Source organism: Pseudomonas sp. D1-1 (genome assembly GCF_051132225.1).
Taxonomy (GTDB): domain Bacteria; phylum Pseudomonadota; class Gammaproteobacteria; order Pseudomonadales; family Pseudomonadaceae; genus Aquipseudomonas.
The window spans coordinates 1,983,159-2,097,446 of the sequence record NZ_CP071676.1 but is presented as its reverse complement, the minus strand read 5'-3'; the positions used below and the strand labels follow the sequence as shown (position 1 = coordinate 2,097,446).

The following is a 114,288-nucleotide window of genomic DNA, read 5'->3' as shown; positions in this document are numbered from 1 at the left end:
TGCACGAGGGATGTCGGCTACATGAAACTGCGGCGCTGGCTGCGCAACCCGGTCACGCTGTTCATCCTGCGCCACCTGCCCTTGGGCAGCCGCCAGAAACTGGCGCGCAAGCTGCGCAGTGAAAGCCGCACGCAGGTGAGGATGAAAGCCAACGACATCGTTGACGTCACGCCAGAAGAGGTCCCACGCGTCATGCAGCACTATGGCGTGAAAACCTTGGTCCACGGCCACACCCACCGCCCCGCCATCCACAAGCTGCAACTGGGCGAACACGCCGCCCGGCGCATCGTGCTGGGAGATTGGGACAAGCAGGGCTGGGCGTTGCAGGTGGATGAGCAGGGCTTTTCGCTGGCGCCGTTCGAGTTGGCCCCGCCGCCACAACTGCCGGCACCCGACACAATCCCCGACTACATATAGATCCCTTGTGGGAGCGAGCCTGCTCGCGAAAGCGCTGTGTCAGTCAAACATCACTGACTGATAATCCGCATTCGCGAGCAGGCTCGCTCCCACAGGGGTTGTGTTTGGTTTAATGACCGCTGGCGGCAGGCCCGGCCTTCGCCGCAAACGGCGGTTTCGCCAGCCACACCAGCAGGATCAACCCCATGAACGCCCAGCCCAGCAGCGTGAAGTAATCCACGGTGGAGAGCATGTACGCCTGGCTGGTGAGGATCTGGTCGAGCTGGGCGTACACCGGCGTGCTCGCCCCGCCGAGCTGGTTGATCGTCTCGCGCGTGGCCGGTTCGAAAGTGCTGATGCTTTCGCTCAGGTAGGCATGGTGCTGGTCGGCGCGGCGGATCCAGATCCAAGTGGTCAGCGACGCGGCAAAACTGCCGCCCAGGGTCCGCAGGAACGTCGCCAGCCCCGCGCCGTCGGCGATCTGCTGGGGCGGCAGGTCCGACATCAGGATGCTCAGGGTCGGCATGAAGAACAGCGCCACGCCGATGCCCATGAACAGCTGCACCAGGGCGATGTGCTGGAAATCCACCTCGTTGGTAAACCCGGCGCGCATGAAGCAACTCAAACCGATCGCCAGGAACGCCAGCCCGGCCAGCAGGCGCAGGTCGAACTTGTGGGCGTATTTGCCAACGAAAGGTGACATCAGCACCGGCAGGATCCCGATGGGCGCAACCGCCAGGCCGGCCCAGGTGGCGGTATAACCCATCTGGGTCTGCAACCACTGCGGCAGGATCAGGTTGATGCCGAAGAATCCGGCATAACCGCCTACCAGCACAATCGTCCCGATGCGAAAGTTGCGATAGGCAAACAGCCGCAGGTTGACCACCGGATGGCGATCGGTCATTTCCCAGATCACGAACACCGCCAGCGCAACGGCCGAAATCAGCGCGCCGACGATGATGAAGTTCGACTCGAACCAATCCAGGTCGTTGCCCTTGTCGAGGATCACCTGCAACGCCCCGACACCGATGATCAGGGTGATCAACCCGACGTAATCCATCGGCTGGCGACTGGTGACCACCGGCCGCGCCTTGAGCTGCTGACGCACCACCAGCACCGCGAAAATCCCGATCGGCACGTTGATGAAGAAAATCCACGGCCAACTGTAGCTGTCGGTGATCCAGCCGCCCAGGATCGGCCCGGCGATCGGCGCCACCACGGTGACCATCGCCAGCAAGGCCAAGGCCATCCCGCGCCTCGCCGGCGGGTACACGGCAATCAGCAAGGTCTGGGTCATCGGATACAGAGGCCCGGCCACCAGGCCCTGAACCACACGAAAACCGATCAGCTCGGGCATCGACGTGGAAATCCCGCAGAGGAACGAGGCCAGGACGAACAGCATCGTTGCCCACAAAAACAGTTTCACCTCGCCAAACCGGCGGCTCAGCCAACCGGTCAGCGGCAGCGCGATCGCATTGCTCACCGCAAACGAGGTAATGACCCAGGTGCCCTGCTCGGAACTGACGCCCAGGTTGCCGGAAATGGTCGGCAAGGCGACGTTGGCGATGGTCGTATCGAGCACCTGCATGAACGTCGCCAGCGACAACCCGATGGTGCTGAGCAACAGGCTGGGCGGCGTGAAGGACGCGTTATTGCTCATTGCGAGAATCCTATGAAGCGGAGGTGGTGAATTACTGGCGCCCCGGTGAAATGGAATTACGCCCTGTGGCGAGGGGATTTATCCCCGCTGGGCTGCGTAGCAGCCCCTGTTTGATTAGATGAGTTAGTCCCTGATACACCGGGTCGCAGTTTTAGGGCCGCTGCGCAGCCCAGCGGGGATAAATCCCCTCGCCACAGAGGCCTCAACGCTGCGCGGTCTTGCTCGCCGCCGCGCTGTTCTCATGAATCAGCCGAGTGATCATCGCGTCGGCATCGGCCAGCTGGCGGGCGTAGACCTGAGTGCTGAACGAGGCTTTTTGCGGTGGCTGCTGGGCCAGTACCGGGCCGCTCTGGTCGTGGAGATTGACGTTGACCTGGGTCGACAGGCCGACCCGTAGTGGATGCCTGGCCAGCTCCTCGGCATTGATATGAATGCGCACCGGCACCCGCTGGACGATCTTGATCCAGTTACCGGTGGCGTTCTGCGCTGGCAGCAAGGCAAACGCACTGCCGGTACCGGCGCCCAGGCTGTCCACCGTGCCGCTGTACTTCACGTCGCTGCCATAAAGGTCGGTCTCGATGTCCACCGGCTGGCCGATGCGCATGTCACGTAGCTGGGTTTCCTTGAAGTTGGCGTCGATCCACAACTGGTCCAGCGGGATCACCGCCATCAGCGCCGTGCCCGGCTGCACGCGCTGCCCGAGCTGAACGGTGCGCTTGGCGACGTAACCGGTCACCGGCGCAATCAAGGTGCTGCGAGCATTGCTCAGGTAAGCCTGGCGCAATTGCGCGGCCGCCGCCTGTACGTCGGGATGGTTCGACACCACGGTGTCATCCACCAGCGCGCTGGTCGTCATGAGTTGTTGCCGGGCGTTAGCCAGGGCGTTCTGCGCCGAGGTCAGATCGTCCCGGGCGTGGGACAGTTCTTCCTGGGAAATCGCCCCGCCGGCCGCCAGGTTCTTGCGTCGGTTGTAGTTTTCCCGAGCCTTCTGCACTTCCGCTTCCTGCGCATGCACCTGCGCTTTCATGCCGTCGACATTGCTGTACAAACCACGCACCTGGCGCACGGTATGGGCCAGGTTGGCCTGGGCACTTTGCAAGGCAACTTCGGCGTCGTTCGGGTCGAACTGCACCAGCACCTGGCCTTCGCGCACCAGGTCACCGTCATCGGCACCAATGCTCACCACGGTGCCGCTGACTTGCGGGGTGATTTCCACCACGTTGCCGTTCACGTAGGCATCGTCGGTGCTTTCGCTCCAGCGTCCATAAAGTTCATGCCAGGCCCAGACACCGACGCCGGCGAGAATGACGATCAGGGCCAGGGCCAGCAGCAACACCTTGCGCTTGCGCGGGTTGCCGCTGTCCTGTTGGGTTTCCTGGGTAGTTTCGGCAGTTGCCATGACAAGTACCTCGAATCAGTGAGTCGGCGCGGTGGCGGCCGGAGTGGCCGAAGCGATGGTTTGGGTATCGAAACCACCGCCCAGGGCCTGCATCAGTTGGATCGACAGATCGATCTGCTCGGCATTGAGGGTCGCCAGTTGGCGCTGGGCCTGGAGCAGTTGCTGCTCGATGCTCAACACGTCCAGGTAATTGCCGATGCCGGAACCGTAGCGCTGGACCACGGTGTCGTAGGAGTTCCGGGCGATATCCACCGCGTGTTGCTGGGCGCCCAGCTGCCGACCGATGTCGCGCAGCTGGTTGATGGTGTCGCTGACATCGCCAAGGGCCGCGACCAGGCTCTTGTTGTATTGCGCCACCGCCAGGTCGTAATCGGCGTCCCGGGCGTCCAGGTCCGCCCGCAGGCGGCCGCCATCGAAGATCGGCAACGACACGGTCGGCGCCACGTTGAAGAAACGACTGGGCGCGCCGAACATCGCGTCACCCAGCAGCGATTGCACCCCCGCCGCCGCGCTCAGGTTGAGGTTGGGGTAGAAGTTGGTCTTGCCGGCCTCGATGTTCTTGCTCGCGGCCTCGACCCGCCACCGCGCCGCGACCAGGTCGGGACGGCGACCGAGCAACTCGGCCGGCAGATTCGACGGCAGCGCAACCGCGCTGGCCTGCAGCACGTTGGGCCGGGCGATGTCGTTGCCCCGGTCGGGACCTTTGCCCAGCAGCACCGCCAAGGCGATCTTTGCACTTTGCAGGCGTTTTTCCGCGTCGATCAGCGTCGCATCGGCGCTGGCTTCGAGGCTTTCGGTCTGCTGGAACTGATATTCGCTGTCGATCCCGGCACCGAGACGGCGTTTGCCCAGGTCGAGCATCTGCCGCGTGCGCTTGAGGTCTTCATTGGCCAGGTCATAAATGATGTGGGCCTGGCCCAGGTCGCTGTAGGCCCGGGCCACGTCGGCGGCGAGGGTCAGTTGCGCGGCCTGGCGATCGATCTCGGCGGAGCGGGCCTGGCCCAGGGCCGCTTCCCAGGCGGCACGTTGGCCGCCCCAGAGGTCGAAGTTGTAATTGAAATCGACGCTCAGCGAACGCAGGGTGCTATAGGCGCCGCCCTGCCCTTGCGGGTCCTGGTCACGGGCCAGGCGCGAACGGCTGACACTGCCGCTGGCGTCGAGGGTCGGCAGGCGCGCGGCATTCGCGGCATAGGCAGCGGCGCTGGCCTGGTGCACCCGGGCGCTGGCGATCTGCATGTCCGGGCTGTCGCGCAGCGCTTCACGGATCAGGCCGTCGAGTTGCGGGTCGCCAAGGCTTTTCCACCAGTCGCTTTTCGGCCACGCGGCGGGCGACAGTTTGACCCCGGTCAGCGATTGCCCAGCCTGCAGGCTCTTGGCCTCCAGGCTGACGCCCTCGGTCTTCAGGCCGCTGTAGCTGGCACAACCGGCGAGGCTCATGGCCAACAGCACAAGGCTCAGGCGGGTACGCAAGGTTTGATGTTTCATTTGGCCCCCAATCGCAGGACGGTGATGGGGTCACCGGCGGCGAGCAGTATTTTCTTGAGGATGTCTTCGAGGGTTTGCAGCTCCTCGCGGCTGATGGCGCCGGCCAGTTGATTCATGGCGTCGGCACCGATGAATGGCAGGCGATCGGCGAGGGCCTGGCCGGCGTCGGTCAGCACCAGACGAACCTGGCGCCGATCCTGTGCCGAGCGCTGGCGAACCAGAAAGCCCTTCTGCTCCAGGCGGTCGAGCATGCGGGTCATCGAGCCGCTGTCCAGCGACAGGTACCGGCACAGCTCGACCGGCGTATCGATGCCGTGCTGGGCCATGATGATCAACACCTTGAACTGCGCGGCGGTGATGCCGACAGGCTCCATGTGGGTGTCGATGATCCGGTCCTTGAGCGCCGCGGCGCGGCCAAGGAGCATGCCGAGATGGCAATTGTGGAATTCGTCCGGGGTGAAATGCTTCATCTGGATACCGTTAGCTGCCTAGGCAGTGAATGTATGTCCAGATGTTACTGCTTAGGCAGCAAATGTCAAACAAATAGTTAGTTAGCTATGCATAAACAACAGAAATGAGAAACCATGTGGGAGCGAGCTTGCTCGCGATAGCGGTCTGTCAGCCTGCGAACAGGTTGAATGTGATACCGCTATGGCGAGCAAGCTCGCTCCCACAAGGGATTTGGGGGAAAGGTCAGAAATCGCGCTTGTAGAAGATATCCAGCGAGCTGGCGACGCCGCTGGCGGCTTCGAGGTAGACCTTCTTGCTCAGCTTGTAGCGCAGGGCAATGGTATTGGCCGGTTCGAACACTCCGACGCCGTAGCGCAGGCTGAGTTTTTCCGACAGGTTGCCGCTGGCGACCACGCTGGTTTCGTTGCCGCTGCCCTGGGTGTCGAGTTGGAAATCCTCGATTCCCAGATTGTTGGCCAGGCTGGTGGTCACGCCGGAACTGCCCATCAAGCCCAGGCCCAGTGCAGCCTGGGCGAGCATGTTGTTGTCTTCGCCGGTGGTACTCAGCGGCCGGCCCAGCACCAGGTAGGACAATGCCTGCTCCTGGCTCATGGCCGGCTCCGAGAAGATTTGCGTGGTGGGTTGCTCGGCGCTGCCGCTCAAGCGGATGCCGGCAATCACATCGTCGGTCTGGCGGATCGCTTCGATGTCCAGGTACGGCTGATCGATAGGCCCGGCGAACAACAAGCGCGCCCGGCGCACCGTCAACCGCTGCCCATAGGCCCGATAGCGGCCGTCGTTGAGCCAGAGTTCGCCGCGAGTGTCCATGTTATCGCCAATGTGCACCTGCCCCTGGACGTTGGCGGTGAGCCCGAATCCCGAAAAGGCAAGCTTCTCCTGGCCGACGAGCACGTCGATGTCCATTGCCATGGCCATCGGTGCCTTGCCCTCTTCGGTCTGGTGGCCGACGATCACCGTGTCGTCCGAAACCTTGACGGTTGACGGCGGCAATTCGCGAATGGTGATCTCGCCCTTCGGCACCAGGACCTTGCCGGCAATCGCCAGCCGCTCGCCCTGCAGCGTGATTTTCAAGTCCGGCGCCACGTCCAGCACCGCGTAGGGCTCGACGGTCACCGGCAGTTGCGAGCCCTTGAGTGCCAGGTCCATGGTCAGCGCCTCGCCCCAGCCGATGTTCCCGGTCAGGCGGCCCTGCCCGCTCTTGCCACTCTTCCAATCGCCATCCAGACGCACCGTTTCACCGGCGATCATCGCCCGCAGTTGGAAGGCTTCGAGGCTGACCGGCAGTTCCGGGCCGGACACTTCGCCATCGCTGAGCACCAGGTTGCCGTTGACCTGGGGCGCGAGCAGCCCGCCGGACAGCGTGCCACTGCCGTTCAAGTGACCCGTGAGGGTTTCCACCATCGGCACGAACGGACGGGCGACGGACAGGTCCAGGCCGTTCAGGCGGAACGAACCGCTCAGCGGCTTGCTCGCTGGCAACGGATTGATCCGCGCCTGGACCCTCAGTTCGCCGAGCCTGGCGCCGACGAAATTCAGATCGGTATCGATGCGCGTGGGTGTCAGGCGGCTGTCGAGCGTCAGGGTCTGGTAGGGGAAGTCCAGCCACTGTTCTTTATCCCGAATCCGCAACGTGCCGCCGCTGGCATCCACCAGCACCCGGCCATTCGGGCCGCTGGCCGGCAGGTCCAGTTGCAGGTCGGCGTTGAGCCGGCCTTGCCAGGCAAAATCCCTGGGCATCCACTGGGCCAGGCTTTCGATGGGGAATTGCTTGAGGTGATAGCGCAGCTTCGGCTCCGGCATCAGCCGTTGGTCTTCGCCGCACAGGCTGGCCTGGCCGGAGCGCCAGCAGTGGGCACCGAAGTTCAGCGTACCGTTGGCCAGCCGTTCCAGCTTCGCCGGCGCTTGCAGGCGCCAGTCCTGACCGCCGACCCGCAGGTCGCCACTGGCCAGGCGTCCACGCCAGCTGCCCTGATCCAGCGTGCCATCAAGGGCCAGGCTGGTTTTCAACTGGGGCCCTTGCAGGTCGACCTTCAGTTGCTGTTGCTTGATATCGCCCTGCCCGCTCAACGTCAGGACGCCAAGGGAAGTTTCGCCGCTGCGGATACCGCTGGCCTTGAGATCGACTTTGCCCCGTTGCGCGCCGTCGAGCGTCGCGTCCAGGTTCAGGCTTTGCAGATGATTGTCCTGAAACGCCAGTTGCGTCCCTTGCAAGTCGAGCTTGCCCTGGGGGGCCTTGAGCGTGCCGGCCACGTCGACACGCCCGCTGACCTGACCACGCAACTGCGGCCAGAGCTGGGCCAGGCGCGCGAGCTTGATGTCGATCTGGCCGGTCAGCTGCTGTTGCAGGCTGCCCGTACCGTTGATGCGATTATCGCCGAGGCGGATATCCAGAGCGCCGAGGTTCCATTGTTCGCCAGCGCCGCTAGCCTTGGCCTGGAACAGTGCCGGCTGGCCGCGCAGCTTGCCCTTGAGGTCCACGTCCGCGTCGAGTTCCATGCGCTGGTTTTTCATCGAGCCTTTACTGCGCAACGGCCCGGCCAGCGTGCCGGGCAGTTCGGCGAGCCAGTACGCCGGATTGACCGACGACAGTTGCAGCGCGGTGTCCCAGGCGATGCCGTCGGCAAATTGCAGGTCCAGGTGCCCTTCGGCCTTGCCCTGTCCGGCGGCAAGCTTGAGTTCCGGCAAGTGGATTTGCGTCAGGTTGCCGCTGAACGGACTGCCCAGGCTGAACGCCCCGGCGGGACCGTCCAGCGCCGCCTGGAAATTGCCCAGGTACTGGCCGTCGGTGTACGAGACTTCGCCATTAAAACTGCGCAGCGTGACTTGCGGCTCGTCGATCAGCGGATAAAGGCGATGCCAGGGGAAATCCAGCCAGGCGACTTTTGCTTCGGCGTTCAGCCCTTCGCGCCAATCCAACTGCCCGGTGAGCTTGAGGGTCTGCTGGTTGCCGGCGTCGAGATCCAGCCCGGCGACTTGCGCGCCATTGGCGTCCACATGGCCTTGCAGCAGCAACGCCACCGGCCCCTTTTCGGCGGGCAGTGTCGCCTTGCCGAGCAGTTGATAACCGTTCTTCAGGTCGCCTTCGCCGGTCAGCTCCAGTTGGTTGAGCAGCAGCGTGTCCGGCAGATCGGCGCTGGCCTTGAAACCGTCGGCGGTGATGCGCACCTTGGCCGGCAGGTTATCCACCAGCGGTTGCAGTTCGCCCGTCAGGCGGCCTTGCAGATAACCACTGCTGTCGGCCGTGAGGTTGAGGGTCTTGAGCAGGTCGCCAGCGACTTTCAGCTCCAGTGCCCAAGGCGTCGCGCCCGGCGCTGGGAGGGTCAACTGGCCCGTCGCGTCCAGCGGCCAGTCGCCGTGCGGTTGCAGCAGGCCGGATAACTTCAGGCTCAGTTCGTCGCGTTGCAACTGCACCGAGTCGATCTGCAAACCCTCGGCGGTCCAGTGCGCCACCAGTTGCAGCCCCTTGAGCTGCTCACTGCCGTTGAACAACAGGCTGCCCACCTGGACATCGCCCAGTTCGATCGCCAACGGCAAGTCCAGGTCCGGCAGGCTGATCGGGCCGCTGCTCGGTTCATCGGCGGTGGCTGGCAACTGCACGGCGATGGCGTCGGCCTTGAGCTGTTCGATGCACAGGGTCATGCGCAGCAGGCACGACGGCGACCAGGCGAAGTTCGGCCGCTCCAGCGCCACCCGGCGGGTATCTTGCTGCCACAGCACCCGATCGGCGCTCCACCGCCCGCCCAGCCGCCCCTGGAAATTCTCCACGCTCAGGCCCGGTACCAGGCCGAGAGCCCAACGGCTGCCAAAGGCGGTGCCCAACACAATGCTCAAGGCCAGGACGACCGTCAGCAGTAACCCGGCGAGCGCCAGGAGCACTAATTTCAAACCGCGATTCACAACTCGGGCCCCATGGAAAAGTGCAGTCGAATGCCGCCGTCATCGTCCATCGCATGAGCCAGGTCGAGACGGATCGGGCCGACCGGCGAGACCCAGCGCACGCCGACGCCGACCCCGGTCTTGAGGCTTGGCAGTTCAAGGCTGTTGAAGGAGTTGCCCTGGTCGACGAAGGTCGCCACGCGCCATTTCTCCGCGACCGAATATTGATACTCGACGCTGGCGGCCACCATGTAGCGGCCGCCGATGCGATCGCCCTCGGAGTTCTCCGGCGACAGGCTCTGGTAGTCGTAGCCACGCACGCTCTGGTCGCCACCGGCGAAAAAGCGCAGGGACGGCGGAATCGACTTGTAGCCGTTGGTGGCGCTGCCGCCCACCTGGGCCCGGGCCAACAGGCGATGCTTGTCGAATACCGTGGTCAGGCCCTTGACCATGGCCGTGCCATACAAGAGGTTGTTGTCCGAGCCGAGTCCTTCCTTGGCGACCTTGGTGTCGAATTGCAGGCGATAGCCGTTGTGCGGGTCGATGCGGTTGTCGCTGCGCAGGTACGAATAGCTGACGCCGGGCATCAGCAAGGTGCTCAGGCCCGAATCGTCGCCGAGGCGGTATTCTTCGCGCTGCCATTTGAGCGACACCACCCGCTGCCAGCCGCTGGGCAGCTTGCTGTGCCACTCGGGGCCCACGGTCAGCAGTTTGCTGAGGGTGTCGGTGCCGGACAGTTCTTCATATTGATAGCCGCCGGCGTAGCGCAGCTTGTCGGTCAGCGGGGGGTCGAGCGGCACGTCGTACCAGAGGCCGACGTTTTGCCGGGGCGCCGATATTTCCGCTTCCCAGCCATAGCTGTGGCCTTGGGGATTGACCCAGTGACGCGTCCAGTTGGCCTTGGCGCGCGGGCCGACGTCAGTGGAAAACCCCAGGCCCAGGCCCATGGTGCGCGGCTTGCGGGTGTCGAGCTTGACCGCCACCGGGATCACATTCTCGGTGGCCGCGGTGGGCGCCGCATCAACGCGCACGCCTTCGAAATAACCGCTCGACTGCAAGGCCTGGTTGAGTTCGGCAATCAATTCGGAATCGTAGGGCGCGCCCGCCTTGAACGGCACCATGCGCTGCAGCAGGTCCTCGTCGAACGGCGTATCGCCCTCGAAACTGACCGGGCCCAGGGCGTAACGCGGGCCGCTGTCGTAGATCAGCTCGACATCGGCAACGCCAGCCTTGGGATCAACGCGCAACGTCTGGCTGAGAAACTTTCCGCTGAAAAAACCATAACGCGAGGCCTGGTTCTGGATCGTCCGCTTGGCATCTTCATAGCGTCCGTGATTGAGCACCGCACCCGGTTTGAGACCGGCGTTGTCCGGCACCCGGAAACTCTTCAGCGAGGCCGCCGGGCCGTCGATGCGGATCGTGACATTGCGCAGGTGCACCGGCTCGCCGGGGTCGATGGTCAGGGTCAGGCGCGGGTCCTTGCCAGCCTTGACCTCGCTGTCGATCTGCGGCTGGTAATAGCCGAGCGCCTGGGCCGCCTTGCGCGCCTGCTCCTCGGCGCCGCGACTGAAACGCAGCAGTGCCTCTTCGTCACGCTCACCGAGGCCACCGATATAGCCCTCTACATTGGCCTTGAGCTCGTCATTGGACGGTTTGACCCGTACATCCAATACACTTTGTGCCAGCGCGGCGCAGCTGAGGGACAGCAAGAGCGCGCCACTGGTCATTCGTCCTGGGAAATTCATGGCGCGGATGCTATCACGAGCTTGGGAGCCTGATAGAGCCGGACGCTTCGCAAAAGTTCGTCCGATTATGCCGTCGCGCTGTGTAAAACCTGCGGGTTGGCGTGAAAGAACACATGCTCGCGGACCGGTCCTACCGCGATTTCGCCGATTTCCTCATAGCCCTGGCGTTTATAAAATTCCAGGTAGCGCGGGTTGCCGGTATCGAGCACGACGCCTTGGGAATGCTCGTCCACCGCACACCAGTTATGGACTGCCTCAAGCAACTGCTCGCCGTAATGCTGGCCCTGGAACTGCGGATGAACCCCCAGCAGTGGCAGCACATGGACCGCGTCCGATGGCAGGCAGGCCAGCACCGCGGCGTGATATTCCAGATAACGCCGGGTGCAGCGAAACCCCGTGCTCAAGACCATGCGCAGGCGCCAGGCCCAGCTTTCGGTAATGCCCAGGCGCCGCTGCGGCGGGGCAATCAGGGCGATGCCGATCAGGCGGTCGTTGACCAACAGGCCGATCGCTGGCAGGTCCTGGAAGAAATGCTGCTTGACCAGTTCACGCACCGTCGCCCGCACCCGCTGTTCGTAACCGGGACGCTCGGATTCGAACAGGTAGCTGAAGGTCGGCTCATGGCGGTAGGCCTGGTACAGCAATGAACGCGCTTCGCGGGAATAGCCGCTGTCGAGCATGTGGATATCAGCGGTAATGGCGTCAGGCATGGTGGTGGATCTCCTGGGCGAGGCTCGGTGAGGCCCTGCTCTTATTGACTACGAACCCGTAAGGGCTGCGATCGTTCCTACATGCCAGAGGACATTAGCAGTGCATTTGTCCTACCGCCACGCTGGCTCCCTTCCGACATGTCAGCTAGCATCGCAGTTTTGCCAGGACAGCCGACCATGAAGATCGTCTCCTTCAACATCAACGGGCTGCGCGCCCGTCCCCATCAGTTGGCGGCACTGATCGACAAGCACCAGCCTGACGTCATCGGGTTGCAGGAAACCAAGGTTCACGACGAACAATTTCCCCTGGCCGAGGTGCAAGCCTTGGGTTATCACGTGCATTACCACGGGCAGAAAGGCCATTACGGCGTCGCCCTGCTCTCGCGCCAGGCGCCGCTGACCCTGCACAAAGGTTTCGAGACTGACGACGAAGACGCCCAGCGGCGTTTCATCTGGGGCACCTTCGCCGATGCCAATGGCGTGCCGGTGACCATCATGAACGGTTATTTCCCCCAAGGTGAAAGTCGCGACCATCCGACCAAGTTCCCGGCCAAGCAGCGCTTCTACAGCGATTTGCAGCAACTGCTGGAAACCCGCTTCAGCAACGACCAGCCGGTGGTGGTGATGGGCGATGTGAACATTTCCCCGGAAGACTGCGACATCGGTATCGGCCCGGACAACATGAAGCGCTGGCTGAAGACCGGCAAATGCAGCTTCCTGCCGGAAGAACGCGAATGGATGGCGCGCCTGAAGAATTGGGGTCTGGTGGACAGCTTCCGTCACCTGAACCCGGACGTCAGTGACCGCTTCAGCTGGTTCGACTACCGCAGCCGCGGTTTCGAGGACGAGCCCAAGCGCGGCCTGCGCATCGATTTGATCCTCGCGTCCCAAGGCCTGCTGCCACGGGTCAAGGACGCCGGCGTGGATTATGAATTGCGCGGCATGGAAAAACCCTCGGACCACGCGCCGATCTGGCTGGAACTGAGCTGATCCAAAGCTGCATCCATTCCTGTGGGAGCGAGCCTGCTCGCTCCCACATTCGACCGGGTCGGTCATACGCTCCGCGTCGCAACCCTGTCATCTTTCAGCAACCTGACTGACTTAATCTTCCGGCACCTCCCTGGTTCAAAAAGGTGCCGGCATGCGGCTGTGCGTTGTGTTTTTCATGAGCTTCTGGCTGCCGCTCATGGCATGGGCCGGCGCCTTGCCCGTTCCCGAACACGGCCCGGCCCTGCGCATCCAGGGCTCCAACACCATCGGCGCGGCACTGGGGCCGGCCCTGGTCAAGGGCCTGATGCAAGGCCAGGGGCTGCTCAGGGTCAGCAGCGAAATAACCGGCCGGGACAATGAGCAACGGATCGTTGGCTGGACCGCCGAAGGCAAGCGCGTCCAGATCGACATCGCGGCCCACGGTTCCAGCACCGGATTCGCCGCTCTCAAGCAAGCCAGCGCTGACCTGGCAGCCTCGTCCCGTCCGATCAAGGACGGTGAACTGAAGGACCTGTCGGCCCTCGGCGACTTGAAAAGCCCGATGGCCGAGCAGGTCATCGCCATCGACGGCCTGGCGATTATTCTGCATCCGCAAAACCCGTTGCGTCAGCTCGACACCTCGCAACTGGCGCGCATTTTCAGCGGTGAGGCAAAGACCTGGGAAGCGGTGGGCAGCGTCGGCGGGGCCATCCATTTATACGCGCGGGACGAACAGTCCGGCACCTACGATACCTTCAAGGAACTGGTACTCAACCGACAAGGAAAAAAGCTCGATCCTGCGGCCCAGCGCTTCGAATCCAGTGAGCAATTGTCCGATGCGGTCAGCCAGGATCCGCAAGGCATCGGCTTCATCGGCTTGCCCTACGTACGTCAGGCCAAACCCCTGGCGATCGTCGACGGCGCCTCGCAGCCCATGTTGCCGCTGAACAACCTGATCGCCACCGAGGATTATCCCCTGTCCCGACGCTTGTTCTTCTACTTGCCGCCAGCGCAAACCAACCCGTGGGCCGAAGCCCTGGTCGACTTCAGCCAAAGTGAACAAGGCCAGGCCATCGTCGCGGCCAACGGATTCATCGCCCAGACCATCCAGGCCATGTCCGTCACCCCCAACGCGCTGATGCCGGAGGGTTACCAGGCCTTGAGCCGCCATGCCCAGCGCCTGACCGTGAATTTCCGCTTCGAGGAAGGCAGCGCCAGCCTGGACAACAAGGCCCACCAAGACCTCGGCCGGGTACTCGACTATATAAGGCAACACGGAAAACTCGACCGGCGCGTGACCCTGGTGGGTTTTGGCGACCTCAAGGACGACCCGGCGCGAGCCGACCTGCTGTCCAAACTGCGCGCCATGGCGGTGCGGCGGGAATTGGTCAAATACGGCGTGACGTTGCGCGAGGTCCGCGGGTTCGGCGCGCTGATGCCGGTGGCGGCCAACAATGAAGACGAAGGCCGGGTGCGCAATCGGCGGGTGGAGGTTTGGGTTTACTGAACCCCTTGTGGCGAGGGAGCCTGCTCCCGCTGGACTGCGCAGCAGGCCCAGGTTTTTTGTTTCAACACAAAATCCTTGGGGCCGCTGCGCGGCCCTGCGGGAGCAAGCTCCCTCGCCACAAGAAGCCCGGGGGTTTATTGGGTTGGCCTGCGTGTAGGACCGAACTCCCGCGTCTTGCGCCTTTGCCTACAACTACGCCAGAATCCGCCGGCTTGTGCGCCTTGGGGTTGGGCTTTACTGTGGCCCGGTCGTTGAAAGATCAGCGATCGGGTTTAGCGATCCGGCTCCAGACTCAGAAGCTACAAGCCCAGTCTCGATTGCAGTTTTTTTAAGTCTGCAATTTGCGTCATGGTGGCTGTGCGCGGGAGACCTTCTGGTCTACCCGGGGTTTCTGTGACCCGGATCGCTAACCTGCGTACAGCCGCCACCTTACTTGTTTAGCGATAGGTCGTGGCGGCTCAACCCGTTCACGGAGATTCACCATGTTCAAACCAACACCCAACCCACCGGACACCGATCCAGCCACCGCCGCTCCAAGAGAAACCGATCCCGGCCAACTCTTCACCGTCATCAACGGCATCGACACCGAATCCCTGCTCGCCAACCTCAGCGAAACCCTCGCCTCGGCCAACGCCATGGTCGGTTACCTGGCCTTCGACCTGGAAGACTCACGACGCCATATTGCCTTGGGCATCCAGCAACTGATCGAACTGGGCGCACTCCTGGCAAACCGCGCGCTGGACAACGTCGACCCGCGTTAGCCAAGCACAACCCTGTTGTGGCGAGGGAGCTTGCTCCCGCTGGACTGCGCAGCAGGCCCAGGTTTTTTGTTTCAACACAAAATCCTTGGGGCCGCTGCGCGGCCCAGCGGGAGCAAGCTCCCTCGCCACGAAAAGCCCGGGGGTTTATTGGGTTGGCCTGCGTGTAGGACCGAACTCCAGCGTCTTGCGCCTTTGCCTACAACTACGCCAGAATCCGCCGGCTTGTGCGCCTTGGGGTTGGGCTTTACTGTGGCCCGGTCGTTGAAAAATCAGCGATCGGGTTTGGTAGCCCGGGCTTTCGGTGCATAGCGTCACCTATTGTGAGTGCAATCATGCGCTTCGCTTTATGGTGGCCCTGCGCAGGGTCTCTCCGGAGACGCCGGCTTCCGATGCCCGGTCTACCAACCTTCGTATGGCCACCACCCTTCGTTTGGTAGCGAGAGGGTTACGGCTCCTTCTGACGCATCGGAGATTCACCATGTTCAAACCAACACCCAACCCACCGGACACCGATCCAGCCACCGCCGCTCCAAGAGAAACCGATCCCGGCCAACTCTTCACCGTCATCAACGGCATCGACACCGAATCCCTGCTCGCCAACCTCAGCGAAACCCTCGCCTCGGCCAACGCCATGGTCGGTTACCTGGCCTTCGACCTGGAAGACTCACGACGCCATATTGCCTTGGGCATCCAGCAACTGATCGAACTGGGCGCACTCCTGGCAAACCGCGCGCTGGACAACGTCGACCCGCGTTAGCCGCTTCAACACATCCCCCTGGGGGAGCGAGCTTGCTCGCGATGGCGGTAGGTCAGTCAACATCTGCTGGACAGACAGATCGCTATCGCGAGCAAGCTCGCTCCCACAGGGTTTCAAGGGGTTGATCCCCCTTTGTGTCAAAACAAAAGACCAGGCCTGCTGCGCAGTCCAGCGGGAGCAAGCTCCCTCGCCACGAAAAGCCTTTCTCCCGCGGGCTGCTACCGTGCCGCCAACTCCATGATCATTCGCGTCAGCAGATAAATCCTCGGCACCACGCTTTCGACCTCGGCATATTCCTCGGGCGTATGGATATTGCCGCCGACGATGCCGAAGCCGTCCAGCGTCGGTGTACCAACGCCGGCGGACAGGCTCGCGTCCGCCGCCCCGCCGCTGCCTTCCTCGGTCAGTTTGCGGCCCAGCTCGCCATAGATACCCTGGGCCATGGCCATCAGCCGGTCCGACTCGGCGGTCTGTGGCATGGGCGGCAAGCCGCGCTGCAGGCTGGTGGTGACTTCGGTGTCGGCGATCAGCTTGTCTTTCGAGACCCGGGCCAGGTCTTTTTCGATGCGGTCGAATTCTTCCGGCACCGCTGCGCGCACGTCGGCCTTGGCCGTGGCCTGGTCGGGGATCACGTTGGTCCGGTCACCGGCCTTGAGCACGGTGAAGTTGATGGTGGTCTTCTTTTCCGCGTCGCCCAGCTTGCCCAGTTGCAGTATCTGATGCGCCGCTTCCATTGCCGCGTTACGCCCCAGTTCCGGTGCGACGCCGGCGTGGGCCGCCTTGCCCCTGACCTCCACCAGCGCGGTTGCGCTGCCCTTGCGCCACACCACCAGGCCGTCGGCCGGGCGCCCCGGTTCAAGGTTGAGGGTCACGTCATGGGCCTTGGCGGTTTTCTTGATCAGGTCGGTGGCGACGTCCGAACCAGTCTCTTCGCTGGCATCGAGCAGGAACGTGATCTGCGCGTAATTCTTGAAATCCAGGTTCTTCAGCACCTTCAGCGCATAGATGCCCGCGACGATGCCGCCCTTGTCATCCATCACCCCCGGCCCGTAGGCGCGGCCATCCTTGATACGGAAGGGACGTTCGGCCGCCGAGCCTTCCTTGAACACCGTGTCCATATGGGCCATCAGCAGGATTTTCGCCTTGCCGGTGCCCTTGAACGTCGCCAGGACATGGTGGGTGCCGTCCGAATTGGGCACTTTTTCAATGCTGGCGCCGAGCTTCTGCAACTCGTCGATCGCGATATCGCCGACCTGGGTCAGCCCCGGCACATAGCCGGAACCGGAGTCGATGTTCACCAGGCGTTCAAGCAATTTCAGCGCCTCGCCCTTGTACTGCTCGGCATCGGCCAGCACCTGTTGATGAGGTTGCGCCAGAGCGGCAGGGGCAAAGGCGCCGAGGGCCAGGCTCAGGCCGAGGCTGACGGCGAGACGGGAGCGACGAACGATAACGGTCATGAGTTCATCCTTGTTTCATCTGGAAAGCATTATCGGGAAGGTCAGCCAGCACCCTACCCGACAATGCGCCAAGGCTCTAGACCGCAGACGCCTCCAGCACCGGCCGGTGTCGCTGACAGACAACCCGGTTGCGTCCGCTGGTCTTGGCTTCATAGAGCACCTGGTCGGCGTCGTCGAGCCAGGCGGTCGCATCGGCATAATCCGACGTGAAGGCCGCCAGGCCGATGCTCAGGCTCACTTTCAGCGCCGGGTCACGTTCATAGTCCTGCGCGGTGAAGCGTTCGCGTAGCCCCTCCATCGCCTGCACCGCGCTGAGCAGCGTCAGGTCCGGCAGGATCACCCCGAACTCGTCGCCGCCATAGCGCCCGACGATGTCCGTGGCCCGCAGGTTCTGCCCCAGCAGCTTGCCGAGCTGACGCAGCACGACATCACCGGCGCCATGGCCGTAGGTGTCATTGATGGCTTTGAAGTGGTCGATATCGATCAGCGCGATCACGCCATGCCCTGCCCCGTCCGGTGACTGCCGTCGGCAGTGCTGGAATGCCTCGTTGAGCCGGTCCTTCCAGGCGCCATGGTTGAGCAGGCCGGTCAGGCTGTCGGTACGGCTCAGGGCCAGCAATTCGCGTTTCTGTCGGCCCAGGGTGTGCGCCTGGCGAAAGCAGATCCAGCCCAGCGCCAGCGGGTACAGGCACAGCAACGGCAAGCAGGCGTATAGCTGCGCCGGGCTGGTCATGGGCACGCTGGCAAAGGGGAACATGAATATCCCGACGGTGATACCGGCAACCTGGGCCACAGCCCCGACCAACAGGAAACGCAGGCCGCCGATGGCCACGTTGTTCATTGCCATCATCGCCAGCGTCACGGCGGTGGGCAGCGGGTTGAATTGCATCGCGGCGACCCAGAAGCCACCGAGGAAGGCGTCGATCACCAGGTTGCGGTGCTCGGCATGGTACGGCACCGTCGAACGACGGGCCCATTGGTAGGACACGTGCGGCCAGAGCAACCCGTTGAACAGCATGAAGCCCCAGACCCAGGGCGCCGGATCGAGGGGATAGAGCGCGGCGCTCACCACCAGCAACCCCAGCGCAAGGCCGAGGATTCGGGATGTGTAGAGCCTCCTGGCCAGCGACAATCCCTTTTTTCCCGTTTTATGCATAGAGGCCTCTGCATCACCGGTCTCCCGGGGCCGGGATAGGTTTTGGGCAGTCTATCAGGGCGAGGTCAAATAGCCACTATCGATGCAGGGGTATTTATTCCGACCGATCAGCGTGGTTCCCCGCGGATTTTGGCTATACATGAAAAAGGGAAATTCGTTGGTACAGGGTCTCGATCGCCTTGTCCTGGTACGGAGGCAACGACATGCTGGTGTTGTGGGTGGTCCTTGCGGTGTTCATCGCCTGGAGCTGGTTGACGTATCCGGGCATCGGCCATGTGCTGTATGACCTGGGCATGGCGCTGGAGGCGCGTCTCTACCGGCTGCACAAAATTACCGTGCCGATCAGCGAAATGACGGTGTCGACCTGGCAGGGCGGGCCCTATGAAGCGTCCGGCAGCGTGCTGATGCTGCATGGCTACAGCGCCGACAAGAACCTCTGGTTGCGCTTCGCCCGGTATTTCGTCGGCGATTACCGGGTGGTGATTCCCGACCTGGCCGGCCATGGCGAAACCGGCTTCAAGGCCGGCGGCGGTTATGACATCCCGACCCAGGCGCGGCGAGTGATCGAATTGCTCGATGCCTGTGGCCTGGACAAGGTCCATGTGATCGGCAACTCCATGGGTGGTTACCTCGCAGCCTGGCTGGCGGCGACGTCGCCTGAGCGGGTGTTGACCCTGGCGCTGATCGATCCGGCCGGTGTCACCGCCCCCGAACCCAGCGACATGGAACGCCACTTGGCCGCCGGTCACAACCCGTTCCTGGTTGATTCTCGAGACGATTTCGCGCCGTTCTACGCCATGACCATGGCCTCGCCGCCCTGGCTGCCCAGTGTAGTGCTGGCGGCGCTGGCCGAGCGTTATGAACAGCGCCGGGAGGAATTGGCGGAGATCTTCGTCGATTTACGCGCCAGCCCACCAATGGAACCGCGCCTGGCCGACATCCGCGCGCCTTCGTTGCTACTCTGGGGGCGCAAGGACCGGTTGATCGACGTCAGCAGCGTACCGGTATGGAGCAAGGGCATCACCGACCTCAGGGTGGAAATCTGGGACGGGGTCGGGCATATGCCGATGGTTGAAAAACCGGGCAAGACTGCGGCGTTGTACCGGGATTTTCTGAAGGGGTTGGGGCAGTGAAAACAATAACAAGTACTCAAGTGAATCTACTCTGTGGGAGCGAGCTTGCTCGCGATAGCGCAGGCACATCCAGCATTGATGCAAGCTGACCCGCCGCCATCGCGAGCAAGCTCGCTCCCACAGGGGGTCCGCGCCGACTCAGAGGTATCTGACTGCCATGAACATCCTCTACGACGAGCAGCTCGACGGCCCGCTGCCGAAAGTGCACAAGCAGGCCCTGCTCGACGCCATGCAGGCACGTATTCCGGACTTGGATATCCTGCACCGCGACGAAGACCTCAGGCCCTACGAATGCGATGGGCTGTCTGCCTACCGGACCACGCCCCTGCTGGTCGTGCTGCCGCGGCGGGTCGAGCAGGTGCAGGCCTTGCTCAAGCTGTGCCATGAACAGAATGTGCCGGTGGTGGCCAGGGGCGCCGGGACCGGCCTGTCCGGTGGCGCCCTGCCCCTGCAAAGCGGCGTGTTGCTGGTCATGGCGCGCTTCAACCAGATCCTGCACATCGACCCCGACGCCCGCACCGCGCGCCTGCAGCCAGGGGTGCGCAACCTGGCGATTTCCCAGGCGGCGGCGCCGTTCGGGTTGTACTACGCGCCGGACCCTTCCTCGCAGATCGCCTGCTCCATCGGCGGCAACGTCGCAGAGAACGCCGGCGGCGTGCATTGCCTGAAATACGGCCTGACGGTGCACAACCTGCTGAAGCTGGAAATCCTCACCATCGAAGGCGAACGCCTGGTGCTGGGCAGCGAGGCCCTGGACTCGCCAGGCCTGGACCTGCTGGCGTTGTTCACCGGCTCCGAAGGCCTGCTGGGGATCATCACCGAAGTCACCGTCAAGCTGTTGCCTCGCCCCCAGGTCGCCAAGGTCTTGCTGGCCAGCTTTGACTCGGTGGACAAGGCCGGACGGGCGGTGGCCGAGATCATCGCAGCCGGGATCATCCCCGGCGGCCTGGAAATGATGGACAATCTGGCGATCCGCGCCGCCGAGGATTTCATCCACGCCGGCTACCCGGTCGACGCCGAAGCGATCCTGCTGTGCGAGCTCGATGGCGTCGAGGCCGATGTCCACGATGACTGCGAACGGGTCCGCCAGGTGCTGCAACGGGCCGGCGCCACCGAGGTGCGCCTGGCCCGGGACGAGGCCGAACGCCTGCGGTTCTGGGCCGGACGCAAGAATGCGTTTCCGGCGGTAGGCCGCCTGGCGCCGGACTATTACTGCATGGACGGGACCATCCCCCGGCGGGCATTGCCCGAGGTCTTGCAGCGCATCGCCAGCCTGGGCAGCGAACACGGCCTGCGGGTCGCCAACGTGTTCCATGCCGGCGACGGCAACATGCACCCGCTGATCCTGTTCGACGCCAACCAGCCGGGCGAGCTGGAGCGCGCCGAAACCCTGGGTGGGAAGATCCTCGAACTGTGCGTCCAGGTGGGCGGCAGCATCACCGGTGAACACGGCGTCGGCCGGGAGAAAATCAACCAGATGTGCACGCAGTTCAACAGCGACGAGCTGTTGCTGTTCCACGCGGTGAAAGCCGCGTTCGATCCGCTTGGCCTGCTCAACCCCGGCAAGAACATACCGACCCTGAACCGCTGCGCTGAATTCGGCGCGATGCATATCCATGGCGGGCAATTGCCGTTTCCTGAACTGGAGCGATTCTGATGACCGCGCAAGTCGACCGCGACGCCAGCGAGCTGCTGCTGGAGCAGGTCAACCGCGCTCGCGCGAGCGATACGCCGCTGCGCATCCAGGGCTCCAACAGCAAGGCTTTCCTGGGACGCCAGGTGGCCGGCGAGGTGCTGGACACCCGTGCGCATCGCGGGATCGTTGACTACGACCCCACGGAGCTGGTCATCACCGCCCGCGCCGGCACCCCGCTGCGGGAACTGTTGGCCGCGCTGGACGCCGCCGGGCAGCGGCTGCCCTGCGAGCCGCCGGCGTTCGGCGCGGACGCCACGGTGGGCGGCATGGTCGCCGCCGGATTGTCGGGGCCGCGCCGTCCGTGGGCCGGCTCGGTGCGCGACTATGTGCTCGGCACGCGGATGATCAGCGGCCACGGCCACCTGTTGCGCTTTGGCGGCGAGGTGATGAAAAACGTCGCCGGCTACGACCTGTCGCGCCTGCTGGCCGGTAGTTTCGGTTGCCTGGGGGTGATCACCGAAGTGTCCTTGAAAGTGCTGCCCAAGCCCCGCCACGGCTTGAGCATCCGCCTGGAAATAGACAGCCGCGAAGCCCTGGAAAAACTCGCCGAATGGGGCCGACAACCCTTGCCCATCAGCGCCGCCAGCCACGACGGCGATTGTCTGCGCCTGCGCCTGGAAGGCGGCGAGGGTTCGGTCAGCGCGGCCCATCAGCGCCTGGGCGGCGAAGCCATCGACGATCAATACTGGACCGAGCTGAATGAACATCGCCTGCCATTCTTCGCTGAAGACCTGCCCCTGTGGCGCCTGTCGCTGCCCAACGCTACCGGCCCGCTCGACTTGCCCGGTGCGCAACTGATCGATTGGGCGGGCGCGCAGCGCTGGCTGAAAACCGACGCCGATACGGTCCAGGCACTGGCCCGGGAATGGGGCGGCCATGCCGTCTGCTATCGTCCTGGCGCAACCGCAACGCCGTTCCAACCGTTGGAACCGGCGCTGCTGCGCTACCACCGTCAACTCAAGGCGAAGCTTGATCCCCAGGGCCTGTTCAATCCTGGCCGAATGTACGCGGAGTTCTAGATGCAGACCCGGTTCAGTGAAAAAAGCCAACGCCTGCCTCGCGCCGAAGAGGCCGAACGGATCCTGCGCAGTTGCGTGCATTGCGGCTTCTGCAACGCCACCTGCCCCACTTACCAGTTGCTCGGCGATGAACTGGACGGCCCGCGCGGACGCATCTACCTGATCAAGCAGGTGCTCGAAGGCCAGCCGCCAACCGCCAGCACCCAACTGCACCTGGATCGTTGCCTGTCGTGCCGCAACTGCGAAACCACTTGCCCGTCCGGCGTCGATTATCACAACCTGCTGGACATCGGCCGGGCCGTGGTCGACGCGGCCGTACCCCGCCCCGCCAGCCAACGGGCCCTGCGTCTCGGCTTGCGCGGCCTGGCCACGAGTCCCGAACGATTCAAGAGTCTGCTGCGCCTGGGAGCAGTGTTCCGCCCGCTGCTGCCGGCGAACCTGGAGGCCAAGTTGCCACGGTCGGCGGCGTCCGCCGGCACGCGCCCGGCCGTGCGGCACTCGCGCCGCGTGCTGATGCTCGAAGGCTGCGTGCAGCCGGGCCTGTCGCCGAACACCAACGCGGCCGCCGCCCGGGTGCTGGACCGGCTCGGCATCAGCGTCGTTGCCAGCCCTGAAGCCCGCTGTTGCGGCGCGCTGGATTATCATCTCGACGCTCAACCCACCGGGCTGGACCACGCCCGGCGCAACATCGATGCCTGGTGGCCGCACTTGCAGGACGGCGCCGAGGCGATCGTCCAGACCGCCAGCGGCTGCGGCGCGTTTATCAAGGACTACGGGCATCTGTTGGAACACGATCCCGCCTATGCCGCCAAGGCGAAACACGTCAGCGAACGCGCGCTGGACCTGGTGCAGGTACTCGGCAACGAACCGCTGGAAGCAATCTGCGCTGCCAGGGATCAACGCATCGCCGTCCATTGCCCCTGCACCTTGCAGCACGCGCAGAAACTCGGTGGCGCCGTCGAAGCCCTGCTCACAAGGCTGGGCTTCAACCTCACCGAGGTGCCCGACGGCCACCTGTGCTGCGGCTCGGCAGGGACCTATTCGCTGACCCAGCCGGCGCTGGCGCGACAATTGCGGGACAACCGTCTCAACGCGCTAGAAAGCGGCCGGCCGGAGCTGATCGTCACCGCCAATGTCGGCTGCCAGAGCCACCTCGACGGTGCTGGTCGCACGCCCGTGCGGCACTGGATCGAGCTGGTGGATCAGTCCCTGGCAGAATGAAGTCGTGAAGATTCTTCGTTTGCCGGCACTGGCGAAGGCTGCGATCTTTTGTCCATCTTTCCCACAGCCCTCGCCAGGAATTCCCACGATGAGCTTCGTCAGCCCCGACCTGATCCGCCAACGCTTCTCCAGGGCGATGTCCGACATGTACCGCGACGAAGTACCGCTGTACGGCGCATTGATGAACCTGGTGGAGCAAACCAACGCCCGGGTGTTGGGCAACGATCCGCAACTGGCCGAACACCTGCGCAACACCGGCGAACTGCAGCGCCTGGACCTGGAACGGCATGGCGCGATCCGCGTCGGCACCGCCGCCGAGCTGGCGATGCTGGGTCGGCTGTTCGCGGTCATGGGCATGCAGCCGGTGGGCTATTACGATCTGACGCCGGCCGGGGTGCCGGTGCATTCCACGGCCTTCCGCGCCGTGCATGAAACCGCACTGCAAGTCAGCCCCTTTCGCGTGTTCACTTCGCTGTTGCGCCTGGAGCTGATTGAAAACGCCGAGCTTCGGGCCTTTGCCGAATCGGTGCTGGGCAAACGGCAGATCTTCACTTCCGGCGCCCTTGAACTCATCGAGTTGGCCGAACGTCAGGGCGGCCTGACCGAGCCCCAGGCCGAGGAATTTGTGCTGCAAGCGCTGGAAACCTTTCGCTGGCACCACAGCGCCACCGTCACCGCCGAACAATACCGTCAACTGAGCGCCCAGCATCGGCTGATCGCCGACGTGGTGGCGTTCAAGGGCCCGCATATCAATCACCTGACGCCGCGCACCCTGGACATCGACATTGTCCAGACCCAGATGCCGGTGCATGGCATCACGCCCAAGGCCGTGATCGAAGGCCCGCCCCGTCGCCAGTGCCCCATCCTGCTGCGCCAGACCAGTTTCAAGGCGCTCGATGAACCCGTCGCGTTCACCGACCAACCAGAATCCCAAGGCAGCCACAGCGCCCGGTTTGGTGAAATCGAGCAACGCGGCGCGGCCCTCACGCCCAAGGGCCGGGCGCTCTACGATCAACTGCTGAACGCGGCGCGGGACGCCCTGGGCGCGTTTCCCAACGAAGCCAATGCCGAACGCTACAACGCGCTGATGGCTGAACACTTCGCCGACTTCCCTGACACCCTCGACGAACTGCGCCGACAAGCACTCGCGTACTTTCGCTATTTCGTGACGCCAGCGGGGCTGGCCGCCAAGGGCGCGATTGAACGGTCGAGCTCGCTGGAGCACTTGCTCGAACAGCAATACCTGCGCGCCGAACCCTTGGTGTACGAAGATTTCCTTCCGGTCAGCGCCGCCGGCATCTTCCAGTCGAACCTGGGCGATGCCGCGCAGAATCACTACGCCGGACAGTCCAATCGGCACGCCTTCGAAACGGCGCTGGGGCGGCCGACCATCGATGAACTGGGGCTGTATGCCGAGACGCAGCAGCGCTCCGTCGATGAATGTCTGCATACGCTGGGGCTCTGAAAACCAGCGCAGGAAGGAGGAGCAGCAAGTTGCGCAAGTCCGACAGCAGCATCCGCTCGACTTACGCGCCTTGCTCCCGGCAACACGGTGCCTCGTGCTTGGGCAGATCAATGCGAGGCAGCGTGCAGCCGTTTGCGTGATTTGCCGGGCGCGCGACCCGAGGCTCGCCCAGAAAACAAGCTAATACCTTGATCCAGCAGTATTTTCTTGCCGATGGCACGGCTCTTGATAACGCTCAGACCGCCTTCGGACGATTCGCGTCCCGGGGCTTCTCAGTTTATCCAGGAAGGAGAGCATCCATTGGCTACCCCCGCTTACATGTCCATCGAAGGCGCCAGACAAGGCCTGATCACCGCCGGCGCGTTCACCGCCGACTCGGTAGGCAACATCTATCAGGAAGGTCATGAAGACCAGGTCATGGTGCAGGGCTTCGAGCATCAGGTGAACATCCCCCGCGACCCTCAATCGGGCCAGCCAACCGGCCAGCGCGTGCACAAGCCCCTGGTCATCACCAAAGTCTTCGACAAGGCTTCGCCCCTGTTGCTGGCAGCCCTGACCAGCGGCGAGCGCCTGACGAAGGTGGAGATCCAGTGGTACCGCACATCGGCCGCAGGCACCCAGGAGCACTACTACACCACCACCTTGGAGGAGGCGATCATCGTCGACATGAAAGACTACATGCTCAACTGCCAGGACCCGGGCAACAGCCACTTCACCCATCTGGAGGACGTTCATTTCAGCTACCGCAAGATCACTTGGACTCACGTGGCCTGTGGCACCTCGGGCTCGGATGACTGGCGCAACCCGGTAATCATCTGAGTCATACAGGTGTTCGCCCAGTGTGACGGCCTCGGCATTCCATGCACTGGTAAAGAGCCTGGCACTGGGCGAACGAAAACAATGATAGTGGAGCTTGCCAGGTCTGTCCGTGAGGCCCGCTTAAATAATTATTCACGTAGCGTGGCGAGGGAGTTTGTTTCTCGCCAGGATTCAATCGCCCCGTGCGGTTTTTTGCGCATCGGTTTCCTGCGCCTCGGCATTGCCTTGCTGCTCTCGCTTGGCCGGGTCGTTCGGTCGTAGCGCGTCGTTGTCTCGCTCCACTTCGCCGGGCAACGCCGGCTCGTCGGGGTTGTGTTGGGTCTGATCGGGACCGGGCTTCATGGTGGACTCCTTGGATGGTGGTGCCAGTGGCTGGCGTTTGGTTGGATGGATGGCGGCAAGGGCTGTCATCAGGACCGGGTTGTCTTCTTCGCGAGCAGGCTCGCTCCACATTGGGATGCACTCTCTGTGGCAGAGCCCGCTCACGCTTCTGTGGGAGCGAGCCTGCTCGCGAAGGCGGCCCACGAAGAATCAGGCATCAGGATCGGCCACTTCCTCCGCCACATTCGCATCCGGCGAGCGCTGGTGCAGTTCCTCCGCTTTGGTCTTCAGCTCCTGCCAGCGGTCCAGGTCAATGGCTCCCTGGCCGAACAGGTCGTCCGCCAGCCGCGTCAGCTCGGTGAAATGAACGTCGGGCGACTGCTGGAAGTAGGCCTTGTCGTCGAACAGCCGCTGCCAGTCGGCCAGCGACGGAGGTTTGAGGTCATCGCTCATGAGGGGCTCCCGCGAGGCATTCATAAAGTATGAGAGGCGACGCTTGTCGGGAGTTCCGGTGATTGTCAGTAGCCGGTCATTTCCAGGTAACCGATGCCGCCACGATTGCCGCTCAGTTGCACCGGCCCTTCCCAATAAGGAATACGCAGGTTCATCCAGGCATCGGGATTCAGCGCCTGAGTGATGATTTCTAGCTGCCTGGCGGGAATCCTGATCGACCAGCGCACCGGCATCGAGCGTCCCGCGACCTCGGCGGTGTCCAGCGGTTCGAGGCTGATTTCGCTGGCGCTCAGAGTCGTTGCCTGGCCCTGGGCGTCGATCCAGGTGCCGGTGAGGTAAGGCGCGCCTTTCTTGTGCCGCATGCGGTAGAGCATGACGTGTTCGCCATTATCCAGATGCAGGGAAAACCAGTCCCATCCGGTCTGGTTTTCGGTCAGGGGCTGGCTGCTCCATTCACGGTCGAGCCAGGCCGGACCGCTGACCTGATAGCGCTGGCCATCGATTTCCAGCTGACCGTTGGCCTGGAAGAAGGGTTGGCTGTAGTAATACGACGCCTGGCCCTGCGCGGATTTCTGGCTGAAGCCCTGGTCGCCTTGCAGGACCAAGGGGCGTGTCGAGGTGAGCTGCAGCTCATAGCTGAAACGCGCATCCCGCGCCTTGAGCTGCATCGCCGCCAGGGGGTCGGCGCCCGCGGCTCGGGTGGTCAATTGCCAATCGTCGATCCAGGCGTCGAACGGACTGGTGCGCACTCCCGCCTGCCCCACACCGCCACGGGCGTAACGTTCGGCGGCGTGATGGACAGTCGCGGAAGTGACCGCGGCGTGACCGAGCCAGATGGACTGGTTACGCCAGCCACTGGCCTGGGGAGCGGCATCCTGGCTGCTGCGGAACAACGTCCACTGCACGCCGAAATCCCGCCCCTCGGCATCCTTGAGATTGGCGGTGACGTACCACCACTCGATCCGAAACCCGTCATGGGCACCATGATCGGCCGGAAAACTGAACACGCGCCCCGGCACCACAGGCGTAAATGCAACGGCCTGGTTGCCGAGGCCGGCGAAACCCTTTTCCGGCGCCGACGAGTCGTCGCAGCCGCCGAGCAAGGCCAGCAGCATCAGGCCGATTCTAATTTTCATGGGCGAAGGTCCTGAGCAGATCCGCCGGTTGCGTGCGGTACAGCGCGTACAGCGGCCACGCCGACGCCAGCAGCGTGGCGAACATTGCCAAGCCCAGCAGCTGCGCCAATTGCAGCGGGAACACCCGCAACGGCAAGCGCCAGCCAAAGGCCTGGACGTTGATCACGGCATCCAGGCACCAGGCCAGGGCGATGCCCAGCGGCACGGCCAGCAGTAAGGTCAGCAGCGCCAGCAACCAGGTCTGGCCGAGGTTGAGCAGCATCAGTTGCCGACGCGTTACCCCCACGGCCCACAACGGCGCCAACTGACCGAGACGGCTCTGGCTCTGGGTCAACAGGCTGATGAACAACGCCACTCCGGCGACCGCCAGGGTCAGGCTGTTCAGCGCCGCGGTGGCGGCAAAGGTGCGCTCGAATACCTGGGTCGACCAGCCCTTGAGGCGAGCCTGGTCGACGATGTGACTGTCGTCCAGGCTGAACCGGCCTTGCAACGCCGCCAGCAATGGCCCGATGGCGGACGGCCCGATGCGCAGGTTGAAGCGATTTGGCGTCAATTGCGGCCAGTGCGCCAGCAGGTGATCGGCGTTTATCAGCACATGCCCCTTGGGATTACCGTAATCGGCATAAATCCCGACAACCCGCGGCGTCCACGGCCCTTGTGGGGTCGGCAGGGTCAACCGGTCGCCGACCTCCACTTTCAGGCGCCGGGCCAGTTGTTCGCTGAGCATCAGCGTGTCGGCGCCGGCCAGTTGGTCCCAGGCCTGGTCACCGGCCGACTCCAGCAAGGGCCAGTGCAGGCGATAGGAAGGGTGATCGACGATGCCGTAGATATCCGACGGCCAGCCTTGCAGAGGGACCGATACCTGCCAGTTCGGGAGCACGGCGCTGATACTCGGTTGTTGCTTGAGCCATTCGTACAACTTACCTGCCTGGGCCGGGGTCTGTGGGTTGATGTACAGCTCGGCGGTGAGCCGCTGTTCGAGCCAGTCGCTGAAGGTCTGGCGGAAACCGGCGGTCATGCTGCCGGCGCCGATATTCGCCGCCAGCGCCAGCAACAACGCCATCAGCGCCAGGCTCAACGTCGGCAACTGCTGGCGGCAATCGGCGAGGAACCATTGGCCGAGCACGGAACGGTTGCCGCGCAACAACCGGTTCAACACAGCGTTGAGCAGCACCGGTAGCGCCAGCGCCGCGCCCAGCAACAACGCAGTCATCAGGACAAAACCGCTCGCCAGGCTGTCGCCCCAGACCAGCGCCGCCACCGCGATCAGCGCGGCCATCAGTGCCACCCCGCCCTGGCGCCGCAACCACCGCGCGTGGGCCTGGTGCCAGGCCTGGGGATTGGCCAGCGCCAGCAAGGGCAGGCGCGCCGCCCGCAACAGGCTTTGGCCCCCGGCCAGCAACGCACCGAGCAGGCCCAGGCCCACGCCGCCGAGCCACCACCAAAGGCTGAGGTGCAATTGCCCCGGCACTTCGGCGCCGTACAGACCGCGCAGGCTCGCCGCGACATCAGGCAATAGCAGGCTCGCCAGCCAGTAACCGCTGAGCACCCCGGCCACCCCGCCGAGCAAGGCCAACGCGCCCAACTCCAGCGCCAGGCTGGCGACCAGTACCCGCGCACTGACGCCACAGGCGCGCAAGGTTCGCAGCAGGCTGCGCCGTTGTTCCAGGGCCAGGCCGATGGCGGCATGGACGATAAACAGTCCCACCACGAATGACAGGAACCCGAGTGCGTCGAGGTTCAAATGAAAGCTCTCGGTCAGGCGCGTCAAGTTGTTCTCCTCGTCCGCGCGCTTGAATTGCAACAGGCCGTTGAATGCCTCGGGCAAGGGCGCGGTGAACGTGGCCGGCAACAACATTCGCGAGACCTGCTCCGGCAATCCAAGGAGCTGCTGGGCGAAACCGATGTCCATCAACAGCATGCCTGGCGCCATGTCCGGCTGTACGTGCAGCGGCGGCAAGGCCTGGCCGTCGGCGCTGCGGGGCCGGTCGCCCACTTTCAGCCCGAGGGCCTGCAACGTCTGCGGGGCGATCCAGGTACGACCGGGGCCGGTGAAGAAGTCCACCACCTCGGCGATCTCCCGCGCTTGCCCCGCGACGGCCGAACCCGGCGGCAGCGACACCGGGTCGATGCCCATCAATTGCAGGCGCTGGTCTTCATGCCCCGCAAGCGTCAGCCGACCCTGCAACACCGGCGATACGGGCCAACCCTGACGCCGCAGGTCGACAAACCATTGCTGTGGGAACGAGCCCCCGCCGGGAGCACTGAGGCTGGCCTGGGGTTCGCCGCCGATCAGCTGGCTGGCCCGGGCGTAGCTGTCCCGGGCCTGGCTGTTCAAGGCCTGCACGCCAGTGAGCAGGCTGGTGGCCAGCCAAAGCCCGGTCAACACACTGAAAAATTGCACTGGGTGTCGACGCCAGTGACTGAGCAGGGCCTTGAGGGTCTGGCGAAAGATCATCACGCCGGGCCCGCTTGCGCCAGGCGCCCGCCTTGCAATACCACGCGATGTGCCAGGCGCGCCGCCACCCGCTGGCTGTGGGTAACCATCAACAGACTGGTGGGGCTGCCATCGAGCAACTCCAGCAGCAGTTGCAGCACCTCGTCGCTGGTGGCTTCGTCGAGGCTGCCGGTGGGTTCATCGGCCAGCAACAACGGCGGCCGTGAAGCCAGCGCCCTGCCGAGGGCTACCCGTTGTTGCTGACCACCGGAAAGCTGCTCGGGATAACGCCGCAACAGCTCCGACAACCCGAGCCGCTGCACCAGATGCGCTTGCCACGTAGCGTCGAACCGACCGCACAGGCGCGCCTGGAATGCGAGATTGTCTTCCACCGCAAGGCTGCTGATGAGGTTGAACTGCTGGAACACCAGGCCGATCTCGGTGCGCCGCCAGTTCGCCAACTGGCTTTCGCTCATGTCTTCGAGCCGGTGCCCCGCGCTGTGGATGCTGCCCCGATCGACCTTGTCGAGGCCAGCGACCAGATGCAGCAAGGTGCTCTTGCCGCTGCCGGATTCCCCCATCAGCGCCAGGCTGCTGCCGGGAGGCAGCGTCAGGTCGATACCTTGCAGCACCGCCAGGGGGCCTTGGGGCGTGGTGTAGCTTTTGAAGACGTTTCGGACCTCAAGCATGGGCAACTCGGCTGATCGACAAGGGCATCAGGATAGCGGAGGTTGCGCTGTGCGCAGAGTTCCAAAAACATGTGATGCGGGTTTGTTTGTAATAGCGGCAAGCCAAGGGGAATTGCAAGCTGACCGGACGCCATCGCGAGCAAGCTCACTCCCACAGGGTTAGTCCAGTGAATCCAGAATCTGACCTCAACACAAATCAAATGTGGGAGCGAGCTTGCTCGCGATAGCGATGCACCAGTCGCCACCAAAGCCACTGATGCAGCGCCCCCGAGGATTCAGGTTTCCCACCCGCCAGTTCAATGCCCCACCGCCATCTCACCCTGAACCGGTTTCGGCGTAACGATGTTGTCCAGGTCAATGTGCTTCCACGCCGGCTTGGCCCCCAGCCGCGCATTAAAACGGTAGTTGAAGGTGAAGTCGTCTTCGGTCGGCTGGTCGAGGGATTTTCCATACAGCGCCGTGACGCCGGCCGACTCGTAGCCCATCAACCGCAGCAGCGTCGGGAAGATGTTGTAGTGGCTGGAGCGGTCCTTGTTCTGCGCCCAGGCGCTGCGCCAATCGAGGGTTTGCAACCGGCTTCCCTGGATCACCAGCAACGGTACCAGCCCTTCTTCTTCCACCGGATCTCCGCCGCAATGGGTGTTGAGGCCGGGGTTGCCGCGCTCGTGCAGATCCTGGCCATGATCGGAGGTATAGATCAACACCGCATTGTCGAGATTGCCCTGTCGGAATAGGCGTTGGAAAAATTCGCCGACGTTCCACAGCAAGGTGTTCTGGTAAGCATTGCGATACAGCACCCAATCATTCGCTTCGCCACTGAAGCCGTCGCGCCGGCCGGTGTCGGCCACCTCCTCGAACTGCCCTCGCGGTAAGGCCGGACGGTAGGTCATGAAAACATCGGGGTATTTGTCGTGGACCGGGAAATGCGCGCCGACTTTATTGACCACCACGAGTTCGGCCCGGTCGTTGTCCATCAGCTCGATCAGTTTCGCCACAGCCGCCATGTCACGGTCGCGCACACGGACCTGGTCGAACTGTACAAATTCGTCGATGTCCTGTTGTTCCAGCTCGGTCATCAGGTTCTGCCGCTTGCCGCCGGTGTTCTGGCCATCGATATAGACGGTGCGCAACCCGGCGTTGCGGGCGTACTGCCAGATCGACGGCTGGGTGCTGTTGATGCGCATGTAGTCGCCACGGGTGCCGCCATAGCGCAAGGTAACGTTGGTATCCGCGCTGCAATTGGCGATCGAGGCGGCGTAGCCGTAATTGAGGATTTCCACGCCGGGAGGGGGCGTCTTGAGGCCGGTAGCGACGCCGGACGGCGTGTTGATATCAAGATAGTTCCCGCCAATGCTTTCGTCGATGATCAGCACGATATCGTGCCCGATTGCCGCTGTTTGCCGCACGAGGCTGACTGGCGCCCGTGGGCCCACGGTGTTGTGCACGGCTTCATAGATGAACAGGTTCAGATAGGCCAGCGGCGTGTACATGATCGGCAAACCGCGCGCGCCCTCGCCTGCCCGTACGAACAGTACGCCACTGAGCAGCAGCACGCCGAGCAATGGCGCAGTGATCGCGACGTAACCGGGCAACGGCAGACGCCGCCGGGGCTTCAGGCCGATCCCCAGCAGCAGCAACAAGCCCCCCGCAACCGCACTGATGATCACCTCGCGGTACTGATAAGCCGCCTCCTGGATGAACCCGCCGGAATAGACCATCGACACGAACTGGCTGTAGGTCAGGTAGCTGTCGGTTACGCGCGTGTAGACCTCGAAGAACACCGCCGAGGCAAACATCGCCAGGGCAAACAGATGCCGCACCAATGCCTGGCGAATGTACGCGGTCATCCACAGAGCCAGCACCAGCGCAACGAACATCGCGCCGAACAGCAGCGTTGCAAAGCCAAAACCCAGCGCCGCAAGACGGTCGAGGTAATAGTCATGTGCCCTGAGCAGGTATAGAAGCAGTAGCAGTTCCTTGAGGTATCGCGCCATGTTTTTCCCAGCGTTACGAGGAGGTTGAAAACGGCTTGGTTTCTGCACACTAGCAGCGGGTTTGCAAAGCGCAAGAAAGCCGATCAACGGCTAGAGCGTCAAAAAAAAGTTAGCTCAAAAATGACACCTGAAGCCAACAAAAAACATAAAAATCTATGGATGGATACCGTTCATCGGCTACTCAAAACCCTTTAAAGCCCTTTAAAAACGGCACTTTTCCAATTCCGTCAAGGACTTGATATCAAAAAGCCCTACTCTTTCGAGTTTGCCAACTCTGACAACTGTCATTTTGCTGACACGCTTTTCTGAGGCTGCGCTATACCCCTCTAAACAGTTTCATCCGAGTTACATCAACGGGTCTGCGAGGCGCGCCAAGAATGGACGTGAGCGTATTTGGAACGGGGTACGTTGGGCTGATTCAAGCGGCGGCGCTGGCAGACGTCGGACATCGCGTCCTGTGTGTCGATATCGATCCGAACAAGATCCGGCAACTGCAACAGGCGGTGCCGCCCATCAGCGAGCCGGGACTGTCCGGGTTGCTCGAAGACAACATCAAGGCCGGGCGCCTGTCGTTCAGTTGCCAGGCCAGTGATGCGGTCAACCATGGCGAGCTGATCTTCATCGCCGTGGGCACGCCCGCCGATGAAGATGGCTCGGCGGACCTCAGCCATGTCCTGGCCGTGACCCGGCAGATCGCCGACTTCATGGACAGCGACCGCACCCTGATCATCAAGTCGACCGTGCCGGTCGGCACGGCTGACAAGGTCGCCGAATGCGCCCGCCAGGCGTTGGCCCGTCGCGGCCTGCAACAACTGAATGTGCGCGTGGTGTCCAACCCGGAGTTCCTCAAGGAAGGCAGCGCACTGGCCGATTGCATGCGCCCGGACCGGATCATCGTCGGCACCGTCGACGCCCTGGCCCGCGACCAGATGAGCGAGCTCTACGCGCCCTTCTGCCGTAACCACGAAAAGCTGATGTTCATGGACAACCGCAGCGCGGAACTGACCAAGTACGCCGCCAACGCCATGCTCGCCACGCGCATCAGTTTCATGAACGAACTGGCCAACCTCACCGAACACCTGGGTGCCGACATCGAGGCCGTGCGCAAGGGCATCGGCTCGGACCCGCGCATCGGCTACCACTTCATCTATCCCGGCTGCGGCTTTGGCGGCTCGTGCTTTCCCAAGGACCTGCGCGCCCTGCTGCACACCGCCGAACAAAGCGGCATGCCACTGCGCCTGCTGCGCAGCGTCACCGATGTGAACGACAGCCAGCGGCACATCCTTTTCGAAAAACTCACGCTGCAATTCCCCGACGGCCTGGCCGGCAAGTCGATTGCCATCTGGGGCCTGGCATTCAAACCGAACACCGACGACATGCGCGAAGCGCCCAGCCGCTACCTGATGGAGGCACTCTGGCGCGAAGGCGCCCGCGTTCAGGCCTACGACCCGGAAGCCATGTCCGAATGCCGGCGCCTCTATGGCTATCGCAAGGACCTGAACCTTTGCGCTACCCGCGACGACACGCTGGAAGATGCCGACGCCCTGGTGATCTGCACCGAGTGGAAGAATTTTCGCGTGGTCGATTTCGACCTGCTTGCCAGCAAGCTGCGCGCGCGGGTCATCATCGATGGTCGCAACCTGTACAACCCGGAACACCTGGCCGCCGCCGGGCTGCTGTATCGCGGCATCGGGCTGCGCCACACCGTGCCCGTTCAGGGGCCACAAGCATGAACATCCTGGTGACCGGCGCGGCCGGTTTCATCGGCGCCCATTGCGTGCTGCGGCTGCTGCGCGACGGCCATGACGTGTGCGGACTGGACAACTTCAACGACTACTACGACCCGCAACTCAAGCACGACCGCGTGGCGTGGGTCAAAGGCCAGGCCGGCGACTTCCACCTGGCGCGAATCGACCTGACCGACGCACCGGCCCTCGACCAACTGTTCCAGTCCCATCGCCCCGACGTGGTGATCCATCTGGCAGCCCAGGCCGGCGTGCGTTATTCGCTGGAAAATCCGCGGGCTTATGTCGACAGTAATCTCAGCGGGTTCCTGAACATTCTGGAGAGCTGCCGCCGCCATCCGGTCAGGCACCTGATCTACGCCTCTTCCAGTTCGGTGTACGGCGCCAACCAGCGCACGCCGTATTCGGTACAGGACGGCGTCGACCATCCGTTGTCGTTGTACGCGGCCACCAAAAAGGCCAATGAACTGATGGCCCACAGCTACAGCCATCTGTTCGGCATCCCCTGCACCGGCCTGCGTTTCTTTACCGTCTATGGCCCCTGGGGCCGGCCAGACATGTCGCCGATCCAGTTCGCCCGGGCCATTACCGAAGGCCAGGTGCTGAAGCTGTTCAACCATGGCGAGCACGAGCGCGACTTCACCTGCATCGACGACATCATCGAGAGCATCGCCCGGCTGATCGAGCGCCCACCTCATGCAAACCCGGACTGGAATCGCCACCAGCCGGACCCGGCCACCAGCCTGGCACCGTGGCGCGTCTTCAACATTGGCGGACAGCATCCGGTGACGCTGCGGGCCTACGTGGCGCTGGTGGAAAAACACCTGGGCCGGAGCGCGCGAGTCGAGCTGCTGCCCCTGCAACCGGGCGATGTGCTGAACACCTGCGCCGATGCCAGCGACCTGGCCCGGGCCACCGGTTTCCAGCCTTGTATCGAACTGGATGAAGGCCTCGGCCGTTTCATCGACTGGTTCCTCGATTACTACGCACCGCCCATCGCCCACGCACCGCTTGCGACAGAACGCTTGCGGCCCAACCTCAACGGAGGAGTCTATGACCCGACATGAGCAAGACATCCCGACCCGGACCCTCGGCCGTGACAAACGAGTCGACCCCGAGCACCGCAGGCGCCTGGACGCGGCTATTCACCGCCAGGGTCGTGGCTGGATGACCGGCCGCGACGGCGGCCGGCCCTGGACCGTCTCGCGCACCAACCGGGTGGTGGCCTGCCTCGGCGCATTGGCCCTGTTGCTGATGCTCAGTCCGCTGCTGCTGGGCCTGGCACTGCTGGTGAGGTTCTCCAGCCCTGGCCCGGTGCTGTTCGTGCAGAAACGCACCGGCTATCGCGGCCGCGTTTTCGGCATGTACAAGTTCCGCACCATGGTCGCCGACGCCGAGGCCTTGAAAGAATCGCTGCGCCACCTCAACAAGCACGGCGCCGACGCCATTGACTTCAAGATCGACAACGATCCGCGCATCACCCCCATCGGCCGGTTCCTGCGCCGCAGCAGCCTCGATGAACTGCCGAACCTGATCAACGTCGTGACCGGCGACATGCGCCTGGTGGGCCCGCGGCCGACCTCGTTCAACGCCTACCGCTACAAGGACAACCATTTGGTGCGCCTGAGCATCTACCCCGGCCTCACCGGCCTCTGGCAGATCTCCGGACGCAGCAATATCGACTTCGACCAGCGCGTGGAACTGGACCTCAGCTATATCGCCGAGCAGAGCCTTTTGCTGGATTTGAAGATCCTGATCATCACCCCCTTCAAAGTCTTCAGCGGCCACGGAGCGAGTTAAATGGACGGTTCAACGAATATCCTGACCATAGCAAGCCCGAGCGAGACCAACCTGACCTCGACCGTGCTCGACCCTTCCTTGCGGATCCTGCTCCTGACGGCAGCGAATATCGGCACTGGCACGAGCACCAGCGCCATGGCGCTGGCCGCCCAGTTGGCGCAGATGAGCAGCGGCCGTGTGCTGCTGGTGGACGCCAGCCGGTCGCCGCGCAACCTCAGCCAGCAGCTGTCGCTGCAAAAAGAGCGCGGCTTCAGCGACCTGCTGTTCAACAGCCTTTCTCCGCCGCTGTTGCAGGACTGCGTGGTGCAGGTTTCCAGCCTGCCCTTCGACGTGCTGCCCAACGGTCGCCTGGGCCATAACGCCGAGCGCCTGAGCCCCGAGCGACTGCGCCCGCTGTTCAGGCAACTGGCCGCGCAGTACCGCTTCGTGGTGATCGACGCCGACGCGGTGTATTCGGCCACCGACACCCTGGTCATGGGCACTCAGGTGGACGGCGTGGTGCTGGTGGTGCGCGGCGAGGACACCCGCTGGGAAGTCGCCCAGGCCGCCCGACAACGCTTGGCCCAGGCCGGCGCGAAGGTGGTCGGCAGCGTGTTCAATCGCCGCAAGTACTACATGCCCAAGTGGCTCTACAACAACCTGTAAGCCTGCAAAAGGATGACGAGATGAACGCCAGAATGCTTGTCCTGCTGTTGCTGCCGCTTGCCGGTTGCTCCAGCACCACCGATACCCGCTCGATGCCGGTGCAGATCCTCACGGCCGCGCCGGCCAACGCCCAGGCCACCGACATGCCCAAGGTCGAACAGACCCTGCGGCCCCAGGACGTGCTGGATGTGATTTTTCATATCAGCACCACCGCTTCCCAGGCTTATCGTGTACAGCCGGGCGACCAGGTAGCGCTGAACTTTACCGCCGCCAGCCAGCTCAACGGCACGCAACAGGTGATGCCCGACGGCAGCATCGAACTGCCGGGCGCCAACACCTCGGTGAAACTCGCCGGCCTGACCACCGACGAGGCCCGCCTGGCGGTACAGCGAGCCTATGACCAGAAGATGCTGTTCCAGCCCAATCGCAACCAGTTGACGGTGCTGGTGACCAGTCCGCTGGCCGGCGAGACGACCCTGCGCAATACCCTGACCCACCCTGGCACCGGCATGAGCCGGGAAATCACCGTGGGCCGGGACGGTTACGCCAGCTTTCCGGAAATCGGCGCCGTACCGCTGCAGGGCATGACCGTCACCCAGCTGGAAACCTTCCTCAACGAGCGTTACGCCAATCTGCCCGGACGCATGACCGTCGATGTGCTGCTCAAGTCCACCGCCGGCAATGAAATCTATGTCCTCGGTGAAGTGGCCCAGCCCGGTTCCTATCCGATCCGCCGGCCCATCTCGGTACTGGAAGCCCTGACCCTGGCCCGTGGCGCAAACGTCAAGGCCCGGCTCGACTCGGTGGTGATCATGCGCCGCAACGGCAATCAGGTCGAAGCCCGCCACTACGACGTCGAAAAAGCCTTGAGCGGCGACGCCTCGCAAATCGCCTACCTGCAGCCCGAAGACATGCTCTTCGTGCCCAAGACCGGGCTGGCCAAAGCCGGCGAAACGGCCCGCCAATTGGCCGACGTGGTGCTGTTCCAGGGCGTGGGGTTCGGCTTCGGCTACCGCGTCGACAACAAAGGCAGCGACAACTGAGATTCAGGTGACCGATCATGAACCCCAAGGAAAATTATCTGCACGAGTTTTTCAGGATCTTCTTTGCCAACAAGCAGTGGGTGAAGCGCATCTTCCTGATTTTCGCCGTGATCGCCCTGGTGCTGCCATTGATGCTCAAGCAGAGCTTCGATATCACCGCCCAGGTGATCGTCCAGTCGAAAAAACTCTCCCAGGGCGACGCCACCACGTCGCTGAACCAGGAAAACGCCACGTTCATCCCGCCGTCCCTGGCGGACATGGAAACCGAGAGCAATATCCTCCGCTCGCCGGCGTTGATTCGCCAGACCATCCAGACCCTGCGCGACCAGGGCGAGTACACGCCAAGCCCGGGCATCCTCAACAAATGGGTCAGCGAGCCGCTCAAGCGCTACATCACCCAGCCGCTGCGTGAGTATGTGGTCAACCCGTTGCGCGACGGCCTGGGGCTTGAGGTCGATCCGGTGCGCGACACAATGCTCGATACGCTGACCGATCAGGCCATCGAAAACCTGAAGATCGAAACCCTCCCCGGCTCCAATGTCATTTCCATCGTCTACAGCTTCGGTGACCCGGCCCAGGGCACGCGGTTCGTCGCGCAACTGCTGAAGAACTACCTCACCGGCCGCCAGGAACTGCAATCGATCGAACTGCCGCAGACCTTCTACGAGCAGAAAAAAGCCCAATACCAGACGCGTCTCGACGGCCTCGAAGACAAACGACTCGGGCTGCTCGAGGGCATCGGTTCGTCCGATCCGAAGGAAGAAGTCACTTTCCGCCTGAACGCCATCAATACCGAAGAGCAGGCGCTGAACCTCTATCAGGATCGCCTGCTGCAAAGCCAACGCTGGCTCGACTACCTCAAGAGCAGCCTGGCGGCGACGACCAGCTCGCGGTTCAACGACTACACCTTCCCGTTCACCTTCACCACCACGGTGGACAACATCGCCTTCGAAGACCGGGAAATCCGCCAGTTGGGTGAGCAATTGACCGGCCAGGTCAGCCGCTACATGAATGACCTGGCGATTTTCCAGCCCGGCAGCGAACCGATGCTGCTGGCCCGGGAGCAGATCGTGCGGACCCGCCAGCAGTTTCTAAAAGTGGTGAACAACCGCATCCAGGAACGCACCACCGATCTTGCGGTGGTCAGCTCGGTGATCGAGCAGAAAAAAGCGCGCATCGGGGCGTTCAAGGAGCGCATCCACCAGTTGCAGGAAACCCAGAGCAAGCTGCGGCAGATGGACACCGAGATCAACGCTCTGCACGCGGCGTTCTCCACCTACGCCCAGCGATTCGCCGAAGCCAGCACCGCCCGCTCGCTGGACAACGACCTGTCCAACGCCCGGGTCCTGAGCCCGCCTTTCGAACCGACCGCCGCGGCATTTCCCAAGCCGATGCTGATCATTGTGTTCGGCCTGTTCAGCGGCCTGCTGCTGGCCATCGCCCTGGTCTATGTGCGTGAGTTCTTCGACCATCGCTTCAAGCATCCGGCGCAGATCACCCAGCAACTGGATCTGCCGGTGTTGCTGGTGATCAACGAGCAGTCACCCGAGCAGGTCAATCCGCATCGCAACTGGAGCTTGCCCAGCCTTGTCCATTGGGTGAGAAATTGAACGCGCCGTTCGGCCCGTCCCACCGCAGCAGCCCCCTGTCGATCATTCATCTGCTCGACAGCGGCGGCTTCTACGGGGCCGAGCGGATGCTGCTCGATCATTGCCTGGCCACGCCCGGCCAGCACCAGGTGGTGTTTTTGGCGGCGCCGCCGACCTTGATCACGCGCTTTCGCCAGGCCGGGGTCGATTGCCGTCACTGCGCCAACTGGGCCGAGCTGCTGCAGCATTTGCGGCAACGGCGCGCCGAACGACCGCTGATCAACACGCACAACTTCAAAGGCCTGTTGTTCGGCTGGGCCGCGGCCACGCTGCTGCGCCTGCCCCTGGTGATTACCCAGCACGGCTTTACGCCGCGCAGCACCAAGCAGCGTTTTTATACCTGGCTGAGCCTGCAACTGTGCCGCACCGCCTCGGTCAAGCGAGTGGTATGCGTGGCCGAAAGCATCGCGGCGTTGCACCGCCAGGCCAGCGTGCAGGCGGACAAACTCGACGTGATTCCCAACGGTCTGCCGGCGGTCGCCACACCCCTGCCGCATCGCGATGACCGGCAGCGCTGGCGGGTCGGCTACGTCGGCCGCTTGAGCAGCGAAAAAGGCCCGGACCTGTTTCTCGACGCCATGATCCCGCTGTGCCAGCGCCATGCTTCGCTGCACGCGGTGATGCTCGGCGACGGCCCGGAACGCCAGCTCCTGCTCAAGCGCATCACCGATGCCGGGCTGCCCACGCGCATCGAATTGCCTGGCTACCAGACCGACATGAATGCCTGGTGGAGCCGCCTCGATGTACTGGTGATCAGCTCACGCACCGAGGGCACGCCGATGATTCTGCTCGAAGCCATGCAAGCCGGAGTGCCGGTGGTGGCGTTCGGCGTCGGCGGCATTCCCGACGTCGTGCAGGACCGCCATAACGGCCTGCTCGCCACGCCCGCCGACAGCGACGAGTTGGCCCGGCAGATCGAGACACTGTTCAGCGAACCACCGCTGGCGCAGATCCTCGCCGACAACGCACGGCGCACCCAACGCGACCGCTACGACCTGCGCACGCTGGCCGAACGCTGGTCGCAACTGTATATCCGCACCGCACGGGAGGCCCGGCCATGATTGTCCCGCTCTCGATCGTCAGCCTCCTGGGCCTGGTTTGCCTGATGTTGCTGGCCAGCCCTTATCCGTACCTGGCTCCCGGCGCGGTGCTCGGCCTGGTCGGTGTCGCCGTGCTCTATCGCAAGCCCGGCTGGGGCTTGCTGGGGATTGCCGCGCTGGTGCCGTTCGAAGGCCTGTTCAAGGAAAACGCCTTTTCCGGCAGCAAGTTTCTCGGGCTGGCGCTGATCCTGATCCTGGCGTTGCAACTGGCCCTGCATCAGATTCCCGCCACTCGCCTGCGCAGCAACATCTGGAAGCCGCTGATCGGCTTCATGCTGTTCTATGGCCTGAGCTTGCTGCTATCGGAAAACCCGGGCCTCTCCACCACCCACTTCCGGGAACTGGCGGTGGGCCTGGTGCTGTTCGCGATCACCCTGCTGATCGGCCGCGAGCTGAACCTGGACCTGTTCTGCCGGTTGGTCACCCTGAGCGTCACGACGACCTGCGTGCTGGCGATGTTCTCCGCCCGGTACCAGGATCAGGGCCGCGCTTCCGGCCTGTTGGAAGATCCGAACACCTTCGCCCTGCTGATCGCCTTCACCGTGCCGCTGGCGTTGTTGCTGGTGGTGCGCAGTCCGAACCTGCTGCACCGGTTGTTCTGGGGTGGCTGCTTCATCCTGCTGCTGGGCGGCATGACCAAGACCGAATCGCGTTCGGGACTGGTGGTGCTGCTGCTCAGCCTGATGATCGGCTTGTATCACTACCGCGCGCAGCTGCCGCGCATCCGCCCACGGCACCTGGGCTTCGCGATGCTCGGGCTGGCGCTGCTGATTCCCCTGGCAATCGCGGTGATGCCGGCCGGCTACGTGGCGCGCATCCAGTCACTGAGCATCCTCAGCGCTGGCGCCAGCGCGCACAAGGACGAATCCCTGGGCCGCCGCGCCTCGTACATCGTCGTCGGCAGCCAGATGCTTCGCGAAAATCCGCTGCTCGGCTCAGGTCCCGGAACGTTTCCCCTGCACTACGCCCCCACCGGTTACGCCAAGGCTTTCTCGGCCAACCGCAAGCTGGGGGACCTGTATCGCCGGGCGCATAACACCTACCTGGAAATCTTCAGCGAGATCGGCATTCCCGGCGGGTTGATGTTCGTCGGCATGATCGGCCTGGGTCTCTACAACCTGTTGCGCGCACGCCAGCTCTGGCTCCAGCGGCGGGACTGGGCGCAGGCGGACCTGCTGACGCACCTGGGCATGAGTTTCCTGTCGCTGGCGTTGTTCCTGATGTTCCTCAGTGCACCGAACCACAAGTTGCTGTGGATCATGCTGGGCTTGACCAGCGTATTGCGCTACGACGCCGAACGGTCCGCGCCGCAGGAGACCCGTTGATGAAACGCGTGAGCATTGTGATCCCGATGTACAACGAGGCCCGGCACATCGGCCGCACGTTGCTGGCGGCGCAGGAAGCTGCGCGCCAGGCGCAGCTGGAGTGCGAGCTGATCGTGGTCGACAACGGCTCGGACGACCATGGCCCGCGCATCGCCAACGAATTGGGCGCCCGGGTGCTGATCGTGCCCGGCGTGCACATCGGCGCCCTGCGCAATCGTGGCGCGGCGGCCGCCAGCGGCGACTGGCTGGCATTCATCGATGCCGACATCGAAATGCCCGCCGACTGGCTCAGGTTGTTGATCGAAATCGAAGGTCGCCAGGGCGATGTGCTCGGTCTCGACCTGGATACTCCCGAGCAGGCGCCGTGGTTCGCCCGGGCCTGGCAACGGCGCGGCCAACGCCCGGGGTCGCGTCCGCTGCACCGGGTGCAGTGGCTGCCCAGTGCCAACCTGCTGATGCGCCGCGCCTGGTTCGATCGCGTCGGTGGCTTCGATGAAACCCTGCGCACCGGTGAGGACAAGGATTTTTCCCTGCGCCTGCGCCAGGCCGGAGCGCAGTTGTTGCTGGTGAGCGAAAGCCTTGCCCTGCACTGGGGTTACGAAGGCAGCTGGCGCGAGTGGATGAGCAAGGAACTGTGGCGTCAGGGCAGTCACTGGCAGCTGCTGCGCAGCCACGGGCCGAGCCTGCGGCTGTTGCGCTTCCCCGCCTTGTCCATCGGTGCCTGGGGCCTGGATTTCGTGGCGCTGGTCACGCTGTTCCAGGGCCAGGCGCGCCTGGGGCTGATGCTGCTGTTGATCAGCACATTGCCGGCCCTGGCTCTGAGCCTGCGCCAGAGCCAGCGCGACCCGCGCCTGACCTTGCAACTGTGGGCCCTGCATGGGGTGCGCCTGCACCTGACCGGCGCGGCGCTGCTGCTCAATCTTTTTCAATGGAACGTCAGGAGACCTGCCCGTGGCTGAGTTTTTCTATTGGTCTTGCCTGTTGCTGCCGGTGTACGCGTACCTCGGCTACCCGCTGTTGCTGACCTTGCTGGCGCCGCTGTTTCCGCTACGGCGCTACACCATTGCAGTGCCGATGGACGTGAGCATTGTGATTGCCGCCCACAACGAGGCGCGGCACATCGAAGAAAAATTGCGCACGCTGCTGGCTCAGGATTATCGCGCGCGCTCGCTGCAAATCATCCTCGCCAGCGACGGTTCCACCGATGACACGGTGGCCTGCGCACGCAAGGTCAGCGATCCGCGGATCAGCGTGCTCGACCTGCCGCGCCAAGGCAAGGCTGCCGCCCTCAACACGGGCGTGGCCCATAGCAGCGGCGAAATCCTGGTGTTCACCGACGCCGACAATCAATGGGCCCACGATACCCTCGGCCACCTGTTGGCGCCGCTGGCCGACCCGGAAGTCGGCGCCTGCGCCGGGCACATGGTAATCCCCGTGCCCGGCAAGGGCCTGAGCCTGGGCGACAGCCTGTATCGGCACTACGAAGGCTGGCTGCGTCGGGTCGAGAGCCGCACCGGCTGCATGGTCTCCGCCGACGGTGCTCTGCTGGCCCTGCGCAGGGAGTTGTTCCAGGCGATACCGGCGCAAGTCAACGATGACTTTTTTCTCAGCACCTGTGCGCCGGTGGCCGGCAAGGCGATCGTCTACGCCCCGCTCGCCCGAGTGACCGACCAGGGCGTGGACGAAGCCGACAAACAGTTCCGCCGGCGCCAGCGGGTCACCGTCGGAGGGCTGCAGAGCCTGGCCCAGCGCCGGGAACTGCTCAATCCCTTGCGCCATGGGCTCTACGCCATTGGCTTGATCAGCCACAAGCTGATCCGCCGCCTGGCCCCGGTGTTGCTGGTGCCGCTGTTGCTGAGCAACGCCTGGCTGTGGAACGAGCATGGGTTCTATCGCCTGAGCCTGGTGGCGCAGTTGCTCGGTTACGCCATCGCCTTGATCGGGTTGCTGGACGTCGGCCACCGTCTGCCCAGGCCTTTCCGCCTGGCCGCGTTCGTGCTGGTGACGTTGGCGGGCATGAGCATCGGGTTGTGGCAGTTTCTGCGCGGCCACCGCTATAGCCAATGGAATCCCGAGCAGAACCGCTAAGGAGCAACGCCGATGTCGATCAAACACGTCTTCAAGCGCACCGGCGGCTGGCTGTACCTGAACACGTCGATGGGGCGCCATCCCTTGCGTGGCGCCGGCGTGATCCTGATGTTGCACCGGGTGTTGAACAACGACCGCGCCGCCGAACTGCCGCATCGCAACGAGCTGTGCGTGGGGCCTGACGCGTTCGAACACCTGTTGATCTGGCTGCAACGGCATTTTGAATGCGTGCCGTTGATGAGCTTGCTGCTGGCCGACCCGAAAAGCGTTCCGAACCGTCCGCGGGTGGCCCTGACGTTCGACGATGGCTGGCGCGACAACGCCATGAATGCCTTTCCCCTGCTGCGCCAGTACCAGGTGCCTGCGAGCATTTTCCTGTCCACCGATTTTGTTGGCAGCCGCCAGCATTTCTGGTGGGAAAGCATCGGCGAAACCCTCTGGGGCAGCCATGGGCAGCTGGCGCGGCATTCGCTCATCGAACATTTGCAGCAGGTCGGCCGGCCATTGCCGGTGCTGCTCGATGACATCGACGACGAGCGCCGCAGCCTGGCGCTGCTGCATTTCCTGCAAAGCCTGAAAACCCTCGATGCGCGAACCCTGAGCGATCTCACCGAGGCCTGTCCGCAGGGCTCGCAACCCCAGGCATTGGACTGGACCCAGGTGCGCATGCTCGAAGATTCCGGCCTGATCCGCTTCGGCCCCCACGGTGCCAGCCATGCGATCCTGACCGGGCTGGACGACCAGCGTTTGCACGAGGAACTGACCCGCAGCTGGATAGCTTTGGAAAATGGCTGCGCGCAACCCTTGCCGGTGTATTGCTACCCCAACGGTGATCATGATGCACGGGTACGCGAGCAAGTGGCGGCCCACGGTTTTCCGTTTGCCCTGGGCACCGAGGCCGGGCTGTATCGCCACGATGGCGACCCCTTGAACCTGCCACGCTTCGGCGTCAGCCAGCGCAATGCCTGCCACCCCGAGTTGCTGGCCTGGCGCATCCGTCGAGGAGCCCGCTCATGAGCCGAGCCCATTACCTCAAGCATCTGGCACTGAGCATGGGCACGCGCCTGGCGATGATCGCTCTGCGCCTGCTGCGCAACGTGTTGCTGGCAAGGATCCTCGGGCCCAGCGAGCGTGGACTGTTTGCATTGCTCAGTACCCTGCCCGACCTGATCAGCGCCGCCACCAGCGGTGGCCTGAATTCCGCCGTCGGTTACCAGGCGGCGCAGCAGCGCTCGATGGGCTTGTTGCTCAGCCAGGTGCTGATGTTCGGTTGTTTGTTGGCCGGGTTGTTGACCTTGTTGGTGGTGGCGCTGGTGCGGGAATTTGGCGGTGAGCTGGACATCACCACGCAATTGGGATTGCTGGCCTGGCTGCTGTTGCTGGCCGTACCGCTGACCGTGCTCAAGAGTGGCCTGCTGACGCTGCACAATGCCTCGGGCGGCGTGGGCGCGTTCAACGCGTTGCGGCTGATGGAATCGCTGGCACCGCTGGTATTGTTCGTGGCGCTGTTCTGGATGTGGCAAGACAAAGCGCTGGAGGCGGCGTTGATCAGTTGGCTGGCGGGCTTGAGCCTGGTGGTGCTGGCCGGCTGGATGTGGTTGCGCCGCGATCACACAGTCGAGCTGCAGTGGGACCGCACCGGCCAGAACGAGCTGTTGCGCTACGGTGCCCGCAGCCATCCGGAGCTGCTGTTCCAGCAAGTGGTGCTGCGTTCGGATTTTCTGTTCATCGGCGCCCTGCTGGGCAGCACGGCGCTGGGGCATTACGCCATGGCCAGCGCCGCGGCCGAACTGCTGCTGATCGTGCCGGAAGCGGTCACCACGCCGCTGATGAAACGCCTGCTGCAGCAAGACCGCGACATGCAGCGCCTGACCCCGCTGGCCTTGCGCCTGACCGCCACAGTGATGCTCGGTGCCTGCCTGGGCATGGCGCTGATTGGCGAATGGTTGATCGTCACGCTGTTCGGCGCCGCCTATCAACCGGCCTACCCGGCCCTGCTGGCGCTGCTGCCGGGGCTGTTCGGGCTCTGCTATGCGAGCATCCTGCGCCTGGATCTGCTGGGCAAGGACCGACCCGGCACGGTGTCGCTGCTGATGGGCGTCGGCGCGCTGCTGAACCTGGCGCTCAACCTGGTCCTGATACCGCGCTACGGCATCGTCGGCGCGGCCGCCGCGTCGTCGATCGCCTATCTGGGGGTAACGCTGGCGCTGCTGGGCATGTACTGCCGCCTCAGCGGCGTGGCGCTGTGGCAGACACTGATCATCCTGCCCAGCGATTTGCTGCCGATGCGCCAGATGCTGCTGGGGAAATCCGCGTGAACACCGCCGCCCGCCAGACCGCCATCGCGAGCAAGCTCGCTCCCACAGGGTCCAGGGTTGGCAACGGTATTTATATCCACCACACCTCCCCTGTGGGAGCGGGCTTGCTCGCGAAAGCGCTGGGTCAGCTGGCGGTGATGTTGGAGGTGACGGCCCCTTCGCGAGCAGGCTCGCTCCCACAGGGGGGCGGGGTTGGGTATGGTATTTGTGTTCACCACATTCCCACTGTGGGAGCGAGCCTGCTCGCGAAAGCGCTGGGTCAGTTGGCTGGGAGGTTGAAGGTGATGGCCTCTTCGCGGGCAACCCCGCTCCCACAGGGGGGCGCGGTTGGGCAGGGTATTTGTGTTCACCACATTCCCACCGTGGGAGCGAGCCTGCTCGCGAAAGCGCTGGGTCAGCTGGCGGTGATGTTGGAGGTGACGGCCCCTTCGCGAGCAGGCTCGCTCCCACAGGGGGCTGGGGTTGGGCTCGGTATTTGTGTTCACCACAGACCACCTGTGGGAACGAGCTTGCTCGCGATGGGGCCAGTGGGGTGCATGGGAAAAATCGGCGCCGGTCTGTGCCTTCTGGCCCTCGCAGCCTCGGCCCATGGTGCGTCCATGCAATGGACCGGCATCCGCGACGGCAGCCTGTACCTGCAGACCGACCAGCCAAGCACTGTGACCGTGCGCTGGGTGCCCGCCTGGCAGGCCGATGCCAATACCGAACACCTTTACCTGCTCGACGGCCAGGGGCGGCTGGCCGGTGAGCGCCTGGTCGAGGCGGCACAGACCCGTGGCGAGCAGCAGTGGCCGCTGCGGCCTGGTGCCGCCAGTTATCGCCTGGAAATTCCCGGCTACAGTTTCCGCCGCTATACGGTAGAGCACGACGCGCGCACCCGTGCCCTGTTCGCTCCGGCCAAAGTGCATTTCAGCGCCGAAGCCCACGATGGCGACGAGTTGTACTTCAAGGTGGCGGCCGGCGAACGCGCAGTGCTGGCGGGTAAATTCCATGGCGGTGTGCACGCGCTGCAAGCCCGGCGCGTCGGCGACGGCAAACAGCTCCAGCTGAATCTCAAACCGTATCGCGCCTATTGGCAGTTCGACCAGATCGCCCTGCCGGTGGCGGATGTCGAGCAAACCTGGCGTCTGCACTTGCAAGGCAACGGCAAGGTAGCGTTCTGGCTCGACGGTAGCGCCAACCTGTTCGCCCAGGACCCGGCGCAGTTGCAGCCGGTGCGCCAGGATCCGGGCCAAACCCACCTGACCCTTCATGACGATGTGCTCGGCCCCACCCCCAGCCTGGGCATGTCCCTGCCCTATGTGTTGCCGCCACCGTCCGCCTACGCGGTGATCGATACCCTCAAGCCCCGAGCGGCCACCTACTACAGTTTCGTCGATGTCACGGCGGCCAAGGCCGACCACGAAGATGCGTTCCGGCGCCTGTACCAGGATCGCTTCGGCATCACCCGGGACATTACCCTCTTGGCCGGCAGCCAACGCAAGGCCGATCTGCGCGCCGACCGGACCAGCAGCAGCGGCTTGCAAGCCTGGCTCGACACGACCCGCGCCCTGGGCGGCAAGGGCCTCCATTACCTGAGTTTCGCCGACGAGCCGAACCTCAACTATCCGGACTTCGCCAGCTTCCAGCAGATGTTCGAAAGCCTGGCCGCCCAGGTCCGCGCCAACGACGCCAATGCCCGCGCCGGAGTGCGCATCGCCATGCCGGCCAGCTCCCGATTCACCAATGGCCCGCTGGCCGAAAACGCGGCGGATCGGCGCGGCATCGATTGGGCACGGCGCCTGCTGGAAACCTCCGGCGACCGGATCGACGCCCTGGCCTGGCATGAATGGATGGTCCGCGACTTGCTGGCGACCCGGGTCTATCGCAACAGCGTCCGCCAGGCCGCCGACCTGGTGGGCCTGGACAGCCAGGGCCGGCCGCGCAAGGCCTTGCTGCTGGATCAGACCAACATTTCCAGCGGCTCGAGCCTCAGCCCCTACGATCAGGAAACGCACTACGCCGCGCTGTGGTGGGCGTCGGTGGCGATCAACGCCTCCGCCGACGGCTGGCTGGACATGCTCAACTGGTTTCAGTCCGCCGACGAGCCGCAATACCCCAAAGGCATGGTGCGAGTGCTGGAGAACCAGCGCTTCGAACTCAAGCCGGTGGGCCTGGCCCAGCAATTCATTCAGCAGCACTGGCTCGACCAGGTGCTGCGCCTGGACAACGACGCGTTTGAAGTCGACGCGCTGGCCATGGCCACCGGGCAGCAGCGCAGCCTGCTGGGCGTGAACAAAAGCACTCGCGCCCATCAAGTCAGCCTGCAGGGCGCGGGCTGCCCGCAGCCCGGCGCCAGCCTGGTGTATTTCGGCCCGGACAACATCAGCCGCAATGCCCCGTTCAACTGCAAGGCCGGCCAGGTCGGATTTCTCTTGCCAGGAGAAACCGTATTCGCCCTGCGCTGGACTGCCACCCTTCCCCCCCAACCCGCTATCCGTCAGGAGGCTCCATGAACGCTCTGCAAAAATTGCGTGATCGCATTCAGAAAAAAGGCCTGCGTTCCGTTTTCAAACTGCTGGTACGCCGCTTCGTGTTTTTCCATTCGCAACTGGTATGGCTGGAACACGATGTGAGAATCCCGCTGCGGCCGCATACCCTCAGGCCCTACCCACCGGTACGTCGAGAGTTCATCACCGTCGAAAACGCCGACGCTTTCGCCAGGCATTTCGGCGACCGCGTCGAAACCATGCGCGAGCTGGCCGCCGAAGGCTATACCGGCCTGATGTACCTGGACGACAAGGGCGACACCGTGGGCTTCGTCTGGGCCAGTACACGAGACTATTTTGACCGCCATTTCTATGGCTGCTGGTTCCCGGTCAAGCCTGGCGAATACTTCCAGTTCGGCGGAGAAATGATCCGTGCGTACTGGGGCTCCCAGCTGTCGGCGGACGTACAGACCGACATGTGGAAAGTCATGGCGGACAAGGGCTGCGAAAAAATGGTCGATGTTTGCGACTTGCAGAACACCCCAGCGATCAAGATGCACATCCGCATGGACTTCCAGGAGCGCGGCCAGATCACCCATGTGTATTGCCTGTTCGGGCGCTTCCGGTTCTTCCGCGACACGTTCTACAGCGGCTCGGTACTCGACGCCTTCCGTAAACCGGCCCGGCCGGTTGCATCAGCTGCGGCGGCCTGACGTCCATGGCGATCCGGTTCCAGTGGTGTCGCTCCATGAGCGCGGCGGAGTTTCCTGCAACGGCTTATGAAGAGCTGCGGACCCAGGTGGTCGACGCTACGCCGTTCAATACGCTGGCCTGGTTGCAAGCGGCGGAATTTGCCCTCGCGCCCGACCAGCAACTCCATGTGCTGCTGGGCTGGCAGGACCAGACACTGTGCCTGTGCCTGCCTCTGGTCGCGGGGCGCGAGCGCATCGGCGGGCTGCGCTTTCGGGTGTTGCATCACTTGGGGTTTCCACTGGCTGACCGTATCGCCCTGTTGGTGCGCCTGGACGCCGACGCCATGGGCCAGGCGCTGATGCAGATCCGCCAGCAGGTGCCCCACGCGTTGCTGCAATTGAATGAAGTGATCGAGCCGGTCGGCGAACAAAGCGTGCTCAGTGCCTGGATGGCGCAGAGTTCCACCGGCGAACGGCGGCTCAGTTGCCGGGTCCCGGTGCACCTGATCAGCGACAGTGACCATCAGGAAATCACCGGCGATCCGCGTTACAAGTTGCGCCGCGCGCGCAAGCGGATCGCCGCTTGCGGTGCCGAAATACGTCGGGTGACGCCGGATGCCATCGGCATGGGGCAACTGCTGCGGGCTCTCGCTGAAGTCGAGGCGGCCAGTTGGAAAGGCGAGGAAGGTGTCGGCATCTTCGCCGACCCCGGGCGCCGGCAATGGATGAACCTTGCCTTCACCGCCCTCGCCGCCCAAGGCCTGGTGCGGGTGGTGATGCTGGAGCTGAACGGCGAGTGCATCAGCTATCGCCTCGGCCTGCTCGACCAGGGACGGCTGTATGACTACAACCTGGCGTTCCTGCCGCGGCACGCCGACCTGGGCAGCGGCCGGTTCTTGCTCGAAGAGTGGATCCGCTGGGGGCTGGACGAGAACTGGCGGTGGATCGATGCATCGCGCGTCAGCCTTGAGAATTCCAGCCATCAACTGCACGAACGCATGACCGGCCAACTTGAGCACTGGCGCTGGAGTTTCTATTCCTGGCGGCCCGATGGCCTGCTCCTGGGGTTCGCCCTGCGGCTATGGAAAAGCCTGAAGCCCTGGCTCGGCAAGCGCCGCGCCAAACCGCCCGCGACAATGTCGCCCACTGCCAAAAAGCCGGAGGACACGCATGCCTCGCCAAGTGATCGTCAACGCTGATGACTTCGGGCTCAGCCTCGATGAAAACGACTTGATTCTACGAGCCTTCGAGGCAGGCGTGATCAGCTCCGCCACGGCCATGGCCAACATGCCGGGGTTCGACCAGGCGTGTGAACTGGCCCGACACCCACTGCTTGAAGGGCGCATCGGCCTGCATTTCAATCTCAGTTACGGACCGCCGCTGAGTCAGGCAATCAGGACACGGCAGACATTCTGCAATGCAACCGGCGAATTCGACCTTAATCTGTCGCGCTACAGCCTGCGGCTGGGGACGGATGATCTGGCGGCCGTGGAAGAAGAACTCCAGGCGCAGTGGCAATACTGCCTGGACCGTGGCCTGCGTCCGAGCCATCTGGACTCTCATCAGCATGTACATAACATCTGGCCCGTTGGCGAACTGGTGGCTCGCTTCGCCGCCCGGCAAGGCGTGCCCATGCGCCTGGCACGTAACCTGGGACCGAACCTGAGCGTCGCCAAACGCATCTTCAAAACCCTGCTCAACCGCCGCCTGCGCAGGCTCTGCGGCGCAACGGCGGATTATGTCTGCACGCCAGCGGACCTTCATCACGCGGCGCCACCGAAGCACGGTTCGCTGGAAGTGATCGTTCATCCGCTGCAACTGGACGGGGATTTTGGCGACGCCAGCCTGGCCCTCGACAACTCGCTGACCCAAGTGCTGCACAAGCGCCTGGCGGGGGTGCCGAAGGTCGGGTATGGCGAGAGTGGGCGGGACTTTGAGCGAGTTGAGTTTGGGGATCTGTACTGACAACGACCCACCAAAGACCGGTTTACCGCAGGCCATGTGGGAGCGAGCCTGCTCGCGAAAGCGGAGCGTCAGGCAATTATGATGTCGACTGACCGGGCGCCTTCGCGAGCAGGCTCGCTCCCACAGGGATAACGGTGCTCCGCTTTCCTCAACTGCCCAGGCACGCTCGGGCCAGGGAGGCCCGCCGATCAATGGCTTCGCACAGCCGACGCTTCTGCGTCTCCCATACGTCGGCCTCGACCCGGGCCGAACGCATCAGCGCCAGCATCGCTTCCTTGGCGTGGACGTACTCTGCCCAGGCATCCCGGATCTTGAGGTTGCGGCGCTCTTCATCGCTCATGTCCATGCGCCTCAGGGCCAGGGTGCATTCGTCGCGGATCAATGGCCCAAGGGTCATCTGAATCTTGTGGGGCGCCTTGAAACATCCGCTACCGGCGACGATGTCCCTGGCCCGGGCCAAGCCCCATTCGAGCGCTTGGCACAACGGTTCGCGCAACGCGCGATCATGGAACTCCTCGACCCAGACGGATCCGTTCGGCCGATAAACACAGATGAAAAGTTGCGTCACGCTCTGCTGGTTGATCCGCGCCTGGACCTCGACCTGCGTGCCGTCCTCCAGGATCTCTTCGTGGTTGCGCCCCGCCAGCCGACGGTTCACCCACAGCCAATACGCTGCGCTTCTACGTCGCATCCCGTTGCCCTCCCCCTAAGGAACAGGGAGTAAGGCACACGGATGGGACAATTTCCAGCGCTGCAAAGCGGGCTTCTGACGAATGACAGTCGCCACTCAGCGGCCGAGCTTTTTCTCCACCTGCCCGACCTTGTCGCGCAATTTCTCAGCGTCCTGCTCATGGCTCTTGATCGACTTGGGCGTGATCGTCTTGTCGACTTTGTCAGTGGCTGGATCCGGGTGGCGCACATCGCGCTCCACGACGTCCACCGGGTCGCCGGCAGCATCCTTGGCTGGCGCATTGTTGCCGACTTGGCTGGCTGTTTTCGAATGTTCGCTCGTCATGACATCGTCCTCGACAGGGTTGAGTATTGAATTTCGAGTGGGGCGAAACGGCGAGAGTTCGATCGGGTTGCATGAAGTCCCGCGCCACAGGCAAACCGTCCGAAATCCCTGCGCGCCCTCCGAGGAATCTGCTAAAACGCAGCTTCTGTCCCCGAGTAGCGAATCGCGTCGATGCCTTCATCCTTACTTTCTCGCCTCAGGCAACGCTGGCTGGCCTGGTTGTTCATGGCCGCGATGGTGGTCGGCCTGCCGGTGGGCTGCGCGGTGTTGCAGCACAAGGAACGCGAGCTGGTGTTTCGCATCGAGCCGGGGACGGCGAGCTGGTTCAGTGGCCTTCCCAGCGGCGTGCAGGAGTTCGACCTCAAGCCCAAGAGCTTCAAGGCCGGGGAAAATATCCACGGCTGGTGGTGGCCGGCCGAACGCAAGAACGCGCCCGCCATCCTGTACCTGCACGGCGTGCGCTGGAACCTGACCGGCCAGCTGTTTCGCATCCAGCAATTGCGGGCGCTGGGCTATTCGGTCATGGCGATCGATTACCGTGGCTTTGGCAAAAGCCAAGGGGGGTTGCCCTCTGAAGCCAGCGTGTACGAGGATGCAAGAATCGCCTGGGAACGTCTTGCGGTGCTGCAACCAGACCCGGCCCTGCGCCTGATCTACGGCCATTCCCTGGGCGGTGCCGTCGCGGTGGATCTTGCGGCGGAGCTGGGTCAGGAGGCGGCAAAAAATGGCACCACCGTGCCCGCCCGAGGCCTGGTCATCGAATCGACCTTCACGTCCTTGGGCGATGTCGCCACCGCCATGGCCAACACTTCCCTGCCGGTACGCTGGCTGCTGTCGCAGAAGTTCGATTCCATCGACAAGATCGGCGAGATCAACATGCCGCTGCTGATCGTGCACGGCGCCGCCGACCGCTACGTACCACCACGCTTCAGCGAGCAGCTGTTCAATGCCGCCCGGGAACCCAAGCGTTTGTTGTTGGTGCCGGGCGCCACGCATAACAACAGCATGAGCCTGGCGGGCCGCACGTATCGGCAGGCGTTGGATGCGTTGATGCATGCCCGCCCATCCCCGGTGGCCGGAAACGCCCAGGCAAGCCCGGTCAAGGCGGGCTAATCAAAAATCCCTGTGGGAGCGAGCCTGCTCGCGAAGGGGCGAGTACATTCAACATCGGGGCGAACTGACACACCGCTTTCGCGAGCAGGCTCGCTCCCACAGGGGATTGGGTTTACTTCAGAACCGGGAGAAAAGAAAACGGCACCTTTCGGTGCCGTTGTTTTTTGGTTGAAGCGTTACTTACGCGCCGCCTCCCACGATTTCAGCAATTCGGCATAGTTGACCGTCTCGCCTTTAGGCTTCTCGTTCGCCAGTTTCGGCTTCGGTGCGCCCGGTTGATCGAACCAGTATTGCGCGTCGCGCTCAGGGTTCATCTTAGGTGCGCAGGTGGCCTGGGCCTTGGAGCGTTCCAGACGCGTCATGATCGCGTCCTGATCCTTGGCCAGCCCGTCGAGAGCCTGTTGCGGGGTTTTCTCGCCACTGGCCGCTTCGGCGATGTGGCTCCACCACAGTTGCGCCAGGCGTGGATAGTCCGGCACGTTGGTCCCGGTTGGCGACCATTGCACACGGGCCGGGCTGCGATAGAACTCCACCAGGCCACCAAGTTTCGGCGCCAGGTCGGTCATCGCCTGGGAGTTGATGTCCGATTCGCGAATCGGCGTCAGGCCAACGATGGTCTTCTTCAGCGACACGGTCTTGGATGTCACGAACTGCGCGTAGAGCCAGGCCGCGAGGCGCTGTTTCTCAGGCGTCGACTTCATGAAGGTCCAGGAACCCACGTCCTGATAGCCCAGCTTCATGCCCTCTTCCCAATACGGACCGCGTGGCGACGGCGCCATGCGCCATTTCGGCGTGCCGTCGGCGTTCATCACTGGCAGGCCCGGCTTGGTCATGTCGGCGGTGAAAGCGGTGTACCAGAAAATCTGCTGGGCGATGTTGCCTTGGGACGGCACCGGACCGGACTCGGAGAAGGTCATGCCCGCCGCTTCCGGTGGCGCGTATTTCTTCATCCAGTCGACGTACTTGGTGGTGGCGAACACGGCGGCCGGGCCGTTGGTGTCGCCGCCGCGGGTGACGCTGGAGCCGACCGGATGGCAGTCTTCGACGCGAATGCCCCACTCGTCCACTGGCAAGCCGTTAGGCAGGCCCTTGTCACCGCCGCCGGCCATGGAGAACCAGGCATCGGTGAAGCGCCAGCCCAGGGACGGGTCTTTCTTGCCGTAGTCCATGTGGCCGTAGACGCGCTTGCCGTCGATCTCCTTGACGTCTTCGGAGAAGAACTTCGCGATGTCTTCATAGGCCGACCAGTTCACCGGTACGCCCAGCTCGTAGCCGTATTTTTCCTTGAACTTGGCCTTCAGGTCCGCACGCTCGAACCAGTCGGCGCGGAACCAGTAAAGGTTGGCGAACTGCTGGTCGGGCAGTTGATAGACCTTGCCGTCCGGCGCGGTGGTGAAGGAGATGCCGATGAAGTCCTTGAGGTCGAGGGTCGGCGAGGTGAAATTCTTGCCTTCGTTGGCCATCAGGTCGGTGATCGACTCGGTCTTGCCGTAGCGAAAATGCGTGCCGATCAGGTCCGAGTCATTGACCCAGCCGTCGTAGATGTTCTTGTCGGACTGCATCTGGGTCTGCAGCTTCTCCACCACGTCGCCTTCCTGGAGCAGGTCGTGGGTCAGCTGGATCCCGGTGATTTCGTTAAAAGCCTTGGCCAGTACCTTGGATTCATATTCGTGGGTAGCGATGGTCTCCGAGACCACGTTGATTTTCATCCCGCGAAATGGCTCGGCAGCCTTGATGAACCACTTCAGTTCTTCGAGCTGCTGCTCGGCTGTCAGGGTCGACGGCTTGAATTCGCTGCCGATCCATTTTTTCGCGGCGTCTTCATAGGCGTCGGCCCAGGCCGTAGCGCTCAGCCCGCTGAGTGCCAGCATGGCTGCCAATGAAACGCTATGTCGCAGCTTATTGTTTTTATCGAACATAGAGACCTCCTGTTTGGGTTTAAGAGCCTGATCGTCGTCGAACTTTCGCGACTAGCCCCACCGCATCACTGCCAACAGCCACACCAGAGACAACGCGAACGCTATCCAGATGCTCCAGTCGGTAACGCCGATCACCAGCAGGTGCAGGTAGGCGCTACCGAGAAGACCGATAAACAACCGATCGCCACGGGTCGTGGCAATCGGCAGGAAACCACGCCGAGGGATACTCGGCGAACGCAATTCCCATGTCGTCATGCCCGCCAGCAGCAAGGCAATGACCCCAAAAAACGTCGCCGTCGGGGCGGTCCAGTTCATCCATTCCATCATCGACTCCTCAGACCCGGCCCAGGGCAAAGCCCTTGGCCACGTGGTTGCGAACGAACCAGATCACCAGCATGCCCGGCAGGATGGTCAACACCCCTGCCGCCGCCAGCACGCCCCAGTCAATACCGGACGCCGACACCGTGCGGGTCATGACCGCCGCGATCGGCTTGGCATTCACCGAGGTCAGTGTCCGGGCCAGCAACAGCTCGACCCAGGAGAACATGAAGCAAAAAAACGCCGTGACGCCGATGCCGGAACCGATCAACGGGATAAAGATCTTGGCGAAGAACTTGGGGAAACTGTAGCCGTCAATGTAGGCGGTCTCGTCAATTTCTTTCGGCACGCCGGACATGAAGCCTTCAAGAATCCACACCGCCAACGGCACGTTGAACAGACAGTGGGCCAAAGCTACGGCGATATGGGTGTCGAACAGGCCGATGGACGAGTACAGCTGGAAGAACGGCAACAGGAAAACCGCCGGTGGCGCCATGCGGTTGGTCAGCAGCCAGAAGAACAGATGCTTGTCGCCAAGAAAGCGGTAGCGCGAGAACGCATAGGCCGCCGGCAGCGCGACCGCCAGGGAAATCACCGTGTTCAGGCTCACGTAGTACAGCGAGTTGAGGTAACCGGTGTACCAGCTCGGATCGGTGAAGATCACTTTGTAGTTCTGGAAGGTGAAATCCTGTGGCCACAGCGTCAGGCCACCGAGGATTTCGGTGTTGCTCTTGAACGACATGTTCAGCAGCCAGTAGATGGGCACCAGCAGGAACAGGATGTAGATCAAAAGCGGAATCAGCTTTCTCTTGCTCATTGTGCGGGCCTCAACGGTTGGCGTCGGAGTGCGTCATGGCGGTATAGAACAGCCAGGACACCAACAGAATGATCAGGAAGTACACCAGGGAAAACGCCGCCGCCGGGCCCAGGTCGAATTGACCGATAGCCATCTGCGTCAGGGTCTGGCTGAGGAACGTGGTGGCGTTGCCCGGCCCGCCGCCGGTGAGGACGAACGGCTCGGTGTAGATCATGAAGCTGTCCATGAAGCGCAGCATCACCGCGATCAGCAGCACGCTCTTCATCTTCGGCAACTGGATGTGCCGGAACACCGCCCAGTTCGACGCCCGGTCGATTCGCGCCGCTTGATAATAAACGTCCGGAATGGCCCGCAGCCCCGAATAGCACAGCAGTGCCACCAGCGAAGTCCAGTGCCAGACGTCCATCACCAGCACCGTGACCCAAGCGTCCATGGTGTTGGCCGCGTAGTTGTAGTTGATGCCCATGGCGTTGAGCGTCGAGCCCAGCAGGCCAATGTCGGCGCGCCCGAAAATCTGCCAGATGGTACCCACCACGTTCCACGGAATCAGCAACGGAATCGCCAGGATGATCAGCACCAGGGACGACCACTTGCCCTTGGTCGGCATGGTCAGGGCGATGGCGATGCCCAGCGGAATTTCAATCAGCAGGACACACGCCGAGTAGATGAACTGGCGCAACAGCGAATCGTGCAGCCGTGGGTCGAGCAGCACCTGCCTGTACCAGTCGGCGCCGACGAAGTAGCGGCTGGACTGGTCGAAGATGTCCTGCACCGAATAGTTGACCACGGTCATCATCGGGATCACGGCACTGAAGGCCACCAGCAGGAACACCGGCAACACCAGCCACCAGGCCTTGTTGTTCTGCACCTTGTTCATGGCTGCACCTCGCCTGCGGATTCAAGCAGATATTCATCGGCATAGACCATCAGCCATTGACCCGGAAAACTGATGTACGCGGTGCCTTCCGGCACAGGCTTGTCTTCGGCGAGGCGGACCTTCAGCGGTGCGCCATCAAGGTTGAGGGTCAGGATCTTGTAGGTGCCGAGGTCTTCGACGTGCACCACGTCAGCCCGCATCGCGTCGTCGTAAGGGCCGTCCCAGACATGCACGAATTCCGGGCGGATGCCGACCTTCAGGCTCTTGCCTTGCGCGTCGGCGACACGCCGCTGCAGGGTTTCGGACAGCGGCAAGTGGGTCGAGGCGAAGCCGACGCCACCGGGCTGCGCCTGGACCTCGATCAGGTTCATGCCGGGGCTGCCGATGAAGTAGCCGACGAAGGTGTGGCTCGGGCGCTCGAACAGTTCACGCGGTGTGCCGAACTGCACGATCTGGCCGCCGTACATCACCGCGATCTTGTCGGCGAAGGTGGAGGCCTCCAACTGGTCGTGGGTGACGTAGACCATGGTGATGTTGAACTGCTCGTGGATCTGCTTGAGCTTGCGCCGCAGTTTCCATTTCAGGTGCGGATCGATCACCGTCAGCGGCTCGTCGAACAGGATCGCCGAGACATCGTCGCGCACCAGCCCACGGCCCATGGAGACTTTCTGTTTTTCATCGGCGGTGAGGTTGCGGGCCTTCTTGTCCAAAAGGCTCTGCAGGTCGAGAACCTCGGCGATTTCCTGCACCTTGGTGTGGATCCGCGCCTCGGCCATGCCCTGGTTGCGCAGCGGGAACGCCAGGTTGTCGAACACCGTCATGGTGTCGTAGACCACCGGAAACTGGAACACCTGGGCGATGTTGCGCCGCTCCGGGGACAGTTCGTTGACGACTTTGCTGTCGAACATCACCTGCCCTTCGGAAGGGCTGAGCAAGCCGGAAATGATGTTGAGCAAGGTCGACTTGCCGCAACCCGAAGGTCCGAGCAGCGCATAGGCGCCGCCCTGCTCCCAGATGTGGTTCATCTCGCGGATCGCGTAGTCCTCGGGGCCCGCCGGGGTGCTGGTGTAGCTGTGGGCGAGGTTCTGCAAACGAATTTCGGCCATCAGGCAACCCTCGCGATACGTTGCCCTGGGGCTTGGACCAGCTTGCCCTGGGCATCGAAGACAAACAATTTATGGGTCGGGATGTAGATGCGGATCGGCGCGTCGACGTCGTATTCGTGCACACCGGGCAAATGCAGGACCAGGAGGAAGTGTTCGTTGCGCACGTGCAGGAAGGTCTCGGAACCGCTGATCTCGGCCACCTCGACGGTCACCGCCAGTTCCAGGTCGTCGTCGTTGCTCGGCACCAGTGAGATATGGCTGGGACGCACGCCGAAACGGAACTCGCCCTCGCCCACCGGACGCAGGTCGACGTTCAGCGGGAAGTGCACGAAGTTGGCGAAGCTGACTTCATTGCCGGCAATGCGTCCCGGCATGAGATTGATCGGTGGTTCGGAAAACAGCTCGGCGGCCAGCACGGTTTGCGGTTGGTGATAAACGGAAGACGACTTGCCGCTCTGGATCACCCGGCCCTCATGCAGGATCGTCGTGGTGCCACCCAGGGCCAGCGCTTCGTTCGGCTCGGTGGTGGCGTAGACGGCGATGGTGTGACGAGCCTGGAACAGCTCGCGCATTTCCTGGCGCAGTTCTTCACGCAGCTTGTAGTCGAGGTTCACCAGCGGCTCGTCGAACAGGATCAGTTCGGCGTCCTTGACCAGCGCACGGGCCATGGCGGTCCGTTGCTGCTGGCCGCCGGACAGCTCCAGCGGATGACGCTTGAGGAATTTTTCGATCCGGAGCATCTTCGCGGTTTCCAGGACCTTGCCCTGGATAATTTCTTCGGAGATACCGGCCTGGCGCAGCGGCGAGGCGATATTTTCGAATACGGTCATGGTCGGGTAGTTGATGAACTGCTGGTACACCATCGACACATTGCGCAGCCGCACCGGCCGTTTGGTGACATCGACGCCGTTCATCAGGATGCGGCCGCTGTCGGGCTTGTCCAGACCGGCCATCAGGCGCATCAGGCTGGTCTTGCCGGACAGCGTGCGGCCCAGCAGAACGTTGAAGGATCCGGGTTCGAAACTCAGATTGGCATCGTCGATCCAGGTCTGGCCTTCGACGGTGCGACAGATGTGCTCAAGCTGTAATGACATGGCTCGGCCTTTTTATTATTTGGAGTCAAGCGACCTGAGTGCAAAAGCGAAAGCCGTGCCAGAAATCACAAGCTATTGATTCTGTTTGTATTTCTGTTATCGACGGTAAAACTGGCGTTCATTGCTGAACAGAAGTGAACAATCAGGGATGAACAATTGAACAGTGAGCCGGTTGACAATGAACAATTTTGAACAACACTGAATGAACGCTACCAGCTGGCCTGACGATATCCCTTGTGGGAGCGAGCTTGCTCGCGATGGCGGTGGATCAGTTGCATTGATGTGACTGACACGCCGCTATCGCGAGCAAGCTCGCTCCCACAGAATCTTCCACAGGATGTGTAGGGATTGATATTCAGGCCTGCCCCAGCACAAGGACTCTGTGCGAGACTTGCCACAACAATAAAAACAGCACCTGCGAGAGTGCCCCATGGCCGCACCAGCTCCTGCCTTGTCCCACGAGGCCATCATTCAGGCTTCCTGGTCCCGTTGCCGCGCCTTTGGCCTCAATCACCAGAGCGTACCGGCATTCGACCCATTGCCGGCCGAGGGTATCGCCCAGTTACTGGAAAGCCAGCATTCACTGGTGCAGACCACCCACCAGGAAGTCCTGCCGTACTACGAGAACATCCTGAGCAATTCCAATTGCCTGATCATGCTGGCCGACAACCAGGGCCAGGTGCTGACCTCCTGGGGCACCCAGCGGTTCATCGAACCGAAACTGGCCCACGGTTTCAGCGCCGGAGCGACCTGGATGGAGCGCTGCACCGGCACCAACGCCATCGGCACCGCGCTGGCCTGTGAACAGGCGGTGCACATCGAACACGATGAACATTTCCTCAAGGCCAACCGTTTCATGACCGGCTCCGCCGCGCCGATCTTCGATGCCGAGCGCAAGGTCATCGCGGTGCTGGACGTCTCCAGCGACAGCTACCTGCCGCCGTCCCATACGCTGGGCATGGTCAAGATGATGAGCCAGACGGTGGAGAACCGGCTGATCCTCAACCTGTTTCGCGGTGAACACTTCCAGCTCACCTTCAACACCGGACTGAACAACCTCGACAGCCAATGGGCCGGGCTGTTGATTTTCGATGAGAGCGGCCAGGTGCTCTCGGCCAACCGCCGCGCCGACAACCTGTTGGGCCTCAGCCTGTCGCGGGTAAGCATCGAAAGCCTGTTCAAGGTCTCGCTGATGGAATTGCTCAACCAGCCCGACGGCCTGCCGTTCGCCTTGCAGGCGTCCGGGCGCAATCGGTTCCAGTGCCTGCTCAAGCGGCCGAAGCAGGTGTCGGTCAAGCCGCGCATCTTTGCCGAAACGACCCCCTCGCCAGCGCTCGCCCCTGCCAATACCACCATCAGCCTCAACACCCTGCACTTCGGTGACAGCAGGGTGGAAAAAGCTGTGCGCCAGGCCGAGCGCCTGTTGGAGAAAGACATTCCGCTGCTGATCCACGGCGAGACCGGCGTCGGCAAGGAAGTCTTCGTCAAGGCTTTGCACCAGGCCAGTTCGCGTTGCAAGCAGGCGTTTATCGCAGTCAACTGCGCGGCGATTCCCGCCGAGTTGGTCGAGTCGGAATTGTTCGGTTATGAAAAAGGTGCCTTCACCGGCGCCAACCAGAAGGGCAGCATCGGCCTGATCCGCAAGGCCGATCGCGGCACGTTGTTCCTTGATGAGATCGGCGACATGCCGCTACCGACCCAGGCCCGCTTGCTGCGGGTCTTGCAGGAACGCTGCGTGCAACCGGTGGGCAGCGCCGAGCTGTTCCCGGTGGACATCCGCATCATCTCCGCCACCAACCGCTCGCTGCGCGAACAGGTGCAACTGGGGCGATTTCGTGAAGACCTCTACTACCGCATCGGCGGTCTGACCCTGGAATTGCCGCCCCTGCGCGAACGCAGCGACAAGCAGGCGCTGTTCAAGCGCCTCTGGGAACACCACCGCGAGCCGACCCAATGGGCCGGCCTGAGCCGCGAAGTCCTGGAGCTGTTCGAACGCCACCCGTGGCCGGGCAACCTGCGGCAAGTCAGCAGCGTGCTGCAAGTGGCCCTGGCAATGGCCGAAGAACAACCGATCCGCCCGGAACATCTGCCCGATGACTTTTTTGTCGACCTGGAAATGGAGCCGGTGGAAACACCGGAACCGCTGGCAGTAGACCTGAACGACGCCGAAGACCTGAACCGCCAGTTGCAGGCCGTCGGCGGCAATATTTCCCACCTGGCACGACGCCTCGGCGTGAGCCGCAATACCTTGTACAAACGCCTGCGGCAGTTGGAAAGCTGATACGAAACCTGTGGGAGCCAACCTGCTCGCGAAGGCGTCGGATCAGCCGAGATCAACGGTGACTGACACTCCGTTTTCGCGAGCAGGCTCGCTCCCACCGGGGATTTGTGGTGGATGCGAAATCTGAGAACAACTTGGAAAATGTGGGAGCGGGCTTGCTCGCGAAGGCGTCGGATCAGCCAACATCAACGATGACTGATGCACCGCTTTCGCGAGCAGGCTCGCTCCCACAGGTTGCGTTTGTTATCTGACTGGCGCTATCAAGCAGCAGATCAGTCGAAGGCACCGTTGAGCACTTCGTAAATGATGCCACTGGCGATCGCCACCAGAATCAGGTCGGTACCGACCTGCTGCCATTCGTAACCGTCATAGCGCGGCAGATGTCCCAGCAAACGTCCGTCGAGCTTCTTGGCGATACCGGGGGGCAGCGGCTTGCCCCGGGCGAGGTTCTTCTGGATACCCGGCGGCAGTGCCGGGCCAGGGCTCCAGTAATCGCGATAACCGCCAATCACCCCCAGAACACCGCCACGGTCGATGCTCGGCCCGTTATGCCAATCGCTGCCGCCACCGCCCTGGTTGCCTTTGCCGCCCTGGTTGCCTTTATTGCCAGCATTGCCTTGGTTACCCTTATTGCCAGCATTACCCTGGCCGCCCTTGTTGCCCTGCCCGCCCTTGCCTCCTTGTCCCTGACCTTGATCGACTTGAGCGTTTCCCTTGCCATTGCCCGGGTCCGCGACAGCAAGGCCAGGGCCCGCCGCCAAGGCAAAACAGGTCACTGCAGCAATCAACGAGCGCGATTTGAACATGGCAGTACTCTCAAAAAAGGGAAGAGTCCCTGTAAAGATATAGAGACTAACGGTGATATTAGTTCCATATCACGCTGCGTGTCGGTTACCTGCACCCGGTGCCGCCCTGAACCAAGCAATCAGGCGGCAATTGACCCGGTTTTGTCGTATCAGTGACTTATTCCTGAGGCATGGTTGGAACGCTGCCGCCCCGACAGGCGCTGGAACTTGCCACTGGTCGCCTGTGACAAGTCGCGCGCATGACACGGGCACGTCTGGCTCAAGGTTTGCAGCGGACCTTGTAGCAGCGCAGGACGACGTCTTTCTGGCGCGGCAGCAAATTCTCAACGCTTGGTCAGCCACCGGAGATGTACCGTGTCAACTCTCAACGAAATCGCAGCGAACCACGCGAGAATGGCAAAATTAAAGGAAGAAGAGTCGATGCGGTTGAGCGCGCTTCAAAGCCAGATAGTTGGCAGCCTTGAGTTGCCAGCGACGCAAACGGAACAGCAGATGCCCCTGCACTTTCTGACAATCGTCCCTGACCACGCTTTTGCAGATGCCATGCTCTGAGTGTGTCCTGAATGTTGGATGAAATCCGTCGCCCGTTTGATTGAGCGGGCGATTCGGGATGACCTGCCTTTACGGTTTCCAGCGCCGTCGTGAACTTCCCGCCTGCCCTCGCAAGACCAGCGTGATGCCCATCACAGATCAGAAAGCCATTTAAGCAACTGTTGCGGTATTTTTGCGCGCGAACGCTTATAAAGCGGGCAGCAAAAGCGCATTAGCCAAAAGACCAAGAAAAATAGCGCAGGATTCTCGGAAGAACGATCTCTTTGATGGAACACCAGGAGCAGCGAAAAATGAGCACGACTGAACAAATACAAAGCAGCGGAAAATACAGCGCCAAATGGCAGGAACGTTTCGACTTCTTCGATACCTATGGCGCGCCAAACGACCCGCGCTACAAGGAAGCCGTCAAGACTCTGCCGGACTTCAAAAAGAAAATCCTGATCAACGCCAACGTGATCGCGTTTTTCTTCGGTCCTATCTACCTGTTTGTCTTGGGCCTGTGGAAGAAGAACCTGGCGCTGCTCGGAATCTTCCTGGCGATCAACATCGTATTGAGCGTGGTTTTCGCCATCATCGGCATGGAATTTCCGCGGCCGTTGAGCATGGGTCTGAACATCGCCATGTCGATGATGTATGCGCTCATGACCAACTATGCGTACTACCTGAAGGAAATCAAAGGCGAGCAAGGCTGGAATCCGCTCAAAGGCATGCGTCTCTGATTACCGTCTCAGCCGCAGCGCCCTATAAAAATGGCGCAAACAGCCCTGTCTGATGGTCCATTGAGTGTCGCCTGGCGTTACCAGGCCTTTAATAGGAACTCGACAATGGCTGACGACTTGAGCAATCGCGGGCCCCAGGACCGGAACCGCATCAACACTTCCGAAGACTGGGAATTGAGATACTGGGCGAAAGAATTCGGCGTGACCGAAGAGCAGCTCAAGGCAGCGGTCAAGGCTGTTGGGCCGGTGGCCGATGATGTTCGCGAGCATCTGAAGAAGTGAAGTAACAAAAAAGCCCTACATTGCTGTAGGGCTTTTTTTTTCGACGTACTTCGTCTTCGCCCTGCTCGATAACCGCGTCAGAAAAAATGAATTACCCGTCAAGGCGTTCGGTCAACAATTATGAACGCAGTAATCTGACGAGGTAACAGCGATGACTATCGAAGCAGAGACACTCGTACAACTGACCGAAGCACTTCAGAAGCGTGGGATCGTGCTGGTATCCGACGTGGCGTTTATCCGAGCGCCTTACAGGGAGGATCATCATTGGATTTGCATGGTGGAATAATCGGTAGTTGTGCTGGCGGCGCTGATAACGTTTGCGCCGCCAGTCTCCGTCTAACGAAATATAAATCCGCACTTAGGCAGTGCGCAATTCCCGAGGCCGATCACGAAGAGCCCGGTGGAATACCCTCTTTGTTGAAGTCCTTCAAACGCTCACGCTCCTGCTCGGTGGAGTGGGCGGGCGTGTCGTCCTTGGGTTGTTCGTTTTTCTTCTCGTCGGTCATGGGTTTGCCCTCTCGTTGATAACAGGTTGGGCACACCAGGGCGCTGGCAGTTCAATCAATACGCGGTTCACAGGTCCACTAAGGTACGTCGTCCCGCACGTTCCCCAGCCTCAATTCTCGCAGGCCGCTGTTGCCCATGAATCGAATCACGACACCCTCCCCCCGCGTCAAGGCAAGCACATGGTCGATCAACTCACCTTGACTGTCAGCCTGCAGGATCGGTTTGTAGCCATGGGATTTATAAAGTGTCCAACGGTCATTTTCGAATTCGATCCTGTACACATCCACTGCCAGGCGCTCCGATTGTGTTGTCGGTAGATACGCCAAGGTGCGTCAGTGTTCCGGTTGGCTGTCGAGTGGAACCGACGAGATTCCCAGCGACCAAGTAGCGCCGCCTGGTGCAAGCTCAAGCCGAATCGAAAGGCATCTTCTTGTCACGCGCTCGATCCCATAAACGCACCTCCAGGCTGTTATGCACCGCCGTCGCACATATTGCCGCCTGGCCGGTAGCGACACTGATCTGCTTGAGCGAATTGACCACGTCTCCAACCGCATACAGACCTTCTACGCAGGTGCGCTGGTGCGGGTCGACGACCAGCGCACCTTGCTCGGTTTCGGCACCGAGTTGCACCGCGAGTTCGGAGCATATTTGCGAACCCAGACACGGATACACAATGTCGAAGCAGAGGCTTTCGCCCTTGCACGTTTCAACCTGGACTTGATCGCTGCCAGCCTCTATATGCTCGACACGATCGTCGACCACGCGAATACCGGCATGCCTCGCTACCGCAACGGCTTCTTCGCAAGCCTGGCTATCTCCATGAATCAATACCGTTACCCGGTCAGTGAAGTTTCGCAAAAACAATCCATGATTGATCGCACAGCTCGCCTCGCCATAAACCGCGACGTTGTCGCCGTTGACTTCGTAACCATCACAGATCGCGCAAAGTCGGATCACCGATTGCGCAACCGCATCGTAAGGCCGCTCCATGTGTGGCAGCGTGTCGACGATTCCGGTCGCCAGCACCACGCGACGCGCAACCAGTTCACGGCCGTTGAGTTGCGCAACAAAACCTGCACGGTGCTTGAGCAGGCGCTTGACCCTTCCTGACTCGATGATCGCGCCGTAACGCAACGCCTGCTCTCGCAGCCGGGCGAGCAGGTCCGTGCCGGAGATGCCCGGTGGAAAACCCGGATAGTTATGGGAACGTGGAATGAGACTCGCACGGCTGCGCCCACCGTCGGCGACCAGGACCTGCCGGTGGAATCGACTCAGGTAAACAGCAGCGGTCAATCCAGCGGGGCCGGCGCCGACGATCAGACAATCAAGATCAACGTCCCCACCTTCAGTGGAAGCTGATTCTGGCCGAGCGAACAGCTCTTCATATTCATCGCAATCCAGGGGCATCGCCGGTTCCTCGTGCTTGCGGTGTTCTTAGCAATGACTGCGAACTGAGCGATAAAGATTGCCTGGCCCGACAAACGGCCGTTTATTCCGCTTTATCAATAACTTATGCGCCTTCCGTTTGTCCTGTGCGCCGATGCCGCGTGTGAACTTGCGGCAGACGGCTCTTTCCGAACTGAAAGAGACCCTGCTGAAACAACACATACATCAGGAGCCGCCCCATGGATGTCCCCCGTCAGATCACGTACAGTCAATTTCCCCCTATCGAGCAGCCTCGGCGCAGCGGCATGCTGCCCGTCGACGATCTGCATACGCTTTATTGGGAAGAAAGCGGCAACCCCGACGGTGTACCGGTGATTTACCTCCACGGCGGACCCGGCGAAGGCGCTCCGCCGACCAAACGACAGTTCTGGGATCCCGATCATTACCGCATCGTACTGTTCGATCAGCGCGGCGCCCTTCGCTCGACACCCTTGGCGGAACTGCGCGACAACACTACCCAAGCGCTGGTCAACGACATCGAGGCGTTAAGGGAGCATCTGGAAATCGATCGTTGGCTGATCACCGGTGGCTCGTGGGGCACCACCTTGGCCTTGGCCTACGGCGAGACGCATCCGCAACGCTGCCTTGGCTTCATCCTGCGAGGGGTATTCCTGGGCACAGCCGACGAGATCGACTGGTTCATCCACGGCATGCGGCGCTTCTTTCCCCGCGCTCATGAAGACTTCGTGAATTTCATTCCCGAAGCCGAACGCCACGACCTCTTGAAAGCCTATCTGGACCGCATGACCGGTGACGACGAGCACCTACGCGTGGAAGCCATCCGCTGCTGGGTGCGCTACTCCGCCAGTTGTTCGCTGTTGCGGCATGACCCTGACGGCGTCGAAGAACAAGCGTCAGACGATCAGACCAGCACTGGCATGGGATGCCTGGATGCCTGGTACTTCAAGAACCAGCTATTCTTGGAGGAAGATCAGCTCATCCGAGACATCGCGGCGATTACCCATCTGCCGTGCAGGATCATCCAGGGCGGGCACGACATGATTGCTACGCCAAACTCGGCCTTTCGCCTGCATAAAGCGTGGCCAGGCTCGGTGCTGACCGTGATCAATGATGCCGGGCATTCACCTTCGGAAACCGGGATTGTCAGTGCTTTGATCGAGGCGACGGAGCAGTTCAAGGTGGGTGGGAAATTCGGTTAGGAGCAACGCACAACAAACCAGAAGGCCCAGCACCAACGCCGGGCTTCAGTGAAGCACTCTGCGACTCTCCCCGATCCTTATGCGATCAAGCGCACGGTTTAACGCATCCAGCGCCTTTAACAGCGCCTCGGCTTCAGCTTCCCGGCCATCACCCCACAGGCGCTCAGCCATTTTGTTGAGCGCCAGAATTGATCGCTCGATTTCGGCAGCACTCGCTGTCGTCTTGTCATCCGGCTGTTTCTTTGGCATTGCCTTGGCGCTTTTTAAAGTTGGTCGGGGTCTTTGCGATGAATCGCCAGGCAGCGCCACGCTCAAGCCCAGATGACCGTCTCGGTATTGATCTCGGCGACAGACGTAGCGTTGAACTGCCGCTGGCGGTGCAAATCATCGCGCATTTTTGGGTAATTGAATTTCCTGGCCCCCAGTTCTTTCAGAACAAGGCCTGAAATCTTGTAGGTGCCGCAGTCAGCGCAGTTGACGAGCTCACCACCTTGGTTCTCTTCGGACTGTTGTGCTTCCAGCCCGCATAGATAACATTTCATACCTGATCTCCTGTTAGCCGATGCTTAGAAGATCGTCTGGTAAAGGGTGAAGTTTCAATGGCTTGATCGCCTGCACCTCATGATTGCAGGAACCCGGATCCTCCAATCTGCTTGCGGGGGCGCCTATGGACAGGTAACAGCCTCGTGAGACTGCCGCTTGGTCCACAAGGTACGACCGTTGATTGCGCTCTTGAACCATGCCTCGGTAACCGCATAGCATTTGCCCTCCCAAGTCTCGACAAACGTCCTTGGATAACCCTCAGGCTCATATCCACCCAGACGCATCCAGTCTGGATCTGGCGAGGTGACCGTCCTATAAGGCATGCAGGCTGCCAGTGCGACCAGCGAGAGTGCCAAGACTAGCGTTTTCATATGAATCCCAGTGAATTGGAAGGCGTGTGTAGCACACCGCGCTCTTGAGATTTACCGCGGCTAGAAACGCGGGGTATAGACGGAGGGGATGTTTTCCCAACGTGGGTTACGACGAGGAGCTTGTGCGAGTGACGCAGTACAACCCACCTTGATCGGCGGAAAGCGGAAAGCCAGGGACAGACCGTAATAGGAGTTCACCTGTAACCGGACCGTCGCGTAATTGTTGTATGGCCGCGTTTGCCTGGTCCTTGCATCTGTTGCCCATAAGCTCATTGGCGCAAGTGATGATGAGGAGACAGCGACAGACCTCGATTTGAACTCATGATCGTTTTCTAACTCACTGCGACGCCAACCTGGTGATGCTCGCTCCCTGCGGGCTCGGCTCGTGAAGAAGGCACGGAAACGCCGGAAAGGGTTTGAATCGGACATGGCCATCTCTATCCGTTCCTGCGCCATCTCGTTCTTCGCCTGGGCGATTTGCCTTGCCAGGTTTATCGCGGTGTTTTTGAACTCCCGGTGAAGCGCCTGCTCCTCGGTCTCGTTTCCAAGTGGCTTAACCTTCATCTCGGAAAATGTGAACAGCGTTCTGTCACCGAGCACGTAAAACGTGCCGCGAATTTTTTGTATATTGCCCTGAAAGGTAAAGTCCATCGAACAGAACGCATGTTCGTCCATGTTTATGTAGTAGAGCGGCTCACCCTGCAGGTTTCGAACGGTTCCGTCCTGGTGAATCCTGCCCAAAGGCGCCCCATCGATGCCGTTGCCTTTGAAGACCAGGTAGCGGCCGTTCATGTAGTTGTACGGCATTAACGGTTCCAGTTTGCCCATTCTCTGCACACACCCATGCTCCTTTCCCGCAACGCTATCAGGTCAGGAGCACCGATGCCCACTATCTTCTAACGGCTGCGTGTCTAACTGGCGAAGTGCCCGTTGGAAACTGATCTACACGGGGACACTGCGCTCTGAGGCGCAGGTAGCCAGAGGCCAACCGACGCGCGCTGCACGGAGCAAGCTGGCCTTGACCACCAAGCGATGAAACGGGGCGATAACGAAGATATAGGCCCGGCCAAGACGGTTGTGGCACTGAACCACGGTTGAAAACACCAATTGGCGATTGCCTTCTGGCTCCGCCTCTTCAGAACACAGGATCGATATCCGAAAGTCGAGGTGCTTGTCGTCCTCTCCCAACACGATTTCAGTCTGGTTTGTACTGTAGACCTTGAAGACGCCAACCCGATTGGCAAGCGATGCCAGATGTCTGGCTGTCTTGAGTCCAAAACAGGCAACGATAGTGTCCCGGACTGCCAGGAGCCATCCGATCCAGGAGGGCTGGTGTGAAAGAATGAATCGAGCTAGCAAATCCGGATCGCTGGATGTGCCCGCAGGGAGCCGAATCGCAAAAGCGTCGACCAGGTTCATCGGGTTGTAAAGATGGGTAATGCCGGACCTTGAGGGGACTGGCACGGACTTAATGAGCTCAAATTCTCGCATCGGGGATCCTTCCTTAGTTTCCAGCCACGAATTGGACGACATGCCATGTCGATAAAGGCGACATAAAGCTCTAGCTGCCCACTGGCAGACCAGAGAGCAACGTCGCATTGAGCTTGTAACGTTTGCTGGTGTTCGCAGCATATCAGTCAGCTGCGCACCATACGCAGTCTGTATGGCGCGAAATGTCGAGCGAAATAACCGGTGAGAACCTGACTCTTAGGGTAGAGGCGGATCCGACACGAAACCCGTCGGAATATTGAGAAAGGAATGCCAGGCATCTACAGCGTCGTGATGCCGCTGGGCAGCGTCCTCCCAAAAAGGACCGGATACCTCTTTCGCAGAAACCAGCATCATCATTTTTATCGTCGCGGCATCCAGCTCTTTGAGAAGCTCATGGGATGTGGCCCTGAATTCTTCGAACGACGTCATTGCATCTGCCTCGGGCGGTGTTCACCGCAATTGAGAAATAAATACTCCTCAATGAGTGGAGTCCCGGGAGCGGCAGTAATTCCGAAGGGCCGGACCGTCGGTAAATTCATTTCGAGGCGTTGTTCACAACCGGCGGACTTGGCTTGCGAAGAAGACCAGGAAAAACGATGGTTACTACCTCGCTGAGAACATCTCACGGTGCACTCATCTGAAGGATAGTTCCTACATATCAGAAACAACGAAAACCTATACTGACGTATTCGACGCCAGAAGCGGAACACCGCGTAACATTTGCTAACGCTTCAAATCATGATATGTATTGAAGTTCTGTAACAACTTCCCAGATCATGAATTGCAAAAAACAGCCAACCAACAGCAAGGATCAGCCATGAAAGTATTTCTCTACGCTTCTTTCAACGACGAAGGGAATAGAACTCACTTGGTTCGCACGACCGAAACACCACTCGAGAGCCTCCCTGGCAATATTCAGGACATCTACAAAAAGATTGAGGTTAAAGAATATGACGTCAATCCAGATGATCTATCAAGTCACTGGTGGTTATGCAAGGAGCTCGTTGACAACCTTTGCACGAAAGGCTGGGACGCGTGCGTTTGGGCGCGAGTTAACAGCTACGCCTGAATAAAACCTGCCGCAGACGTTTGGCCTGCCATATTGACCGTCCCAAAACCAACAAAAGGATTCGTTAGTGACTTCAGTTTATAAGCGCGTGGTGACTTATCGCTGCCTTGGAACTATTTACCATCAAGGCTTGGCATTTGGTGAAGCAGGGCGAAAGCTAATTGACTCGAAGCAGAGTAATCTGTTCGTGCCAGGAATGATCAACATCTGTCTTGCCACGGAAATATTTTTAAAGTCAATCAACGCAACGATGACTTATGTTCTCGATGAAGAGGACGAACTGCCTGGCGGAATTGCGATATCCCAAGGACGTGATGAGTCTCTCAAAATCGCACCTGGCGGACAAGGACATCATCTCAGCAAACTGTACGAAAATCTGCCAGACGAAGCTAAAGAGTCAATCAAGGCTTTCGCCATCAATGAAGGATACAGCGGTGATATCGCCTATGGACTGCAGCAATATGACAAGGTTTTCGTAGAGTGGCGCTATATCTATGAGAAAAATGACCCTGGCGCCTTAGGCACGCATCCCCTCTTCCCGATTTGCAATGCCATTGACGCCTACTGTCGCGGAAATCTGGAGAAGACGTTTGGGGCAGTTGACGAAAAGCTCGAAGAGTCCCATCCGGATTTCGAGGCCAGGTAATCTGCAAAGAAAGCCCCAGCGCAATCCGCTAGGGTTTTTCTTCCGATCAGCGCTGCCACGAGTTCTAAAGAATTATCTTGTGGTGTGACGCTTCGTGTTTAGCACTTGAAAAGAACACTGCACCGGCTACACCAGCCTTCAGCTGCGCTCCGGCTCATCGGGAAACGGAAGAGAGGATGATTTGTATCGGCAACCGTCAAAACCAGTGTGAATTTTATGAACCTACGCCGAATTTCGTCGGCTGGAACGCTCATGCCTGCCCCATCGACTATTTGAAGAACGCCGCCCGATACCCTGCTGTCAATCTGTTGCCACTCGAACTGCCAGCCTGTTACCCACGTGAAGTCTCGAATTTGATAGTCGCCGGTGACACTTTGGCATTGAGCGAGTTTCTTGTTGGACAGGTCAAAGACAAAAAACAGGGAGTTTGGATAGCCGAGCATCCGAGCACCGTCCAGGCTCAGACCTTCTTTCAGGTTGATGGATGTCACAAGTGCTTCTGCTCGTCGCTTACGCCATATCAAGTACCCTATGGCGAGACAAAAGATAGAAAAAGAAGCCACGAAGAGCTGACGTCCTTCGACTGTAAGCTTATCGGGCGAAAACCGTATCATGCCCCACACAAGTCCTATCGTTACAAGCCCCGATAACCAAGCGGCGGGGATCACTATCTTGTTAGCGAGGCTAACTCCAAGCGTCCTCAAACAGCTTTCCATGACTGTATCCAATATCACTTAAAGAAGAACTCGCAGGTTATCACTCACAGAGCGCCAACACATAGGGCTTGGCCCGCAATGCGCGGTTACGTGCCTCGACAGGGCTTCGTTTGCTTGGTTGCGGCGGGTACCTCACCGTTGGCCGGCTAATTTCTTCAGTCTTCCAGAGCCATCATCCACGTATGCAAATAAGCCCAGAAACGCGGCGAGCTCGCTGGCGAGCTGTTTCTGTTGGTTGACTTTTTTTCCGACGACACGGCGAGCGATTAATAAACGCCCGTTTTCATACTCGACATAAATACTGTAAGACTTGCTAAAAACAGCCAGGTGGCCGTCGGGTTTGAACACTATTCGCAGCGGTGTGCGTTTCGTTAGTTGGTACCGTCCGAGAAAAGCCACACCAGACGCCTGCACGGCCAGTGAAGCGCGCTCGCTGATATCTCTGCCCAGTTGATATACCCACCACATCACAACCAGGCTTGCGAGGATGATGCCCGGCCATTCCCTCCCCGGTAACGACAGGCCGGTCGATAAGCTGATACAAAAGATCGCCGTGATCGCCCAAGGTGTCTGGCGAAGCAGTGGGACAAAAAATAAACGACCGATGCCGATCTTCGGCCGGATGATGAAAACCTCGTTGGAGCCAAGTGGTGTCATCCGTAACCTCGAAGAAAAAGGGGACAAGAAAAAGGGAAAGATTTGTTTTCCAGCCAACTGCCAGTTTCAAGCAAATCCATTCGATAAGAACTCTCGAACGCCGGGGCAAGAATAAATCGGTCCCCTTTTTTTTGCACCTCCTTCACTTTGTATCTATGATTGGACTCAATCTCAAGGCGAGCGTAAATAGGGAAGGTACCGCTGCTCGTGCTGATATTGGCCTCGTAGACGGCTCGTGGGTCGCTTCGCGTAGGCGCCGACCTCATGCTTATCGGAAATTCTTTTAAATGCTATTGAAAGAATTCTATTAGAGAACGTTGATCAACATCACCAGTCAAGCTCTGGTTTGCCAAGGCCTCTATCGATCGCTTACTGATTGACTGCTCATAAAACCACTGCGGCCAACCGATAGCGTGCTGGTCGGTCTCGGGTCGGGTATTGGAGATCGCCGCCGATTGTGAGGAGGCGGGATAGCGAGCTGTTGCATTCGGATTAATGAACATTGGGTTTAACACCAAGGGAGACCAACAGTGAGTGTCGCTGATCAGTTTTCAGTTCCCGACAACTTCGCTGAATATAAACGGTAGGGCACGCTTGAGTCCGACCTGACAGAATACCATCCAGTCGCCATACGACTCCCGCTAAATCACGACTTCTCAAAATTTTATATGCTTAGTTTTCGAGCATCTACGAAGAGGAAACTATGATTGCAGAACATTAGGAAATCCAGAGTGAGGTCTGAACTGTGGTCGATGGTTTTTTTCACCTAACCCCCGCCTGGGGCGGCCCCGCTTTAGTGACGTCTGATTATAGAAGAGCTGCCATCGCGGTAAAATGAAGACCACATACCCTGCGACGCTAACGGGACACCGTTGCGTTTCCTTCCCGATGATGGCCAAGCTTCAACGTGCAAATCTGCGTCATGGTGATCGGGAACTGGGAACCTTTTTGCTCTCGGCACCACTCATCATCAGAGTTCAAATTTAAAGCGTTACGGCTTAATTCAATCGCCTTGGGTCGATACAGCTTATGAAATCATTTTGAAAGCCATGTAGACCAGAGGCTTCACTCATAAGAGAAGCTTTAATGCCATCGATTGGTAAAAACCAGTTTGTGACCTACTCGGTTCCTCGAGGGCAAATTCGGTCGGAGCGCTCGGACTCCTCTTCGAACGCCGGACACATGATATCACTTTCGCCCGCAAATTTAAGTGATGAGGCGATAAATGCACTGAAGGCTGCGGTGGAAAGCTCTGATAAGTCGCAAGCGTCCTTGGCATTGCTCGCCTCGCATGTGATAGGCGATGGCCAGCTCACGCTTCATTCAGGTCAGCAGGAGGAAGCCGTCTATAAAAAACTAATGGATCGCACTGCACAAGGGCCGCAAGAGCTTACGGTGCGTGTACGAATGAATGATTTTCAGATGTACGACATTCTGGAAATTACCCAGTCCCGTGATAAAGCCGCTCCCACTGCAATTAGCTTGAAGGGCCCGTCAGAGCGTGGAGCTGAAACGCCGCGACATCCGGAAGCATCGACATCCCGTCTCCGAAATTGGACGTCGGCGGCTACGCAAAAGGCGCAGCAGACGTTAGGTTTGACTTCGCCGGGGCGCTCACTACCGCGGCTGACTAAAGAGGCAAAAAGGATGATCGCTGAAGCGGATATTGCGCATGCATTAACGAAAACAGATCAGCTGGATGTCCGTCATAGATATCAGCAGCAGATGGAGCAGAATCAAAGACTTCAGCCCATTCAGCGAGTAAGCGATCAAGAATTATGGAGTCAAGCGATCGACGACGCAGAGCGAATACCAGTGTCCCGTCTTTCCGCTAGAGAGAAACTCCAGTTACAAAAAGAAGGAATGACGCTTCACAAAGCGAAAATTTTCGCGCTGTTTAACTCGTTTTTATACCCCATTGGTCGCTATCGGGATAGGCACATGTCTGACGAGACCCGTGCCAGGCTCAACGCTGAAACACAAAAAATTCGACAGATGCCCATTGGCAACGGTTACCCCTCCAGTCTGGGCCCCTTGAGTTTCGCCCGCTCTACCTCCGACTTGGATACCGAATCGGATGACCAACTGCCTGAGCTGCGAAAGTCTATTGAGGACCCGTCTTCCCTTGAAGTTGATAGTCAGGCCTATCATTCATTAGGTCTTGAAGAACGCGAAGCGCTGGACGCGCTAGCCGACCTTATTGATGCGCATGGGCTGGATTCTGCTATGCACAAAATGTCACCCAAAATACGGGATTCGTTTGATGGGTATCAGCTGAGGCGTAATCGTTTATCCCAACACCAAACGCCGCAGGTTGAGCAAGGAGAGGCGATGTAGTTTGCGGTTAGAGAAACCACCGTTGGTTCGACCGAATTAAGCTCGCTCATCTCGACTCCTTCTTACTGTCCGACTTAAAAATAAATTTGACCCCTTTCCTTACTTATCGCTGCGCTAGGAATCTTATCGCTCATCCAGCCTTCATCTTCCTTTGCGGATAACGCCAACGGCCACATTGCCCAGTGTGAATGAACCCGATATTTTGTGAACGTTCTGCATGAAATCCCAGTGACAACAAAAAAGGGCTCACCTTTCGGTGAGCCCTTCTAGACCGCCCAGCAGAGCGGATTTTGTTTGGTAGGCGCGATTGGACTCGAACCAACGACCCCCACCATGTCAAGGTGGTGCTCTAACCAACTGAGCTACGTGCCTGCTGTGAGGCGGCATTCTACGGAATTCCAAAAGGGTGTCAACACCTTTTTTTCACCTAACCCTATGAATATGCAAAATATTTAATTGCGCCAACGCGACGAAGATTTTGCGCCAGCTGGCGGCGGATTTTTATCTCGGGTAGGATCGGCGCATTCGTAAAAAATATAAAACAGAGGTTCCAGAATGGCGAACACATCCTACCCAGCGTCCTATTACGCCGCATCGGCGAATCCGGCGCCGTCGCGCCCTGCCCTGCAGGATGACGTCGAAACCGATGTTTGCGTCATCGGTGCGGGTTATACGGGGTTGTCTTCTGCATTGTTTCTGCTGGAGCATGGCTTCAAGGTCACGGTTGTCGAGGCGGCCAGGGTCGGCTTTGGCGCCTCGGGTCGTAACGGCGGGCAGATCGTCAACAGCTATAGCCGCGACATTGATGTGATCGAACGCAGTGTCGGCCCTCAGCAGGCGCAGTTGCTGGGCAACATGGCGTTCGAGGGTGGCCGGATCATTCGTGAGCGGGTGGCGAAGTACCAGATTCAGTGTGATCTGAAGGACGGCGGTGTGTTCGCCGCTCTCACCGCCAAGCAGATGGGCCATCTGGAGTCGCAGAAGCGTTTATGGGAGCGTTTCGGGCACACCCGGCTGGAACTGCTCGATCAGCGGCGTATCCGCGAGGTGGTGGCTTGCGACGAGTATGTCGGCGGGATGCTGGACATGAGCGGCGGGCATATTCATCCGCTCAACCTGGCCTTGGGCGAAGCGGCGGCGGTCGAGTCGCTGGGCGGGGTGATTTATGAACAGTCGCCGGCGGTGCGCATCGAGCGCGGCGCCAGTCCGGTTGTGCATACCCCGCAGGGCAAGGTCAGGGCCAAGTTCATTATCGTGGCGGGTAATGCTTACCTGGGCAATCTGGTGCCTGAGCTGGCGGCCAAGTCCATGCCTTGCGGTACGCAGGTGGTTGCCACCGAGCCGTTGGGCGATGAGCTGGCTCAACGTCTGCTGCCCCAGGATTATTGCGTCGAAGACTGCAACTACTTGCTCGATTACTACCGGCTGACAGGCGACAAGCGTCTGATCTTCGGTGGCGGCGTGGTGTACGGCGCGCGGGATCCGGCGAATATCGAAGCGATCATCCGGCCGAAGATGATCAAGGCGTTTCCGCAGCTCAAGGATGTGAAGATCGATTACGCCTGGACCGGAAATTTCCTGCTGACACTGTCGCGTCTTCCGCAGGTCGGACGGTTGGGGGACAACATTTATTATTCCCAGGGCTGCAGTGGCCATGGCGTGACGTATACGCATCTGGCGGGCAAGGTCCTGGCCGAGGCACTGCGAGGTCAGGCGGAGCGTTTTGATGCGTTTGCGGACCTGCCTCACTACCCGTTCCCGGGCGGGCAGTTGTTGCGTACGCCGTTTGCGGCGATGGGGGCCTGGTATTACGGGTTGCGGGATCGGTTGGGGTTCTGAGGCGAGTTCGACATTTCACTGAAGGGCTGCTTTGCAGCCCAGCGGGAGCAAGCTCCCTCGCCACAGGGGCTTGTTCCAATCTTCAAATCCCAGAAACAAAAAACCCCGGTCTTTCGACCAGGGTCTTTGCTATCGATTGGAAGAAGCTTTACAGCTTTCTTCTTAGCTTCAAGGCGTTCAGTGGGCCTCGAAGCAGATATGGCGCAGCGGACGGGACTCGAACCCGCGACCCCCGGCGTGACAGGCCGGTATTCTAACCGACTGAACTACCGCTGCGTATCGCTGTGGACTTGCGTCCAGTTAACTCGTCTGATCAAAACCCTAAGGCTTGGATCTCGAACCAGGCGAACCTGCTTCGGAAAATATGGCGCAGCGGACGGGACTCGAACCCGCGACCCCCGGCGTGACAGGCCGGTATTCTAACCGACTGAACTACCGCTGCGCGTCGGTGGAGGCTTTTGACAGCTTCCATCTTGCTTTCGCAAGACTCTCAAGAAACATGGTGGGTGATGACGGGATCGAACCGCCGACATTCTGCTTGTAAGGCAGACGCTCTCCCGGCTGAGCTAATCACCCTTTGCTGCGTTGAGGCCGCGAAATTTACGCAGGTACCGATGCTAAGTCAATAGCAGCGTTGAAGTTTTTTTAAAAACAGTTCAAACAACGCGCGGGCAGCCTTTCACTCGTAGATCATTTTCTTGGTCATGCCACCGTCCACGACAAACTCCTGCCCGGTAACAAAACCGGCGTTGCGCGACAACAGCCACGCCACCATCGCCGCCACGTCCTCCACCGTGCCTACCCTGCCCGCCGGATGCTGGGCATGATCGGCGTCGGTCAATGGCTGCGCACGACGTTGCGAGGGGTCTCGCGCATCGATCCAGCCGGGGCTGACGGCGTTGACGCGGATCTCCGGCCCAAGGCTGATCGCCAGGGCATGGGTCAGCGCCAGCAGGCCACCCTTGCTCGCCGCATACGCCTCGGTGTCGGGCTCCGATTGCGCGGCGCGGGTCGAGGCCAGGTTGACGATGGCGCCGTTATGGGCACGCAGGTAAGGCGCGCAATGCTTGGCCAGCAGCATCGGCCCGCCCAGGTTCACCGCCAGGACCCGGTTCCAGTGAGCCAGGTCGAGGCTTTCCAGGGTGATGTTGTGCGGGTCGGCAATGGCCGCGTTGCATACCAGCGCGTCGAGCCGGCCGAACTGCCCGAGCACTTCGGCGATGCCGGTGGCGACCTGCCCTTCATCCGCCACGTCCATGCCGATGAACCAGGCATTGTCGCCCAGGGCCTTCGCCACCCTGGAGCCGCGCTGGCGGTCCAGGTCGGTCAAGACGACCTGCCAACCTTCGCAGATCAGCCAGGCGGCAATGCCCAGGCCGATCCCCCGTGCCGCGCCCGTTACCAGGGCAACCCGGCCATGAGTACCGCTCGGCGGCGTTGCCAGCTCGATCACAAGGCCGCCAACCCGCGGGCCAGGTCGGCTTGCAGGTCCGCTACGTCTTCCAGGCCGACCGCGACGCGGATCAGGCTGTCATGGATGCCCGCTGCTTCACGCTCTTGTGGCGAGAGACGTCCGTGAGAGGTGGTGCTTGGGTGCGTGATAGTGGTCTTGCTGTCACCCAGGTTCGCGGTGATGGAAATCAACCGGGTGGCATCGATGAAGCGCCAGGCGCCCTCCTTGCCGCCCTTGACTTCGAAACTCACCACCGCGCCAAAACCACGCTGCTGACGCGCCGCCAGCTCATGTTGCGGATGACTCTTGAGGCCGGCGTAATGGACTTTCTCGATGCCGTCCTGCTGTGCCAGCCACTCGGCCAGGACCTGAGCGTTGGCACAATGCGCTTTCATCCGCAGACCGAGGGTTTCCAGGCCCTTGAGGAAGATCCAGGCGTTGAACGGGCTGAGGGTCGGCCCGGCGGTGCGCAGGAAACCCACCACTTCTTTCATCTGCTCGCCACGACCGGCGACAACGCCGCCCATGCAACGACCCTGGCCGTCGATGAACTTGGTGGCTGAGTGCACCACCACATCCGCGCCCAGCTTGAGCGGCTGTTGCAGCGCCGGCGTGCAGAAGCAGTTGTCGACCACCAGCATGGCGCCTTTGGCGTGGGCTATTTCCGCCAACGCGGCGATATCCACCAGCTCGGCGAGCGGGTTGGACGGCGATTCGACGAACAACAGTTTGGTGTTGGCCTTGATTGCCGCATCCCAACCCGACAAATCCGCCAGCGGTACGTAGTCGACTTCGACACCGAAGCGCTTGAAGTACTTTTCGAACAGGCTGATGGTCGAGCCGAAGACGCTGCGCGACACCAGTACATGATCACCAGCGCTGCACAGGCTCATGACCACGGCCATGATCGCAGCCATGCCGGTGGCGGTGGCAACCGCTTGCTCGGCGCCTTCCAGGGCGGCGATGCGCTCCTCGAAAGCCCGCACGGTGGGATTGGTGTAACGCGAATAGACGTTGCCCGGCACTTCACCGGCAAATCGCGCCGCGGCATCGGCAGCGGTGCGGAAGACGTAGCTGGAGGTGAAGAACATCGGATCGCCATGCTCGGCTTCCGGTGTACGGTGCTGGCCCGCGCGAACCGCCAAGGTATCGAACGCTACACCTTCAAGGTCGCTGTCCAGCCGACCGGCATCCCAATCCTGACTCATGCTCCACTCCTTCTATCGCTTGAACGCAAACCGGCCCCTCGGGGCCGGTTCGTTACTCAGTTGTTGTACAGATCGATGATCGCGCTGACCGCCTGGGTCTTGGCTTTGGACGCATCGTTACGGGCGTTCTCGATCCGGTTCAGATAGACCTCGTCGATATCGCCGGTAACGTACTTGCCGTCGAATACCGCGCAATCGAACTGCTCGATCTTGATCTTGCCGCCACCGACCGCTTCGATCAGGTCCGGCAGGTCCTGGTAGATCAACCAGTCGGCGCCGATCAGGTCGGCCACTTCCTGGGTCGTGCGGTTATGAGCGATCAGCTCGTGGGCACTCGGCATGTCGATGCCGTAGACGTTCGGGTAACGCACGGCCGGGGCCGCGGAGCAGAAATATACGTTCTTGGCGCCGGCTTCGCGGGCCATCTGGATGATCTGCTTGCAAGTGGTGCCGCGCACGATGGAGTCGTCCACCAGCATCACGTTCTTGCCGCGAAATTCCAGCTCGATGGCGTTGAGCTTCTGGCGTACGGATTTTTTCCGCGCGGCCTGGCCCGGCATGATGAAGGTGCGGCCGATGTAGCGGTTCTTCACGAAGCCTTCGCGGAACTTCACGCCCAGGTGGTTCGCCAGCTCCAGGGCCGCGGTGCGGCTGGTGTCCGGGATCGGGATGACCACGTCGATGTCGTGGTCCGGACGCTCGCGCAGGATCTTGTCGGCCAGTTTCTCGCCCATGCGCAGGCGCGCCTTGTAGACCGAGATACCGTCGATGATCGAGTCCGGACGCGCCAGGTAGACGTGTTCGAAGATGCACGGGGTCAGGCTCGGGTTGGTCGCGCACTGGCGGGTGAAAAGCTTGCCGTCTTCAGTGATGTAGACCGCTTCGCCCGGTGCCAGGTCGCGAATCAGAGTGAAGCCCAGCACGTCCAGGGACACGCTCTCGGAGGCGATCATGTACTCGACGCCTTCGTCGGTGTGGCGCTGGCCGAACACGATCGGACGGATGCCATGGGGGTCGCGGAAACCGACGATGCCGTAGCCGGTGATCATCGCCACTACCGAGTAGCCACCGACACAGCGGTTATGCACGTCGGTTACGGCGGCGAACACGTCTTCTTCGGTTGGCTGCAGCTTGCCGCGCTGGGCCAGCTCGTGGGCGAACACGTTGAGCATCACTTCCGAGTCGGAACTGGTGTTGACGTGGCGCAGATCGGATTCGTAGATTTCCTTGGCCAACTGCTCGACGTTGGTCAGGTTGCCGTTGTGCGCCAGGGTGATGCCGTACGGCGAGTTGACGTAGAACGGCTGGGCCTCGGCCGAGGTCGAGCTGCCCGCTGTCGGGTAGCGCACATGGCCGATACCCATGTGGCCGACCAGGCGCTGCATGTGACGCTGATGAAACACGTCACGCACCAGTCCATTGTCCTTGCGCAGGAACAACCGGCCGTCATGGCTGGTCACGATACCGGCAGCGTCCTGGCCGCGGTGCTGGAGCACGGTTAGCGCGTCATACAGCGCCTGATTGACGTTCGACTTACCGACGATACCGACGATGCCACACATGCGACGCAACCCCTACTTAATGGATCTGAACTGAACAACACTCACTGCGGCGTTTTGGCCATCGGCAAGAGCTGTTCCTTGAACGGTATTTCAGCGGGTACGCTGATACCGCTGGCAAGCCACTGACTGCTCCAACCCAGGATCAGGTTCTTGGACCAGTCTGCGACCAAAAGAAATTGTGGCACGAGCCGGGACTCCTGCCACCACGTATCCTGCTGTACCGGCCCCAGGCTCAACAGCCCGACGGCCACGACCACCAGCAATGCGCCACGCGCCGCGCCGAAGGCCATGCCCAGGAACCGGTCCGTCCCGGAAAGCCCGGTGACGCGAATCAGTTCGCCGATCAGATAATTGATCATTGCGCCAACCAGCAAGGTGGCGATAAACAAGATGGCACAGCCCGCGATGACGCGGGCCGACGGTGTTTCGATGTATCCGGCGAGGTACTGGGACAGCGAGCCACCAAACATCCAGGCCACGACTCCCGCAATGATCCAGGTCAGCAGCGAGAGCGCTTCCTTGACGAAGCCGCGACTCAGACTGATCAATGCAGAGATGGCGACGATTGCAACGATCGCCCAATCAACCCAGGTAAATGGCACGGTGCAGCCTACAGACGGATAAGGCGGCGCATTTTAGCAGAGCGCAGGGCTGTCGGTAAGCTGCGTGATTCAAATCAGCCAAATGGCGTTCAACCACGCTCAGGCTGGAAGCGCACCACAAAACCCTTGAGGTTTTGCTGGCGATTGAGCAAGTCGCGCAGGCGGTCAGCCTCGGCACGCTCGATCAGCGGACCGACAAACACCCGATTCTTGCCATCGGCGGAACGGATATAGGCGTTGTAACCCTGGCTGCGCAGGTTCTTCTGCAGTTTTTCCGCGCTTTCGCGGCTGGTCAGGCTGGCCAGTTGCACCGACCAACTGACCGACAGGCCATTGGCATCGACGCGGCTTTGCGTGGTATCCGGTTTCGGTGCCGCCGTGATCGGCTGGGTCGGGGCTGGCTTGACTGCCGGCGCTGCTGGAACAGGCGTCGGCGCGGCAGCCGGTTTGCTCGGCGTGGCCGGAGCCGGTGCGGTCGGCGCGGGCGCAATGGGCGCAGACGGCGCGGCAGGTTCCTGGGCCAGTTCCTCGTCACTCGGAACAGGTTCCTGAGGCAATGCTTGCGGCTCGGGCACCGCCACCGGTTCGACCTGCACCGGCGGCACGGCGGGCGCCTGGGGCGCAGCGGGTGCATCAACCGTGACCTGGCGCTGCTCGTCCTGACGGGAAAACAGCATCGGCAGGAAGATCACCGCCAGGGCCACCAACACCAGGGCCCCGACCATGCGCTGCTTATAAGCCTTATCCAGCAATGCCATCTGCAGCTTCCTCCGAGGAGCGCCGGGCCAACCATTGAAGGGCCTCGGCTACGCAAAAAAATGATCCGAACAACAGAATCTCGTCGTCGGCCGTCGCCAGGGCGCACTGCCCTTCCAGCGCGTCGGCCACACTGGCGTAAGCATCAACCGAAGCGCCACGACCCTGCAAGGCTGCCTGCAACTCGCTGGCCGGACGGGAACGCGGCGAATCCAGCGGAGCGACGGCCCAGTGCTGGACAGTAGCATCCAAGGCATCGACCACGCCATCGAGGTCCTTGTCGGACAGCAGCCCGAACACCGCCAGGCGCTTGCCCGCCACCGGCCGCCGCGCCAGGCGCTCCGCCAGGTACTGGGCGGCATGAGGGTTGTGGCCGACATCGAGCAGCAGGTTGAGACGCTTGCCCTGCCAATCGAACGAACGACGATCAAGACGACCGACGACGCGAGTCGCCTGCAACGCCTGGACAATCCGTCCCGCGTCCCACGGCAGATCCGCGAGCAAATAGGCCTGAAGCGCCAGCGCAGCGTTTTCCATCGGCAGGTCCAGGAGCGGCAGGTCGTGCAGTTCCACCGGATTGCCCTTGGCGTCACTGCCGCGCCATTGCCAGTGCTGCTCGGTCATGGCCAGGTCGAAATCCCGCCCACGCAGAAAAAATCGGCAATCAAGCTCGCGAACCTTGTCGAGCAAGGGCTGCGGTGGGTCAAGGTCGCCACACAGCGCAGGCGCGCCCGGGCGGAAGATGCCGGCCTTCTCGAAGGCCACGGATTCGCGGGTATCGCCCAGGTAGTCGGCATGGTCCACGCCGATACTGGTGACCAGCGCGATGTCCGCATCCACCAGGTTGACCGCGTCCAACCGCCCGCCCAGGCCGACTTCCAGCACGACGGCGTCCAGACCGGCACGGGCGAACAACCAGAACGCCGCCAGCGTGCCCATTTCGAAATACGTCAGGGAAGTCTCGCCCCGCCCGGCTTCCACCGCCGCGAAGGCTTCGCACAGCTCGGCATCAGAGGCTTCGATGCCATTGACCTGCACCCGCTCGTTGTAGCGCAGCAGGTGCGGCGAACTGTAGACACCGACACTCAGGCCCTGGCCCCGCAACAGCGAAGCCAGGAAGGCGCAGGTCGAACCCTTGCCATTGGTGCCGGTAACCGTGATGACCCGGGGCGCCGGCCTGGCCAGTCCCATGCGGGACGCTACCGCTTGCGAGCGCTCCAACCCCATGTCGATGGCGGATGGATGCAACTGCTCAAGGTAGGCAAGCCAGTCGCCCAGGGTACGTTGGGTCATAGGCCTGCAGGCACCGGCGGAACCACGATCGGCTCGATCGGCGTGGCGACGAACTTCGGCGTCGGCAGGCCCATCAATTGCGCCAGCAGGTTGCCCAGGCGCGGGCGCAGTTCCTGACGGTGAATGATCATGTCGATGGCACCGTGCTCAAGCAGGAATTCACTGCGCTGGAAACCTTCCGGCAGTTTTTCCCGCACGGTCTGTTCGATCACGCGAGGGCCGGCAAAGCCGATCAGCGCTTTCGGCTCGCCGACGATCACGTCACCGAGCATCGCCAGGCTGGCGGAGACGCCGCCGTAGACCGGGTCGGTCAGTACCGAAATGAACGGAATGCCTTCTTCACGCAGACGCGCCAGCACCGCGGAGGTCTTGGCCATTTGCATCAGCGAGATCAGCGCTTCCTGCATCCGCGCACCGCCGGAGGCGGCGAAGCAGATCATCGGGCAACGGTTTTCCAGGGCATGGTTGGCCGCGCGAACGAAGCGCTCGCCGACGATCGCGCCCATGGAACCGCCCATGAAGGAGAACTCGAACGCCGACACCACCACCGGCATGCCCAGCAGGGTACCGCTCATGGACACCAGCGCATCTTTTTCGCCGGTCTGTTTCTGGGCGGCGGTCAGGCGGTCCTTGTATTTCTTGCCGTCGCGGAATTTCAGGCGGTCCACGGGCTCCAGTTCGGCGCCCAGTTCAACGCGGCCTTCGGCGTCGAGGAAAATATCGATACGGGCACGCGCGCCGATGCGCATGTGGTGGTTGCACTTGGGGCAAACGTCCAGGGTCTTTTCCAGCTCGGGGCGGTAAAGCACCGCTTCGCAGGATGGACATTTGTGCCACAGACCTTCAGGCACCGAGCTTTTCTTCACCTCGGAACGCATGATCGAAGGGATCAGTTTGTCTACCAACCAGTTGCTCATGCTTCTTTCTCCAGTACCGGCGGCCCGAACGCTCTGGTTCGCGGCCCCGCGTATGCCCTTGAGCTCAAATTCATTGTGCGGCGAGGGTTGCGGACCGTCGCGGTCAGCGCGAAACATGACCTGCGTCCAGCCCCACCATCCCCTGCCATCCCGACAACCGCTGCACGGCGATTGCCACTACGCTATCGGCCCGCCCGGAGGCGGCGCCTGCCTGCTTTGTACAGTGCAGGTATGGACGGCGGCAGTCTGCCAGCCGTCACATTGACTACTGGCTGCTGCGCACAGCGGCCATGAACGCGCGAATCTTTGCCGGATCCTTGAGGCCCTTGGCCTGCTCCACGCCACCACTGACGTCCACCGCATAGGGGCGGACCTGGGCAATGGCTGCCGCCACGTTGTCCGCCGTCAGGCCACCGGCGAGGATGATCGGCTTGGCAAGATCTTGCGGGACCAGCGACCAGTCGAACGCTTCGCCGGTCCCGCCGGGAACGCCCTCGACGTAGGTGTCCAGCAAGATCCCGCTGGCACCGGCAAAGGCCTCGCAAGCCGCGGCGATGTCGTCGCCGGCCTTGACCCGCAGGGCCTTGATATAAGGGCGATGCCAGCCTTCACAATCGGCTGGCGTCTCGTCGCCATGGAACTGCAACAGCGCCAACGGCACCGCATCGAGTATCTCGCCCAGCTCGCAACGGCTGGCGTTGACGAACAGACCGACCGGCGTCACGAATGGCGGCAAGGCCTGGATGATCGCCCTCGCCTGCTGCACCGTCACCGCCCGCGGACTCTTGGCGTAAAACACCAGCCCGATGGCGTCCGCCCCGGCCTCGACCGCCGCCAGCGCGTCCTCGACGCGAGTGATCCCGCATATCTTGCTGCGAACGACCGGCATGATGGGGAAAACCTCAGGCAATTCCATGGAAGTTCCGGATGGTAACAAATGCAACGGAAGGCGTCAGCCGTCGAGTTCCGAGAAGCCTGTCAGGAAATGTGGCCCGATGTAACGCTCCGGCAGTTCGAACTCATCGTGATATTCCACCTGTACCAGGTACAGGCCAAACGGATGCGCCGTGACGCCTCCGGAACGACGGATGCGGCTTTCCAGCACTTCCTTGATCCACTCCACCGGTCGCTCGCCCGCGCCGATGGTCATCAGCACGCCGGCGATGTTGCGCACCATGTGATGCAGGAAGGCGCTGGCACGGATGTCGAGCACGATCATCTTGCCGTGACGGGTCACGCGCAAGTGATGCAGCTCCTTGATCGGCGATTTGGCCTGGCATTGGCCGGCGCGGAAGGCGCTGAAGTCGTGGACGCCGACCAGATATTGCGCGGCCTCGGCCATGCGTTCGACGTCCAGCGGGCGGTGGTTCCAGGTGATTTCTTCGTTCAGGTGCGCCGGGCGGATCTGGTCGTTGTAGATCACATAGCGATAACGCCGGGCGATAGCCTTGAAGCGGGCATGGAAATGCGCCGGCATGGCCTTGGCCCAACTGACGCTGACATCGTGCGGCAAGTTGATATTGGCGCCCATGACCCAGGCCTTCATCGAGCGCTCGACCTGGGTATCGAAATGCACCACCTGCCCGCACGCATGCACGCCGGCATCGGTACGCCCGGCGCAATGCAGCGACACGGGCGAGTCGGCGACTTTGGACAGGGCATTTTCAAGGGTTTCCTGCACCGTCAGGACACCGGAGGCCTGACGCTGCCAGCCGCGATAGCGCGAGCCTTTGTATTCAACGCCCAGGGCGATCCGGAAAAAGCCGTCAGCCGCCATTTCTGCGGCCGGGTTGTCTATGTTTGCCAAGGAATTACAGCCTGCTGAGGTACGCAAAGGCGGGCATTATAAGGCGGGCGGGGCGCGATGCCAGTGCAACCGGTGGTTCTGCGCTGGTTCTACTGGCGCTTTCGCGAGCAGGCTCGCTCCCACAGGGTTCTCTGAGCGCCGCAAAACCAATGTGGGAGCGAGCCTGCTCGCGAAAGCGCCCGCCCAGACACCATCCAACCCCTGCAAACAAAAACGGCAGCCTCACCGGCTGCCGTCTCTGTTTAACCAATCACCTCAAGCCAGGCGTGACAACATTTCCTGCGCTTCACTCTTCTGCGTGGCATCGCCTTCGTTGAGGACCTCGCCCAGGATATCCCGGGCGCCATCGTCGTCGCCCATGTCGATGTAGGCCTGGGCCAGATCGAGCTTGGTCGCCACTTCGTTGGTGCCGCTGAGGAAGTCGAAATCCGGCTCGTCGTCAGCAGTCGCCAAGGCATCATCGGCCGTGAAGGTCGGCTGACCGAGGCTGTCGGACAAACGATCCAGCTCGGCGTTGACATCATCCAGCTCGGATTCGAAGGCATCCTTGGGCTGGTCATGGGCATCCATTTCGTCCGCCAGGGACAGGTCGAAATCCGCCGGCAGCTCAAGATCGTCGGCCGGGGTGTCGTTCAGGGCCGGCGTTTCGGCAGCCGGGACGTCAAGACCCTTGAGGTCATCCTCCAGGCCCAGCAGGAAGTCGTCATCCTCCAGGGCGGGTGCCGGAGCGTCGGCGCCCAGGTCCAGGTCGAACTCCGACAGGTCGTCGAGGCTTTCGTTGGCCTCGGTCTGCTGCTTGAGCACCGACTCGAAACTCAGGTCATCGTCTTCCGGAAACGCGTCCAGTTCGTTGAGCGGCTCGGGTGCCGGCGCTGCGGGCGTCGTATCAAAGTCGTCCAGGCTCAGGTCAAAAGCGTTGTCGAGTTCTTCATCGGTCGCCGGCTTGTCTTCCAGCAGTTCCTTGACGTACTGCGCATCCAGTTCGGCAGCCACGGCTGCGGCTGCCAGGCCTGCGCCAGCGGCGACCGCCATGGCCGGGAAACGGCTCTTGAGCTGTTCGACCTGGGCGTAGTTTTCACCGTTGGCGACCAGTTGGCGTTCCTGGGCAACAAAGGCGTCTCGGTCGCCCTGTTGGCCGTAGACTTCCATCAACTTCAGACGCAGATCGCTGCGCTGAGGCTCAGCCTTGATGCCTTGCTCCAGCAGATCGGCCGCCTGGTTCAAACGACCGCGATCGATGTGCGACTGGGCCTGAGGCAGCACGTCGTCGGAACGATCGGCGGCCGGGGCCACCAATGGTGCGGCAATGGGCGGCGTGACAATCACTGGCGCAATCACCGGAGCCGGCTTGGGCACTGGCGCCGGGGCTGGCTTGGGTTCGAGTTTTACGCTGGGTGGTGGAACCTCAATGCCCTCGAAGCTGCTCGGGGGCAGATCGAGCTCCGGGGAGAAGTCGGCCTCCTCCTCGAGGGCTCGGGCCATGCGCAGATGTTTCTCGGCTTCCTGCTGGGCCTTGCGGCGACGGGCAAGCAGCAACAGAAGCAGCAACAGGATCAACGCGCCACCGCCAATCAGCCCCAGGAGGATCGGATTGGTCAGCAGGTCGTTGTATTTCTTTTCATCGGAAGCGGCAGCTGTCGGCTCGACCGGTGCGGCGGGCGGCGTCGCTTCCGGGGCGGCCTCGGGTGCTGGTGTTGGCGCCGGTGGCTGCGCCGACGGCGTCGGGGTCAGCTCGGCCGACATCGTCGGGGTCGACTCGCCCGCAGGCGGTACAGCAGCGCCATCAGCCTGCATCTTCGCCAGTTGGTTGTTCTTCAGCTCGATCAGACGCTGCAGCTTGTCCAGTTGGCTCTGCAGGTCAGCCATACGGCTTTTCAGTTCTTCGTTGTCGCGACGAGCCGCATCCAGGCTCTCCTGAGTCACTGCAAGCTGGTTGCTCAGTGCCTGGGCATCGCCGGCAGGCCCTTTGCCCTTGGCGCCGGCCTTTGCCGACTCGGCGGAGACCAGGCTCAGGTTGTCGCGCGCGGCGGCCTGGGCTGGCGCGCCCTCGGCAGCGCCCCGCTTGGTCGCGTCCAACTGTTGCCGGCCGTTACCTGCCACACCCCGACGCCCCTGGCGCCAGGCAGCGTTCTGTGCGGCCACTTCGGCGATGGCCTGGGGTTGCGGCAGCGCCGTGCTTTGCACCGGATCCGGCAGGCGCAACACCTGGCCGGTCTTGAGCAGGTTGATATTGCCGTTGATGAAGGCGTTCGGGTTCAGCGCCTGAATCGCCAGCATGGTTTGTTGCACCGAACCGCCGTTGCGCACCTTGGCGGCGATTTCCCACAGGGTGTCGCGCGGCGTGGTGGTGTATTGGGACGGCTTGGTGGCCCCGGTGACCGGTGTGGAAACCGCTTGGGACGGCTTCGCCCGCGCAGCATCGGCGGCCTGCGGCGAGAATTTGGACGGATCGAGCAGCACGCTGTAGTCGCGCAGCAAGCGGCCGTTGGGCCACATCACCTGCACCAGGAACTTGACCATCGGCTCGGACAGTGGCCGGCTGGACGTCACCCGCAGGACACTGCGGCCGTTGGCGTTGATCACCGGGGTGAAGCTCAGGTCATTGAGGAAGGCTTGGCGGTCAATGCCCGCCTTGGCGAACTCTTCGGGGGGAGCCAGGCTCGGCACGACTTCGGCGGCGGTCAGTTGCTGGACATCGAGCAGCTCGATCTCGGCGACCAAAGGCTGGTTCGGCGGCGACTTCAGGGTCAACTCCCCGAGCCCGAGCGCTTGCGCCATACCGGAGGACAGCGCCGAGGCGGCCGCTATTGCTAACACCAGTTTGCGAACTTGAACCATAGCCTCTTCCTTTGTTTGAACATTCCTCGGCCAGCGAGAAGGTGTTGATGCCGCTGCCGTAAGGCATTGCGCGCAGCCCCGAAGCGACGGCGCGCGCGATCGTTTCACTCATGCCCGAGGACGCCCCGGGGAGGAGGTTCGCCTTCAGCACTCTGGCCAAGCATAGCGCCCAGCTAGACTCATTCGACAAATTGTTGCCAAGTATCTTTTACAGCAAGTCTTTTATCAACAACTCAGCCACCTGCACGGCATTGAGCGCCGCGCCCTTGCGCACGTTATCCGACGTCAGCCACAGATTCAGTTCCGCCGGATCGTCCACGCCACCGCGCACACGCCCGACACAAACCACATCCTGGCCGACCGCATCGCCCACCGGCGTCGGGTAGTCACCCGCCTCCACCAGCTCAATTCCGGGCGCCGCCTCCAGGGCTGCGTTGACCTTCGCCAGGTCAACGGCGCTCGCGGACTGTACGGTCACGCTAAAGCTATCGCCGAAAAACACCGGCGCTTGAATGCAAGTGACGGAAATCTTTAACAAAGGTTGCGCAAGCACTTGGCGCAGCTCGTGGACCAGGCGCTTCTCCAGCAGCGTATGACCCTGCTCATCCGGGACACCGACCTGGGCCAGCAGGTTGAACGCCATCTGCCGATCGAAGAATTTCGGCTCCAGCGGACGGGCATTGAGCAACTCGGCGGTCTGGCGCGCCAACTCGCTCACCGCTGCGCGCCCCTGGGCGGAGACGGCGAGACTGGCGGTCAGGCTGATGCGTTGCAGGTCCAGGCAATCGCGCAGCGGCGCCAGCACCACGGCGAGCGCAGTGGCCGAGGCGCTGGGGCTGCTGACCTGGAACGGTTTGCTCAGGCCGGCCAGCAACCCGGCGTTGGCCTCTGGCACGATCTGCGGCGCCTGCTCCGGCGGCAGCGCGCCGGAGAGGTCGATCAGCGCACAACCGGCAGCCGTGGCGCGTGGTGCAAAACTCAGGGTGACCGCCGGACCGGCGGCGAAGAACACCAGTTGGACCTTGCCGAAATCGAATTCATCGACCTCGCGCACCCGCACGTTCTTGCCGCGAAACAGCACCGAGCTTCCCGCCGATTCGCTGCTCGCCAGCAGGTGCAGGGTGCCGATCGGAAAATCCCGCTCTTCGAGGATCTGCACCAGGGTTTCGCCGACAGTACCGGTGGCGCCGATCACGGCAATATCAAAGGACTGGCTCATGGGTCTACCTCAGGTAAAACGTGGGGAGCGGCACTTTACCGGGTGGTGGGGTGGGCAGGCAATTGGCAGGAAATCTCGTGGTGATTGTGCCGGCCTCTTCGCGAGCAGGCTCGCTCCCACAAATGATCTTCAGCGAACACAAAACCTGTGGGAGCGAGCCTGCTCGCGAAGAGGCCAGCTCAGACACCCGACACCTCAAGGCGGTTTTCCAATAAAAAACCCGTGCCTCTCGCAAGGCACGGGTTCTTCAACAGCAGCAACCGATCAACGCTCGAGCAGGATCCGCAGCATGCGCCGCAGCGGCTCGGCCGCGCCCCACAGCAACTGGTCGCCGACGGTGAATGCACCGACGAACTGCGAGCCCATGTTCAGTTTGCGCAGGCGGCCCACCGGCACGTTCAGGGTGCCGGTGACCTTGGTCGGGCTCAGCTCTTGAATGCTGGTTTCGCGGTTGTTCGGCACCAGCTTGACCCAAGGGTTGTGCTGGCTGATCAACCCTTCGATGTCGGCGATCGGCACGTCCTTGTTCAGCTTGATGGTCAGCGCCTGGCTGTGGCAGCGCATGGCGCCGATGCGCACACAGATGCCGTCCACCGGGATCGGGCTCTTGAAGCGACCGAGGATCTTGTTGGTTTCGGCCTGGGCCTTCCACTCTTCACGGCTCTGGCCGTTAGGCAGTTCCTTGTCGATCCACGGGATCAGGCTGCCAGCCAGCGGCACGCCGAAGTTCTCGGTCGGGTAGGCATCGCTGCGCATCGCCTCGGCGACCTTGCGGTCGATGTCGAGGATGGCGCTGGCCGGGTTGGCCAGGTCATCGGCGACAGCGGCGTGGGTCGCGCCCATCTGCTTGATCAGTTCACGCATGTTCTGCGCGCCGGCACCGGAAGCCGCCTGATAGGTCATGGCGCTCATCCACTCGACCAGGCCAGCCTCGAACAGCCCGCCCAGGCCCATCAGCATCAGGCTGACGGTGCAGTTGCCGCCGATGTAGTTCTTGGTGCCCGCGTCCAGTTGCTGGTCGATGACCTTGCGGTTGACCGGGTCGAGGATGATCACCGCGTCATCCTGCATGCGCAGGCTGGAAGCGGCGTCGATCCAGTAACCCTGCCAGCCGGCTTCACGCAGCTTGGGGAACACTTCGCTGGTGTAGTCGCCGCCCTGGCAGGTCAGGATCACGTCGAGGGTCTTGAGCTCTTCGATGCTGTAGGCATCCTTGAGCACACCGGTGTCCTTGCCCACGGACGGGCCCTGGCCACCGACGTTGGAGGTGGTGAAAAACACCGGCTCAATGAGATCGAAATCCTGCTCTTCCAGCATTCGCTGCATGAGCACGGAACCGACCATGCCGCGCCAACCGATCAGACCTACACGTTTCATCGCAACTACACCTATACAAAAGTGGGCCACCGTCGAAGCAGTGGGCCCGAAAGATTACAGATTCCGCAGCGCGGCGACTACTGCATCGCCCATTTGCTGCGTACCGACCTTGGTGCAACCTTGTGACCAGATGTCACCGGTGCGCAAGCCCTGGTCCAGGACCACGCTGACGGATTTTTCAATCGCGTCGGCGGCATCGTTCAAGTTGAAGCTGTAGCGCAGCATCATCGACACCGACAGGATGGTCGCCAACGGGTTGGCAATGCCCTGCCCGGCAATGTCCGGCGCCGAGCCGTGGCACGGCTCGTACATGCCTTTGTTGTTGGCATCCAGGGAGGCCGACGGCAGCATGCCGATGGAACCGGTGAGCATCGACGCTTCGTCGGACAGGATGTCGCCGAACATGTTGTCGGTGACGATCACATCGAACTGCTTCGGCGCGCGCACCAGTTGCATCGCGGCGTTGTCGACGTACATGTGGCTCAGCTCGATGTCCGGATAATCCTTGGCCACCTGCTCGACCACTTCGCGCCACAGTTGGCTGGACGCCAGCACGTTGGCCTTGTCCACCGAGCACAGCTTCTTGCCACGCACGCGGGCCATGTCGAAGCCGACCCGGGCGATACGGCGGATTTCGCTTTCGCTGTACGGCAGGGTGTCGTAGGCCTGGCGCTCGCCGTTTTCCAGCTCACGGGTACCGCGCGGGGCACCGAAGTAGATACCGCCGGTCAGCTCACGCACGATGAGGATGTCCAGGCCGGAGACGATTTCCGGCTTCAGGCTCGATGCATCGGCCAGTTGCGGATAAAGAATCGCCGGACGCAGGTTGCCGAACAGGCCCAGTTGCGCGCGAATCTTCAGCAGCCCGCGTTCGGGGCGGATGTCGCGTTCGATCTTGTCCCATTTCGGCCCGCCCACGGCGCCCAGCAGCACGGCATCGGCGGCACGGGCACGGTCCAGGGTTTCATCGGCCAGCGGCACGCCGTGCTTGTCGATGGCGGCGCCACCGATCACGTCGTGGCTGAGTTCGAAACCCAGGCCGTACTTGGCGTTCGCCAGCTCCAGGACCTTGACCGCCTCGGCCATGATTTCCGGGCCGATGCCATCACCTGGGAGAATCAGAATCTGCTTGCTCATGCTTTCCTCATTAACTGTCGGCGCCCTTGGGCTAGCCGGGAAAAATGCTATCGCTCGGCCCACAGCACCAGTACATCCGTGCTGAACGATCCATCGGCCTCAATCTGAAAATATTCACGCACTTCATCGCCCATCGAGCGCTGCAGCTCGAGAATCGCCGCCCGCATTACCTCCGGAGTACGCATGCGCTCGACCCACGAACGGTATTCCAGGCGCAGACGCTGGCGCGAGGTGCTACGGGTGTGCAGCCCCGCGTCGCTGACCTGCTGCAACCACTCGGCAGCCGAATAGTCGCGCACATGGCTGGTGTCGCGCAGCACTTCGACGCTTTGCAGGTAGGTATCAAGCAGCGGCATGCCCGGCGACAGGATATCAATGAACGCCGCTACGCCGCCCGGCTTGAGCACCCGGCGCACTTCCCGCAAAGCCAGGCCCAGGTCACTCCAATGATGCGCCGAATAGCGGCTGAACACGAAGTCGAACTCGCCGTCGGCGAACGGCAGCCGCTCGGCGGCGCCACGTACCGTGCCGATATTGCCCAGGCCACGCTCGGCCGCCGCCGCGGCAACCACGTCGAGCATCTGTTGGGACAGGTCGTAGGCCACCACCTCGCCGGCCAGCGGCGCCACATGGAAGCTCACATGCCCGGCGCCACAGCCCAGGTCCAGCACACGGGCATTGGCGTGACCGGCCAGCTCGGCCTGCAGCAGCACGAATTCGGCGCCCTGGGCGTGCACGGCGCTGCTCAGGTAGGCCGAGGCCTGTTCGCCGAATTGCTTTTGAACGACTTGGCTGTGGGCGGTGCTGGTCATGGGATGTCCTTGTGGTTTTATATTGCCTGGGCGGGCGCCATCGCGAGCAAGCTCGCTCCCACAGGGGTTTTGTGAACGCCGCAAATCCAATGTGGGAGAGCTTGCTCGCGATGGCGTCTTTACGCCTTACGCAAAATCAAGCATCACGAAACAACCAAGGCTGGCTCGCCCGGTGCTTGGCTTCGAACGCGGCAATCGCCTCGCCGTCCTGCAGGGTCAGGCCGATGTCGTCCAGGCCGTTGAGCAGGCAGTGCTTGCGGAACGCGTCGATTTCAAAACCCAGCACCTTGCCGTCGGGACGGGTCACGGTCTGGGCCGCCAGGTCGATCTGCAGTTGATAGCCAGGGTTGGCCTCGACCTGCTGGAACAGCTCGTCCACTTCGGCATCGCTGAGAATGATCGGCAGCAGGCCGTTCTTGAAGCTGTTGTTGAAGAAGATGTCGGCGTAGCTCGGCGCGATGATGCTGCGAAAACCGTATTCTTCCAGGGCCCATGGCGCGTGCTCGCGGCTCGAACCGCAACCGAAGTTCTCGCGGGCCAGCAATACGCTGGCGCCTTGGTAACGCTCGGCATTGAGCACGAAGTCCTTGTTCAACGGCCGCTTGGAGTTGTCCTGGTACGGCTGGCCCACATCCAGGTAACGCCATTCGTCAAACAGGTTCGGGCCGAAGCCGGTGCGTTTGATGGACTTCAGGAATTGCTTGGGGATGATCTGGTCGGTGTCGACGTTGGCACGATCCAAAGGCGCGACAAGACCGGTGTGCTGGGTGAAAGCTTTCATGCTGCGCTCCTTCAGATCAATTCGCGGACATCGACAAAACGGCCGTTGACGGCAGCGGCGGCGGCCATCGCCGGGCTCACCAGGTGCGTACGCCCACCGGCGCCCTGGCGGCCTTCGAAGTTTCGGTTGGACGTCGAGGCGCAGTGCTCGCCCGACTCCAGGCGATCCGGGTTCATCGCCAGGCACATCGAGCAGCCTGGCTCGCGCCATTCGAAACCGGCCTCGAGGAAAATCTTGTCCAGCCCTTCCGCTTCGGCCTGGGCTTTCACCAGCCCCGAGCCCGGCACCACGATCGCCTGCTTGATCGTCGAGGCAACCTTGCGGCCCTTGGCGATCACGGCGGCGGCGCGCAAGTCTTCGATCCGCGAGTTGGTGCAGGAACCGATGAACACACGGTCGAGCTGAATGTCGGTGATCGCCTGGTTGGCGCTCAGGCCCATGTATTTCAAGGCGCGGACGATGGAGTCACGCTTGACCAGGTCCATTTCCTTGGCCGGGTCCGGCACGTTCTGGTCCACGGCCAGGACCATTTCCGGCGATGTGCCCCAGCTGACTTGCGGCTTGATCTGCGTCGCGTCGAGCTCGACCACGGTGTCGAACCTGGCGTCCGGGTCGGAGACCAGGTCTTTCCAGGCTTCGACCGCCATGTCCCATTCGGCGCCTTTCGGGGAGAACGGCCGGCCCTTGACGTATTCCACGGTTTTTTCATCGGCGGCCACCAGGCCGACGCGGGCGCCGGCTTCGATGGACATGTTGCAGATGGTCATGCGGCCTTCGACGGACAAATCGCGGATCGCGCTACCGGCGAATTCGATGGCGTGGCCATTACCGCCGGCGGTGCCGATCTTGCCGATCACGGCCAGGACGATGTCCTTGGCGGTCACGCCGAAAGGCAGCTTGCCCTCGACGCGCACCAGCATGTTTTTCATTTTCTTGGCGACCAGGCACTGGGTAGCGAGCACGTGCTCGACCTCGGAGGTGCCGATACCGTGGGCCAGCGCACCAAAGGCGCCGTGGGTCGAGGTATGCGAGTCACCACAGACCACGGTCATGCCCGGCAAGGTCGCGCCCTGCTCCGGGCCGATCACGTGGACGATGCCCTGGCGGACGTCATTCATCTTGAATTCGACGATGCCGTATTCATCACAGTTGTCGTCAAGGGTCTGGACTTGCAGGCGCGAAACCTGGTCGGCAATGGCTTCGATGCCACCCTTGCGCTCCGGCGTGGTCGGCACGTTGTGGTCCGGGGTCGCGATGTTGGCATCGATGCGCCAAGGCTTGCGCCCGGCCAGACGCAGACCTTCGAAGGCTTGCGGCGAGGTCACTTCGTGAATGATGTGGCGGTCGATGTAGATCAGCGCCGAGCCATCGTCGCGCTGCTTGACCAAATGCGAATCCCAGAGCTTGTCGTAGAGCGTTTTGCCGGCCATCAGACGGTTTCCTCATCAGCTTGTTTCTATGCCCTGGGTTCTGAGCGGATCAATAACCCCTTGGCTTGTGAGGCTGATGGTAAGAGGCTACATTAAATAACTCAAATTCATATTTTTCATGCTTTGCATAACCAACTGGAATCCGACCAGAAACGCCATGGACCTCGCCAACCTCAATGCCTTTATTGCCATTGCTGAAACCGGCAGTTTTTCCGGTGCCGGTGAACGCCTGCACCTGACGCAACCGGCCATCAGCAAGCGTATCGCCGGCCTCGAGCAGCAGCTCAACGTGCGCCTGTTCGACCGTCTGGGCCGGGAAGTCAGCCTGACCGAAGCCGGTCGGGCCCTGCTGCCACGGGCCTATCAGATTCTCAACGTGCTGGACGACACCCGCCGCGCCCTGACCAACCTGACCGGCGAAGTGACCGGGCGCCTGACCCTCGCCACCAGCCACCATATCGGCTTGCACCGGCTGCCACCGCTGTTGCGGGAGTTCACCCGACGCTACCCGCAGGTGGCACTGGATATTCAGTTCCTGGATTCGGAAGTGGCCTACGAGGAAATTCTCCATGGCCGGGCGGAACTGGCGGTCATCACCCTGGCCCCCGAGCCCCACACGCTGGTACGGGCCACGCCGGTGTGGGACGACCCGCTGGATTTCGTGGTGGCGCCGGAACACGCCCTGCTGGAAAACAGCGCCGTCAGCCTGGCGGACATTGCCCTTCATCCGGCGGTTTTCCCGGGAGGCAACACGTTTACCCACCACATCGTGCAGCGGCTGTTCGAAGCCCAGGGCCTGACGCCGAACATCGCAATGAGCACGAATTATCTGGAAACCATAAAGATGATGGTGTCCATCGGCCTGGCCTGGAGCGTTTTGCCGCGCACGATGCTTGATGATCAAGTGGCGCGTGTGCCTTTGCCGGGCATACAGCTCAGTCGCCAGCTAGGCTATATCCTGCACACCGAAAGGACGCTGTCGAACGCTGCACGGGCTTTCATGGCTCTATTGGACGCACAAATCGATCTGCCAGGGACAAGGGCATAAGTTGTGCTAATCCTACAGGGCCATTACGCCTGCGCCTAACACCCAACCGCCCAAGGCCCGCTAGAGAATGCCCAAACCCGCCGACCATACTCCGCCCCTGCCGCGTATCCAGGCGCTCGACCCGAAACGGTCGGAGCAAAGCTGGGAAAGCGCGCCACAGTTGCTCGCCGCCCTGAACGGAGCGCGGCTGGGGGCCTGGTCGTGGGACATCGATACCGGCCAGATCAGCTGGTCCCGAGGCACCCAGGCGTTGTTCGGCTTCGACCCGCGCCAGCCATTGCCGGCGGACGTCGACTACCTCGACCTGCTGCTGCCCGAGGATCGGGCCAGGGCCGTGCGGGCCTTCCATGCAGCCGTGTCCGGCGTGCCGCTGGAACAGGCGATGCACCACCGCATCGTCTGGCCCGATGGCAGCCTGCACTGGCTGGAAATCAGTGGCAGCGTACTGCCTGACAAGCACGGTCGCCCGCGCATGATCGGGGTGATCCGCGAAATCACCCACCAGCGCGAACGGGAACAGGCGCTGCGCAGCTCGGAGAAACGCTTCGCGACACTGTTCCACCTGTGCCCGAACATGGTCCTGCTGACCCGCCAGGAAGATGGGCTGATCAGCGAAGCCAACCAGTATTTCGAAAGCCTGTTCGGCTGGCCGGTCCACAATGTGATCGGCCGCACCACCCTGGAACTGGGCCTGTGGGTCGACCCCACGCAGCGCGCCAAACTGGTAGAGGCCACCAAGGCCAAGGGCGAGCTGGTGAGCATGGAAGTGCAATTCCGCGCCAGTAACGGCCAGGTCCACAACGGTATCCTCAGCGCCCAGAAAGTCGAACTCGAAGGCCAGCCTTATTTACTGAGCACCTTCCTCGACACCACCGAACGCAAACTTGCCGAACAGGCCCTCAAGGACAGCCAGGAGCGCCTGGACCTGGCCCTCGACTCGGCGCAACTGGGTACCTGGGACTGGCACATCCCCAGCGGCATGCTCTACGGCTCGGCCCGGGCCGCGCAGCTCCATGGCCTGGAGCCCCAGGCGTTCCACGAATCGTTCGATGCGTTTTTCGAGGGCGTGCCTACCGAAGAACGCAACAACATGCGCAACGCCTACCGCAGCCTGCGTGAAGGCCCGGCGGGCAATTACCAGCTGACCTACCGCGTGCAACTGCCGGACGGCAGCTCGCGTTACCTGGAAAGTCGCGCCCGTCTCTACCGCAACGACGACGGCAGCCCGCTGCGCATGGCCGGCACCTTGCTCGACATCACCGACCAGGTGGAGCGCGAACAGAGCCTGGCGGCTTCGGAAGAAAAATTCGCCACGTTGTTCCAGGTCAGCCCCGATCCGATTTGCCTTACCCACCAGGACGACGGCACGTTCCTGGAAATAAACTCCAGTTTTACCCAGACATTCGGCTGGGCGGCCAATGATGTGCTGGGCCGCAGCGCCGACGAGATCGGCCTGTGGGAAGCTTCGGGCAGCAGCCTGCAGCGCATCGAACGGGTGATCCGCGAGCAGTCGCTGAGCAATGTCGCCATCGTCGTCCACCACAAGAACGGCCAGCCGCTGACCTGCGTGATCTCCAGCCGGCAGATCAGTGTCGGCAACCAGCCCTGCATCGTCACCACCCTGCGGGACATCACCCAGCAACAACGCTCCGAAGCGGCACTGAAAGCCAGCGAGGAAAAATTCGCCAAGGCATTCCACTCCAGCCCCGACGCGATCACCATTACCGAATGCGAAAGCGGCCGCTACCTTGAGGTCAACGATGGCTTCTGTCGCCTGACCGGTTATCGCGCCGACGAAGTCATCGGCCATACCGTCTACGAGGTCGGCATCTGGGCCGAAGAAAAGCAACGGACGGCGCTGCTCGCCGAATTGCAGCTCAAGGGCCGCGTTCTCCACCAGGAAATGCTCGGGCGCAACAAGCGCGGGGAAATCCTCACGGTGGAAGTATCGGTCGAGCCCATCACGCTCAACGAAACCGCATGCCTGCTGCTGACCGCCCGTGACGTGAGCCTGCTGCGCAACGCCGAGGCGCAGATCCGTCACCTCGCCTATCACGACCCGCTGACCAACCTGCCCAACCGCGCGCTGCTGCTGGACCGGCTCAGCCAGCAGATCGCCCTGCTCAAGCGCCATAACCTGCGCGGGGCGTTGCTGTTCCTCGACCTCGACCATTTCAAGCACATCAATGATTCGCTCGGCCATCCGGTTGGCGACACGGTGCTGAAGATCATCACCGCGCGCCTCGAAGCCAGCGTGCGCCTCGAAGACACCGTGGCGCGCCTGGGCGGCGATGAATTCGTCGTGCTGCTCAGCGGCCTGGAAGGCACGCGTGGCGTGGTCAGCCAGCAGGTGCAGACCCTGGCCGACACCCTTCGCGAACTGCTTTCCGAGCCGATGTTTCTCGATGGGCAACGACTGCAAGTCACCCCCAGCATCGGCATGGCGCTGATACCGGACCACGGCTCCACGCCCACTGACCTGCTCAAGCGCGCCGATATCGCCCTGTACCGCGCCAAGGATTCGGGACGCAATACCTCGCAGATGTTCCACGCCACCATGCAAAAAGCCGCCAGCGAACGGCTGCGCATGGAAACCGACCTGCGCCAGGCCCTGGCTCGCAACGAGTTCAGCGTGCATTTCCAGCCACAGGTCGATGCCCGGGACAACCGCATCGTTGGCGCCGAAGCGCTGGTGCGCTGGCATCATCCGGACCTGGGCGCGCAATCACCCAATGAGTTCATCAAGGTGCTGGAGGACAGCGGCCTGATCCTGGAAGTCGGCACCTGGATCCTCGACGAAGCCTGCGATGGCTTCAAACAACTGATCGCCAAGGGCAAGGTCGACCCCCGACGGTTCAAACTGTGCGTGAATATCAGCCCCCGGCAGTTCCGCCAGAGCGACTTCGTCGAGCGCATCGAAACCAGCCTCGCCAGCCATGGCCTGCCCTATTCCCTGCTGAAGCTGGAAATCACCGAAGGCATCGTGATCCACAACCTGGACGACACCATCGGCAAGATGCGCCGCCTGAAGAAATTGGGGGTGAGCTTTGCCATGGACGACTTCGGCACCGGTTATTCATCGCTGACTTACCTCAAGCGCCTGCCGGTGGACACGCTGAAAATCGACCAATCGTTCGTACGTGACGCCACCAGTGACCCCAACGACGCCGAGATCATCCGCGCCATCGTCGCCATGGCCCGCAGTCTGAACCTGGAAATGATTGCCGAAGGCGTCGAGACGCTGGAGCAACTGAAGTTTTTGCAGGGGCTCGATTGTCATTTGTACCAGGGTTACCTGCACAGCCGGCCATTGCCGCTGGAGGCGTTCGAGCGGTTGTTGCCTTAGCCGTGCCGGAGAGCTTTTTGTGGCGAGGGAGCTTGCTGTGGCGAGGGGATTTATCCCCGCTGGGCTGCGACGCAGCCCTAAAAACCGTCGCCTCGGCATGTCAGGCTAAACAGCGTCGCCTGTTCTTTTTTGGGGCTGCTTCGCAACCCAGCGGGGATAAATCCCCTCGCCACAACTTAATCTTCTAGTGATACACAAAATGAAAAAGGGCGCCATTCGGCGCCCTTCTTCAACTGCGATGCATCAATTTTCCAGTGCGGCTTGCTGTTGCGCACCGTTGATCGGGATGCGCTTGGCTTTCGCCTCTTCCGGCACCACACGCAACAGGTCAATGCTCAACAGACCGTTGCTCAGGCCGGCGGACTTGATCTCGATATGATCCGCCAACCGGAAGGACAGCTTGAACGCACGCTGGGCGATGCCCTGGTGCAGGAAGGTCACGCTGTCGTTGCTGGCCTCGCGCTTGCCGCCGCTGATGGTCAGCACACCTTTTTCCACTTGCAGGTCCAGGTCCTCTTCGCGGAAACCGGCGGCGGCGACTACGATGCGGTATTCGTCATCGCCATGTTTTTCCACGTTGTAGGGTGGATAGCTGCTGCCCGGTTCGTTACGCAGGGCGGTTTCGAACAGGTCGTTGAAACGGTCGAAGCCCACCGAGGAACGGAACAGAGGGGCCAGCGAAAATGCAGTACTCATGATTCAAATCTCCTGAAAGTTCAGCAAGGTTTTTTGTCTCCGCGACCCGAATTCGGCATCGCGTATTCCCTATCTAGGGACCACCAAATACTTTTCAAGAGCTTTTTCGGAAATTTTTTCAGGCCGCTTCCGTGCGCTGCACACCCAGCAAACGACCCACTGCGTCCAGGTCGGTTTCCCGGCGCAGGGCACTGAACAGCTCGACCGCCTCGGGGTAGTTGCGGGTCAACATCGCCAGCCACTGCTTCAACCGACCGGGTGCCTGGCGTGGCGTCAGTTGCTCGACCACTTGCGTCCAGAAGTCCTGGAGCATCGGCTGCAGTTCAGCCCAGGACATCTCGACCACCTCCTCGCCGGCCCGGGCGGCGGAGATCTGCCGAGCCAGGTCAGGGCGGGAAACCAGGCCGCGGCCGAGCATGATGTCTTCAACGCCGCTGATTTCCCGGCAACGACGCCAGTCTTCCACGCTCCAGATATCGCCGTTGGCGAACACCGGTACCTTGACCACGTCCTGGACCCGCGGAATCCATTCCCAGTGGGCCGGCGGCTTGTAGCCATCAACCTTGGTCCGCGCATGCACGACGATGTGCGCCGCGCCGCCCTCGGCCAGGGCCGTGGCGCAGACCAGCGCACCGTCCGGGCTGTCGAAGCCCAGGCGCATTTTGGCGGTGACGGGGATGTGTTTCGGCACCGCGCGGCGGACATGCTCGACGATCTGATTGAGCAGCTCCGGTTCCTTGAGCAACACCGCCCCGCCCCGGGATTTGTTCACCGTCTTGGCCGGGCAACCGAAGTTCAGGTCGATGACTTCCGAGCCCAGCTCACAGGCCAACGCGGCGTTTTCCGCCAGGCACACCGGATCGGAACCCAGCAACTGCACCCGCAACGGCACTCCGGCAGCCGTCCTGGCACCGGTCAGCAGTTCAGGGCCGAGCTTATGGAAGTAGGCCGGCGTGAGCAGACGGTCGTTGACGCGGATGAACTCGGTGACACACCAGTCGATACCGCCAACACGGGTCAGGACGTCCCGCAGGATGTTGTCGACCAACCCCTCCATGGGCGCCAGGGCAATTTGCATGGAAAACACACTCAACGAAAAAACGTGCGGCAGTTTAGCGGATTTTGCTCACCTATCCGGCATTCACCACAAAACCTGTGAGGTGCCCAAAAACTTGAGCTCACCACTTTTCACTGTGGGAGCGAGCCTGCTCGCGAAAGCGGTGGCTCAGCTTGCAAAGCTGTTGGATGTTTCGCCGCCTTCGCGAGCAGGCTCGCTCCCACAGGGGTTCAGCGCCACTGCGTAGCCCTCGATAAACTCCGGCGGCATGCGCTTGGGCCTGCCGGTGGACAGTTCGATGCAGACAAATGTGGTCTGGGCGCGCAGCAATGTGGCGTTATCACTGGGGCGAACCAATTGAAAGTGCCGGGTCATTTTCAGCCGCTGATCCCAGTCGACGATCCAGGTCGCCAACTGCAATTCGTCGCCTTCATAGGCCGCCGCCAGGTAATCGATCTCATGCCGCACCACCGCCATGGCCCGGTCAAGCCGGCGGTACTCCACCAGGTCCAGGCCCAGGCGCTGGGAATGGCGCCACGCGCAGCGCTCCAGCCAGGTAACGTACACCGCATTATTGGCGTGACCCAGCCCGTCGATGTCTTCGGCATTCACTTGAAGATCAATGATGAACGGCGTTGCCCGATCCCAGCCCATGCCCGTCTCCTGGTCGAATTTGGATCGGCGCAGTGTACCGGAAGCTCAGGCCGATTGCCGCGCCTGCAGGCTGCGTCCGGCCAGCAGTGATAACACACCATCAATGACGCGGGGGTCGGCCAGTACCCGTTGATGCCCGCCCTGGCCCAGGCGCAGCAAGCGGCTGTCGAACCAGGCTTCGTGGATCAGTTGTGATTCCTTGACCGATACCGACGTATCGTCCTCGGCGTGGACAATCAAGCCCGGAATATCCAGCTGATATTGCGCGACATCCATCTTCGAAGCCTGCATGCCGACGTCCTGCTCCACCTGGCGAATAAAGGCCGAACGCGCCCTGGGTGGCAAACCCATCATCCGCGCGAAGCCACGCAGGACGCCGAGGATACGCGCCGGCGCAGCGATGCTGACCAGTGTCTCGGTCCGCAACCCAAGCTGAACCGCCAGCATGGCACTAGCGCCGCCCATGGAGTGGCCGATCACTGCTTGCAACGGCGGCAACTCGGCTGCGGCTTCAAGCATCGCCCTGGCGAACAGCAGCACATTGGCCTCGCGACCCGGCGAGCGACCATGGGCCGGCCCATCCAGCGCCACCACCGTATAACCGGCCTCCACCAGCGCATTGATCAACGCCGCGAACTGCGTCGGGCGCCCTTCCCAGCCGTGCATCAGCAGCACCGCCGGGCCTTTGCCCCAGCGCAACGCAGACAGGCCGAAGCGCAAGGTGATGCGCTCGGACGAGGCCAGCAATGGCAGCTCCCAGTCCCGCGGCGGCAGGGCCCGAGGACTCATGAACACCCTGCGCATTTGTTTCGCTACCAGGCGCGGGGCTATCCGGCCAAGCGTGCCATTGACACCACGAATCCAGCTCAACCTGTCCATGCTCATCTCCAGGGCTTGCGCCTTAGCTCAGCGCACCGCCGACTTGGCGGCGCGCAGCAAACGATCCGATAACTCGCCCGGGCCCAACGCCCGGGCCAGGGCCAGGCCGCCGACCATCAAGGCGATGTCGGCCAGGGCTTTATCCGCATCCTCGGGGCTGGCGGCCAACTGCGCGACCATCAGCTCGATATGCTCACTGAGAACCTCACGAAACGCGTCCGGCAGTCGCCCGAGCTCGCCGACCGAGGCCGGGATCGGGCACGCCTGCTCGGTGGAATCACGATGTTTGCGCGACAGGTAGAACGCCGCGACCAACGCGCGCCGCTCTTCGCCTGTCAGCTCGGCATCCATGTCGGCGATCAGGCCACGGCGGCGATTGAGCAGTTGCTTGAACGCCTCCAGCATCAAGGCGTCCTTGCTTTCGAAGTGGGCATAAAAACCGCCCACCGTCAGCCCTGCCGCGCCCATCACCTCGCCCACGCTCGGCTCGGCCGGCCCGCGCTGGATCAGCGCATCGCTGGCGGCCTTGAGAATGCGTTCACGGGTTTGTGCTTTTTTATCGCTCATCGCTGCCTCCGAATATTACGATTGAAATATTATCCACATAATAATTTTCCGCAAGCGAAATCTTCACCGCTGGTCGGAAGGATTCATCGAGGATAAGGGAATTGGCTGAACGCCAGACAAACAAAAGGGCCATTCAAGAATTGAATGACCCTTATAAAATCCCGCAGAGCGGGTAATCGTGGCGTCCCCTAGGGGACTCGAACCCCTGTTACCGCCGTGAAAGGGCGGTGTCCTAGGCCACTAGACGAAGGGGACACAAACCTTCTGAACATGATCAGCGCTGAGAACTGATCGCTTCAAGGCCGGTGTGGCCAGACCTCGAAGTGTAAATTGGTGGAGCTAGACGGGATCGAACCGTCGACCTCTTGCATGCCATGCAAGCGCTCTCCCAGCTGAGCTATAGCCCCGGATTTTTCGCCTCGCGGCGGAGCGACATCCTGCTGCAACATCGCTTCTGTAAAACTGGCGTCCCCTAGGGGACTCGAACCCCTGTTACCGCCGTGAAAGGGCGGTGTCCTAGGCCACTAGACGAAGGGGACGCAAACCCTTCTAACATCTGATCAACGCTGAGTGTTGATCGCTTCAAGGCCGGTGTGGCCAGGCCTTGAAGTGTAAATTGGTGGAGCTAGACGGGATCGAACCGTCGACCTCTTGCATGCCATGCAAGCGCTCTCCCAGCTGAGCTATAGCCCCTCATCGCTGAGGACGGGGCGAATCTTAAGGGCGTATCCGAGGGCTGTCAAATTTATTTTCAACAAAATTGAAAATTTTTTGCCGGGATAACAATCACTTACCGACAAACCCCGGAAAACCGGGGTATGCCTTGTTCCATCGACCGCTCAGGCAATCGCGCCCAGCAGTTTTTCCCACTCCTTGTTCTCCTTCTTCGACACGCCACCGAGCAGATCAATGGCCTGGCGCAGACGGAAACGGGTCAGGTCCGGCCCGAGGATTTCCATCGCATCGAGCACCGACACCGAGCTCGCCTGGCCGGTGATCGCGGCAAACATCAGCGGCATCGCATCGCGCAATTTCAGCTCCAGGTGTTCAACCACCGCCTGGATGGTCGCGGTGATGCTGTCCTTTTCCCACTGGCGCAGGCTTTCCAGCTTCCACAGGATCAACTGCATCAACTGCCGCACCTGATCGCCGGAGAGCTTCTTCGATTCGAACAGCTTCACATCCGGGGTCACGCCGCCGGCAAAAAAGAACCCGGCCAATGGCGCGATCTGGCTGAAGGTCTCTACCCTGCCCTGCACGTGCGGGGCGATCTTCATCATGTACTCGGGGTTGAACGCCCACTTCTGCACACGCGCGGCAAACTCTTCCACCGGCAGGTCGCGCAGCCACTGGCCGTTGAGCCAGGACAGCTTCTCGACGTCGAAGATCGGCCCGCCCAGGGAGACGCGGGACAGGTCGAAGTGCTCGACCATCTCCTCCAGCGAGAACTTCTCGCGCTCGTCCGGCATCGACCAGCCCATGCGGCCCAGGTAGTTGAGCATCGCCTCGGGCATGAAGCCCATGCGCTCGTAGAAGGTCACCGAGGTCGGATTCTTGCGCTTGGACAGCTTGCTCTTGTCCGGGTTACGCAGCAGCGGCATGTAGCACAACTGCGGTTGCTCCCAGCCGAAGTACTCATAGAGCAGGATCAGTTTCGGTGCCGAGGGCAGCCATTCTTCGCCGCGCAGCACATGGGTGATGCCCATCAGATGGTCGTCGACCACGTTGGCCAGGAAGTACGTCGGCAGGCCGTCGGTCTTCATCAGCACTTGCATGTCCATGCGGTCCCACGGGATCTCGACATCGCCACGCAACATGTCCGGCACCACGCAGACGCCCTCGCTCGGCACCTTCATGCGGATCACATGAGGTTCGCCCGCGGCCAGGCGACGGTTGACTTCTTCCTTCGACAGCAGCAGCGCACGGCCGTCGTAGCGCGGGGTCTCGCCCCGGGCGATTTGCTCGGCGCGCATCTGGTCCAATTCCTCGGCGGTGCAGAAGCAAGGAAACGCGTGGCCCATGTCCACCAGCTGCTGGCAGTACTGCTTGTAGATCTCGCCACGCTCGCTCTGGCGGTACGGACCGTGCGGCCCGCCGACGTCCGGACCTTCGCTCCAGTCGATGCCGAGCCAGCGCAGGGCGTCGAATATCTGCTGTTCCGACTCGCGGGTCGAACGCAACTGATCGGTGTCCTCGATCCGCAGGATGAACTCACCGCCGTGCTGCTTGGCAAAGCAATAGTTGAACAAGGCGATGTAAGCGGTGCCGACATGGGGATCGCCAGTAGGCGAAGGCGCGATGCGGGTACGGACGGTGGTCATGGCATGTCTCGGAAAGAATATAAAAGCGAAGATGAAACAGGGGGCGAATGGTAACAGGCGATGATGGGCGGGCTCCAGTGAGCGCGGGATTTGTGTAGCCGGTCGTCAGACCGAGTTGCGGCCATCGCGAGCAAGCTCGCTCCCACAGGGAACCAGGTTGTCCGGGCTGGACACGGTCCAATGTGGGAGCGAGCTTGCTCGCGATGAGGTCCTAGGCATCGCCACAAAACCTCAGACAGTCAGCAACCGCTCACGCAACTTGCCAATCTCGTCACGCAACTGCGCCGCTGCTTCGAATTCCAGGTCCCGGGCGAGCTGGTACATCTTCTCTTCCAACTGCCGGATACGCTTGGTGATTTCGCTCGGCGAGCGCAGTTCGGCTTCGTAGCGGGCGCTCTCTTCGGCGGCCTTGGCCATGCCCTTGCGCTTCTTGCTGCGCGAACCGGGCACGGTGGCGCCTTCCATGATGTCGGCGACGTCCTTGAACACGCCCTTGGGCGTGATGCCATTGGCCAGGTTGAAAGCGATCTGCTTGTCGCGACGGCGTTCGGTCTCGCCGATGGCGCGCTCCATCGAGCCGGTGATGCGATCGGCATAAAGGATCGCCCGGCCGTTGAGGTTACGCGCCGCGCGACCGATGGTCTGGATCAACGAGCGCTCGGAACGCAGGAAACCTTCCTTGTCCGCGTCGAGAATCGCCACCAGCGACACCTCGGGCATGTCCAGGCCTTCGCGCAGCAGGTTGATCCCCACCAGCACATCGAAGGTGCCCAGGCGCAGGTCGCGGATGATCTCGACCCGCTCCACCGTGTCGATATCCGAGTGCAGGTAACGCACCCGCACGCCGTGGTCGGCGAGGTAGTCGGTGAGGTCTTCGGCCATGCGCTTGGTCAGCGTGGTCACCAGCACCCGCTCTTCCACCGCCACGCGCTTGGTGATCTCCGAGAGCAGGTCATCGACCTGAGTCAGCGCCGGGCGCACCTCGACCTGCGGGTCCACCAGCCCGGTCGGCCGCACCACTTGCTCGACCACCCGTCCGGCGTGCTCGGCTTCGTAGTTGCCGGGCGTGGCCGAGACGAAAATCGTCTGCGGGCTCACGCCTTCCCATTCGTCGAAGCGCATCGGCCGATTATCCAGCGCCGAGGGCAGGCGGAAGCCATATTCCACCAGGGTTTCCTTGCGCGAACGGTCGCCTTTGTACATGGCGCCGACCTGAGGCACGCTGACGTGGGATTCGTCGATCACCAGCAGGGCATCGGCCGGCAAATAGTCATACAACGTGGGCGGCGGCGCACCCGCCGGACGACCCGACAGGTAGCGCGAGTAGTTCTCGATGCCGTTGCAGTAGCCCAGCTCCAGGATCATTTCCAGGTCGAACCGGGTCCGCTGCTCCAGACGCTGGGCTTCCACCAGTTTGTTGTTCGAACGCAGGTATTCCAGGCGTTCCTGCAACTCGGCCTTGATGCCCTCGATGGCGCCCAACAGGGTTTCCCGCGGCGTCACGTAGTGGCTCTTGGGGTAGAACGTGAAGCGTGGCAGTTTGCGGATCACCTCGCCGGTCAGCGGATCGAACGCCGAGATGCTCTCCACCTCGTCATCGAACAGCTCGATACGAATCGCTTCCAGGTCCGATTCGGCCGGATAGATGTCGATCACATCGCCGCGCACCCGAAACGTGGCCCGGGCGAAGTCCATGTCGTTGCGGGTGTATTGCAAGTCCGCCAGGCGCCGGAGCAAGGCGCGCTGGTCGAGTTTGTCGCCACGATCCACGTGCAGGACCATTTTCAGATAGGTTTCCGGGCTGCCCAGACCGTAGATGCACGACACCGTGGTGACGATGATGGCGTCCTTGCGCTCAAGCAACGCCTTGGTCGCCGACAGCCGCATCTGTTCGATGTGGTCGTTGATCGAGGCGTCCTTCTCGATGAAGGTGTCCGACGAAGGCACATAAGCCTCGGGCTGGTAGTAGTCGTAGTAGGAGACGAAATACTCGACCGCGTTGTTCGGGAAAAACGCCTTGAACTCGCCATACAACTGCGCCGCCAGGGTCTTGTTAGGCGCCAGCACCAGGGTCGGCCGCTGCACCTGGGCGATCACGTTGGCGATACTGAACGTCTTGCCCGAGCCGGTCACACCGAGCAAGGTCTGGTGCGCCAGCCCGGCCTCGATGCCTTCCACCATCAGGCGGATGGCTTCCGGCTGGTCGCCGGCGGGCTGGAAGCGAGTGACTAGCTGGAATTCAGACATGACATAACCCCTGGGTTCACTCCCGTCGGCCAGGCGACAGGAACGAGAAAGACCGAAGCGACTGACGTCGCCCGAGGAAAAAGCTGGAATGCACACAATGTGGAGGTGATTGCCTTCGCTTTCAAGACGAACGTCCTACACGCCTTGCAGACTTTGACGCTGCGAAGGGACTAACGGTCGAAAAAAATCGAAAATACTTACGCTAAACGCCGAATAGCCTGTCGCCCTGTCCGGTGATGGCCTCTATACTAGCTCCCCGTTTGTGCACCGCTCTAGTGCATTCGGCTGGAGCGCGACACGTCCTCTCACCCTCCATTCAGAGCCGCGCAATAATGAGCCTGTTTTCCGCTGTCGAATTGGCACCACGCGACCCCATCCTGGGCCTCAACGAAGCTTTCAACGCCGACCCCCGTACCAATAAGGTCAACCTGGGCGTGGGTGTTTACTGCAACGAGGAAGGGCGCATTCCGTTGCTGCGCGCCGTGGTCGAAGCCGAGACGATTCGCGTGGCTCAGCATGTTTCTCGCGGTTACCTGCCGATCGACGGCATTGCCGCCTATGACCAGGCAGTCCAGACCCTGCTGTTCGGCAAGGATTCCCCGCTGATCGCATCGGGCCGCGTCATCACCACCCAGGCCGTGGGCGGCACGGGCGCACTGAAAATCGGTGCCGACTTCCTTAAGCAATTGCTGCCGGACGCGGTCGTGGCCATCAGCGACCCAAGCTGGGAAAACCACCGCGCGCTGTTCGAAACCGCCGGTTTCCCGGTGCAGAACTATCGCTACTACGACGCCGCTACCCACGACGTGAACCGCAGCGGCCTGCTGGAAGACCTCAACGCCCTGCCCGACCGTTCGATCGTTGTGCTGCATGCCTGCTGCCACAACCCGACCGGCGTGGACCTGAGCCCGGAAGACTGGAAAAACGTCCTGGCCGTGGTCAAGGCCAAGAACCACGTGCCGTTCCTGGACATGGCCTACCAGGGCTTCGGCAAAGGCATCGACGAAGACGCGGCGGCCGTGCGCCTGTTCGCCGAATCGGGCCTGACCTTCTTCGCCTCCAGCTCGTTCTCCAAGTCGTTCTCCCTGTACGGCGAGCGTGTCGGCGCGCTGTCGATTGTCAGCGAGTCGAAGGAAGAAAGCACCCGCGTGCTGTCCCAGGTCAAGCGCGTGATCCGCACCAACTACTCCAACCCGCCGACCCACGGCGCCAGTATCGTCGCCGCCGTGCTCAACAGCCCTGAGCTGCGCGCACAGTGGGAAGAAGAGCTGGCCGAAATGCGCCTGCGCATTCGTGGCATGCGTGAGCAGATGGTCGACATGCTGGCCAAGGCCGCGCCGCATCACGACTTCAGCTTCGTCGCCCGCCAGAGCGGGATGTTCTCCTACTCCGGCTTGACCGTTGAACACGTGACACGCCTGCGCAACGAGTTCGGCATCTATGCCCTGGACACCGGCCGCATCTGCGTGGCCGCGCTGAACCAGAACAACATCGATGCGGTGACCAAGGCCATCGTCCAGGTGATCTGACGCTCGATGAAATGAAAAACGGGAAGCCTTCGAGCTTCCCGTTTTTTTGAATCTGCTTGCCAAGTCAGGTGCCCCTAACCTGTGGCGAGGGGATTTATCCCCGCTGGGCTGCGAAGCAGCTCCCAAGCATATCGACTCAATCAACCTGCCCCACCGCGCCAGACGACTTCAGGGCTGCTACGCAGCCCAACGGGGATAAATCCCCTCGCCACAAAAAGCATCCAGCCCTGCACTCTCTGTTCCAGGCAAATGCGTCGAGCCTACAGCTCCGTCGCCCGCTGGCTCGCCGCATCGTCGTAGATGACATACAACGACTCGGCGACCTGGCTCTTGATCGCCTTGGTACTTTCGAGCCCCAGGACAAAACCCTCGGCCTTGCCACCGGCGCGGTTCAGTTCTTCCGGGGTGCTGGCCTGGGTGATGGCGTCGTACAGCTTTTCAGCGTGAGGCCCCACGCCCTTGGGCAGACTGATCTGGGCGGTGCTCACAGGAACACCTCGGTGCAATCGATTGTGTGAAGTGGTAACAGATGGTTCATGGCGCGTCCCTTGATGTCGGCGAATGGCCGGCAGCGCGTCCTGCCACTTCCGGGCGACCATGGTAGCCTCTCTCGCCGTCGCGGTAACTGCCAATTGTTGATTGGTCACCGATGGGCTTCAAGCCGCTCCGTACGCAACAGATGCTTGACTTCTCTTTTCCAATCAGTAACATACGCGCCATTCCGCGATAGCTCAGTTGGTAGAGCAAGTGACTGTTAATCACTGGGTCCCTGGTTCGAGTCCAGGTCGTGGAGCCAGACAGCAACAGAAAAAGCCCCTGAATCGAAAGATCCAGGGGCTTTTTTGTGGGCGTTTTTCAGCCAAACGGCGACTGATCGCCGTATACCGCCTGGCTGAGGTCGCTACCGGAACAATAATCTGGCGCCAACCAGGCACTATGGTCTGAATCCTGCTTTATGTTTTGACGACTCAAGCTGTCACGAGCGTGTCATGGCAGTGCCGCAAACTGTCAACGTCCGCCGCCGCAGCTCATAACAACAAGGACGAAGCCATGCCCACACAAAATCCCCACCGCATCGTCGGCCTGTGCACTTCCAGCAAGGTCTACAACGTACTGACCGAGCTCAAGCACCTGGAAGGCCACCGCAGCGCCAAGTTCCTTTCCCTGCTCGCGGAAAACCTGGTTCGCAAGGGCCTGCTCAATGAACAGGAAGTGGTGCACATGCTCGATCTGGTGGTCGATTGAGCGGCATCGATTCCGACTATTGAAGCGGTTGATTTTTCCCCATCCCGCATGAGCCGTAAGGTAACCCCATCGACTGATGGAGGTTTCCCATGCCCAAGGTTCAAATCATGTCTGTCATTGGCAGCGCCGTCCCCGCCCCACTTCGGGAGCGCGGACTGTTGGCTTGCTGGTATCTGGTGCAGGATGGCGTCACCGTCAGCGGCCCGCTGACTTCCCTGCCCGCCGCCCAGGCCCTGTCGCAACGTATCGGTCCGTACCTGTTGAGCGCCTAGGGCAACTGCACCCGCGGCTTGCCCTCGACGAACAGCGCCCAGCAGGACATGAACAGCGCGGCGATCAGTGGCCCGATGACAAAACCATTGAGGCCGAATACGGCCAACCCGCCAAGCGTCGAAATCAGGACCATGTAGTCGGGCATCTTGGTGTCCTTGCCGACGAGGATCGGGCGCAGGAAGTTGTCCACCAGGCCGATCACGAAGACCCCGAACAGCGCCAGCACCACGCCCTGCCAGATCGCCCCCGACAGCAGGAAATACACCGCCACTGGCACCCAGACAATGCCCGCCCCCACCGCCGGCAGCAGCGACAGGAAAGCCATCAGCACCGCCCACGGCAACACCGTCGGGATACCCAGGATCCAGAAAATCAGGCCGCCCAGGGCGCCCTGAGTGATCGCCACCAACAGGTTGCCCTTCACCGTCGCCCGCACCACCCGGTTGAACTTCAATTGCAGGCGGCGCTTCTGGTGCTCGGCCAGCGGAACGGCCGAGCGCACCTTGCGCACCAGCTCCGCGCCGTCACGCAGGAAAAAGAACAACAGGTAGAGCATCACGAAGAAGCTCACCAGAAACTGGAACGTACCCTGGCCGAAACTGAACGCCTGGGTGGCGAAAAATTCGCTGCCCTGCATGGCGCTCTTGACGATCTTGTCTCGCAGGCCACTCAGGTTGCCCAGGCCGAAGCGGTCGAGCAGGTGCTGGAAGAACGGCGGCAACGCCTCCTTGAAACGCGCCAGGTAGTCGGCGACGTCCAGCTCGCCACTTTCCAGGCTCTTGTACAGCGCCGCCCCTTCCTGGACGAGCAAGGTACTGATGACGATCACCGGCAAAATGGCGATCACCACGCAGATGCTCAGGGTGAACAGTGCCGTGACGTTGCGCGGCCAGCCGAACTTGAACTGCAAGCGACGTTGCAGCGGCGCAAAGACGATGCCCAGGATGACGGCCCAGAATACCGCCCCATAAAACGGCAGCAGAATCCAGACGAAGGCAATGCTGACCAGGATCAGCAACAGCATCTGCGACTTGTTTTGGAGGTTCTTTCGGTTCATGTGCTTTCCATGTCATTGGCAGATAGACATTAGTCCGCCAGGACTCGCCGGAGTGCCGTCGCGTCTGCCATATGCCGGCCTTCGAGGTCGCGCCGGGGGATGGGAATGTGGTTCGGGCTGTTGATGCGCGATGCGCGCGAGCTGCCTGCCTGCCTGCCTGATTACTGTGGCGAGGGGATTTATCCCCGCTGGGCTGCGAAGCAGCCCCTAAGACAGACTGCGCGGAACATCAGGCAAGTCGTATTGGCTTTTTTTGGGGCCGCTTCGCAGCCCAACGGGGATAAATCCCCTCGCCACAACAGTGCATGACATGAATCGACGGAACGATTTGCCCGGCAGAAACTGCCGAAGGCTGCGATCCTCCGCTTCCGATAGGGCCTGGTAGCCCAGGCGAAAACATCTGGATCGAAAGCGAAAGATCGCAGCCTTCGGCAGCTCCTGCTGCGCTCGGATCAGATCCGGAACTGCCCCACCAGTTTGCCCAGGCGCTGGCCCAGATCGGCCAGGCTGCGAGAAGTCTGGGCGCTGAGCTGGGTTTCGTCGGCGACAGTGTCCACCGCCACGGCAATCTGATGCACGCTGCGGTTGATTTCTTCAGCCACCGCGGTCTGCTCCTCGGCGGCGCTGGCGATCTGGGCGTTCATCGAGTTGATGGTGCCGATCAGTTGCGCCATGGTGTCCAGGGAGGCGCCCGCCTCGTTGGCCCGTTCCGAGGTGCCGTCGCCGGCCTCGCTGGAACGGCGCATCGCTTCCACCGCGGCATGGGTACCCGATTGCAGGCGATCGATCATGCCCTGGATTTCCTGGGTGCTTTGCTGGGTCCGGCTGGCGAGGGCGCGGACTTCGTCGGCAACCACCGCAAACCCGCGGCCCGCCTCACCGGCACGCGCAGCCTCGATGGCCGCGTTGAGGGCCAGCAGGTTGGT

At 61.7% G+C, this 114,288-nt stretch carries 100 protein-coding genes and 9 tRNA genes (2 of these 109 running past the window's edge); 43 read left to right on the top strand and 66 right to left on the bottom strand.

Annotated elements, in window-relative coordinates:
* Positions 1–417 carry the 3' portion of a UDP-2,3-diacylglucosamine diphosphatase gene (locus tag J3P86_RS09470; protein ID WP_434700050.1) on the top strand. The gene continues 351 nt to the left of window position 1, outside the view, so the window shows 417 of its 768 coding nt (coding positions 352–768); the start codon falls outside the window, past its left edge; the stop codon is at positions 415–417.
* A 109-nt stretch (positions 418–526) separates the two neighbouring features.
* Here J3P86_RS09470 and J3P86_RS09465 read toward each other — a convergent pair whose 3' ends face one another.
* The 7 genes from J3P86_RS09465 to J3P86_RS09435 form a co-directional block, all read right to left on the bottom strand.
* A complete protein-coding gene (locus J3P86_RS09465; protein WP_434700048.1) occupies positions 527–2,056 on the bottom strand; it encodes a DHA2 family efflux MFS transporter permease subunit in 1,530 nt (509 codons plus the stop codon).
* Positions 2,057–2,258: 202 nt separating this feature from the next.
* Positions 2,259–3,455: an HlyD family efflux transporter periplasmic adaptor subunit gene (locus tag J3P86_RS09460; RefSeq protein WP_434700046.1), complete on the bottom strand. Its 1,197-nt coding sequence runs from the start codon at positions 3,453–3,455 to the stop codon at positions 2,259–2,261.
* A gap of 15 nt (positions 3,456–3,470) precedes the next feature.
* Complete coding sequence (locus J3P86_RS09455; protein WP_434700044.1) at positions 3,471–4,940, bottom strand: efflux transporter outer membrane subunit; 1,470 nt, start codon at positions 4,938–4,940, stop codon at positions 3,471–3,473.
* Positions 4,937–5,410 carry a MarR family winged helix-turn-helix transcriptional regulator gene (locus tag J3P86_RS09450; protein ID WP_305495695.1) on the bottom strand — a complete coding sequence of 158 codons (474 nt, stop codon included), beginning with the start codon at positions 5,408–5,410 and terminating at the stop codon, positions 4,937–4,939. Before J3P86_RS09450 ends, J3P86_RS09455 begins: the two co-directional genes overlap by 4 nt.
* A gap of 223 nt (positions 5,411–5,633) precedes the next feature.
* Positions 5,634–9,308 (bottom strand): translocation/assembly module TamB domain-containing protein, encoded by a 3,675-nt coding sequence (locus J3P86_RS09445; RefSeq protein WP_434700042.1) that lies wholly within the window; start codon positions 9,306–9,308, stop codon positions 5,634–5,636.
* Entirely contained in the window at positions 9,305–11,032 is a 1,728-nt protein-coding gene (locus tag J3P86_RS09440) for an autotransporter assembly complex protein TamA (RefSeq protein WP_434700040.1), read from the bottom strand. Before J3P86_RS09440 ends, J3P86_RS09445 begins: the two co-directional genes overlap by 4 nt.
* Before the next feature lie 65 nt (positions 11,033–11,097).
* Positions 11,098–11,742, bottom strand: coding sequence for a GNAT family N-acetyltransferase (locus tag J3P86_RS09435; protein ID WP_434569098.1), 645 nt, complete (start codon positions 11,740–11,742; stop codon positions 11,098–11,100).
* Between the two features lie 177 nt (positions 11,743–11,919).
* Between J3P86_RS09435 and xthA the strand changes: the two genes are divergently transcribed.
* From xthA to J3P86_RS09415, 4 genes are all read left to right on the top strand, one after another.
* Positions 11,920–12,732, top strand: coding sequence for an exodeoxyribonuclease III (gene xthA, locus J3P86_RS09430; RefSeq protein WP_434603567.1), 813 nt, complete (start codon positions 11,920–11,922; stop codon positions 12,730–12,732).
* Positions 12,733–12,883: 151 nt separating this feature from the next.
* Entirely contained in the window at positions 12,884–14,218 is a 1,335-nt protein-coding gene (locus J3P86_RS09425; RefSeq protein ID WP_434700038.1) for a substrate-binding domain-containing protein, read from the top strand.
* Between the two features lie 482 nt (positions 14,219–14,700).
* Complete coding sequence (locus J3P86_RS09420; RefSeq protein WP_305495705.1) at positions 14,701–14,979, top strand: DUF6124 family protein; 279 nt, start codon at positions 14,701–14,703, stop codon at positions 14,977–14,979.
* Between the two features lie 478 nt (positions 14,980–15,457).
* Complete coding sequence (locus J3P86_RS09415) at positions 15,458–15,736, top strand: DUF6124 family protein (protein WP_305495705.1); 279 nt, start codon at positions 15,458–15,460, stop codon at positions 15,734–15,736.
* A gap of 218 nt (positions 15,737–15,954) precedes the next feature.
* On the opposite strand, the gene J3P86_RS09410 is transcribed toward J3P86_RS09415, so the two are convergent.
* Positions 15,955–17,193 carry a M20/M25/M40 family metallo-hydrolase gene (locus J3P86_RS09410; protein WP_434700036.1) on the bottom strand — a complete coding sequence of 413 codons (1,239 nt, stop codon included), beginning with the start codon at positions 17,191–17,193 and terminating at the stop codon, positions 15,955–15,957.
* Positions 17,194–17,269: 76 nt separating this feature from the next.
* Positions 17,270–18,349, bottom strand: coding sequence for a diguanylate cyclase (locus J3P86_RS09405; protein WP_434700034.1), 1,080 nt, complete (start codon positions 18,347–18,349; stop codon positions 17,270–17,272).
* A 203-nt stretch (positions 18,350–18,552) separates the two neighbouring features.
* Between J3P86_RS09405 and J3P86_RS09400 the strand changes: the two genes are divergently transcribed.
* The 6 genes from J3P86_RS09400 to J3P86_RS09375 all read left to right on the top strand — a co-directional run bounded on the left by J3P86_RS09400 (position 18,553) and on the right by J3P86_RS09375 (position 25,702).
* Positions 18,553–19,482 carry an alpha/beta fold hydrolase gene (locus J3P86_RS09400; RefSeq protein WP_434695249.1) on the top strand — a complete coding sequence of 310 codons (930 nt, stop codon included), beginning with the start codon at positions 18,553–18,555 and terminating at the stop codon, positions 19,480–19,482.
* 157 nt (positions 19,483–19,639) lie between these two features.
* Positions 19,640–21,139, top strand: a complete 1,500-nt coding sequence (gene glcD / locus J3P86_RS09395) for a glycolate oxidase subunit GlcD (protein WP_434700032.1) — start codon at positions 19,640–19,642, stop codon at positions 21,137–21,139.
* A complete protein-coding gene (gene glcE, locus J3P86_RS09390; RefSeq protein WP_434700030.1) occupies positions 21,139–22,197 on the top strand; it encodes a glycolate oxidase subunit GlcE in 1,059 nt (352 codons plus the stop codon). The genes glcD and glcE overlap by 1 nt, the downstream gene beginning before the upstream one ends.
* The gene (glcF, locus tag J3P86_RS09385) at positions 22,198–23,418 is read left to right on the top strand and encodes a glycolate oxidase subunit GlcF (RefSeq protein WP_434700029.1); all 1,221 of its coding nucleotides are present in this window, start codon (positions 22,198–22,200) and stop codon (positions 23,416–23,418) included. It begins immediately after the preceding gene.
* An 88-nt stretch (positions 23,419–23,506) separates the two neighbouring features.
* On the top strand, positions 23,507–24,883 hold the full coding sequence (hglS, locus tag J3P86_RS09380; protein WP_434700028.1) for a 2-oxoadipate dioxygenase/decarboxylase HglS: 1,377 nt from the start codon (positions 23,507–23,509) through the stop codon (positions 24,881–24,883).
* 300 nt (positions 24,884–25,183) lie between these two features.
* Positions 25,184–25,702 (top strand): Hcp family type VI secretion system effector, encoded by a 519-nt coding sequence (locus tag J3P86_RS09375; RefSeq protein ID WP_434700027.1) that lies wholly within the window; start codon positions 25,184–25,186, stop codon positions 25,700–25,702.
* Positions 25,703–25,873: 171 nt separating this feature from the next.
* Here the strand turns inward: J3P86_RS09375 and J3P86_RS09370 are convergent, their stop codons facing one another.
* The 6 genes from J3P86_RS09370 to J3P86_RS09345 form a co-directional block, all read right to left on the bottom strand.
* Complete coding sequence (locus tag J3P86_RS09370; RefSeq protein WP_434624838.1) at positions 25,874–26,044, bottom strand: hypothetical protein; 171 nt, start codon at positions 26,042–26,044, stop codon at positions 25,874–25,876.
* 189 nt (positions 26,045–26,233) lie between these two features.
* Entirely contained in the window at positions 26,234–26,476 is a 243-nt protein-coding gene (locus J3P86_RS09365) for a hypothetical protein (RefSeq protein WP_434652929.1), read from the bottom strand.
* A 65-nt stretch (positions 26,477–26,541) separates the two neighbouring features.
* Positions 26,542–27,612, bottom strand: coding sequence for a lipocalin-like domain-containing protein (locus J3P86_RS09360; protein WP_434700026.1), 1,071 nt, complete (start codon positions 27,610–27,612; stop codon positions 26,542–26,544).
* Positions 27,602–30,073 (bottom strand): FtsX-like permease family protein, encoded by a 2,472-nt coding sequence (locus tag J3P86_RS09355; protein WP_434700025.1) that lies wholly within the window; start codon positions 30,071–30,073, stop codon positions 27,602–27,604. The genes J3P86_RS09360 and J3P86_RS09355 overlap by 11 nt, the downstream gene beginning before the upstream one ends.
* Positions 30,070–30,738 (bottom strand): ABC transporter ATP-binding protein, encoded by a 669-nt coding sequence (locus J3P86_RS09350; protein WP_305495727.1) that lies wholly within the window; start codon positions 30,736–30,738, stop codon positions 30,070–30,072. The genes J3P86_RS09355 and J3P86_RS09350 overlap by 4 nt, the downstream gene beginning before the upstream one ends.
* A gap of 296 nt (positions 30,739–31,034) precedes the next feature.
* Positions 31,035–32,732 carry a sulfatase-like hydrolase/transferase gene (locus tag J3P86_RS09345; RefSeq protein WP_434700023.1) on the bottom strand — a complete coding sequence of 566 codons (1,698 nt, stop codon included), beginning with the start codon at positions 32,730–32,732 and terminating at the stop codon, positions 31,035–31,037.
* Positions 32,733–33,109: 377 nt separating this feature from the next.
* Here J3P86_RS09345 and J3P86_RS09340 point away from each other — a divergent pair, with 377 nt between their 5' ends.
* The 16 genes from J3P86_RS09340 to J3P86_RS09265 all read left to right on the top strand — a co-directional run bounded on the left by J3P86_RS09340 (position 33,110) and on the right by J3P86_RS09265 (position 51,570).
* A complete protein-coding gene (locus tag J3P86_RS09340; RefSeq protein ID WP_305495731.1) occupies positions 33,110–34,465 on the top strand; it encodes a UDP-glucose dehydrogenase family protein in 1,356 nt (451 codons plus the stop codon).
* Positions 34,462–35,544: an NAD-dependent epimerase gene (locus tag J3P86_RS09335; protein WP_434700021.1), complete on the top strand. Its 1,083-nt coding sequence runs from the start codon at positions 34,462–34,464 to the stop codon at positions 35,542–35,544. Before J3P86_RS09340 ends, J3P86_RS09335 begins: the two co-directional genes overlap by 4 nt.
* Positions 35,531–36,277: a sugar transferase gene (locus tag J3P86_RS09330; protein WP_434624851.1), complete on the top strand. Its 747-nt coding sequence runs from the start codon at positions 35,531–35,533 to the stop codon at positions 36,275–36,277. The genes J3P86_RS09335 and J3P86_RS09330 overlap by 14 nt, the downstream gene beginning before the upstream one ends.
* Entirely contained in the window at positions 36,278–36,922 is a 645-nt protein-coding gene (locus tag J3P86_RS09325; RefSeq protein ID WP_434569118.1) for a CpsD/CapB family tyrosine-protein kinase, read from the top strand.
* A 20-nt stretch (positions 36,923–36,942) separates the two neighbouring features.
* On the top strand, positions 36,943–37,965 hold the full coding sequence (locus J3P86_RS09320; protein ID WP_434603537.1) for a polysaccharide biosynthesis/export family protein: 1,023 nt from the start codon (positions 36,943–36,945) through the stop codon (positions 37,963–37,965).
* A 17-nt stretch (positions 37,966–37,982) separates the two neighbouring features.
* A complete protein-coding gene (locus J3P86_RS09315; protein WP_434569120.1) occupies positions 37,983–39,575 on the top strand; it encodes a GumC family protein in 1,593 nt (530 codons plus the stop codon).
* On the top strand, positions 39,572–40,675 hold the full coding sequence (locus tag J3P86_RS09310; RefSeq protein WP_434624854.1) for a glycosyltransferase family 4 protein: 1,104 nt from the start codon (positions 39,572–39,574) through the stop codon (positions 40,673–40,675). Before J3P86_RS09315 ends, J3P86_RS09310 begins: the two co-directional genes overlap by 4 nt.
* On the top strand, positions 40,672–42,039 hold the full coding sequence (locus tag J3P86_RS09305) for an O-antigen ligase family protein (protein ID WP_434569122.1): 1,368 nt from the start codon (positions 40,672–40,674) through the stop codon (positions 42,037–42,039). Before J3P86_RS09310 ends, J3P86_RS09305 begins: the two co-directional genes overlap by 4 nt.
* Positions 42,039–42,998: a glycosyltransferase gene (locus J3P86_RS09300; RefSeq protein ID WP_434700019.1), complete on the top strand. Its 960-nt coding sequence runs from the start codon at positions 42,039–42,041 to the stop codon at positions 42,996–42,998. The genes J3P86_RS09305 and J3P86_RS09300 overlap by 1 nt, the downstream gene beginning before the upstream one ends.
* A complete protein-coding gene (locus tag J3P86_RS09295; RefSeq protein WP_434700018.1) occupies positions 42,991–44,127 on the top strand; it encodes a glycosyltransferase in 1,137 nt (378 codons plus the stop codon). Before J3P86_RS09300 ends, J3P86_RS09295 begins: the two co-directional genes overlap by 8 nt.
* Positions 44,128–44,139: 12 nt before the next feature.
* Positions 44,140–45,144, top strand: coding sequence for a polysaccharide deacetylase family protein (locus J3P86_RS09290; protein WP_434700017.1), 1,005 nt, complete (start codon positions 44,140–44,142; stop codon positions 45,142–45,144).
* On the top strand, positions 45,141–46,445 hold the full coding sequence (locus J3P86_RS09285) for a lipopolysaccharide biosynthesis protein (protein ID WP_434700015.1): 1,305 nt from the start codon (positions 45,141–45,143) through the stop codon (positions 46,443–46,445). The genes J3P86_RS09290 and J3P86_RS09285 overlap by 4 nt, the downstream gene beginning before the upstream one ends.
* A 536-nt stretch (positions 46,446–46,981) precedes the next feature.
* Positions 46,982–48,940 (top strand): hypothetical protein, encoded by a 1,959-nt coding sequence (locus tag J3P86_RS09280; protein WP_434700014.1) that lies wholly within the window; start codon positions 46,982–46,984, stop codon positions 48,938–48,940.
* Positions 48,937–49,626 (top strand): N-acetyltransferase, encoded by a 690-nt coding sequence (locus J3P86_RS09275; RefSeq protein WP_434652951.1) that lies wholly within the window; start codon positions 48,937–48,939, stop codon positions 49,624–49,626. Before J3P86_RS09280 ends, J3P86_RS09275 begins: the two co-directional genes overlap by 4 nt.
* 5 nt (positions 49,627–49,631) lie before the next feature.
* Positions 49,632–50,804, top strand: a complete 1,173-nt coding sequence (locus J3P86_RS09270; RefSeq protein WP_434700012.1) for a GNAT family N-acetyltransferase — start codon at positions 49,632–49,634, stop codon at positions 50,802–50,804.
* Positions 50,776–51,570 carry a ChbG/HpnK family deacetylase gene (locus J3P86_RS09265; RefSeq protein ID WP_434700010.1) on the top strand — a complete coding sequence of 265 codons (795 nt, stop codon included), beginning with the start codon at positions 50,776–50,778 and terminating at the stop codon, positions 51,568–51,570. Before J3P86_RS09270 ends, J3P86_RS09265 begins: the two co-directional genes overlap by 29 nt.
* Positions 51,571–51,718: 148 nt before the next feature.
* Here J3P86_RS09265 and J3P86_RS09260 read toward each other — a convergent pair whose 3' ends face one another.
* Entirely contained in the window at positions 51,719–52,261 is a 543-nt protein-coding gene (locus J3P86_RS09260; protein WP_434700009.1) for a hypothetical protein, read from the bottom strand.
* 96 nt (positions 52,262–52,357) lie between these two features.
* Entirely contained in the window at positions 52,358–52,585 is a 228-nt protein-coding gene (locus tag J3P86_RS09255; protein WP_434603518.1) for a hypothetical protein, read from the bottom strand.
* Between the two features lie 171 nt (positions 52,586–52,756).
* Here J3P86_RS09255 and J3P86_RS09250 point away from each other — a divergent pair, with 171 nt between their 5' ends.
* The gene (locus tag J3P86_RS09250) at positions 52,757–53,698 is read left to right on the top strand and encodes an alpha/beta hydrolase (RefSeq protein WP_434700007.1); all 942 of its coding nucleotides are present in this window, start codon (positions 52,757–52,759) and stop codon (positions 53,696–53,698) included.
* A 176-nt stretch (positions 53,699–53,874) separates the two neighbouring features.
* On the opposite strand, the gene J3P86_RS09245 is transcribed toward J3P86_RS09250, so the two are convergent.
* Genes J3P86_RS09245 through J3P86_RS09220 form a run of 6 tightly spaced genes read right to left on the bottom strand, consistent with a single transcriptional unit; the run spans position 53,875 to position 59,829 of the window.
* Positions 53,875–55,617 carry an ABC transporter substrate-binding protein gene (locus J3P86_RS09245; RefSeq protein ID WP_305495764.1) on the bottom strand — a complete coding sequence of 581 codons (1,743 nt, stop codon included), beginning with the start codon at positions 55,615–55,617 and terminating at the stop codon, positions 53,875–53,877.
* Positions 55,618–55,668: 51 nt separating this feature from the next.
* The gene (locus J3P86_RS09240; protein WP_305495766.1) at positions 55,669–55,941 is read right to left on the bottom strand and encodes a DUF2160 domain-containing protein; all 273 of its coding nucleotides are present in this window, start codon (positions 55,939–55,941) and stop codon (positions 55,669–55,671) included.
* Positions 55,942–55,951: 10 nt separating this feature from the next.
* Complete coding sequence (locus tag J3P86_RS09235) at positions 55,952–56,752, bottom strand: carbohydrate ABC transporter permease (protein ID WP_305495769.1); 801 nt, start codon at positions 56,750–56,752, stop codon at positions 55,952–55,954.
* A 10-nt stretch (positions 56,753–56,762) separates the two neighbouring features.
* Complete coding sequence (locus J3P86_RS09230) at positions 56,763–57,629, bottom strand: carbohydrate ABC transporter permease (RefSeq protein ID WP_305495771.1); 867 nt, start codon at positions 57,627–57,629, stop codon at positions 56,763–56,765.
* Entirely contained in the window at positions 57,626–58,735 is a 1,110-nt protein-coding gene (locus J3P86_RS09225) for an ABC transporter ATP-binding protein (RefSeq protein ID WP_434569134.1), read from the bottom strand. The genes J3P86_RS09230 and J3P86_RS09225 overlap by 4 nt, the downstream gene beginning before the upstream one ends.
* Positions 58,735–59,829, bottom strand: coding sequence for an ABC transporter ATP-binding protein (locus J3P86_RS09220; protein ID WP_305495775.1), 1,095 nt, complete (start codon positions 59,827–59,829; stop codon positions 58,735–58,737). The genes J3P86_RS09225 and J3P86_RS09220 overlap by 1 nt, the downstream gene beginning before the upstream one ends.
* A 430-nt stretch (positions 59,830–60,259) precedes the next feature.
* On the opposite strand from J3P86_RS09220, the gene J3P86_RS09215 reads away from it, so the two are divergent.
* Positions 60,260–62,110, top strand: coding sequence for a sigma-54-dependent Fis family transcriptional regulator (locus J3P86_RS09215; protein ID WP_434700005.1), 1,851 nt, complete (start codon positions 60,260–60,262; stop codon positions 62,108–62,110).
* Positions 62,111–62,382: 272 nt separating this feature from the next.
* On the opposite strand, the gene J3P86_RS09210 is transcribed toward J3P86_RS09215, so the two are convergent.
* Positions 62,383–62,916, bottom strand: a complete 534-nt coding sequence (locus J3P86_RS09210; RefSeq protein WP_434652961.1) for an anti-virulence regulator CigR family protein — start codon at positions 62,914–62,916, stop codon at positions 62,383–62,385.
* A gap of 354 nt (positions 62,917–63,270) precedes the next feature.
* On the opposite strand from J3P86_RS09210, the gene J3P86_RS09205 reads away from it, so the two are divergent.
* The 3 genes from J3P86_RS09205 (at position 63,271) to J3P86_RS09195 (ending at position 64,469) form a co-directional block, all read left to right on the top strand.
* Positions 63,271–63,468 (top strand): hypothetical protein, encoded by a 198-nt coding sequence (locus tag J3P86_RS09205; RefSeq protein ID WP_305495781.1) that lies wholly within the window; start codon positions 63,271–63,273, stop codon positions 63,466–63,468.
* Between the two features lie 290 nt (positions 63,469–63,758).
* On the top strand, positions 63,759–64,187 hold the full coding sequence (locus tag J3P86_RS09200) for a DUF2628 domain-containing protein (RefSeq protein WP_434700003.1): 429 nt from the start codon (positions 63,759–63,761) through the stop codon (positions 64,185–64,187).
* A gap of 105 nt (positions 64,188–64,292) precedes the next feature.
* Positions 64,293–64,469 (top strand): DUF3606 domain-containing protein, encoded by a 177-nt coding sequence (locus tag J3P86_RS09195; protein WP_434624886.1) that lies wholly within the window; start codon positions 64,293–64,295, stop codon positions 64,467–64,469.
* 912 nt (positions 64,470–65,381) lie between these two features.
* Here the strand turns inward: J3P86_RS09195 and J3P86_RS09190 are convergent.
* Positions 65,382–66,383, bottom strand: coding sequence for an NAD(P)/FAD-dependent oxidoreductase (locus tag J3P86_RS09190; protein WP_434700001.1), 1,002 nt, complete (start codon positions 66,381–66,383; stop codon positions 65,382–65,384).
* A 218-nt stretch (positions 66,384–66,601) separates the two neighbouring features.
* Between J3P86_RS09190 and pip the strand changes: the two genes are divergently transcribed.
* On the top strand, positions 66,602–67,582 hold the full coding sequence (gene pip / locus J3P86_RS09185) for a prolyl aminopeptidase (RefSeq protein WP_434700000.1): 981 nt from the start codon (positions 66,602–66,604) through the stop codon (positions 67,580–67,582).
* 45 nt (positions 67,583–67,627) lie between these two features.
* Here pip and J3P86_RS09180 read toward each other — a convergent pair whose 3' ends face one another.
* The 5 genes from J3P86_RS09180 to J3P86_RS09160 form a co-directional block, all read right to left on the bottom strand.
* Positions 67,628–67,831, bottom strand: coding sequence for a hypothetical protein (locus J3P86_RS09180; RefSeq protein WP_434569141.1), 204 nt, complete (start codon positions 67,829–67,831; stop codon positions 67,628–67,630).
* Between the two features lie 62 nt (positions 67,832–67,893).
* Positions 67,894–68,124: a hypothetical protein gene (locus J3P86_RS09175; RefSeq protein WP_434699998.1), complete on the bottom strand. Its 231-nt coding sequence runs from the start codon at positions 68,122–68,124 to the stop codon at positions 67,894–67,896.
* 432 nt (positions 68,125–68,556) lie between these two features.
* The gene (locus tag J3P86_RS09170; protein WP_434699996.1) at positions 68,557–69,303 is read right to left on the bottom strand and encodes a hypothetical protein; all 747 of its coding nucleotides are present in this window, start codon (positions 69,301–69,303) and stop codon (positions 68,557–68,559) included.
* A 135-nt stretch (positions 69,304–69,438) separates the two neighbouring features.
* On the bottom strand, positions 69,439–69,987 hold the full coding sequence (locus J3P86_RS09165) for a DUF2867 domain-containing protein (protein ID WP_434699995.1): 549 nt from the start codon (positions 69,985–69,987) through the stop codon (positions 69,439–69,441).
* A gap of 216 nt (positions 69,988–70,203) precedes the next feature.
* Positions 70,204–70,416 (bottom strand): hypothetical protein, encoded by a 213-nt coding sequence (locus J3P86_RS09160; protein ID WP_305495793.1) that lies wholly within the window; start codon positions 70,414–70,416, stop codon positions 70,204–70,206.
* A 388-nt stretch (positions 70,417–70,804) separates the two neighbouring features.
* Here J3P86_RS09160 and J3P86_RS09155 point away from each other — a divergent pair, with 388 nt between their 5' ends.
* Positions 70,805–71,056: a hypothetical protein gene (locus J3P86_RS09155; protein WP_434699994.1), complete on the top strand. Its 252-nt coding sequence runs from the start codon at positions 70,805–70,807 to the stop codon at positions 71,054–71,056.
* A gap of 67 nt (positions 71,057–71,123) precedes the next feature.
* Positions 71,124–71,702 carry a hypothetical protein gene (locus J3P86_RS09150; protein ID WP_434699993.1) on the top strand — a complete coding sequence of 193 codons (579 nt, stop codon included), beginning with the start codon at positions 71,124–71,126 and terminating at the stop codon, positions 71,700–71,702.
* A 98-nt stretch (positions 71,703–71,800) separates the two neighbouring features.
* Here the strand turns inward: J3P86_RS09150 and J3P86_RS09145 are convergent, their stop codons facing one another.
* Together J3P86_RS09145 and J3P86_RS09140 are read right to left on the bottom strand one after the other, a co-directional pair.
* Entirely contained in the window at positions 71,801–72,193 is a 393-nt protein-coding gene (locus J3P86_RS09145) for a hypothetical protein (RefSeq protein WP_434699992.1), read from the bottom strand.
* Between the two features lie 357 nt (positions 72,194–72,550).
* Positions 72,551–73,075: a hypothetical protein gene (locus tag J3P86_RS09140; protein WP_434699990.1), complete on the bottom strand. Its 525-nt coding sequence runs from the start codon at positions 73,073–73,075 to the stop codon at positions 72,551–72,553.
* 1,086 nt (positions 73,076–74,161) lie between these two features.
* On the opposite strand from J3P86_RS09140, the gene J3P86_RS09135 reads away from it, so the two are divergent.
* On the top strand, positions 74,162–75,412 hold the full coding sequence (locus tag J3P86_RS09135) for a hypothetical protein (RefSeq protein WP_434699988.1): 1,251 nt from the start codon (positions 74,162–74,164) through the stop codon (positions 75,410–75,412).
* 295 nt (positions 75,413–75,707) lie between these two features.
* Here J3P86_RS09135 and J3P86_RS09130 read toward each other — a convergent pair.
* Positions 75,708–75,784: transfer RNA gene (locus J3P86_RS09130), tRNA-Val, on the bottom strand.
* A gap of 183 nt (positions 75,785–75,967) precedes the next feature.
* On the opposite strand from J3P86_RS09130, the gene J3P86_RS09125 reads away from it, so the two are divergent.
* On the top strand, positions 75,968–77,251 hold the full coding sequence (locus tag J3P86_RS09125) for an NAD(P)/FAD-dependent oxidoreductase (protein WP_434624910.1): 1,284 nt from the start codon (positions 75,968–75,970) through the stop codon (positions 77,249–77,251).
* 199 nt (positions 77,252–77,450) lie between these two features.
* On the opposite strand, the gene J3P86_RS09120 is transcribed toward J3P86_RS09125, so the two are convergent.
* The 19 genes from J3P86_RS09120 to leuC all read right to left on the bottom strand — a co-directional run bounded on the left by J3P86_RS09120 (position 77,451) and on the right by leuC (position 96,443).
* A tRNA-Asp gene (locus J3P86_RS09120) sits at positions 77,451–77,527 on the bottom strand.
* Between the two features lie 89 nt (positions 77,528–77,616).
* A tRNA-Asp gene (locus tag J3P86_RS09115) sits at positions 77,617–77,693 on the bottom strand.
* A gap of 58 nt (positions 77,694–77,751) precedes the next feature.
* Positions 77,752–77,827: transfer RNA gene (locus J3P86_RS09110), tRNA-Val, on the bottom strand.
* Positions 77,828–77,930: 103 nt separating this feature from the next.
* Positions 77,931–78,704 (bottom strand): SDR family oxidoreductase, encoded by a 774-nt coding sequence (locus J3P86_RS09105; RefSeq protein ID WP_305495812.1) that lies wholly within the window; start codon positions 78,702–78,704, stop codon positions 77,931–77,933.
* The gene (locus tag J3P86_RS09100) at positions 78,701–79,912 is read right to left on the bottom strand and encodes an O-succinylhomoserine sulfhydrylase (RefSeq protein ID WP_434624913.1); all 1,212 of its coding nucleotides are present in this window, start codon (positions 79,910–79,912) and stop codon (positions 78,701–78,703) included. The genes J3P86_RS09105 and J3P86_RS09100 overlap by 4 nt, the downstream gene beginning before the upstream one ends.
* 56 nt (positions 79,913–79,968) lie before the next feature.
* On the bottom strand, positions 79,969–81,474 hold the full coding sequence (gene purF, locus J3P86_RS09095; protein ID WP_434569205.1) for an amidophosphoribosyltransferase: 1,506 nt from the start codon (positions 81,472–81,474) through the stop codon (positions 79,969–79,971).
* A gap of 41 nt (positions 81,475–81,515) precedes the next feature.
* Complete coding sequence (locus J3P86_RS09090) at positions 81,516–82,076, bottom strand: CvpA family protein (protein WP_039593931.1); 561 nt, start codon at positions 82,074–82,076, stop codon at positions 81,516–81,518.
* Between the two features lie 89 nt (positions 82,077–82,165).
* Complete coding sequence (locus J3P86_RS09085) at positions 82,166–82,834, bottom strand: SPOR domain-containing protein (RefSeq protein WP_434603493.1); 669 nt, start codon at positions 82,832–82,834, stop codon at positions 82,166–82,168.
* On the bottom strand, positions 82,818–84,125 hold the full coding sequence (folC, locus tag J3P86_RS09080; RefSeq protein ID WP_434699987.1) for a bifunctional tetrahydrofolate synthase/dihydrofolate synthase: 1,308 nt from the start codon (positions 84,123–84,125) through the stop codon (positions 82,818–82,820). Before folC ends, J3P86_RS09085 begins: the two co-directional genes overlap by 17 nt.
* On the bottom strand, positions 84,122–85,042 hold the full coding sequence (gene accD / locus J3P86_RS09075) for an acetyl-CoA carboxylase, carboxyltransferase subunit beta (protein WP_434569208.1): 921 nt from the start codon (positions 85,040–85,042) through the stop codon (positions 84,122–84,124). The genes folC and accD overlap by 4 nt, the downstream gene beginning before the upstream one ends.
* A gap of 265 nt (positions 85,043–85,307) precedes the next feature.
* On the bottom strand, positions 85,308–85,931 hold the full coding sequence (locus J3P86_RS09070) for a phosphoribosylanthranilate isomerase (RefSeq protein WP_434569209.1): 624 nt from the start codon (positions 85,929–85,931) through the stop codon (positions 85,308–85,310).
* Between the two features lie 63 nt (positions 85,932–85,994).
* Complete coding sequence (truA, locus tag J3P86_RS09065; RefSeq protein ID WP_434605041.1) at positions 85,995–86,819, bottom strand: tRNA pseudouridine(38-40) synthase TruA; 825 nt, start codon at positions 86,817–86,819, stop codon at positions 85,995–85,997.
* A gap of 285 nt (positions 86,820–87,104) precedes the next feature.
* The gene (locus J3P86_RS09060; RefSeq protein WP_434699986.1) at positions 87,105–89,687 is read right to left on the bottom strand and encodes a FimV/HubP family polar landmark protein; all 2,583 of its coding nucleotides are present in this window, start codon (positions 89,685–89,687) and stop codon (positions 87,105–87,107) included.
* A gap of 208 nt (positions 89,688–89,895) precedes the next feature.
* Complete coding sequence (locus J3P86_RS09055; protein WP_434699984.1) at positions 89,896–90,906, bottom strand: aspartate-semialdehyde dehydrogenase; 1,011 nt, start codon at positions 90,904–90,906, stop codon at positions 89,896–89,898.
* A gap of 264 nt (positions 90,907–91,170) precedes the next feature.
* Positions 91,171–92,283: an aspartate-semialdehyde dehydrogenase gene (asd, locus tag J3P86_RS09050; RefSeq protein ID WP_434569212.1), complete on the bottom strand. Its 1,113-nt coding sequence runs from the start codon at positions 92,281–92,283 to the stop codon at positions 91,171–91,173.
* Between the two features lie 54 nt (positions 92,284–92,337).
* Positions 92,338–93,420, bottom strand: a complete 1,083-nt coding sequence (gene leuB / locus J3P86_RS09045; protein ID WP_434624923.1) for a 3-isopropylmalate dehydrogenase — start codon at positions 93,418–93,420, stop codon at positions 92,338–92,340.
* 47 nt (positions 93,421–93,467) lie between these two features.
* On the bottom strand, positions 93,468–94,232 hold the full coding sequence (locus tag J3P86_RS09040) for a class I SAM-dependent methyltransferase (protein ID WP_434699983.1): 765 nt from the start codon (positions 94,230–94,232) through the stop codon (positions 93,468–93,470).
* A gap of 136 nt (positions 94,233–94,368) precedes the next feature.
* Positions 94,369–95,013 carry a 3-isopropylmalate dehydratase small subunit gene (gene leuD, locus J3P86_RS09035; protein ID WP_030142033.1) on the bottom strand — a complete coding sequence of 215 codons (645 nt, stop codon included), beginning with the start codon at positions 95,011–95,013 and terminating at the stop codon, positions 94,369–94,371.
* A gap of 11 nt (positions 95,014–95,024) precedes the next feature.
* Positions 95,025–96,443 carry a 3-isopropylmalate dehydratase large subunit gene (gene leuC, locus J3P86_RS09030; protein WP_305495827.1) on the bottom strand — a complete coding sequence of 473 codons (1,419 nt, stop codon included), beginning with the start codon at positions 96,441–96,443 and terminating at the stop codon, positions 95,025–95,027.
* A gap of 157 nt (positions 96,444–96,600) precedes the next feature.
* On the opposite strand from leuC, the gene J3P86_RS09025 reads away from it, so the two are divergent.
* Together J3P86_RS09025 and J3P86_RS09020 are read left to right on the top strand one after the other, a co-directional pair.
* A complete protein-coding gene (locus tag J3P86_RS09025) occupies positions 96,601–97,491 on the top strand; it encodes a LysR family transcriptional regulator (RefSeq protein WP_434569215.1) in 891 nt (296 codons plus the stop codon).
* Between the two features lie 67 nt (positions 97,492–97,558).
* Complete coding sequence (locus tag J3P86_RS09020) at positions 97,559–100,837, top strand: EAL domain-containing protein (protein WP_434653012.1); 3,279 nt, start codon at positions 97,559–97,561, stop codon at positions 100,835–100,837.
* A 243-nt stretch (positions 100,838–101,080) separates the two neighbouring features.
* On the opposite strand, the gene J3P86_RS09015 is transcribed toward J3P86_RS09020, so the two are convergent.
* The 11 genes from J3P86_RS09015 to uvrB form a co-directional block, all read right to left on the bottom strand.
* Positions 101,081–101,533, bottom strand: a complete 453-nt coding sequence (locus J3P86_RS09015; protein WP_434569217.1) for an Hsp20 family protein — start codon at positions 101,531–101,533, stop codon at positions 101,081–101,083.
* 118 nt (positions 101,534–101,651) lie between these two features.
* Complete coding sequence (locus J3P86_RS09010) at positions 101,652–102,611, bottom strand: tRNA dihydrouridine synthase (RefSeq protein ID WP_434699981.1); 960 nt, start codon at positions 102,609–102,611, stop codon at positions 101,652–101,654.
* A gap of 147 nt (positions 102,612–102,758) precedes the next feature.
* Positions 102,759–103,244 (bottom strand): acyl-CoA thioesterase, encoded by a 486-nt coding sequence (locus tag J3P86_RS09005; RefSeq protein WP_434624934.1) that lies wholly within the window; start codon positions 103,242–103,244, stop codon positions 102,759–102,761.
* A gap of 45 nt (positions 103,245–103,289) precedes the next feature.
* Positions 103,290–104,123 carry an alpha/beta fold hydrolase gene (locus J3P86_RS09000; RefSeq protein WP_434569220.1) on the bottom strand — a complete coding sequence of 278 codons (834 nt, stop codon included), beginning with the start codon at positions 104,121–104,123 and terminating at the stop codon, positions 103,290–103,292.
* A gap of 27 nt (positions 104,124–104,150) precedes the next feature.
* Positions 104,151–104,690 carry a TetR/AcrR family transcriptional regulator gene (locus J3P86_RS08995; RefSeq protein WP_305495839.1) on the bottom strand — a complete coding sequence of 180 codons (540 nt, stop codon included), beginning with the start codon at positions 104,688–104,690 and terminating at the stop codon, positions 104,151–104,153.
* Positions 104,691–104,869: 179 nt separating this feature from the next.
* Positions 104,870–104,945, bottom strand: a tRNA-Glu gene (locus J3P86_RS08990).
* Positions 104,946–105,021: 76 nt separating this feature from the next.
* Positions 105,022–105,097: transfer RNA gene (locus tag J3P86_RS08985), tRNA-Ala, on the bottom strand.
* A gap of 56 nt (positions 105,098–105,153) precedes the next feature.
* A tRNA-Glu gene (locus J3P86_RS08980) sits at positions 105,154–105,229 on the bottom strand.
* A gap of 78 nt (positions 105,230–105,307) precedes the next feature.
* A tRNA-Ala gene (locus J3P86_RS08975) sits at positions 105,308–105,383 on the bottom strand.
* A gap of 146 nt (positions 105,384–105,529) precedes the next feature.
* Positions 105,530–107,011 carry a glutamate--tRNA ligase gene (gene gltX, locus J3P86_RS08970; protein ID WP_434624938.1) on the bottom strand — a complete coding sequence of 494 codons (1,482 nt, stop codon included), beginning with the start codon at positions 107,009–107,011 and terminating at the stop codon, positions 105,530–105,532.
* 231 nt (positions 107,012–107,242) lie between these two features.
* On the bottom strand, positions 107,243–109,258 hold the full coding sequence (gene uvrB, locus J3P86_RS08965) for an excinuclease ABC subunit UvrB (RefSeq protein ID WP_434569222.1): 2,016 nt from the start codon (positions 109,256–109,258) through the stop codon (positions 107,243–107,245).
* Positions 109,259–109,590: 332 nt separating this feature from the next.
* On the opposite strand from uvrB, the gene J3P86_RS08960 reads away from it, so the two are divergent.
* Entirely contained in the window at positions 109,591–110,787 is a 1,197-nt protein-coding gene (locus J3P86_RS08960; RefSeq protein WP_434699979.1) for an amino acid aminotransferase, read from the top strand.
* A 260-nt stretch (positions 110,788–111,047) separates the two neighbouring features.
* Here the strand turns inward: J3P86_RS08960 and J3P86_RS08955 are convergent, their stop codons facing one another.
* Complete coding sequence (locus J3P86_RS08955) at positions 111,048–111,275, bottom strand: hypothetical protein (protein ID WP_305495845.1); 228 nt, start codon at positions 111,273–111,275, stop codon at positions 111,048–111,050.
* A gap of 232 nt (positions 111,276–111,507) precedes the next feature.
* Here J3P86_RS08955 and J3P86_RS08950 point away from each other — a divergent pair.
* The 3 genes from J3P86_RS08950 (at position 111,508) to J3P86_RS08940 (ending at position 112,304) form a co-directional block, all read left to right on the top strand.
* Positions 111,508–111,583 (top strand) — tRNA-Asn (locus tag J3P86_RS08950).
* A 254-nt stretch (positions 111,584–111,837) separates the two neighbouring features.
* Positions 111,838–112,032 carry a hypothetical protein gene (locus J3P86_RS08945; protein WP_305495847.1) on the top strand — a complete coding sequence of 65 codons (195 nt, stop codon included), beginning with the start codon at positions 111,838–111,840 and terminating at the stop codon, positions 112,030–112,032.
* 89 nt (positions 112,033–112,121) lie between these two features.
* On the top strand, positions 112,122–112,304 hold the full coding sequence (locus J3P86_RS08940) for a hypothetical protein (protein ID WP_305495849.1): 183 nt from the start codon (positions 112,122–112,124) through the stop codon (positions 112,302–112,304).
* Here the strand turns inward: J3P86_RS08940 and J3P86_RS08935 are convergent.
* Together J3P86_RS08935 and J3P86_RS08930 are read right to left on the bottom strand one after the other, a co-directional pair.
* Positions 112,301–113,362, bottom strand: a complete 1,062-nt coding sequence (locus J3P86_RS08935; RefSeq protein WP_305495852.1) for an AI-2E family transporter — start codon at positions 113,360–113,362, stop codon at positions 112,301–112,303. The two genes, J3P86_RS08940 and J3P86_RS08935, sit on opposite strands and share 4 nt — an antisense overlap.
* A 452-nt stretch (positions 113,363–113,814) precedes the next feature.
* On the bottom strand, positions 113,815–114,288 hold the end of the coding sequence (locus tag J3P86_RS08930) for a methyl-accepting chemotaxis protein (protein WP_305495854.1). The gene runs 1,206 nt beyond the window's last position; 474 of the gene's 1,680 nt are visible here — the last part of the coding sequence; its start codon lies beyond the right edge, outside the window — the gene reads right to left on this strand; it ends in the stop codon at positions 113,815–113,817.

Excerpts from the sequence above, each read along its gene's own strand:
- J3P86_RS09465 (WP_434700048.1), bottom strand. The coding sequence starts at position 2,056 with ATGAGCAATAACGCGTCCTTCACGCCGCCCAGCCTGTTGCTCAGCACC.
- J3P86_RS09460 (WP_434700046.1), bottom strand. The coding sequence starts at position 3,455 with ATGGCAACTGCCGAAACTACCCAGGAAACCCAACAGGACAGCGGCAAC.
- J3P86_RS09455 (WP_434700044.1), bottom strand. The coding sequence starts at position 4,940 with ATGAAACATCAAACCTTGCGTACCCGCCTGAGCCTTGTGCTGTTGGCC.
- J3P86_RS09450 (WP_305495695.1), bottom strand. The coding sequence starts at position 5,410 with ATGAAGCATTTCACCCCGGACGAATTCCACAATTGCCATCTCGGCATG.
- J3P86_RS09440 (WP_434700040.1), bottom strand. The coding sequence starts at position 11,032 with ATGAATTTCCCAGGACGAATGACCAGTGGCGCGCTCTTGCTGTCCCTC.
- J3P86_RS09435 (WP_434569098.1), bottom strand. The coding sequence starts at position 11,742 with ATGCCTGACGCCATTACCGCTGATATCCACATGCTCGACAGCGGCTAT.
- xthA (WP_434603567.1), top strand. The coding sequence starts at position 11,920 with ATGAAGATCGTCTCCTTCAACATCAACGGGCTGCGCGCCCGTCCCCAT.
- J3P86_RS09425 (WP_434700038.1), top strand. The coding sequence starts at position 12,884 with ATGCGGCTGTGCGTTGTGTTTTTCATGAGCTTCTGGCTGCCGCTCATG.
- J3P86_RS09420 (WP_305495705.1), top strand. The coding sequence starts at position 14,701 with ATGTTCAAACCAACACCCAACCCACCGGACACCGATCCAGCCACCGCC.
- J3P86_RS09415 (WP_305495705.1), top strand. The coding sequence starts at position 15,458 with ATGTTCAAACCAACACCCAACCCACCGGACACCGATCCAGCCACCGCC.
- J3P86_RS09410 (WP_434700036.1), bottom strand. The coding sequence starts at position 17,193 with ATGACCGTTATCGTTCGTCGCTCCCGTCTCGCCGTCAGCCTCGGCCTG.
- J3P86_RS09405 (WP_434700034.1), bottom strand. The coding sequence starts at position 18,349 with ATGCATAAAACGGGAAAAAAGGGATTGTCGCTGGCCAGGAGGCTCTAC.
- J3P86_RS09400 (WP_434695249.1), top strand. The coding sequence starts at position 18,553 with ATGCTGGTGTTGTGGGTGGTCCTTGCGGTGTTCATCGCCTGGAGCTGG.
- glcD (WP_434700032.1), top strand. The coding sequence starts at position 19,640 with ATGAACATCCTCTACGACGAGCAGCTCGACGGCCCGCTGCCGAAAGTG.
- glcE (WP_434700030.1), top strand. The coding sequence starts at position 21,139 with ATGACCGCGCAAGTCGACCGCGACGCCAGCGAGCTGCTGCTGGAGCAG.
- glcF (WP_434700029.1), top strand. The coding sequence starts at position 22,198 with ATGCAGACCCGGTTCAGTGAAAAAAGCCAACGCCTGCCTCGCGCCGAA.
- hglS (WP_434700028.1), top strand. The coding sequence starts at position 23,507 with ATGAGCTTCGTCAGCCCCGACCTGATCCGCCAACGCTTCTCCAGGGCG.
- J3P86_RS09370 (WP_434624838.1), bottom strand. The coding sequence starts at position 26,044 with ATGAAGCCCGGTCCCGATCAGACCCAACACAACCCCGACGAGCCGGCG.
- J3P86_RS09365 (WP_434652929.1), bottom strand. The coding sequence starts at position 26,476 with ATGAGCGATGACCTCAAACCTCCGTCGCTGGCCGACTGGCAGCGGCTG.
- J3P86_RS09360 (WP_434700026.1), bottom strand. The coding sequence starts at position 27,612 with ATGAAAATTAGAATCGGCCTGATGCTGCTGGCCTTGCTCGGCGGCTGC.
- J3P86_RS09350 (WP_305495727.1), bottom strand. The coding sequence starts at position 30,738 with ATGCTTGAGGTCCGAAACGTCTTCAAAAGCTACACCACGCCCCAAGGC.
- J3P86_RS09345 (WP_434700023.1), bottom strand. The coding sequence starts at position 32,732 with ATGGCGCGATACCTCAAGGAACTGCTACTGCTTCTATACCTGCTCAGG.
- J3P86_RS09340 (WP_305495731.1), top strand. The coding sequence starts at position 33,110 with ATGGACGTGAGCGTATTTGGAACGGGGTACGTTGGGCTGATTCAAGCG.
- J3P86_RS09335 (WP_434700021.1), top strand. The coding sequence starts at position 34,462 with ATGAACATCCTGGTGACCGGCGCGGCCGGTTTCATCGGCGCCCATTGC.
- J3P86_RS09330 (WP_434624851.1), top strand. The coding sequence starts at position 35,531 with ATGACCCGACATGAGCAAGACATCCCGACCCGGACCCTCGGCCGTGAC.
- J3P86_RS09325 (WP_434569118.1), top strand. The coding sequence starts at position 36,278 with ATGGACGGTTCAACGAATATCCTGACCATAGCAAGCCCGAGCGAGACC.
- J3P86_RS09320 (WP_434603537.1), top strand. The coding sequence starts at position 36,943 with ATGAACGCCAGAATGCTTGTCCTGCTGTTGCTGCCGCTTGCCGGTTGC.
- J3P86_RS09315 (WP_434569120.1), top strand. The coding sequence starts at position 37,983 with ATGAACCCCAAGGAAAATTATCTGCACGAGTTTTTCAGGATCTTCTTT.
- J3P86_RS09305 (WP_434569122.1), top strand. The coding sequence starts at position 40,672 with ATGATTGTCCCGCTCTCGATCGTCAGCCTCCTGGGCCTGGTTTGCCTG.
- J3P86_RS09300 (WP_434700019.1), top strand. The coding sequence starts at position 42,039 with ATGAAACGCGTGAGCATTGTGATCCCGATGTACAACGAGGCCCGGCAC.
- J3P86_RS09290 (WP_434700017.1), top strand. The coding sequence starts at position 44,140 with ATGTCGATCAAACACGTCTTCAAGCGCACCGGCGGCTGGCTGTACCTG.
- J3P86_RS09285 (WP_434700015.1), top strand. The coding sequence starts at position 45,141 with ATGAGCCGAGCCCATTACCTCAAGCATCTGGCACTGAGCATGGGCACG.
- J3P86_RS09280 (WP_434700014.1), top strand. The coding sequence starts at position 46,982 with ATGGGAAAAATCGGCGCCGGTCTGTGCCTTCTGGCCCTCGCAGCCTCG.
- J3P86_RS09275 (WP_434652951.1), top strand. The coding sequence starts at position 48,937 with ATGAACGCTCTGCAAAAATTGCGTGATCGCATTCAGAAAAAAGGCCTG.
- J3P86_RS09270 (WP_434700012.1), top strand. The coding sequence starts at position 49,632 with ATGGCGATCCGGTTCCAGTGGTGTCGCTCCATGAGCGCGGCGGAGTTT.
- J3P86_RS09265 (WP_434700010.1), top strand. The coding sequence starts at position 50,776 with ATGCCTCGCCAAGTGATCGTCAACGCTGATGACTTCGGGCTCAGCCTC.
- J3P86_RS09260 (WP_434700009.1), bottom strand. The coding sequence starts at position 52,261 with ATGCGACGTAGAAGCGCAGCGTATTGGCTGTGGGTGAACCGTCGGCTG.
- J3P86_RS09255 (WP_434603518.1), bottom strand. The coding sequence starts at position 52,585 with ATGACGAGCGAACATTCGAAAACAGCCAGCCAAGTCGGCAACAATGCG.
- J3P86_RS09250 (WP_434700007.1), top strand. The coding sequence starts at position 52,757 with ATGCCTTCATCCTTACTTTCTCGCCTCAGGCAACGCTGGCTGGCCTGG.
- J3P86_RS09245 (WP_305495764.1), bottom strand. The coding sequence starts at position 55,617 with ATGTTCGATAAAAACAATAAGCTGCGACATAGCGTTTCATTGGCAGCC.
- J3P86_RS09240 (WP_305495766.1), bottom strand. The coding sequence starts at position 55,941 with ATGGAATGGATGAACTGGACCGCCCCGACGGCGACGTTTTTTGGGGTC.
- J3P86_RS09235 (WP_305495769.1), bottom strand. The coding sequence starts at position 56,752 with ATGAGCAAGAGAAAGCTGATTCCGCTTTTGATCTACATCCTGTTCCTG.
- J3P86_RS09230 (WP_305495771.1), bottom strand. The coding sequence starts at position 57,629 with ATGAACAAGGTGCAGAACAACAAGGCCTGGTGGCTGGTGTTGCCGGTG.
- J3P86_RS09225 (WP_434569134.1), bottom strand. The coding sequence starts at position 58,735 with ATGGCCGAAATTCGTTTGCAGAACCTCGCCCACAGCTACACCAGCACC.
- J3P86_RS09220 (WP_305495775.1), bottom strand. The coding sequence starts at position 59,829 with ATGTCATTACAGCTTGAGCACATCTGTCGCACCGTCGAAGGCCAGACC.
- J3P86_RS09215 (WP_434700005.1), top strand. The coding sequence starts at position 60,260 with ATGGCCGCACCAGCTCCTGCCTTGTCCCACGAGGCCATCATTCAGGCT.
- J3P86_RS09210 (WP_434652961.1), bottom strand. The coding sequence starts at position 62,916 with ATGTTCAAATCGCGCTCGTTGATTGCTGCAGTGACCTGTTTTGCCTTG.
- J3P86_RS09200 (WP_434700003.1), top strand. The coding sequence starts at position 63,759 with ATGAGCACGACTGAACAAATACAAAGCAGCGGAAAATACAGCGCCAAA.
- J3P86_RS09195 (WP_434624886.1), top strand. The coding sequence starts at position 64,293 with ATGGCTGACGACTTGAGCAATCGCGGGCCCCAGGACCGGAACCGCATC.
- J3P86_RS09190 (WP_434700001.1), bottom strand. The coding sequence starts at position 66,383 with ATGCCCCTGGATTGCGATGAATATGAAGAGCTGTTCGCTCGGCCAGAA.
- pip (WP_434700000.1), top strand. The coding sequence starts at position 66,602 with ATGGATGTCCCCCGTCAGATCACGTACAGTCAATTTCCCCCTATCGAG.
- J3P86_RS09180 (WP_434569141.1), bottom strand. The coding sequence starts at position 67,831 with ATGCCAAAGAAACAGCCGGATGACAAGACGACAGCGAGTGCTGCCGAA.
- J3P86_RS09175 (WP_434699998.1), bottom strand. The coding sequence starts at position 68,124 with ATGAAATGTTATCTATGCGGGCTGGAAGCACAACAGTCCGAAGAGAAC.
- J3P86_RS09170 (WP_434699996.1), bottom strand. The coding sequence starts at position 69,303 with ATGCCGTACAACTACATGAACGGCCGCTACCTGGTCTTCAAAGGCAAC.
- J3P86_RS09165 (WP_434699995.1), bottom strand. The coding sequence starts at position 69,987 with ATGCGAGAATTTGAGCTCATTAAGTCCGTGCCAGTCCCCTCAAGGTCC.
- J3P86_RS09160 (WP_305495793.1), bottom strand. The coding sequence starts at position 70,416 with ATGACGTCGTTCGAAGAATTCAGGGCCACATCCCATGAGCTTCTCAAA.
- J3P86_RS09155 (WP_434699994.1), top strand. The coding sequence starts at position 70,805 with ATGAAAGTATTTCTCTACGCTTCTTTCAACGACGAAGGGAATAGAACT.
- J3P86_RS09140 (WP_434699990.1), bottom strand. The coding sequence starts at position 73,075 with ATGACACCACTTGGCTCCAACGAGGTTTTCATCATCCGGCCGAAGATC.
- J3P86_RS09135 (WP_434699988.1), top strand. The coding sequence starts at position 74,162 with ATGCCATCGATTGGTAAAAACCAGTTTGTGACCTACTCGGTTCCTCGA.
- J3P86_RS09125 (WP_434624910.1), top strand. The coding sequence starts at position 75,968 with ATGGCGAACACATCCTACCCAGCGTCCTATTACGCCGCATCGGCGAAT.
- J3P86_RS09100 (WP_434624913.1), bottom strand. The coding sequence starts at position 79,912 with ATGAGTCAGGATTGGGATGCCGGTCGGCTGGACAGCGACCTTGAAGGT.
- purF (WP_434569205.1), bottom strand. The coding sequence starts at position 81,474 with ATGTGTGGCATCGTCGGTATCGTCGGTAAGTCGAACGTCAATCAGGCG.
- J3P86_RS09085 (WP_434603493.1), bottom strand. The coding sequence starts at position 82,834 with ATGGCATTGCTGGATAAGGCTTATAAGCAGCGCATGGTCGGGGCCCTG.
- folC (WP_434699987.1), bottom strand. The coding sequence starts at position 84,125 with ATGACCCAACGTACCCTGGGCGACTGGCTTGCCTACCTTGAGCAGTTG.
- accD (WP_434569208.1), bottom strand. The coding sequence starts at position 85,042 with ATGAGCAACTGGTTGGTAGACAAACTGATCCCTTCGATCATGCGTTCC.
- J3P86_RS09070 (WP_434569209.1), bottom strand. The coding sequence starts at position 85,931 with ATGCCGGTCGTTCGCAGCAAGATATGCGGGATCACTCGCGTCGAGGAC.
- truA (WP_434605041.1), bottom strand. The coding sequence starts at position 86,819 with ATGGCGGCTGACGGCTTTTTCCGGATCGCCCTGGGCGTTGAATACAAA.
- J3P86_RS09060 (WP_434699986.1), bottom strand. The coding sequence starts at position 89,687 with ATGGTTCAAGTTCGCAAACTGGTGTTAGCAATAGCGGCCGCCTCGGCG.
- J3P86_RS09055 (WP_434699984.1), bottom strand. The coding sequence starts at position 90,906 with ATGAGCCAGTCCTTTGATATTGCCGTGATCGGCGCCACCGGTACTGTC.
- asd (WP_434569212.1), bottom strand. The coding sequence starts at position 92,283 with ATGAAACGTGTAGGTCTGATCGGTTGGCGCGGCATGGTCGGTTCCGTG.
- leuB (WP_434624923.1), bottom strand. The coding sequence starts at position 93,420 with ATGAGCAAGCAGATTCTGATTCTCCCAGGTGATGGCATCGGCCCGGAA.
- J3P86_RS09040 (WP_434699983.1), bottom strand. The coding sequence starts at position 94,232 with ATGACCAGCACCGCCCACAGCCAAGTCGTTCAAAAGCAATTCGGCGAA.
- leuD (WP_030142033.1), bottom strand. The coding sequence starts at position 95,013 with ATGAAAGCTTTCACCCAGCACACCGGTCTTGTCGCGCCTTTGGATCGT.
- leuC (WP_305495827.1), bottom strand. The coding sequence starts at position 96,443 with ATGGCCGGCAAAACGCTCTACGACAAGCTCTGGGATTCGCATTTGGTC.
- J3P86_RS09025 (WP_434569215.1), top strand. The coding sequence starts at position 96,601 with ATGGACCTCGCCAACCTCAATGCCTTTATTGCCATTGCTGAAACCGGC.
- J3P86_RS09020 (WP_434653012.1), top strand. The coding sequence starts at position 97,559 with ATGCCCAAACCCGCCGACCATACTCCGCCCCTGCCGCGTATCCAGGCG.
- J3P86_RS09015 (WP_434569217.1), bottom strand. The coding sequence starts at position 101,533 with ATGAGTACTGCATTTTCGCTGGCCCCTCTGTTCCGTTCCTCGGTGGGC.
- J3P86_RS09010 (WP_434699981.1), bottom strand. The coding sequence starts at position 102,611 with ATGCAAATTGCCCTGGCGCCCATGGAGGGGTTGGTCGACAACATCCTG.
- J3P86_RS09005 (WP_434624934.1), bottom strand. The coding sequence starts at position 103,244 with ATGGGCTGGGATCGGGCAACGCCGTTCATCATTGATCTTCAAGTGAAT.
- J3P86_RS09000 (WP_434569220.1), bottom strand. The coding sequence starts at position 104,123 with ATGGACAGGTTGAGCTGGATTCGTGGTGTCAATGGCACGCTTGGCCGG.
- J3P86_RS08995 (WP_305495839.1), bottom strand. The coding sequence starts at position 104,690 with ATGAGCGATAAAAAAGCACAAACCCGTGAACGCATTCTCAAGGCCGCC.
- gltX (WP_434624938.1), bottom strand. The coding sequence starts at position 107,011 with ATGACCACCGTCCGTACCCGCATCGCGCCTTCGCCTACTGGCGATCCC.
- uvrB (WP_434569222.1), bottom strand. The coding sequence starts at position 109,258 with ATGTCTGAATTCCAGCTAGTCACTCGCTTCCAGCCCGCCGGCGACCAG.
- J3P86_RS08960 (WP_434699979.1), top strand. The coding sequence starts at position 109,591 with ATGAGCCTGTTTTCCGCTGTCGAATTGGCACCACGCGACCCCATCCTG.
- J3P86_RS08945 (WP_305495847.1), top strand. The coding sequence starts at position 111,838 with ATGCCCACACAAAATCCCCACCGCATCGTCGGCCTGTGCACTTCCAGC.
- J3P86_RS08940 (WP_305495849.1), top strand. The coding sequence starts at position 112,122 with ATGCCCAAGGTTCAAATCATGTCTGTCATTGGCAGCGCCGTCCCCGCC.
- J3P86_RS08935 (WP_305495852.1), bottom strand. The coding sequence starts at position 113,362 with ATGAACCGAAAGAACCTCCAAAACAAGTCGCAGATGCTGTTGCTGATC.